This is a genomic window from Pseudomonas sp. YQ_6, from assembly GCF_043103245.1.
GTDB classification, from domain to species: Bacteria; Pseudomonadota; Gammaproteobacteria; order Pseudomonadales; family Pseudomonadaceae; genus Aquipseudomonas; species Aquipseudomonas alloputida.
In genome coordinates this window covers 1-107,516 of the sequence record NZ_JBICJR010000017.1, presented here as the reverse complement: position 1 = coordinate 107,516, position 107,516 = coordinate 1, and the positions used below count along the sequence as shown (strand labels likewise).

Below are 107,516 nucleotides of genomic sequence, written 5' to 3'. Positions count from 1 at the left end.
GGTGGATTGCGCCAGGCCCTGTACCAGCATGCAGGTAGCAAAGATCGGGAAGGTTGCGTAACTGCCCATCACGACTGCCGCCGCCGCAGAAATCAACAACCCGCCCAGCACCACCACGCGCGGGCCGAAGCGGTCGGCAAGCATGCCCCAGGTGAATTGGCCCACGGCATAGGCGGCCAGGTAGATGGCATCAAGGTTGGCCATGGCGGCCTTGTCGAGCATGAAACCTGGGTCTTCGGCGATGCCCAGCTTGGCCACCGAGAAGGCTTTGCGGGTGAAGTAGAAGGCGGCGTAAGCCAGCCAGGTGATGGCGAAAATCTGGATGCGCCAGCGTTTGAACGCGGCTAGGGATTGGTTCATGTAAGTCTGACCTCTTGCTCAAGTGTGCCGGCAGAATGTGAAGAAACGCCTGTCTTGTTCTTGTGTTACGCACAGCGATGACGAGGCTGTCATCGGGTCAGGTGGCGCCGTGTGAGCGCCATGGCCCTGGCGGCATTCGTGGTGCCAGCGTCGGGCTGAAATCTATGGAAACAGTTGCTGTAAGATAAATAAAATCGATTTATCGTATTACACACATAAGCCCAGCTTGTTACTGAGGTTGTCATGTCGGTTTCCCACGCTCAACTCAAGGCTTTCCACGCGGTGGCCGTGCACGGCAGCTTTACCCGCGCCGCCGAAAAGCTGTTTCTTACCCAGCCTGCGGTGTCCGACCAGGTGCGCAAACTGGAGGAGCGCTTCGGTGTATTACTGTTCCACCGCAACAAACGCTCGGTGCAGCTCACCGACCTTGGCGAGCGGCTGCTGGGCATCAGCCAGCGCCTGTTCGCCTGCGAGGCCGAAGCCCAGGAGCTGTTGCACGACTCGCGTGCGCTGCACACCGGCAGCCTGGTGCTGGCAGTGGATGCGCCGGTGCACGTGCTGCCGCAGATCGCCCGCTTCTGCCAGCGTTATCCGGGTATCCAGGTGAAGATCGAAACGGGCAATACCGACGAATCGCTGGCGCGGCTGTTCAGCTATCAGGCCGACCTGGCCCTGCTGGGGCGGGACGTCGACGATGAGCGCCTGCATTGCCTGCCGCTGCGTCGTGACCCGATGGTGGCGTTCGTTTCCCACCACCACCCATGGGCCAGCCGTGGCTCGATCAGCCTGGCCGACCTCGATGACATGCCGCTGGTGCTGCGCGAGCCCGGTTCGGTGACGCGGCAGACGCTGGAGGAAGAGATGCAACGTGCCGGGCTGCGGATACGCGCAGCGATCCAGGTGGAAGGCCGGGAAGCGGCGCGTGAAGCGGTGGTGGTAGGGATTGGTGTGGGCGTGGTGTCGGCGGCGGAGTTCGGTGCCGATGCGCGGGTGTGTGCGTTGCCGATTGTCGATTGCCAGCGGCATTTGACCGAGACCCTGGTGTGCCTGAGCGAGCAGCGTACGCGCCGGGTGGTGGCGACTTTCCTGCAGATGGTCGAGGAAGGGGTGTAGGCCAGATCAGGCAACCCAACTATGCTGGGATAACCCCAATCCCCGGGCCCCCACCCCATGCTCTACCGCCTTGCCGCCGACACCCTGGTGCTGCTGCACCTGGCCTTCATCCTGCTGGTGCTGTTCGGCGGCCTGCTGGTGCTGCGCTGGCGCCCTGCCCTGTTGCTGCACCTGCCGGTCCTGGCCTGGGGCCTGGCGGTGGAGTGTCTGCACCTTGGCTGCCCGCTCACCACCTGGGAAAACCGCATGCGCAATGCCGCCGGTGACGCAGGTTACCAGGGCAGCTTCGTCGAGCACTACGTCTGGCCAATGATCTACCCCGCCGGCCTGACCCCGCAGATCCAGCTGCTGCTGGGCACCCTCGTGCTAGTGCTGAACCTCGGCATCTACAGCTACGTGGCCTGGCGCTGGCGCCGCCCTAGCGGGTAGCGATCACGAACAACCGCGGGAAGGGCAACAGTACCTTGCCATCAGAGGCCGGCGGATAGTCGCGCTGCATGGCCTGCAGGTACATCTGCAGGAAGTCGGCCTGCTCCTGCTCATCAAGCCTGGCCAGATAAGGCCGCAACGCCGAGCCCTTGAACCATTCCACTACCGCTTCGGCACCCCCCACCAACGGGTGATGATAGGTGGTGCGCCACACGTCCACCCGCGCGCACAGCGGGCTGAGCAAGTCGTAGTAGAACGCCGCGTTGTGCCGTGGCGGCAGCTGCAAGTCGGCGAACTTCGCCGCCCAGGGGCCTTGGCTTGCGATCTCGCGCAACTGCCGGTGGGCCGGCTCGTCGAGGTTGTCCGGGGTCTGCACAGCCAGGCTGGCGCCTTCGCTGAGCTGGCGCACCAGGTGCGGATACAGCAAGGCGTGGTCAGGTACCCATTGCAGCGAGGCATTGGCCAGGATCAGGTCCTGCGGCTCGGGGGCAGTCCAGCCGGCAATGTCGGCAATGACCGTGCGCACACGCGGGATGCACAGCCGCTTGCGCTCACGGGCCTTGTCGATCATGTCCGGGTCGCTGTCCAGCGCCGTCACCTGGGCATCGGGGTAACGTTGCAGCAGCACTTCGGTCGAGTTGCCGGGGCCGCACCCCAGGTCGGTGGCGTGGCGCACCGGCCGTGGCGGGATGGCGGCAATCAGGTCGCGTACGGCGCGTGTGCGTTCGTCTTCGAACAGGGAATACTGGTTGGCGGACCAGGCCATGTGCGGCTCCTTTGGGCGGGCAATGTGCCTAGCATATGCCATCTGTCGCCCGGCGGGACGGTTGCGAACGGATTACCCCGGAACTGATCACCTGTGCTTGAAGTCAGTCCTTGCATGCACACGCCTGTGAAGACCTACATCGCCCTCGCCATCCTGGCCCTGATCGCTGCGGCCGCCCTGCTCGGCTCACCGTGGATGAACCAGCGTTTCCACATGCCCGCAGAAAAAGCCCAGGCCCAACAACGCGAAACGGCCGGGTCCCCAAGGGAGCCGGCCGTTTCCAGACGCGAGTGACGCTTAGTGCTGCTTGCTACCAGAGCGGATCTGGTGCACCACACCCATCACCACCACGACCGCCGCAGCGATACCGGTGGAAATGACCAGGATCTGGTAGTCAGGCATGAAGGCCATGGTGACCAGAGCAGCCACGATGAACGCGATCACCAGGTAGGTCAGCCACGGGAACAGCCACATCTTCAGGCGTACTTCCTTGCCCTCGGCAATCAGCTTGCGGCGCATGCGCAGCTGCGAGAAGGCGATGACCAGGTACACCAGCAGGGCGATCATGCCGGTGGTGTTCATCAGGGTGTCCAGCACGTCTTTCGGGCGCAGGGTCTCGCTGAAGTTGATCAATGCACACACCACGGCCACGGCGCACGAACCCATGATCGCGTACACCGGTACACCGGTACCGGCGCGGGTGATCTTGAAGAACGACGGCGCGTCGCCACGCTGGGCCAGGGAGAACAGCATGCGCGATGCGGTGTAGTGGCCAGAGATCAGGCAGCTGCTCACGGAAGTCAGCACCACGAAGTTCATCAACAGCTCGGCATACGGCACGCCCAGCAGCTCCAGGGTACGGCGATAAGCGCCATAGCCAGAAACACCCAGGTGCGGGTCGTTCCACGGTACCAGGCAGACGATCAGGAAGATCGAGCCGACGTAGAACAGGCACACACGCCAGACCACCGAGTTGGTCGCCTTGACGATCTGCGCAGCCGGGTCCTTGGCTTCGGAGGCCGCGATGGTAACGATTTCGGCGCCGAGGAAGGCGAACATCACCCCGAGCAAGGCACCGATTACAGTGGTGATGCCATTGGGCATGAAGCCTTCGGCGGTGAGGTGGCTGATGCCACGCACTTCACCGAACTGCCAGATGTTCATCACGGCAGCCGTACACACGATCAGGAAGCAGACGATCGCAATCACCTTGATCAAGGCGAACCAGAACTCGAACTCACCGTAGTGCTTGACGTTGAAGAAGTTGACGGTGATCAGCAACAAGGTCGTGGCCAGCACGAATACGTTGACGCTGACGTCGGGGAAGAAGCCATGCAGGATCTTGCCCGCCACATAGGCTTCCCAGGCCATGAGGATGACCCAGTACCACCAGTACAGCCAGCCGATGGTAAAACCGGCCCAACGGCCAATGGCGCGGTCGGCGTAGGTCGAGAACGAGCCGGTGTCAGGCGAGGAAGTCGCCATTTCACCCAGCATGCGCATGATCAGCACCACCAGGATGCCGCCTGCCAGGTAGGCCAGGACAGCGGCTGGGCCGGCGCTGTGGATCACGCTGCCGGAACCGACGAACAAGGCGCCGCCGATAACCCCGGCGATCGACATCATCGTCAGGTGGCGCGACTTCAGCGAGGCACTGAGCTTGCTCTCGTGCCCGCTTTTCGCGGTGGTGGTTGTGGATGTTGCGTCCATCAGTTGTGTACCCCGTGCTTCTTCTTATCCAAGGAAAACTGTGAAATCCCGATGGCTGGCGATTTCACCTGTACATCAGTGCTAATGCGGGCAGGATGGTGTGAATTACACACGCAGGCCTTCCATGGCGGCCTGCTGACGCGCCCCAGGGCGACTGCCTGAGGCGAACTGAACATGCTTTATGTGGCGATATCCGACACCTAATGTAAAAATGTCCGACGCAGAGAGCCATGCACAGTGGCATGAATCTCGCACTGCACTGTATAGGTCGCCCATGCAGTACACCCTGCAGACGCCAGGCGATACGCACCCTGAAGGCCCCGAATGTTCGAATTACATCCAGACTCCTCTACCCCGCTGGTCAACCAGATCATCGATGGGCTGCGCGAGCTGATCGACAACCAAACCCTCAAGCCAGGCGCCAAGGTCCCGTCGATCCGCGCCTTTGCCGCCAGCTATTCGGTGAGTACCTTCACCGTGGTCGAGGCCTACGACCGCCTGGTCGCCCAAGGGCTGCTGGTGAGCCGTGGCAATGCGGGGTTCTTCGTCAACCGTGCGGCGGGCGAACTGCTGGAGCAGCACAACACCGAGGCCGACACCAGTCGACCAACGTTCAACTCCGAGTGGTACCTGCAGCAGATTTTCGAAACCCGCCAGTTGCCGTACAAACCAGGGTGCGGCTGGCTGCCCAACGACTGGATGTACGAAGACGGCCTGCGCCGCGGCCTGCGCCAGGTGGCGGGTAGCCCGCTGGAGTTGTCGGGGTACGGCGACCCCATGGGCCTGATGGAGCTGCGTGCGCTGACCGCACAGAACCTGCAACAAGAGCTGTCGATCGTCGCCAACCCGGCACAGCTGATGCTCACCCACGGCGCCAGCCAGGCCCTGGACCTGGCCGCACGCACACTGGTGCGCCCGGGCGATGTGGTGCTGGTGGACGACCCCGGCTACCCGAACCTCATGAGCATCCTGCGCACCCAAGGCGCAACCCTGGTAGGCGTGCCACGTACACCGGCCGGCTACGACCTGAACCAGCTGGAGCAATTGCTCACCCACCATCGCCCGACGGCGTTCTTCACCCAGCCGCACCTGCACAGCCCGACGTGCTCGCGCACCCCGCTGCCGCAGTTGCACCGCCTGCTGCAGCTTGCCAGCCAGCATGGCTTCCGCCTGGTGGAGAACAACCTGTACGCCGACATGGTCGCCGAGCCGCAGCCATGCCTGGCCAGCCTCGACCATCTGCAGCAGGTGGTGTACGTGGGCAGCTATTCCAAGAGCATTTCGCCCAACGTGCGGGTCGGCTACATGCTGGCCAACCCCGAGCTGATGCAAAAACTGCTGCACCTGAAGATGCGCTCAGGCCTGACCACCTCGCAGGTCATGGAGCGCGTGGTGTATGCGGCGATCATCGACGGGCGCTGGCGCAAGCACCTCAAGCGCCTGCGCCAGCGCCTGGCCGAGGCGCATCAGGAAGTTGGCCGGCATCTGCATCGATTGGGCTTCGAACTGTTCACCGAATCGGATGAAGGCATGTACATCTGGACCCGCCACCCGGCGATTCCCGACAGTGCCGCGTTGCTGGACGATGCGCTGGAGAAAGGCATCATGCTCGGCCCTGGGCAGTTGTTCATGGTCGACGCCAAGGCGACCGGGTGGATGCGGTTCAACGTGGCGTTCAGTACGGATCCGGCGATGTGGGAGTTGTTGGAGAAGGTGTTGGTGAAGCACGTGCGGCGGGGTGGGATGTAGGGGGTGTCGACCCCGATCGATGGAGGGCAAAAACTCGAAAGCCGCAAAGCGCCCATGGGAATGGGTTCACACGCGAAAAGGCCGGCAGCCAAACCACCGATGCCGGCCTCTGGCACTTATCGCCAGTCCGCCTGTTCAGCAAAGAACGCCTGCGCATTCACCTCCAGGCTCTCCAGGTGATAGCCCCCCTCCTGGACAATCAGGCAAGGCAAGCGCAACGCCCGAATTCGCTCACCCAACGCAGCGAACCCTTCAGTGGTCACAGCCACCTTGCTCTGCGGGTCCAGTTCGTAGATATCGAACCCCAGCGACAGCACCAGTACCTCGGCACCAAAGTCCGTCACTGCAGCCAGCGCAACCTCCAGCTGCCCCATGAAGTCCGCCTCGCTCGCCCCATGCGCCATCGGCAGGTTGAGGTTGTACCCCTCCCCCTCACCCCGGCCACGCTCGTCCGCGAACCCGGCCACACCCGGGTAGAAGTTGGTCGGGTCGCCATGGGTCGACACATACAGCACATCACGGCGATCGTAGAAGATCTCCTGAATCCCTTGTCCATGGTGCATGTCGGTATCGAGGATCGCTACACGGTTGTAGCGGCTGCGCAGGGCCTGGGCGGCCACGGCGGCGTTGTTGATGTAGCAGAAGCCGCCAGCGGCATCGAACCGCGCATGGTGCCCCGGTGGTCGGCACAACGCATAGGCGGCGGGCTCCCCGTCGAGGATGGCCTTGGCCGCTGCAACCGCGCTTTGCGCCGACCAATAGGCCGAGTGCCAGGTGTGTTCGCCCACCGGGCAGCTACCGTCTGCCAGGTAGCGGCCGGCCTGGGCGAGGATGCCGCGCAGAGCGTTGGGCTCACGCACGAAAATGTTGGACATGACCTCGTCACCCCAGTCTTCGGGCACTTCTTTCCAACGTGCATGGGCCTCTTCGAGAAAGGCCAGGTAGGCCTCACCATGCACGGCCTTTAGCGGTTCAAGGCCGGCATCGTCGGGCTGGCGGATGTCGAAACCCAGGTCTTTGGCCGCCTTCAGCAGGCGCTGGGCGCGCTCGGGGACTTCCTGCGGGGTGCGCATGGCGCCGCGCGAGTAGTAACTGCGTGGGTGGTGCAGCAGTTGTTCGGGGTGGAAGTAGCAACGCATCAGCCTTCTCCTTGTTCGACACGGCCCGCACGGGCCAACACGGCGTTCAGCAGCACATCGGCACCCTGTCGGGCATCGTCGGGTAATACGTCTTCGGCTTCGTTGTGGCTCAGGCCGCCGACGCAGGGGATGAACACCATGGCCGTCGGGCAGTATCGGGCCAGCAGGATGGCATCGTGACCGGCACCGCTGACGATTGATTGCTGGGCGTAGCCCAGTTCGTCCACCGCCTGCTGCACGGCAGCCACACATGCAGGGTCGAACGGCGTGGCCGGGCTGACCCAGTGGCGTTCGATGCGTACCTGCAGGCCGCGCTGGCTGGCAATGGTTTGCAGCTTCAGGCTCAGGTCGCGCTCCATGGCTTCGATGGCTTCATCGCAGTGGTGGCGCAAGTCGACCGTAAAGCGCAGCAGGCCAGGAATGGTGTTGCGCGAGGACTTGGCAATCGACAACTCGCCCACAGTGGTCAGCCCTTCGGGTGCGAAGTCCGCTGCCAACTGCTCGACCGCCTGGATCATCCGCGCCGCGCCATACAGGGCATCCTTGCGCAGGGGCATCGGTGTCGTACCCGCGTGGGCCGCCATGCCTTCGACCGTGACGTCCAACCAGCGAATCGCTTGCCCGCCGCTGACGACACCAATGGCCTTGGCGTTGTCTTCAAGGATCGGACCTTGCTCAATATGCGCTTCGAAATAGGCATCCACCGGGCCACCTAAAGGGCGCTGGCCGGCGAAGCCCGTTCGCTGCAGTTCGTCGGCGACGCTGAGGCCATCGGCATCGCGGATAGCCAGCGCTTCGGCCAGCGCGAGGCTGCCCGTGAACACTGCCGAGCCAAACATGGCCGGCGTGAAGCGCGCGCCCTCCTCGTTCGTCCACACGGCAATTTCCAGCGGCTTGCGAGTGTGGATGTTCAGCTCGTTGAGGCGGCGCACCACTTCAAGCCCGGCCAGCACGCCATAGACACCGTCGAAACGACCGCCTTCGGGCTGAGTGTCGAGATGGCTGCCCATCATTACCGGTGCGGCATTCGGGTCACTACCTGGACGACGGGCGAACAGGTTGCCTATGGCATCCACCGTCAGCGTCAGGCCGGCTTCGCGGCACCAGTGGCTGAACAGTTCACGGCCCGCCTTGTCCTCGTCGCTGAGCGCCAGGCGGCAGCTACCGCCGCGGGCGGTGGCGCCGATTTCGGCCATGGCTATCAGGCTCGCCCACAGGCGTTCGCCATTGCTTTTCAACATGTGCGGGTACTCCAGAGTCGATCGGATCAGGCCAGTTCCAGGTGCTGGCTACGGGCGTACTGGCGCGCCAGGGCAAGCACGCAGACCAGCGAAAGGGTGGCGATCAAGGTGTAGAACACTGCCATCGGCCACCACTGGCCACTAAAGGTGTGGGCCAACCAGGTGCCGATCAGCGGGGTCAGGCCGCCGGCAAGGGCGCCGCAGATCTGGTAAGCCAGGGAAATGGCGGTGTAGCGCACGCGGGTTTCGAACATGCCGCTGACGTAGCCGGCGATCACCGCGTAGAAAGAGGCCATGCAGGCAGCGGCCAAGGCGATGCCTAGCACAATCAGGGGCCCGTGGCCCGAGCTCACCAGCACAAACATTGGGTAGGGCGAGGCCATCGCCAGCAGGGCGACCAGGGCCAGGAAGCGAGTTGCACCAATCTTCTCCGACAGCCAGGCCGCCAGGGGCTGCACAAAGAACTGGATGATTGCCACGAAGAACAGGCATTCCAGAATCAACGAGCGCTCCAGGTGCAATTGCTGGGTGGTGTAACTGATCATGAAGGTATTGGTGAAGTAGACCCCGGCAATGCCCAGGGTATTGGCGCCGATACACAGCAACAGCGGGCGCCAGGCGGTGCGCAGCACCTCGAGGGCCGGAGCCTGCTCCTTGCACCTGGCCTTTTCTGCCTGCTCGCGGCTGGCCAGGAACTCAGGCGACTCATTCACGCCCAGGCGAATAGCCAGCCCCACCAGTAGCAGCAGTGCGCTGGCCAGGAACGGCACGCGCCAGCCCCAGCTCATCAGCGCCTCTTCAGGCAGTCGGGTGACCGCACCAAACGCCAGCAGCGACAGGATAAGGCCCGCCGGGCTACCCAACTGGGCGAACGACGCGAAGAAGTTGCGGCGGCCCTTGGGCGCATGCTCGCCGGCCATCAGTACCGCCCCGCCCCACTCGCCGCCCACGGCAATCCCCTGGACGATGCGCAGCAGGATCAACAGCACCGGCGCGGCCGCGCCGATTTGTGCGTAAGTCGGCAGCAGGCCGATGCAGACAGTGACGATGCCCATCATCAGCAGGGTGATGACCAACGACTTCTTGCGACCGATACGGTCGCCCACGTGACCGAAGATGATGCCGCCAAGCGGCCGGGCGAAGAAGCCCACGGCGAAGGTACCGAACGCGGCCATGGTGCTGAACAGGCTGTCGTCGGAGGGGAAGAACAAGGCACCGAAGACGAGCGCGGCGGCGGTGGCGTAGATGTAGAAATCGTACCACTCGATCATGGTGCCGATGAATGCGGCGGCGGCGGCACGACGCGGTTGAGCGGAAGCGGTCGGCTTCATGGGGGCTCCTTTGCTTGTTGTTCTGGCAGGAGTTGCAAGGGTCACGGGGCGCTCTGCTGGCGCTTGGCCTGTTGACTCGATGGTGCCTTTTCAGCGGGACAACCCGCTTCCACAGCGTCTGCGCGATCACTGCAGGCGGGGATTCACCCGCGAAGGGGGCCAACGTCGATGCAACAGGTTTCGATGACTGCGATTTATCGGCCGGAGGCTATGATTAGTCAATTTTCTATTTATTATGCGCACTATTAGCCATGCTTATCATCGAGCCCTGCCATGCCTGACCGCTTGCTCAACGACCGCCTCGACTGGAACCTGCTGCGCACCTTCCGGGTCATCGGCCAGGAGCTGTCCATCAGCCGTGCCGCCGCCCGCCTGCACCTCACCCAGCCGGCAGTGAGTCAGGCGCTCAAACGCCTTGAAGAGCAGCTTGGCCGCCAGCTCATTGCCCGTCGCGGACCGCGCTTCGTATTGACAGAAATGGGCGAGCAGCTGTTCCAGCTGGCTGGCGAGGTGTACGGGCAGATGTCGCAGATCGGCGGCTTGCTGGAACAACCGGCGGACGAGCTGGTGGGCAAAGTGCGCCTGCTGATGATCAGTCGCATCGTCAGCGAACGTTTCGATGACTTCCTGGCCAACTTCCATCGCCAGCACCCAAGGGTCGAGTTGGAAATCGACGTGATGCGCAGCTCCGATATCGTCGCCGCCCTGCAGGAGAAAACCGCTACAGCGGGCCTCAGCCTCAACCGGCGTGCACAGCCACGGCTGGAGCAGCGGCTGTTTCTGCGCCAACGATATGCATTCTTCTGTGGCAAGCACCATGCCTTGTTCGGCCAGGCCGAAGGCGATTTACAGCGGGAGAACTTTGTCAGTTTCACCAGCGACCAAATTGGCGGCATGTTGTCGCCGCTGACCATTTTCCGCGACCAACAAGGGTTTGCCGGGCGCATCGTGGCGTCATCGCCAAGCCTTGAGGAAGTGCGCCGACTGGTGATTGCCGGGTTTGGCATCGGCTGCCTGCCCGAACATGTGGTGGCACCGGATGTTGACGCGGGCTTGCTTTGGAAGCTGTCGCCGCACGAAGGGATTGCCGATGTGGACATTCACCTGCTGTGGAACAGAGAGCAGCGATTCAGCCGGGCGGAGGAGATGTTTATCGAGGCGTTGCAGCGGGTCATCACCTGACGCGCTGAGCCGCTCGATAGACCGCTCAGCATTCGCGCTTGCCAACTGATTACCACTACCACAACGACACGCTCGTCGTTGACTTGGCGGCGCACCACTTGCCCGAGGCCTTACGCCACAACTTGGATCCCATCTTGTGACGGAGTATGCTAGGCAATAGCTAAACGCCACTACCCAGGCAGGCTCAGTGCCTGCTTTCAAGGACGAGCCTTTGCCCAGCCACCCGACCCGCCACACCATCGCCCGCCAGTGGCAACTGCTCAAGTTGCTGCCCGGCCGCCACCCGGGAATGAGCTCCACCCAGTTGCAGGCTGCCCTGACAACCGTGGGCCATACCACCAGCAAACGCACCGTCGAGCGCGACCTGGTCGAGCTCGCCGCACTGTTCCCGCTTCAGTGCAACAGTAAAGGCATGCCTTATGGCTGGTACTGGCAACCGGGCTTGAGCCTGGGCGAAGCGCAGCAGCTGCAACCCGACGCACTTGCCCCCCCGACACACGTCGTACTGTATGCCTGGGTCGATGACGCGCTGGCCCGCCGCCTGGAGCAATCACCCCTGTCCGTCGATATGCAACTGACGCCCCAGGCTGGCGGCGGCGCCGCGCTGGTGGCCACCGTCGACGACAACCGCGCGCTGATGGGCTGGCTGCTGTCCCAGGCGGGGTCGATCCGCATCCAGGCGCCGCAGGCGCTGCGCGCGGCCATGATTGAACAATTGCGCCAGAGCCTGGCGCTGCATGAGGGCGAAGGCGGCTGCAAGCAATAGCGCCAACGGCGTCAGTAGGTTCCCGGATACGCCCCGCCATCGATCAGCAGGTTCTGCCCGGTGATGTAGCCGGCATGCGCGCTGCACAGAAATGCGCAATACGCGCCAAACTCCGCGGCATCGCCAAAACGCGACGCCGGAATGGCCTTGCGCCGCGCCTGGGCAGTGACTTCCACATCACCACCCGCAGCCTTCAAGGTCTTTTGCAGACGCGCCGTGTCGAACGCCCCAGGCAACAGGTTGTTGAGTGTCACATTGCAGCCCGCCAAACGCTGCTGCCGGGCCAGGCCGGCAATGAATCCGGTCAGGCCACTGCGGGCACCGTTGGATAAACCCAGCATGTCGATCGGTGCCTTCACCGCGCCGGAGGTGATGTTCACCACCCGGCCAAAACCACGCTCGGCCATGCCATCTACCACCGCCTTGATCAGCTCGATGGGCGTGAGCATGTTGGCGTCCAGCGCCTTCAGCCAGTCATCACGCCCCCAATCACGGAAGTCCCCCGGTGGCGGGCCACCGGCGTTGTTGACCAGAATGTCGACCTGCGGGCAGGCCGCCAACAGCGCCTGGCGCACCTTGGGATCGGCAACATCCCCTGCCACGGTATGGACCTCGATGCCCGGGCAGGCCCTGCGCAACTCGCTGGCGGTCTGCTCCAGGGTGGCTTGGGTACGGGCATTGATGACCAGGTTGACGCCTTCTTTGCCCAACGCTTCGGCGCAGCCTTTGCCAAGGCCTTGACTGGCCGCGCAGACGATGGCCCAGCGGCCGGTGATGCCTAGATCCATTGGTTTAGTCCTTGATGCAATCAGGGTGACAGGGTGACTGACAGGCGCTGCCGGGGCAATCTAGAGGACAGGACAGGGCCACCGATAATGAAAAGAACTGATCCACCGATAACCGCCGCTTATCCCTGCCAGCGCTTCGGCAACGGACTGGAAATCAATGGGGACCGTCACACTTCACCCGCCGTCAGTTCCTCCACCAGCAATCGTGCCGCAGGCGATAACGGCGCCGCGACCCGGTGCACGATGCCGAACGGCTCGCTCAACGCCCGTAGCGGCACCGCCAGCGACACCAGCAACCCGCGCTGCTCGGCAAAGGCCGCCACTGCACGGGGAATGACTGCCACCAACGTCGGGTCATCTTCAAGCAGCATGAAGGTGGCGAAGGTGGAAAAGGTCTCCAGTGGGTACCGTGACACCTCCACCCCCGCCTCGCTCAACTCGCGTTCCAGCGCTTGGCGCATGGGCATGTTGGCCGGATAAACCACCCAGCGATAATGGCTCAGGTCGCTGATCTTGAGTGCCGCCGCCCCGGCCAGCGGATGCTGCGGATGCGCGACCACCGTCAACGGCTCCTGGGCCAGTTCGACAAAGCCATATTCCGCCGCGTTGCGGCCCAGCCCTGGCCGGCAGATGGCCAGGTCCAGGCGCCCTTCGTCCAGCTGGACGAGCAGGTTGGCGCTGGTATTCTCGGCGATTTCCACTGCCAGTTGCGGCTGTTTGCGGCGCAAGCGCCCGAGGGCGCTGACCAGTGTGGGCATAGCCCCCATGATACTGCCCACCGCCAGCCGCCCGCCCTGGCCTTGGACGATGCCCAACACCTCTTCGCGCAGATGCCCCAGGTCACTGTGGATCAGCCGCGCGTAGCGCACCACGCATCGGCCCACGTCGTTGGCAACCAGGCCGCTGGGCATTCGCTGGAACAACGGTACGCCCAGTATCTCCTCGACCTCACGCAGGGCCTTGGTGGCACCGGGCTGGGAAATGGCCATGGCTTCAGCTGCCTTGTGCAGCGAGCCACAGCGGTCCAGCTCGATCAGCAAGCGCAACTGGCGCAGGCGCAGGCGAGAAAAAATGGAATCCAGAGAAGGGATCATCAGGCAGGCTCGGCAGGGGTTTCGTCATGCCGAGCACTATAGAGGGTCGTCTGCGGGGGCGTATTGAGTTTTCCGCAAATGACCCTCGATCGCAGAACGAATGCACGGATTTTTCTGCAGGCTGTTTTACCGCGGGTCACGACGTGCCAGGCAGGCATAGGCCAAGGCCATTACACTGGCCGCCAGTATGCCAAGCAGTATCATCAGCTCACGGCTGTAACGGGCTACCATGGCCGGAAAACCGATGACCTCGCGATACACCTGCACATGGGCCTCACCGTCGGCGTGGCTGATACTGACCCCGCCATGGCGGATCTGCGAGTAGTCGGCATCGAAATACACCCACACCTTGCAGGTGCCACCTGGCTCGATGGCCGGGATATCAACCTGGGCGATGGCGGTTTCCAGCAGCGTGTCGTTGCCGGCAGCATCGCGCACCTGCACCAGGCCCTTGGCTGGCAGGCGGATTTTCACCTGCCGGACCTGCGCATCACCACTGTTGTGCAGTTCGATCAGCAGGCCGGTACGGTGGTCGACCAGCCCTGCCTCGAAAGGCTTGGCGAACAGCTGGGCATAAGGGGCCTGCGCCATTTCGATGAGCCGCTCGACCTGATCATGGCCCAGCTGGCCTTGAACGATACCGTTGATTCGCCCCTGCAACTGCTCGTACTTGAGCTGCTCGCTGGCCTTGCTGATCCGCTCGCTGAACTGGCTGGGATAAGTGAGGTAGGCATAGGTCAGTGACGCCTCAAGGCGCGGATTGCCCCTGAGCAACGCGTAGGCGGCCAACAGGACCATCAGGCCGATCAGCACGGCGACGAGAAGCTTCCCCACCTTGTCCCAGCTCAATGCATGCTTCCTTCTGTCGTGTTACAGACGATTAAAACCGCCCAAGGGTGCCAAGTTCGCGCCCCCCAGGCAAGCCTGGCTAGGCTTCGCCCCCGCCTTCGCGCGCCTGACGCATCTGCAGCAACTGGCCGTCGATCAGTGACTTGGCCATCCCCGCCAGGTAGTACGTGGCCTTCATCATCACCTGGCGGTCGTCAGGCCTGTCGATGGCCTTGCGGGTGATTTCGGTGATGCAGCCCATGATGCCCGAAGCTTCCATCAGTGCGGTGCGTATTGGCAGTTGCGGTTTCATTTGCACCAGTTCGGCATCGCTGTTGCCAAAGCGGCTCGCGGCTTGCACGACATAGGGCTTGCTGCTGTTTTTCGGCTTTTCGCTGTCCATGTCCATTCCTCAAGGTTAGGTGCTAGCCGAGGCTAGGCCGCTGCCTACCCCATTACAATGACAAAGGGGTGGAAAGGGTCACTTTAGGAAATGGACTACAAGAACCCTGCACAGGGAGCGCCGAGCCACCGCTCAGCCCCCCTTGACCCGCCCCCGACAGTGGCGGACGATCAACCTCCCCCACACAAGGACGAACACCATGCTGCGGATACTGGGAAGAGCCTCTTCCATCAATGTGCGAAAAGTCCTGTGGGCCTGCGCCGAATTCGAGATCGCGTTCGAGCGCGAAGACTGGGGTTCTGGCTTCAAGGCCACTGACAGCACCGAGTTCCTCGCGCTGAACCCCAACGCCATGATTCCGGTGATCCAGGACGGCGACTTCACCTTGTGGGAATCCAATAGCATCATCCGTTACCTGGCCAGCCGCTACGGCGCCACCGCGTTCTATCCCGGCGAAGCCCAGGCGCGAGCGCGGATCGACCAGTGGATCGACTGGCAGGCCTCGGACCTGAACCGCTCGTGGAGCTACGCGTTCATGTCGCTGGTCAGGCATTCGCCCGCTCACCAGGACCCGCAAGCACTGGCTGCCGGTTGTGCCGAGTGGTCACGCTACATGCGCATCCTCGACCGCCAGCTGGCCAGCACCGGTGCCTATGTGGCCGGCAGCCAGTTCACCCTGGCCGACATCCCGATCGGCCTGTCGGTCAACCGCTGGTTCGAAACGCCGTTCGAGCACCCGCACCTGCCTGCTGTGCGCGATTACTACGAGCGCCTGAGCGAGCGCCCTGCCTATCACTTGCATGGCCGAAACGGTACGCCGTAATACCGGCAAGGACGTGAATCGAGGGGCGCAAAGCGCCCCAAGGTTCCGGCCTGCTACAGCGCAACCTGCCCCCCTGCTACCACCCCTCGCCCACGCCAGGCAAACAGCAGCACCAGTACCAACCCCAGCGTCGCCATCGCAGCCCCCGCCAAGGAAATCGCCGGGTAGCCCAGCCCCGCATTGATCACTGCGCCGCCCAGCGCCGCACCGATCGCATTGCCCAGGTTGAACGCGCCAATGTTCACCGCCGAGGCCAGGTTGGGTGCATCCTTGGCCGCCTCCATGACCCGCATTTGCAGCGGCGGCACCAGGGCAAAGCTGGCCGCACCCCAGACCAGGATCGCCAGGGCGGTCGGCAGCGGCCAGTCCAGTACCAGCGGAAACACCAGCAGCACGGCAATCAGCCCAGCCAGTGACAGGATCAGGGTGCGATCGATCGAGCGGTCCGCCGCCTTGCCGCCCCACACGTTGCCCAAGGTCAGGCCGACACCGAACAGCACCAGCATGGCCGTCACGAAGGGGGTGGACGCCGCCGCTTCATGCTGCAGGATCGGCGCAATGTAGGTGAACACCGTGAACATGGCGCTGGAACCCACCACGGTCAGCAACAAGGCCGCCAGTACCGGCCTGCGGCCCAGCACACGGATCTCGGCCATGGCACCCTCGCCCTTGGGCGAGGCAACATTGGGCAGTGCGTACCAGAGTGTGGTCATCGCCACCAGGCCAAGCCCGGCAATACCCCAGAACGCCGTGCGCCAACCCAGCATTTCACCCAACCAGGTCGCCAACGGCACGCCGCCGATGGTGGCCAGGGTCAAACCCATGAACATTGCAGCCACGGCCCCGGCGCGCTTCGCGGGCGGCACCACACTGGCCGCGACGATCGAGCCGATGCCGAAGAAGGCGCCGTGGTTGAGTGAAGTGACCACGCGGGCGACCAGCAGGCTGGCGTAGTCGCTGGCCACGGCCGACATCAGGTTGCCCAAGGTGAAAATGGCCATCAGCCCGATCAACAGGTAACGGCGCGGGATCTTCACCGTGGCCAGGGTCATCAGCGGCGCGCCGATCAGCACGCCAATGGCATAGGCACTGACCAGCAGCCCGGCAGCAGGAATGGAAACGCCAAGGTCGGTAGCGATACTGGGCAACATGCCCATGGGGGCGAACTCTGTAACGCCGATGCCGAAGGCACCGATGGCGAGTGCGACAAGCGGTGGATTGATACGCATGGCAAGCTCCTTATCTATGCCGCAAATGCTACAATCCGTTTAAAATGAGCACTAGACTGCATTTTTGCGAACCACCTTTGCTTGCGAGGCACAAATGGACTTCAGTGGCAGATCCGGCGAGATGGAGATTTTTGCCAAGGTGGCGCAAGCGGGCAGCCTGTCTGCCGCCGCCCGGGCGCTAGGCCTGACGCCCTCGGCGGTCAGCCGCATTCTCGCCCGCACCGAACAGCGCCTGGGTACCCGCCTGCTACTGCGCACGACCCGGGCGCTCACCCTCACCCCCGAGGGAGAGGCCTACCTGCGCGGCGCACGGCGGGTGCTGGCGGACATGCTCGAAGTGGAAGAAGCCATCACTGACCAAGGCGTGCCACGCGGGCGATTGCGGGTCAGCGCTGCGCTGGGCCATGCCCGGTTGACCGTAGTGCCGCTGCTGGCGGCCTTCAGCGCACGCTACCCGCAAGTGCTGGTTGACCTGACCCTCAGCGACGAGGTGGCCGACATTCTCGGCGGCCAGGCCGACGTGGCGCTGCGCTTCGGTCACCTGCCGGACAGCTCGTTGAGCGCTCGCGCCATTGGCGAGACCGGCCAGGTAGTGGTGGCCTCGCCAGAATACCTGCAACGCCACGGTACCCCGCTTGAACCTGAAGACCTGGCCCGGCACAACTGCCTGCGCTTCAACTTCCGCCGCGCGATGCCCGACTGGCCGTTTCACCGCGACGGGCATACGTTCTCACTGAAGGTTAAAGGGAATATCGAATGCAGCAGTGGCGAGGCGCTGGCGCAGCTGGCCAGGCTGGGCGCCGGCGTGGCGCGTATCGGCACCTTTACCGTGGCCGATGACCTGGCCAACGGGCAACTGGTGCCGTTGCTGGAGGCTTACAACCCTGGGGATCGGGAACCGATTCATGCGGTGTTCGTCGGCGGCCCGGCCATGCCGGCACGGGTGCGGGTGTTTGTGGATTTTCTGGTGGAACAGCTATCTGGCGGTCTGTAGGGCCGGCCTCATGTCGCGACAGGGCCGCCCACGCGCGCCCTGATCAGTCTCATCACGCTTGCATGCCGGCCAGGATAAAGCCCATGAACCGCCGCACATCCGCCCGGTGTGCCGCCATGTCCAGCGGCTCGCGGCTGCAAAGGCGCAGCAACTGAAGGTGCCCGTAATCGTTGATCAGGAACGCCGCATAGCCCACGTCCAGCCCAGCCGCCAGCCTGCCGCTGTCGCACAAGTCCTGTAGCAGGCATTTCAACTCGTTGACCAACGCGTCGTTGACGCGCCTGTAGGCATCCGGCACGCCCTGCTGCTCAGCCCCCAGCAACGGCAGCAACGGCGGCAATATCTCGCGCCAGAGCGGTGCAGGCAGCACCTCGAATGCGTAATCGGTCAAGTGCGCTTCGTAGCAGCACAGGGCCTCCAGCGCATCGTCGAATTCCGGCAGGCGCCGCCGGGCTTCGGTCACCGCCCGGTGGTCGGCCTCGCGGAGCTTCTCCAGCAAAATTTCCTGCTTGCTGCCGAAATAGGCAAACACCGTGGGCACCGACACTGCGGCCAAGCGCGCGATCTGCTCCATGGTGGTGGTCTGGTAACCCTGCGTTTCAAACAGGCCTAGCGCCGTTCGGCTGATGGTTTCACGACGCATCGCCTTCTGCTGCTCGCGCAGTCCGCTCACATTCACACCTTTTTCGAATCGTACACGTCGGCGCACAGCATAACGCAAAGCTGCGTCGTAAAAATATTTTATTGACTAAAAGTTTTAATGAACTCAAAACTAATGCTCCATTCTGACCTGGGAGTTGCCATGTCCACCGCCGCAGACCTTATTATTCACAATGCCCGCATCTACACGGTCGACCCGCACAGGCCTTGGGCTGAGGCGGTGGCCATCTGCGGCGAACGCATCGTTTGCGTGGGCGACCACGGCAGCGTCATGGCATACGCCGGCCCTGCCACACGCCTGCTGGATGCCGGCGGCAAACTGGTGCTGCCGGGCTTCGTCGAGTCTCACTGGCATTTTTCCTCTACCGCCTTTGCCTTTCAGGCGCTGGTCAACCATACAGACCCGCAACAGGTGCTGGCCCTGCTCCAGGCCTACGTCGAGGCCAACCCCTGTGAAAAAGCCATTACCGGCATGGGCTGGATCCAGCCATTGATGCCTGGGCATATGTTGCGCCGCGAAGTACTGGATGCCATCTGTGCGGACAAGCCCGTGTGCCTGCTGTCCACCGACTATCACACCATGTGGGTCAACAGCTTCGCCCTGAACGCTGCCGGCATCGACCGCAACACCCCGCCACTAGAAGAGGGCGCCAGCTGGTTCGAAAAGGACCCGATCACCGGCGAGCCCACGGGCGTGATCATTGACTGCGCCGCCTATTCGCTACTGATGCAACGTCTGAGCGAAGCCGGCTACCTACCGACAGGCATCGACCTGTACCTGCGCTCGATCCCCTTTTGGCAAGAGAAACTGGTGGCGGCCGGGATTACCACGGTATTCGATGCCGGTTTCCTCGACCCCGCTGGCGACCAGTCGCTGCTGTATGAAACCCTGCAGCAACTGGAGCGTGAGGAGCGCCTGAAACTGCGGGTGGTCGGCAGCTACATCAACATGGGCACCGAGGACGATCCGGTCACGCGGCTGCAGGCCCTGCGCGAACGCTACGACTCGCCGCTGGTCAAGGCGCAGACCCTCAAGCTGATGCTGGACGGGACCGAGCTGAACCACACCGCGTTCCTGCTCGAGCCCTATTGCGACAAGCCACACAGCTGCGGATCGACGACCATGCCCGAGGAAGTGTTCGAGGGCCATGTGCGCAAGGCCGACGCCCTGGGTATCGACGTGATGGTGCATGCAGTGGGCGATGCCGCCGTGCGCATGGCGCTGGACGTGTTCGAGCGCACGTTCTCCAGCAATCCGCCCCGCGACCGTCGTCACGTCATCACTCACGCCTTTCTCACCCACCCCGACGACATCCCGCGCTTTCGCCGTATCGGCGTCATGGCCAACACCCAGTTGCAGTGGGGCGTGGTCGACGCCTACGCCGAGGCCATCCAGCAGACCTATGGCTACCCACGCTGGGCGTCGATGTATAAATTCCGCAGCTTCATCGACCAAGGTGTGACCGTGTCCATCGGCATGGACGGCCTGGTGTGCCAATGCCGATGCCAGCACAAGCCTGTGGAACACATCGAATCGGGCCACACCCGCCAGCTCAGTGGCGAACCCGATGCCCCTGTGATGCCCGATGCCGACGAGCGCCTGAGTATCCCGCAACTGATCGCCGCCTATACCCTCAACGGTGCCTACCAACTGGGCCTGGAACGGGAAATCGGTTCGATCACCGTTGGCAAGCGTGCCGACATCATCGTGCTGGAGCAGGACCTGTTCGAACTGGACCGCTACCAGATCGGCAATACCGAAGTAGCGCTGACCGTAATGAACGGCCGCATCACCCACGACGCAGGTACCCTGCCCCGCGCCTGACCCCGGACCCGACCATGCACAACAATAACAACACCCTGCTTCTGCGTGCTGCGCTGATCTACATCGCCGCCACGGCCTTGATCATCATTGGCGTACAACCCATCTTCATCGGCCTGCTGGCCGAGCGGTTGCATCTGGACCTGAGCCAACAGGGCTGGGTACTTTCCAGTGAAATGAGCGGAACACTGCTCGGTTGCCTGCTGCTATCGATACCAAGACGTCATCCAAGTGGCCGTGGGCTGTACCTGGCGGCAGCCTTTGCAGCGCTGATGTTGAACCTCCTCAGCGCTGCGCTGGACACTTTGACGACCTTGATTCTGTGCCGTTTTGCCTGTGGTATCACTGCGGGCCTGCTGTATGCCGGGTCGATCAGCGGGCTTGGCCGGCTGCCGGGCCAGGATCGCTCGTACGGCCTGTCGCTGCTGATTCAAACCGCTGTCTTTGCCCTGTACGCGACGTGCCTGCCACAACTGGCAGAGCAGTTCGGTCACCGCACGGCGATTGCATCACTGGGTTTCTGGTTCGTGCTGATCGCTATGGCTGCGTTGTTCATTCCGGTACGGCTGCAGCGTGTAACACCCGTGCGCCTGGCGCAGCCAGGCGGCGGCTCCGCGATTATCGGGCGCTACGCCCTGCTGGGGATGCTGTGCCTGCAGTTGGCGATCTATTCGTTGTGGGGGTTTGTCGAACAGTTGGCGCGCGAACGTGGCATCGAGGCGGTGGATGTGGGCTGGGCGTTCGGGCTGGGAATACTGGGTGGCTTGCCTGGCGGCGCCCTGCCCAGCCTGCTGGGCGCACGGGTGAGCCGTGGCCCGATGATCGGCCTGGGCTCGCTGGTAGTGCTTGTGTCAATCACCCTGCTGGCGCGGTATACACATGATGCCGATCAGCTGTGCATGGCACTGTTTCTGATGAACTTCGGCTGGGTGCTGGCGCTAACCTACTACATGGGGGCAATTGCCACCAATGACCCACGCGGCACGTTGACACCCTGGGTCAGTGCGCTGCAACTGGGGGCCGCGGCGGCAGCGCCGGCGTTAGTGGCATTGCAGCAACAGAGTGCCGGGCGGGAAATGATCTTTGCCAGTGCAGGGACGGCGGTGGTGTTGGGGTGCGTGCTGAAGGGCGTGGCCGGCGTGGTTCATCGGCGGGCAGTTCGTGAAGCTGCCTGATGGAGCGCATGAGCCGGTGATGGTGTGCAACGACTGCAGCCCGATCTGACACCGATACCGCCCGTTAGGTTATCTTCGACGCTTCACTGTACCGACCGGGCCAGACCAACATGCGTATTGTCATTCCCGACGACTACCAGGATGTAATCCGTACGCTCGATTGCTTCGGCAAGCTGAGCGGGCATGCTGTCAGCGTCCTTCATGAGCACCCGCCTGCCACGCTGGAACAACTTGCAGCACGTTTTGCCGATGCCGACGCCTTGGTCCTCACCCGCGAACGCACACGCATCGAAGCCGCCTTGCTCGACCGTCTGCCCAACCTCAAGCTGATCAGCCAGACCGGCAAGGTGTCCAGCCACCTCGACCTGGCTGCCTGCACAGAGCGCGGCATTGCCGTGACCGAGGGGCGCGGATCGCCGGTAGCGCCTGCCGAACTGGCCTGGGCGCTGATCCTCAATGCACGCCGGCAACTGCTGCCGGCCATTGATGCCTTCCGCCAAGGCCAATGGCAGGTCAACCTGGGCCAGGCGCTGGCCGGGCAGACGCTGGGCATCTGGGGCTATGGCAAGATCGGCCAGCGCCTGGCGCGTTATGCGCAGGCCTTCGACATGCCCGTGCTGGTGTGGGGCAGCGACAGCAGCCGCGCCGCAGCCAAAGCCCATGGCCACGCTGCTGCCGCCTCGCGTGAGGCGTTTTTTGCCGAGGCGGATATTGTCAGCCTGAACCTGCGCCTTTCGGACCTGACACGCCATGGGGTGACCTTCGACGACCTGTCCCACATGAAGCCCGACGCCTTGCTGGTGAACGTCAGCCGCGCAGAACTGATTGCACCAGGCGCATTATTGCAGGCATTGGATGCCGGGCGGCCGGGCTACGCGGCGGTGGATGTTTATGAGGAGGAGCCGTTACTCGACCCGGCACATCCACTGCTGCGCCACCCACGTGTACTCAGCACGCCCCACCTGGGGTATGTGGAGAAGAACGGCTACGAGCTGTACTTCGGTGACGCCTTCGACAATGTGCTGGCGTTTTTCGACGGGGTGCCGAAGAACGTCGCCAACCCGCAAGCTTTGACCCTTCAACGCCTGAACCCGGCGCCGCCTTGAAGTTGCACTAACCGAGCAAGTGCAGCCCCAGCGTAAACACAGCCACGGCCAAGGCAACCAACGACACGGCGTGACGCTCCAGATACGCGGGCCAACTGGCTGCTGACTGCGACATGCATTCACATTGGTGCTCAGCCAGGCGGGTCAAGCGTGCCTCCACACTGTCCAGGCGGTCTGCTTGGGTGCTCGCTGCCAGCGCGAGCTTCTTCAGCGCCGTGGTCACCGTGATGGACAGCCCCTCCCGAGCCTGATTGCTGGCGGCCAGTTGCTGCTGGCACTGCTCAAGGTGCTTGCGAATCGCCCCTTCCTTCTGCACGCGAGCCAGGGTAGTGGCCACGAGCTTTTTGTTCAGCATCTCGATACTGGCCAGCAGTGCTTCGTGCTCGATGGCCTGCGGGGTCGACGCGTCTGCCTCAAGGTGGCTTTCGTGCATCGTCTTCCCATTCGCCTCGGCAAGCGGAGTCAGGGTGCCGTGTTCATGTAGCTGGTTCATCAATCACTGTCCGGATACTGCGGTAAGGGGCGAGAAGCTATCAAAATGACATCGCTGGATCCACTGATGAGTCGTGCAATTGACGGCTTTCGTCAGAGCGTGCGCGTACACTTGCCTTCAAGCCACTCGCAGGAGCTGCTGCATGCCCTACCCTATTGAAGAAAAACTGGTCATCGGCGTTGCCTCGAGTGCGCTGTTCGACCTCTCCGTTTCTGATGACATCTACCAGACACAAGGTGTCGAGGCTTACCGCCAACACCAGGAACAGAACCTGGACGAGCCGTTCCCCAGGGGGGTGGCGCTCCCGTTCATTCGCCGCTTCCTGAGCATCAACAAGGCGTTCCCCGACCAGTTGCCGGTGGAAGTGGTGCTGCTCTCGCGCAACTCGCCGGAAACCGGCCTGCGGGTGTTCCGCTCCATCAACCACTATCAGCTGGACATCACCCGCGCGGCATTCATGTCGGGCCGCTCGCCCTACGAATACATCCCGGCGTTCAATGCCTCGCTGTTTCTCAGCGCCAACGAGGAAGATGTGCAAAAGGCCATCGACGCCAACTACCCTGCCGGGCGTGTACTGCCTACGCGCATCTACGATGATGAAATCGACACTGAGCTGCGGGTGGCCTTCGACTTCGATGGCGTGATTGCCGACGACGAGGCAGAGAGTGTTTACAAGCGCAACGACAACCTGGACGACTTTCAGGAACACGAGCGCATGCACAAGGGCACCCCGCATTCGCCGGGGCCACTGGCAGACCTTTACCGCAAGCTTTCGCGGATACGCATGCTGGAGGATCGCAAGCTGGCCGAGGACCCGACGTACCAGCGGATTCTGCGCATTGCCATCGTCACGGCGCGCAACGCGCCTTCGCATGAGCGGGTGGTGACGACCTTGAAGGATTGGGGTGTATCCCCGGATGAGTGCTTTTTTCTAGGCGGTATGGATAAACCCAGGGTGTTGTCGATATTGAGGCCGCATGTGTTTTTCGACGACCAGCGCACGCACCTGCAATCGCCAGCGGGGAACCTGCCGATGGTGCATGTACCGTTTGGGGTGGCGAACAGAGTGCGCTCGCCTCAGGAACCCGACGTGAAGCAGGATCAACTGCCGATCTGTGAATTGTCACGCGAGCCATAAACCGCCAGAGCGTCGCCCTTGACCCACGCCCGCTCGCCGCCGCATGCTCGAACGCTTCCACCCACGCTCAAGGAACGATTGCATGAAGCTGGAAACGCTTGCCATCCATGCGGGCTTCAGCCCCGACCCGACCACCAAGGCGGTGGCCGTACCGATCTACCAGACCACCTCCTTCGCCTTCGACGACACCCAGCACGGCGCCGACCTGTTTGACCTGAAGGTTGCCGGCAACATCTACTCACGCATCATGAACCCCACCAACGACGTGCTCGAGCAGCGCATGGCCGCCCTGGAAGGCGGGGTTGGCGCGCTGGCCGTAGCCTCGGGCATGGCGGCTATCACCTACGCCATCCAGACCGTCGCCGAAGCCGGCGACAATATCGTCTCGGTGGCCAAGCTGTACGGCGGCACCTACAACCTGCTGGCGCACACCCTGCCACGCATGGGAATCCACACCCGCTTCGCGGCCCATGACGATATCGCCGCCCTCGAAGCGCTGATCGACGCGCGTACCAAAGCGGTATTCTGCGAGTCCATCGGCAATCCCGCCGGCAATATCGTTGATATCGCTGCGCTGGCCGAGGCCGCCCACCGCCACGGGGTGCCGCTGATCGTCGACAACACCGTGGCCACCCCGGTGCTGTGCCGGCCGTTCGAGCACGGCGCCGACATCGTCGTGCACTCGCTGACCAAGTACATCGGCGGTCACGGCACCAGCATCGGCGGCATCGTCATTGACTCCGGCAAATTCCCCTGGGCCGAAAACAAGGAACGCTTCGCCCTGCTCAACACCCCCGACCCGTCCTACCACGGCGTCACCTACACCGAAGCTTTCGGGCCTGCCGCCTTCATCGGCCGCTGCCGTGTGGTGCCCTTGCGCAACACCGGCGCCGCGCTGTCGCCGTTCAACGCCTTCCTGATCCTGCAAGGCCTGGAAACCCTGGCCCTGCGCATGGAGCGCCATACCGAGAACGCGCTGAAGGTGGCCCATTACCTGCAAGCCCACGAGCAAGTGGCCTGGGTGAAGTTCGCCGGGCTGCCCGACCACCCCGAACATGAACTGGCCCAGCGCTACACCGGTGGCAAGCCGGCATCGATCCTGTCGTTCGGTATCAAGGGTGGCCAGGCGGCTGGCGCGCGCTTCATCGACGCGTTGCAGTTGGTGGTACGCCTGGTGAACATCGGCGACGCCAAGTCACTGGCCTGCCACCCCGCTTCTACTACCCACCGTCAGCTCAACGACGAGGAACTGGAGAAGGCCGGCGTGCCACGGGACATGGTGCGCCTGTCGATCGGCATCGAACACAGTGACGACATCATCGCCGACCTGGCCCAGGCCTTGGAGGCCAGCCGCGGCTGATGCCTCCGCGCCCTACCCAATGTCGAAGGCGGGCGCACCTTCATCAAGCCTGGATGCACCCGCAATGACCCTGTTTTACCTGAAACTCATCGTCACACCCCTGCTGATGTGGGCCATCTCCCTCGCCTCCCGGCGCTGGGGCGGCCTGCTAGGCGGATTGCTGTCCGGCCTGCCGATCACCTCGGCGCTGGTGATGACCTTCCTGTGCCTGGAACAAGGCACGGCCTTTGCCCTGGGCGCACTGCCCGGCGCACTGGGCGGCCTGGCGGCGGTGCAGGCCACCTACACCGTCTACCTGCTAGCCACGCGCGCACTCGGCATCGCCGTGACCGTGCTGCTGGCATTGCTGTTCTATGGCCTGGCCGCCTATGCCTTTACCCACTGGGGCAGCCTGTACCTGTCGATTGCGGTAGCGTTTGTGCTGATCGGCGTGCTGATCCGCGCCAGCGGCCGCGAGCCCAAACCTGATACCTTGGCCCGCCCCCGGCACCGGTACTGGGAAATCCCGTTGCGCATGGTGTCTGCCACTTCCCTGCTGATGATCACCACCAGCTTGGCCAGCTGGCTAGGCCCGGCGACCAGCGGGATGCTGGCGCCCATTCCGGTGATTGCCTGGCCGCTGGTGGTGTTCGCCCATGTGCAGGGCGGGCGAGCCGGGATGGCTGCGATGGTGCGGGGGAATGCGATCGGCGCGGTGGGGGTCATTGCGTTCTATCTGGTATTGGCGGGGCTGCTGGAAACGTGGGGCGTTGGCGTTACCATCGGCCTGGCCATGCTGGGCGCTGTTATGCTGACCATTGGGCTGGCCGCTGTGTTGCGGCGGCGTTGATAGGCCGTTGGGGCTGCTGTGCAGCCCATCGCAGGCAAGCCAGCGCCTACAGGTACCGAGCGCGCCGCTCGCACCTGTAGCTTTAGTCGAACGCCCCGTTCAACACCTCATAGATGATCCCGGTCGCCACGGCGACCAGAATCAGGTCTGCGCCTGCCTGCATCCACTCATACCCGTCATAGCGAGGCAGCTGCCCCAACAGACGGCCATCCAGTTTCTTGGCGATACCAGGTGGCAGGGGCTTGCCGCGGGCCAGGTTCTTCTGAATGCCTGGAGGCAATGCCGGGCCCGGGCTCCAGTAGTTGCGGTGGCCACCGAGAATGCCCAGTACATCGCCACGGTCGATGGACGGGCCGCCGTGCCAGTCATTGCCGCCGGCGCTCTGCTTGTGGCCGCCCGAATTGCCCTGGCCCTGGGCGTGCTGAGCCTGGCCCTTGCCGTGCCCCTGACCTTGGCCCTGGCCTTTGCCGTTACCCGGGTCGGCGAGCGCCGGGCCAGAGGCCAAGGCCACAGCCAATGAGGTGACAACAGCTGTCATGATTGTTGATCTGGCCATGTGAGCATCCTTTGCGCGAGAGGTTGCCCCTCACTATAGACGGTGCGCACACCTGCTTCACTTGCAACAGCCTCAGCAGGGGTGGCTGACAAGGCAGGCACGCTTCGGCCACAATCGGTCGCCTGGTCCACGCTGGGAAGCACTGCATGCTCACTACCCTCGCCATCGGCAACTACCGCTCGATCAATCACCTGGTACTGCCGCTGGGCCAACTCAACCTGGTGACCGGTGCCAACGGCAGCGGCAAGTCCAACCTGTACAAGGCGCTGCGCCTGCTGGCCGAAACCGCACAGGGCGGTGTGGTCGAAGCCCTCGCCCGTGAAGGCGGGCTGGATTCGACCTGGTGGGCTGGCCCAGAAACCAGCGCACGAATGCGGCGTGGCGAAGTGCCCATCCAAGGCCAGCATCCGAGCGAAGCCAGGCGCCTGCGCTTGGGCTTTGCCACCGAGGACCTCGGTTTTGCCATCACCCTCGGCCTGCCCATTCCCCTGCCGTATCCTACCGCCTTCATGCTCGACCCTGAGATAAAGTGCGAGGCCATCTGGGGCGCTGGCGCCTATCGGCCCGCTTCCTTGCTGGTCGAACGCAAGAATGCCCTGGTGCGGGCCCGCGAGGGCAACAGCTGGGCAGTGCTCGATCAGCATGCTGACAGCGGCGAGAGCTTTTTCAACATTGTCGGCCGGCCACGCCAGGCACCGGAGATTGGTGACCTGCGCGCGTTCATCAACAGCTGGCGGTTTTACGACCACTTCCGGATTGACCGTGATGCGCCTTGCCGTCAACCCCAACTGGGCACTCGCTCGCCGGTTCTGCATCACGATGGGCGCAACCTTGCCTCGGCGCTGCAGACCATCATCGAAATTGGCGATGTGGAGGATCTGGTGGAAGCGCTGAATGACGCGTTTCCCGGCAGTCGTCTGGAGGTCAATGCGCCACCTGGCGGGCTGTTCAGTGTACGGCTGCACCAGCACGGTCTTTTGCGCCCGCTCGAGGGTGCTGAATTGTCGGACGGAACCCTGCGTTATCTTCTGCTGATGGCTGCCCTGCTCACACCACGGCCGCCATCGCTGATGGTATTGAACGAACCGGAAACCAGTTTGCACGCGGACCTGCTCCCGGCCTTGGCACGGCTGATCATTCGTGCATCAAGCCGTAGCCAGGTTTGGGTGGTATCGCACAGTGCGCCATTAATCAACGCGCTGGCAGCCTGTGACGGGTGCAATGTGCTAGAGCTGGAAAAAATACAAGGGCAAACCCAGCTGCGGGGGGTTGGGTTGCTGGATGAGCCGCTATGGCGGTGGGCTGACTGAACTCAAGTTGCGGTACGAGCCCGGCATGACTAACCGGCCCCGCTAATCTCGTCCATGAACTGGGTAAGAAAGGTTTCAAGACGGGTATGACGCTCGGCAGCAAGGCGAGCCCCTTCGTGAGTTTTAAAGCCCGAGGCGAGCTTGAGCAGTTTGGTCTGGAAGTGCTCGATGGCATACGCCCCGTCCTGGTACGCCCTCTCCTGCGCGAAAGGATTTTCGAAGTCGTAGAGCGCCGACCCCATTCGTCCGGAGACGTAAAAACACCGGGCAATACCCACCGCGCCTATGGCGTCAAGCCGGTCACTGTCCTGAAGGATGCAGGCCTCGCGTGTCAGCGGTTCGAGTCCCGCCGAGTAACTGTGTGTCTTGATCGCATGCACTACCTGCTCGACACGCCCAGCCGGCCAGCCCATCTCCGAGAGGACTGATGCAGCCTTGTCCGCTGACAACGTCGATGCCTGCCCACGTAACGGCGAATGCTTTTCCACCGCCACACAGTCGTGCAGCACCGTCGCCGCAAGCAAGATTTCAAGGTCGCCACCCTCTACCCGCTGGATCCGGTGCGCATTGACCCACACGCGATGAATGTGGGCCAAGTCGTGGGAGCCATCACTCTGGTCGGACGGCAAGTACTTCAGCAAGTCAGTGGCAAGGCACTGATAAGGGGCAAACGCTTGGCGGGTCATCTTCGGTAGGTTCCATTTCCGGTGAATGCGCGGGCTCACGGGCGCCGTCCGGACACTGCCTGGGCAAGTACCGAGAGCCTGCATGTCGGTTTCAAAGCCTGTACAACACTGGCAGGAGCAGCCTTGTGCTGCGATGAGGATGTTACTGCCAAAGTAGATCCTCAGCCCTATCAGCACCTTGCTACTAAGTATTTCCGTCAACAACACGTTTGTTACTGGGAGCACTTGTATTCGATCAGCAAGGAGTCAATGGATGTCCGCTCGCTTTTCCTCCCCCGCCACCCGTATTCGCCAAACCGCGCTAGCGGTCAGCTTCGCGGGCTCGCTGCTGGGCACTGCACATGCCTGGGCCGAGCCTGTGGGTTACAGCATCCCGGCAGGGTCATTGGCTCACGCACTCGACCAGTTTGCCGACGCCAGCGGGGCAGTCATCAGTTTCAGCCATGAAGAAGTCGCAGGCTTGCACAGCAAAGGGCTGCACGGCAATTACGCGCTGCATCAGGCGTTGGCAGAGCTGCTGCAAGGCAGTGGCTTGCAGGTGCAGGCAGCGGGCGACAAGCACTTCATGCTGGTTAGCGCTGAGCAGGATGGCGCCATGGAGCTTGCGGCAACCACTGTCTCCAGCATGGCTCTGGGTGCCACCACCGAAGGCACCGGCAGCTACACCACCGGCTCGGTCAATACCGCAACCGGGCTGCGGCTGTCGGCACGCGAGACACCCCAATCGGTCAGCGTGGTCACCCGCCAGCAGATTGAAGACCAGAACCTGAACGATGTTACCCAGGTGCTTGAACAGACACCGGGCGTGGTCGTTGACAGCATGGGGCCCGCCGGAAGCGACGCCAACCATATCTATGTGCGCGGCTTCGAGGTCGGCAGCATCCAGGTGGACGGCATCAACCGCCCCGATACCTTTGGTTTCAGGGACGACCTCTCCGACATGGTGTCCTATGACCGGGTAGAGGTAGTGCGCGGTGCCACGGGCCTGATGTCCGGCACCGGCGACCCGGGCGCCACCGTCAACCTGATCCGCAAGAAGCCGACCCTGGAAACACAACGCAAGCTGACCTTGAAAGCGGGCTCGTGGGACAACTACCGCACCGAGCTGGACGTTTCTGGCAAGTTGACGCAAAGCGGCAATGTTCGCGGGCGCTTTGTCGCCTCCAATACCGACAGCCAGAGCTACGTCGACCGCCAGTCGCTGGAACGGCAGGTGGCCTATGGAGTGCTGGAGTGGGACATCACCGACAGCACGATGCTGACAGCAGGTGCGGAATATCAGGAGATGGACAACGACGGGGCAGGCAACCACGGTTTCCCGATGTTCAATTCAGATGGCAGTCACTTCAGCCCCTCCCGTACGTTCAACTCGGCTTCGGACTGGAGCTATCACAAGCGTCGCACCAAGACGGTATTCACTACGCTGGAGCATCAACTGGACAACGGCTGGCAATTGAAACTGAATGCCGAACACAGCCGTCGCAGCTATGACGACGCCTTTGCCACCGCGGCCAGCGGCACCGTCAAGCCCGATGGCAGTGGCATCAGCACCTGGACGGGGCGTTGGGCCGGCGAGCCCCGGCAGACCTCGTTCGACCTGTCGGCGTCGGGCCCGTTCGCGCTGTTGTCCCGCGAGCACCAGGCCTACGTCGGGGCCAGTCACTACCGCGCCTACTACCGCAACGACAGTTACCCACTGTGGACGATCCAGACCATCGACAACATTTACACCTGGGACGGTTCGCTGGCGATACCGGACGCCATCCATGCCAAGTCCTCGGAAGACGCGCTGGATGAAACCCAGGACGGCCTGGTGGCTTCGGTACGCTGGAGCCTGGCCGATGACCTGTCGCTGATTACCGGGGCGCGGCTGATCGACTGGAAACGCGACGAAACCTCTACCACCCTGTCGTCCGGCGCTACAAGCCGCACCTCGCGTAGCGAAACCGGGGTCGTCACGCCCTACCTTGGCCTGGTGTATGACCTCAACGAGCACTGGTCGGCCTATGCCAGTTACACCACCATTTTCAAGCCGCAGAGCAACAAGGATATCAACGGTACCTACCTGGACCCGCTGGAAGGCGTGAACTACGAGCTCGGTCTGAAGAGTGAGTTCTGGGACCAGCGCCTGACCACCGCTTTCAGCGTATTCGAGGTGCACCAGGACAACCTGGCGGTAGCCGACGGAAGCAACCTGGCGCCAGACGGCAACCAGGCCTACCGTGCCGAGTCGGGTACCAAGACACGTGGTTTCGAGATGGAAATGGCGGGCGAGATTTTGCCTGATTGGCAGGTCTCGGCCAGCTACACCTATGCGGTGAGCAAGGATTCGGATGGCGACCGCCTGAACACTGAAATACCGCGAGACACCTTGAAACTGTTCACCAGCTACCGCCTGGCGACCCTGCCACAGTTAAAGGTAGGGGGTGGTGTGCGCTGGCAGGGTACCGAATATTACAAGAGCGCCGGGCCCAACAACGAAACGTTCACCCAGGACCCCTACAGCATGGTCGACCTGATGGCTCAGTATGCCTTCACGCCGCAGACCAGCGTTTCACTGAACCTCAACAACGTGTTGGACAAAACCTACTACACGGCGATTGGCGCGCGCGGCTGGTATGGCAGCCCACGCAGCGCCACGGCCACGTTGGTGTACGCGTTCTGACCCGCCAAGGCGACGCCTGATTGCCCCCTGAGTTCGCAGATCAGAACACCGACCATCCGATCCGCGAACTGAGCAGCTCAAGCGCCGCCATCCCGGCCAGGGAGTTGCCCGCAGCATTCAGCTCTGGCGACCATACGCATACGGTAAATTGCCCCGGTACGATCGCCACGATCCCGCCACCCACGCCACTCTTGCCAGGCAAACCCACCCTGAAGGCGAAATTCCCCGCCTCGTCATACAGCCCACTGGTGGCCATGATCGAGTTCACTTGTTGGGTCTGGCGCCGCGTCAGGATCTGCTCACCGCTGTGCTTGCAGAACCCGTCATTGGCCAGGAAGCAGAATGCCCGCGCCAGGTCCAGGCAGTTCATTTGCAGTGCGCAGTAACTGAAGTAACTGCGCAGCACCGTCTCGACCTCGTTATGGAAGTTGCCAAATGACTGCATCAGGTACGCCATGGCAGCGTTGCGCGCGCGAAACTGATATTCCGAATCAGCGACCCGAGTATTGATTGAGATGTGGGGGTTGCCTGAAAGCCGTCGGACAAAATCGCGCATCGACAACGTGGGGGCCGCGAAGCGCGACTGATTGATATCGCAGATCACCAATGCCCCCGCATTGATGAACGGGTTACGCGGCCGCCCGCGCTCGAACTCCAGCTGCACCAGCGAGTTGAACGGCTGCCCCGAAGGCTCATGCCCCAGCCGCTCCCAAATGGCTTCACCCGAATGGCCAATGGCCTGAACCAGGCTGAACACCTTGGAAATGCTCTGCACCGAGAACGGCACCCGCGCGTCGCCTGCGCAGTGGTAACTGCCATCGTTGCCATAGACAGCGATGCCCAACTGGTTCGCCGGCACGTCAGCCAGCGCGGGAATGTAGTCAGCGACTTTGCCCTTGCCGATCAAGGGACGTACTTCTTCGAGAATCTCGTTCAACAGCGTTTGCATGGAAGGCCCTGTATCAATCCCCAGACGACGGCGAGGGGCAGTCTTCTTGACGAAGACTGAGCGGGAGAGATCACACATTCAGAAACAAATCACCATAAGCGTCTTCATCACCAGGAAGCCTGACAACGCCAGCAGCGCATGAGGTCTTTTACAGGCCAACAGCTTGCTGCCGAGCGGCACAGCTTGACGCAACATTATCGCCGCGAAGTCTGCGATAAAAAAATTGGATATCTCATTAAAGAAATCCCGCAGGCGCTGCCCTGGACCATGGGATTACAGTCCGCCTCACGCCGTCGTCCGGCGGGGTGGTTGCTGCTGGGCCATTACGCGTTCGAAGCCTTACCGGAACCCGGCGCAACTCACACCAATACAAGAACAAAGGTGACCACGCATGCTTAAGCCTCCTGTCGATGCCCCCATCGATGTCAAAGACTGGATCGATAACCGCCCCATTGCTGCCTACCAGTGGCTGATCCTGGTGCTGTGCTTCCTGATCGTGCTGTTCGATGGCTTCGATGTCGCCGTCATGGGTTTCATCGCGCCTTCGCTGATGCAGGACTGGGGCCTGTCGCGCGCCGCCTTTGGCCCGGTGATGAGTGCCGGCATGGTCGGCCTTGCCATCGGCGCGCTGACCGCCGGCCCGTACGCCGACCGGTTGGGCCGCAAGAAAGTGCTGCTGATCGCGGTCAGCGGTTTCAGCCTGCTGAGCCTGGCCTGCGCCTTCGCCCGCAACCCCTATGAGCTGGCTGTGTTACGGCTGCTGACCGGCATTGCCCTGGGTGCGGCCATGCCCAACTGCACCACCCTGCTTGCCGAGTACCTGCCCACACGCAACCGCTCGCTGATGATCACCATCATGTTCACCGGCTTCAACATGGGCTCGGGCCTGGGCGGCTTCCTGTCCGCCTGGCTGATCCCTCATCACGGCTGGAAGTCGGTACTGCTGGCCGGCGGCCTGCTGCCACTGGCCTTGCTGCCACTGCTGTGGTGGCTGCTGCCAGAGTCCGCTCGCTTCCTCGCCGCACGCCAGGCACCGGCCAGCCAGATTGCGGCAGCCTTGGCCAAGCTTGGCGGCCGCTTCGCTGCCGGCACCCGCTTTACCGTCAGTGAGCCAACCACGCAGCACAAGGCACCGGCCCGGCAGCTGTTCAGCGAGCGCTACCGGTTTGGCACCCTGGCCCTGTGGCTGACCTACTTCATGGGCCTGCTGGTGATCTACCTGACCATGGGCTGGTTGCCGACCCTGCTGCGTGATGGCGGGCTGTCCATCGAGCGCGCCGCCACCATTACCGGCCTGTTCCAGATCGGCGGCGCAGTGGGCGCAATCGTGGTCGGCTGGATCATGGACCGACGCAACCCTAACCGGGTCATCGCCATCGCCTACGCCCTCGGCGGCCTGTGCATCGTCTCACTGGGCGCCCTGAGCCTGGAGTCGAGCCTGCTGGTGGTGGGCGTGGCGGCTGCCGGGTTCTGCATGAGCGGTGCGCAGACCGGCCTGAACGCCTTCGCCCCTGGCTATTACCCGACCGAGTTCCGCGCCACAGGCGTAAGCTGGATGCTCGGTATCGGGCGCTTCGGGGCCATTTTCGGCTCCCTCATCGGTGGTGCCGTGCTCAGCCTGGGGCTGGGCCTGCCGCTGCTGTTCACCCTCCTCGGCCTGCCGGCATTCGCCGCTGCCCTGGCGATCCTGGCCAACGGCCACGCCCGGCTGCGCGCGACCCCCGCAGTAACCGCGCCGTAACCTGTAACAGAGGACTTTCGCATGGCTCGTATCATTGGTGGCCTGGCCGTCTCCCACACCCCAACCATCGGCTTCGCAGTCGACCACGACAAACAGGAAGAAGCCGCCTGGGCGCCGATCTTCGAAAGCTTCGAGCCGATCCGCACGTGGCTGCAGCAGCGCCAGCCGGACGTACTGTTCTATATCTTCAACGACCACATCACCTCGTTCTTCTTTGACCATTACAGCGCCTTCACCCTGGGCGTAGACGAGCAATATGGCGTGGCCGATGAAGGGGGCAACCCGCGGGACCTGCCGCCAGTGGGCGGCCACGCAGCGCTGTCGCGACACATCGGCCAGAGCCTGATGGCCGATGAGTTCGACATGAGCTTTTTCCGCGACAAGCCGCTGGACCACGGCTTCTTCTCGCCCATGTCGGCGCTGCTGCCCTGCGATGAAAGCTGGCCCGTACAGATCGTGCCGCTGCAGGTTGGCGTACTGCAGCTGCCGATACCCACGGCGCGGCGCTGCTATAAACTGGGCCAGGCATTGCGCCGCGCCATCGAGAGCTACCCCGAAGACCTCAAGGTGGCGATCGTCGCCACCGGCGGGGTGTCACACCAGGTGCATGGCGAGCGTTGCGGCTTCAACAACCCAGAGTGGGACGCGCAGTTCCTTGACCTGCTGGTGAACGACCCGCAGCGCCTTACCGAGATGACACTGGCCGAGTACGCCACGCTCGGCGGCATGGAAGGTGCCGAGGTGATTACCTGGCTGATCATGCGTGGCGCGTTGTCTGCCAACGTTGAGCGCAAGCACCAAAGCTACTACCTGCCGTCGATGACCGGCATCGCCACCCTGCTGCTGGAAAACCGTGACCAGGCACTGCCGGCGCCGGTCAACGAACGTCACCGCCAGCACATGCAGCATCAGCTGGCAGGGGCTGAGCAGCTTGAAGGCACCTACCCCTACACCCTGGAGCGCAGTGCCAAGGGCTACCGCCTGAACAAGTTCTTGCATCGCATGATTGAGCCGCAGTGGCGCCAGCGCTTCCTGAGCGAACCCGAAGCGCTGTACCGCGAGGCGGGCCTGAGCGAAGAGGAACGCGACCTGCTGCGCCGCCGCGACTGGCGCGGGCTGATCCACTATGGGGTGATCTTCTTTGTACTGGAGAAGCTAGGCGCCGTACTGGGTGTGTCCAACCTGGACATTTACGCCGCCATGCGCGGGCAGAGCATCGAAGACTTCATGAAGACCCGTAACCAGCAGGTTCGCTACTCGGTGGCCGGCAAAGCACCCAACTGACCGATGCAACCCGCTTGATCGTGTGACGGCGCGTCCCGCGCCGCCACCCCCACCGCTCCCTGATTCAACCTGCCCAGCGCCGATGCGCCGCTGGCGGGCAGCGCTTTGCCCATCCCTGGAGAATAAAAATAATGAAATGCCGCACCCTGTACCCGCTCGTCCCCACATTCGCACTGGCAGCCAGCCTGCCACTGCAAGCCCTGGCCGAAGGCTTCGTCGACGATGCCAAGGCAAGCCTGACGTTGCGTAACTTCTACATGAACCGCGACTACACGGGCACGGCAAGCCAAGGCAAAGCCGAGGAATGGACGCAAAGCTTCATCCTCGACTTCAAGTCCGGCTACACCCCCGGCGTGGTCGGTTTCGGCGTTGACGTGCTGGGCCTTTACAGCATCAAACTCGATGGCGGCAAGGGCACCGCCGGCACGCAATTGCTGCCTGTTCACGACGACGGGCGCCCGGCGGACGACTTTGGCCGCACGGCGCTGGCGGGCAAGATGCGGGTGTCCAAGACGGAACTCAAAGTCGGTGAGTGGTCGCCTACCCTGCCCATCCTGCGCGCCGATGACGGCCGCTCGCTGCCACAAACCTTGCAGGGCGCGCAGGTCACCTCCAACGAGCTGGCCGGCCTGAGCCTGTATGGCGGCCAGTTCCGCCAGAACAGCCCGCGCAACGACGCCAGCATGCAGGACATGAGCCTGTTCACGCGCACAGCCTTCACCTCGGACCGTTTCAACTTCGCCGGCGGCGAATACCGCTTCAACCAGGAGCGCACCCTGGTCGGCGCCTGGTATGCCCAGCTGGAAGACATCTACCAGCAGCGCTACTTCCAGGTGCAGCATCAACAGCCGCTGGGCAACTGGGTACTGGGCGCCAACCTGGGCTACTTCTGGGGCAAGGACGACGGTGGCGCCAAAGCCGGCGAACTGGACAACCGCACCGCTTCGGGCCTGTTCTCGGCGAAGCTGGGTGGCAACACGTTCTACGTCGGCTTGCAGAAGGTCATGGGCGATGATGAATGGTTCCGGGTCAACGGCGCCAGCGGCGGCACGCTGGCCAACGACGCCTTCGGCTCCAGCTACGAAAGCGCCCGGGAACGCTCCTGGCAGGTGCGCCACGACTTCAACTTCGTGGTGCTTGGCATACCCGGCCTGACCCTGATGAACCGCTATATCAACGGCGACAACGTGCACAACGCCAGCACCCAGGACGGCACCGAGTGGGGCCGCGAAAGCGAGCTGGCCTATGTGGTCCAGTCCGGGCCGTTCAAGGCCCTGAACCTCAAGTGGCGCAACTCCAGCCAGCGCCGGGACTGGGGCAGCACCAACAGTTTCGATGAGAACAGGCTGATCGTCAGCTACCCGCTGAGCCTGCTTTAATGCACCCTCCTGGGCTCACGCCTGCTCGGTGATGACCTGGCGGATACAGGCCATCAGCGCGACTGCCGCCGGTGACTGCAGGCAGCCACTGCGCTGCATGAGGCCGATGGCGCGGGCAGTGCCGGGCAGTGCCAGCGGCAGGCGTTGCAGTTCGCCGCTGGCAATCTCGTAAGCCAACTGGTGCGCAGACACCGCCGCCAGCATGTCCGAACGCACCAGCAGGCCACGGATAACCGCCAGATCAGCGCTTTCCACCACCGGCCACGGCGCTGTCAGGCCCGCGGCGGCGAAGCAGTTGTCGAGCAGCTGGCGGGCCGGCGAGCCGGCCCGCGGCAACACCCAGCGCGCCTGGTGCACGCCCTTGAGCGTCAGGTGAGTGTGCAACAGCGGGTGCCCCCGACGGGCCAGCACCACCATTTCCTCGTTGATGAGCGGCTCGCCCACCAAGTCGCTGGCATAGTCGTGAGGCCGCAACGCGCCCAAGACGAAATCCACATCCCCTACCCGCAGCTCGGTTGCCAGCAGGTCGAACGGGCTTTCGTTGGTCACCACACGAACCTGTGGGTGCTGGGCCGTGAAGCGTAAAATGGCATCCGGCAGAATGCGCGAGCGGCCCAACGGCAGCGCGCCGACATGCACCACCCCGCGCAGGGTGCCTTGCATCGCGCTCAGGTCACTGTCCAGCAGGCGCAACTCGTTCAGCGCCCGGCGGATGGGAAACAGAATGTCCCGGCTGGCCACAGTGGGCTGCAGGCCGCGCGACGTGCGCACGAACAAGGGCTGTCCGCACCCGCCTTCGAGCACTTTCAAGGCCGCACTGACCGCCGGCTGGCTAAGGCCGAAGTGCCGCGCCACGGTTTGCATGTGCCGTGTTTCACAAAGTTTCACGAACACCTGCAGGCGCCGCGCCTGAAACAGGTAGAGGGGCTCGCCCTGCGCGGTGCCCAGCAAACTCGGCACGCCGTCCAGTTCCGCCAGCACGCGCTGTGCACGCGGCAGCAGGCACTCGCCATAGTCGGTCAGGCGCATGCCATTGGCATGGCGCTCGAACAGGGGCACGGCAAAGCGCGCCTCCAGCTCGGCGATGGCGCGGGTGACCACGGACTGAGCACGGAACAGCACCTCCGTCGCCCGCGAAACGCTGCCCAGCTCGGCTACCCGAATGAACGCGCGCACTTGCATCAGGTTGGGCAGTTCGACGTCGATCATAAGGGTTCCCCGGCGCTCGGCTCGTGACTGCGGCGACTATGCCTCTACCCCGCTTGCCCGGCAATAAATAAAACGCATAGCCGCTGCAAATGAACGCATTAGTGCCCTGCACAGGCCAATGACATCCTGCGCCCACCCCCCACTGCAGGAGCCAACGAACCATGAATACCCCACAAAAATCCGCCCTGGTGGTCAGCGCACATTCGGCCGACTTTGTCTGGCGTGCCGGTGGCGCCATTGCGCTGCACGCTGAGCAAGGCTATGCCATGCACGTGGTCTGCCTGTCTTTCGGTGAGCGTGGTGAGTCTGCCAAGCTGTGGCGCAAGGGTGAAATGACCGAAGCCAAGGTCAAGGACGCACGCCGTGAAGAGGCCATGGCGGCGGCCGAAATCCTCGGCGCCAGCGTGGAGTTCTTCGACATCGGCGACTACCCGATGCGCGCCGACAAGGACACCCTGTTCCGCCTGGCCGATGTGTATCGCCGGGTACAACCGGAGTTCGTACTCAGCCACTCCCTCAAAGACCCTTACAACTACGACCACCCGCTGGCCATGCACCTGGCCCAGGAAGCCCGCATTATCGCGCAGGCTGAAGGCTACAAGCCGGGCGAGAAGATCGTTGGCGCACCGCCGGTGTACGCCTTTGAGCCGCACCAGCCCGAGCAGTGCGAATGGCGCCCGGACACGTTCCTGGACATCACCCCGGTGTGGGACAAAAAGTATGCCGCCATCCAGTGCATGGCCGGCCAGGAACACCTCTGGGAGTACTACACCCGGGTGGCCCTGCAGCGCGGCGTGCAAGCCAAACGTAACGTGGGCATCACCAGCGCACGCAACATCGTCTACGCCGAAGGCCTGCAGAGCGTGTTCCCACGCGTGACGGAGAACCTGGCATGAGCGGGCTGATCGGCAAGACCGGCATCGTCGTGCGTAATATCCCACGCGTTGAGCCACACATGATCGATGCCCTGGGCCGGCTGGGTGTCGCCACGGTGCATGAGGCTCAAGGTCGCAAGGGGCTGCTCAATACTGCCGTGCGCCCTATCCAGCAAGGTGTGGCGGTGGCCGGCAGCGCGGTAACCGTGCTGGTGGCCCCAGGCGACAACTGGATGTTCCATGTTGCCGTGGAGCAGTGCCGCCCAGGCGACGTACTGGTGGTGGCGCCCAGCTCGCCGTGCAGCGATGGCTATTTCGGCGACCTGCTGGCGACCTCGCTCCAGGCCCGCGGCGTGCGCGGCCTGGTGATCGATGCGGGCGTGCGCGACAGCCAGACACTGCGCGACATGGGCTTTGCCGTGTGGTCCCGCGCCATCAACGCCCAAGGTACGGTGAAAGAGGTGCTGGGCTCGGTGAACCTGCCGCTGCTGTGTGCCGGGCAGCTCGTCAATGCCGGTGACATCGTGGTGGCCGATGACGACGGCGTAGTGGTGGTGCGCCATGGCGAAGCCCAGGCGGTACTCGAAGCCGCCACCCAGCGCGCCGACCTGGAAGAACGCAAACGCCTGCGCCTGGCCGCCGGCGAGCTTGGCCTGGACATCTACGAGATGCGCCCGCGCCTAGCGGCGAAGGGCCTGCGTTATGTCGACCACCTCACCGACCTGGAAGGCTGAACATGGGCCAGACCCGCATACCCTGCCTGCTGATGCGCGGCGGCACCTCCAAGGGCGCCTATTTTTTGCATGACGACCTGCCCGCCCCTGGCCCGCTGCGTGACCGGGTGCTGCTGGCGGTGATGGGCTCGCCCGATGCCCGGCAGATTGACGGCATCGGCGGCGCCGACTCGCTCACCAGCAAAGTCGCCATCATCCGCGCTTCGCAGCGCCATGACGCCGACGTGGACTACCTGTTCGCTCAGGTGGTGGTGGACGAGGCGCGGGTGGACTATGGGCAAAACTGCGGCAACATTCTGGCCGGCGTAGGGCCGTTCGCCCTCGAGCGCGGCCTGGTGGCCGCCAGCGGCGCGAGCACACCGGTGCGCATCTTCATGGAAAACACCGGGCAGATCGCCGTCGCCCAGGTGCCGACCGCCGATGGCCAGGTGGAGTATGCCGGCGATACCCGTATTGATGGGGTGCCGGGCCGTGCGGCGGCGCTGGTGGTCACGTTTGCCGACGTGGCCGGCGCCAGCTGCGGAGCCCTGTTGCCCACCGGCAACAGCCGCGACTGTGTCGAGGGTGTGGAAGTCACCTGCATCGACAACGGCATGCCGGTGGTACTGCTGTGTGCCGAGGACCTTGGCGTGACCGGTTACGAGCCGTGCGAAACGCTGGAGGCCGACAGCGCCCTGAAAACACGCCTGGAAGCCATCCGCCTGCAACTGGGCCCACGCATGAACCTGGGTGATGTCAGCCAGCGCAATGTGCCAAAAATGTGCCTGCTGTCAGCACCGCGCAACGGCGGCACGGTCAATACGCGCTCGTTCATCCCGCACCGCTGCCATGCGTCCATCGGGGTGTTTGGTGCGGTGAGTGTTGCTACGGCCTGCTTGATTGAAGGGTCGGTTGCACAGGGCCTTGCCAGCACGTCCGGCGGTGATCGTCAGCGTTTGGCGGTGGAGCATCCGAGTGGGGAATTTACGGTGGAAATCAGCCTGGAACATGGCGTGATCAAGGGGTGCGGGTTGGTGAGGACGGCGCGTTTGCTGTTTGACGGGGTTGTGTGCATCGGGCGAGATATTTGGGGTGGGCCACAGAAGTGACTCATCAATGGTTGCTTGGGGTTTCAAAAATGAATGGACACCGCAAGTGCACTGACCAGCAAACAGAGGCTCGCGACAGCCGTTAAATGCACGCGCATCGGCAGATACCACCCAGGCACGGCTTGCGCCAGCTTGCGATCCTGCCAAAGATGGCCGACAAAACCGAAGGTCAACACCAGACACCCCACCGGCACAGGCAGCAACGTGCCAACCCAACCGATCAGGGCCGGTATAACGCTCCACACCAGTCGCTCTTGACGCTGCTTTGCGGGCAAATCCTGCAACGTCATGGCGAACCCCCAGTGAAGGGCACCGACGAAGCTCAATATCACCGCGCCATAGCCAACCATCATCATCGAGAAAAACGCTCGATATTCAGCCCCAAAAAGGATGAGCAGCGTCAAACCAATAAACGGCAGCAGACCGCCGTAACCCAGGACAGCGAAGCGGCTTGGAGATAAAGCAGTAGCATCGGTATTCATCTGGGCGCCCCTTCGCAACGGTTCAGGACCGGATGTCAGTTGTGTCGTCCAATGAGGTTAAGGAATTCGTGCCGCGTCGAGGGGGCGTCGCGAAATGCACCTAACATCACGGATGAAATCATCACCGAGTTCTGCTTCTCTACACCGCGCATCATCATGCACATATGCTTGGCTTCGATCACGACCGCCACCCCTGCGGCATCCGTGACTTCCTGCACGGCATACGCAATTTGCCGCGTCAGGTTTTCCTGTATCTGTAAACGACGGGCGAACATGTCCACTACGCGTGCAACCTTGGAAAGCCCTAACACGCGCCCTGTTGGCAGGTACGCGACATGCGCCTTGCCAATGAATGGCAACATGTGGTGTTCGCACAATGAGTAGAGTTCAATGTCCCGCACCACAATCATTTCATCGTTTTCACTCTCGAACAAAGCACCGTTCACGACCTCGTGAAGATTCTGTGCATACCCGTTGCACAAGTACTGCATCGCTTTTGCCGCACGCTGGGGTGTGTCCAGAAGCCCTTCGCGCTGGGGGTTCTCACCAATGCCGACGAGGATTTCATGAAAGTGCTCGGCTAACGAATGTGACATTTGGACTCCTCACCGCTACAGCGGTGCCCGCCATCGGGATGTGGTAGCCAGGCCAAGTGTGGCCTCAATCGACAGAACAGCCTGTAAAGAACCGAAAACAGGGGACGTAGCGGACGCCAGGCCAGTGGCGCGACCCACAGGCCCACATCGGCAGCACGCCAACTCCACAAGGTGGCGTCCAAGCCTGTAACCCAGTGCCCGCTCGCGAACCTTCCATGCAGGCACGACCTCAGTTGCTCAACCGTCAAGCCCAACGCTCCTGCATCGAAATCATCAGCACTGATGTCAACCAGGATGAGCTTTCCCCCGGTCGATTGCCTGCGCAGGAAGGCTATCTCCCGAGCGCACAACGGGCAGGCGCCGTCAAAGTACAGGGTGAAGGGCCACTTACAATACATGTACAACCTCTCATGCTTGTACAGGTTTTTGTATAAGTTAGCTGAAACCAGGAAATTCGCAATGGGGGGGCTGGGAGGTGTTCGCCGGTGGGTTTGTGTTGCCGGTGAGATCGAGCGCCGCCAAACCTCCCATGGCGGACACCTTCCACTCAAGGCCGCATGAGCGGCTCGATCCCGATCCATTTCTTAACGGGGTGATAGCAGAGCTTCAGCGGCGGAATCTGCACCTTGCGGCCCTGCACATCCAGTGCCCCCAGATGAATCGTCCACTTGGAATCTGCCTCGAACTTGTCCGTCTGAAAGATCACGTAAGCCGAGCCATAGCGCTTGTTGTTGGTCATCCTGGGAATCATCCGGTGCACTTCATCGCTGTTGATGTCGTATGGCGATGGCCGGGCGGTCTTCTCATTCACCAACGGAAAGTCGTAGGTCTCGTTGATGCCCAAGTACACCTCGGGCCGCGCATTCAGGCGCGAGCCGTCTTCAAAGGTGATGTAAGCCTGACGGCTGTCGTACAGCACCGGTATCGGCGGCTCGCCACGCTTGGCATCGGTCGACGGGCGTTGGCGGTCTTTGTTGTAGGCGATCATTTGCACAAAGAATTCCTGCCGCGAGTACTTCTCGCCCGGGTACTGCACGTACAGGCTTTGCTCATAGCGCTTTTCGCCCCATAGTGCGGCGTGGTCGTAGAGGTAGGTTTCCAGGTAGAGGGTGGTCTCCCCCTGCGGGCCTGGCACTTTGAACTGGAACTCGGATTCGCAAAGGTCCGCGTAGGCGGCGCGTTCGCGTTTCCAGGGGACGCAGGCGGTCAACGAAGCGGCTGCCAGCAGCAGCATGAGAGAGAGTGTGCGTTGCAGGTTATTCATGACCGGCCCTGGTCCAGATGCGAATGGATCAGTTTCGAGGGCTGGGTCGCGCAAGTCCATGCTGACCATTTGCCATTATCGCGATACAGACAGCACACCTTGCAACCGCTCTGGAAGTGACCACAACGCCGCAACCGGATTTGCTAAGATCGCGGCCTTTCCGCTGGGTGAACTGCATGTTCACCCGAGCCATTTGCAGCCTGCTGGAAGACCCGATGAACAAACTGATCCTGCCTTTCGCCATCTTCGTTAGCGTCATCATCACAGGGAAGATCGCCGAGCATTACGGCCTGGAGGGCAGCTGGAAAGTCGGCCTGCTGTGCCTCGTTGCAGCTGCCGTCCAGATCGCGGTTACCCGCTTTCAGCGCCACCAGCGGCAGAAAGCCGAGCTTTGAAGGGCGCGGGGCCCTCTGGATGATCACGTTATGGGGACCTTTCTTTCACCCAATTTTCACAGTGGCTTGGGCAGGATGAAGCTATCCCTACGTGATAGTACTTAGCCCGCCTCGGCGGGCTTTCTTTTGCCCGCATGTTTCCTGTCGACGTTTTGGGGAACGGGAGCGGGTCGAAAAATCAGAAATAACCCCTTCCTTGTAGGCCATTTCCCAAAGATACTCCTCGCGCCTGATTTTCGTTGCACATGGAAATAGTCAGCCCTAGTCTCGGCCTGTCGCCACCCATTGGCGGCACGGTTTTGACAGACCGTGGTTCACTGAGAGCATGTGCAATGCCAGTTATGGCAGCTGTGCGTGGGGCACCTTCGTGTGCGCCGGGACTCTCAGTGCCCCCGGTCTGTCAACCCACAAACAGCTGCCACCCTTCCGTTTGACAGCGGTACTGCGGCGGCCCTGTAAGGCACTGAGAGGGTTTATGCTGAACATGTATTCGATTCATGTACCCCACCTACGGGCAGTTTCTGCCTGAGTGCGTCAGAGAGAACTCGAAATCCACGGGTTCTCGTACTGGAGACCTTATGGTATGGCGGGCTTGTAGAGGGCAGTTGAACGGAGGGCTATTTCAGCACAGGTCAGATCGCCTGTGCTGACTTGATCGGAGAATCCTTGGTTCTTTGCACGCAATGATGGGGATTGGGGGACTTGAACGCATTAGAGCAACAAATCAATTAGTTACAAGACCTTATATGGGCAGCAAGTTCAGATAGCATTTTATCATCCGCCCTAACCGAATCATGTGAAGAAATATATCCTTCATACTTCTCAAAATACTTATCTACACTTGAGCTAATCTTTCTAAACGTACTATCCACGCCTGTACCGTGCATGGGGAACAACTTCGCATGTAGATGATCAACACCGTAGCCTTCTAGGATCATACCGGTTCTAGCTACGCCCGGTAACGCCCTATCAATCAACAGCGCGGTTTTTTTCGCAGCCAATACCAAGTCCCGAATAACCGAGTCGGACTGCTCAAAGGCATAACTACCATAGTGCAATTTAGGAATAACTACAGTAAAGCCTGGTGTGTTAGGAAAAATTGACAAAAATGACATATGATCTTCATCCTCCCATATAATATGGCAAGGTGAAGCACCGCTTACAATCTGGCAAAAAATGCAACTCACTCAATCACCCATTTATCATTCATAATAATATTTCGTTACATATTTACAAGGTATACTAGCGGCATCCCATTCTATATAACTTGAGCGATGACTGCCGAAGACCCGAGACGCTATAAAGGCGATGACGCCTGATGACAACAGCGCAGCAATGTTAAAGTTCAGCGGACCAAAGCTAGGCATGATTGAATCAGGGAGTCTTTCCCAAGGAGTTTTGAGTTCATCATTGTAAAGTATGTTATCGTTGTCTTTTCCAGAGAAAAAATTTGCAACACAATTACTATGTAAGTAACCTCCACTGAGCACAGGAATGCGAACTTTCGAAGCCAATTCTTCAGAACGGGATACTAATGTTGGCGGATTGTCGGCCGTAATAACTATCGCTGAATAGCATACCTCACCTGAATGTTCAACAATCCCATCGAAATCCAGCTCCTTTTTAAAAGTCAAGATATCCAGCCCATCAAACCGATCATTTAGTTCCCTCGCAAGAATGTCGACCTTATACTCCCCGATATCTTTCTTCCGCCAAAATAACTGCCGATTCAGATTGCTTCTCTCGATCACATCTGAGTCTATAAAAGTGAAATTCTTGATTCCGCTTCCCGCGAGCAATAAGGCGACGCTGCTACCTATGCCTCCACATCCCACGAGGAGAATTTTGGCCGATTGAATGGCGTTAATATCTTCAAGAATATGTGCACAATTTTCTGCTTTGCATAAAAAGAAACTAGTGGTACGACTAGTCTCCGGATTCTTTAAAAGCTTACAGACAGCATGAATTTCTGCAGGGGTGCCAGACACCAAAGAACCTGAACGTTGTAGCCCTTCAGTCAAGGCAGGTATAGTCTGCTCATTGAGCTTGATAACACCATCTGGGCCATTTATAACTGTCTGACCATTGTCCAAGGTATAAAAAGTAGAAGGCGCGACGACTCCAACTTCAACCCCATCCAAGCCGTATAGGCAATAGTTTTAAGGTTTCAGCCATCAAATAATTCCCTTTATTTTTTGTGAGGGTGATGACGCTTCATCACCCCCTTCCGGTCAACTAGTTACAGCGAGGGTCTGATTTTGAGATGGCGCCTACGAGACAGCCTAGGTGAGGACCGATGGAAGCAACAGTCAATGGCTTAAGACTTTTTTCAGCAGGAACCGTCGTCAGCGGCGGGTTGTCAGATGCAGTGGTGTTGCTGCCAACACTTGCTTACGCAACAGCAGAAGCACCAAGTAGCACCGCAGCTAGCCCAATGAGACCCATTTTTGCTTCACCTTTCATATAAAATCCTTTTATTTATTGCGAGTGATTATCATGACGCATAAGGACTGTAGTCGTTCGATGCCTACGAGTCAACTGTATGAGCCGACTCTGGCTTTGGAATAAGTAGCGCACAGCCGTTAGCCGGTTATGAGTTACCGCACGCCATGGCGCCTGAGCGGGCGGCGGAGATCGTCAAGGCTGGATGCCGGCCCGCTCAGGGTTTTCGCTGGTTCCCCGTAGTAAAGCAGTCGGCAACGTGCGTAACCAAGGGCCAGAACTGATTAAACCGGTCAGTGAGGAGAGCCGCCAAGGCGACCTAGAGCTCTAAGCTGGTAGTCGGTGATTGCCTGGCACTGCGATTCTGCAATCAGGCGAAGCAGCTCGACCCTCCGAGGGCGAAGGCCATTGGCTTGAGCTTGGTGGTACTGCTTCATTGCCTCCACCGCATCGGCATACATCGGATGATCTGGAGACAGTCGGCTTGAAGTAACTGTCACAGGCGGACCTCCTCGGCAGAAAACATCACTGGATAGTATGAGGCGCCTGGCAAGCTGTTTCTTTCTCTGCTCATGAGCGTCCTCTCAAGCTTGTTGGGTGAATTACGTGAAGACGGGTCCACGACGAGCCCAGGCAAAGGTGACCACCCCAATAATGGAGCATCACGCCGAACGGGTTGACCCAATGACCTTGAGGGCGGTGATGAATGCGCCGAAGCTGCCGATAGCCACCAGGTAGAGGGCGGCACTCAGCAGTGGCTGATCCACCGGGCGGACCTTGCGTAGGTAGTCGCAGGCCGCGAGCACGACCATCACACACAGGAACAAGTCTTGGGCAGTCAGCGCTGAAATCAGGATGTTTTTCATATCAGGCACCTCGCGCCGTGACGAACGCCCCCCATGGCAGCCTTGATCGCGGGGATGATGTTCATGGCGGTGAGGCCGAGTACGAACACTACCCCGCACAGCAGATCATCGGTGACCGCAAGCTCAAGCTTTGGCGCAAGCCAGGCGGTGACCGGCGGGGTCATGTAGACCGACAATCTACTGATCGACCTGATTCCGCAGCCCAACCTTTCTTTTGCCCGCCTGTTTCCTGTTTAAGTTTTGAGGAACGGGAGCGGGTCGAAAAATCAGAAATTACCCCTTCCTTGTAGGCCATTTCCCAAAGATACTCCTCGCGCCTGATTTTCGTTGCACATGGAAATAGTCAGCCCTAGTCTCGATCCGTCGCTGCCAATTCAGCGACCGGTTTTGACGGACCGATGACGCTGTCCTCATGTGCACACTTTTATGGTGGCTGTACGTGCGGGCACCCTGTGGTGCGCCGAGTGCCAACGTCTCGGTCCGTCAACCCGCGTACAGCTGCCACCCATTGCTTGACGGCATGGCGTGGTAGCTCCTCCTTCTACGTTGGAGCCTCACCATGCTCAAGATCGTTCCAGATCCACCCCACCGGTCCCTCTGCCTTGAAGACACCCTCATCCAGGCCACGGATTACGCGCTTTGCGCTGCAACTGTCGTGCATCAGGCAATGCTGCTGCAGCCCAAGTCACCCGCGTCGATTCTGATGATGACCTCGATGCATGAACTGGAGACCTTGAGAGCTTTGCTCGAGTCCGCAATAGCCCAGGTGCAGATGCCCACTGAGCCTCGCACTACGCACTGACGTCTCGCTGATGTACTGCCTGGGCCGGCCTCTTCGCGGATACCCTCCCCGGCACTCCCTCAGCCTTGAAGACTGCCGTGCTCCCGTAGGAGCGGGTTCACCCGCGAATAGGCCCGTACAGGCTGAAGCAATCTTGGGGAAACTGAACAATGTCCACAGAAGAAACCAAATTCACCGTCGGCAAAACCACCTTCTACCAAGGTGAAAACCAGACCCATCCGCTGTTCCGCATCGAAGCCGGCATCCCTTGCCAGAGTGCCCGTGAACAGGCTTCGGAACTGATGGGCTATGCACGGGACATGACTCTGGATGGATTGATGGAAGATAAACCACAGTTGATCTGGGCTTCGCACTACCTTTGCGCGTTGGCCAAGGCACTGATGGATGATGCGGAACTGGGCATGATGCGCTGAATGACTCATCAATGACTGGGTGCCTTCAAGACCTATGCGACTCCCGATTTTGAAGGCGACCCAACGACCTAGCCCCTTGCCTCTTTTCTCGCTGGACGCGGTCCAAGATTCAGTTCCATCGATTGCGACATCAAAGCCGAACCCACACGCAAAGGCTCCGGTGCTTTGGCCTCAGAAGCGCTCATCACCGATAGCCGGCAAGATCAGCTCCCGTACGAACGAAGCCCCGGACAAGCGCAACAGCGCGTCGACCATAGTGACCACATCATGCACCGGTACCTGGCGCCGCTCGCCACGTGCTGCGGCTTGCGCCAATGGCGTGTTCAGGGAGTCGTCGGTATTCAGATAACCCAGTTGAAGCACGGTCACCGCCAGGTTGTCATCCCTGAAACCTTCGCGCAGCGCATCAGCCATGCCGTTGAGGGCGAACTTTGAGGCGCCGAACGCTACCTCCGGGCGCCCACTCTGGCGAAGAGCTGAGGTCGAACCGGTGAGGATCAACTGCGGCCGGGGCGCACCAAGCAACTTGGGCACCAGGCGCTTAAGCAGAAGCAGCGTGGCCGTGATGTTCACCTCGACCAGCCTGGTGATCGATTCGTCGCTGTCGTCAAGGAAGGCATAGTGCTCGCTGAAGGCGTGTTCTTCCCAGATGCCAACGTTGTAGATCAGGACATCCAGATCGGCAGGTGCCCGATCCGCGATCTGTGCTACAGCCGCCGCTGGCTTGGCAAGGTCGGCATCGACCCAGTGCAGATCGATGTCCGGGGCAAGGGCCAAGTCTGACGGCTGTTTGCGCGATACGCCGATCAGCGTGTCCCCTGGCTGGCCGAGCCCTTCGAGCAAAGCCCGGCCCAACCCTCTGCCGGCGCCTACGATCATCATCTTCATCTGTTGCTCCTTTTAGTTAAAACTCTCCAAACTTCCCTGGGCCGTTCAAATCCACCGGACATTCAGTACGACGAAGTGCAGCAGGATCCAGACCATCAACAGCAGATGGGTCAGTTGCAACCCTTCCTGGCGGATCCAGTAGCCGAACCATATCCCGCCCAGCAGCATCGCGAACAGGAACCCGAGCGTTGCGCTCAAGGCCAGGTTCAACCAGGGCCGCGCCACCTCCAAGCCGGCGCCAAGCAGCAGTTCATAGCAGCCAACCCAAGCCGCGAGAACGGCGGCTGCCTGTGTCAGCACGATGATCGACAAGGCCAAGCGATGGATGGCGTGAGAGGTCATCGCTCGCACCAGCAGAGGGAGGCTGATTCCGGGAGGTTGGGTCAGCGGCGCCATCGACATGGTCTCCCCGATCGCCCCGGCTGAGCTGGCAAAGGCCTGCAGGTTGTTGATCAGGCTGATACTCAGCCACAGGCTCAAGCCAATGCAGCAGGTGATCTGGAAAATCAGCAGTGAAGTCGGAGTGTCCATTCCTGGTCCTTTGTGAGTTCGTTTCCGAAAGCAGCGAGAGCGTCCGGACGCCACTCTAAAACCTTGACTTAACTCGAGGTCAATACCGGTTTACCAATAAGGCAGCCAGGGGCGACAACCTCAACCGTTTGTTAAAGCCGCCTGTAAGTCTTAGAAGTTTGTCGAGGTCTTGGGCGACCGACCGAGCCGCGCCGATCAACGCCACAGGTATGACCCACTGGAGGATCCGGGATAGAGCCAACCGGTTTGCTATGCTCTCTACTTCGGCTGGCCTGAAGGCGCCGAGCGTGTGCGGCATTGGCCAAGATGCTTGAGATTTTTCTATCCGCGTTTGTGAAAAAACGAACCAAGGAGTGGAGTAACAGAAATGCCAGCTTGTCCCCTACCCTCTGATGAAGCACTTCGTCAGCGCACACTTGATGACATGGACTTGGTCGATACGCCGGCCGAGCATTATCTTGATACCTTGGTACGACTCACCCAAGAACTAGCCCAGGTGGAGACCGTTCTGATCAGCCTAATCGATCAGGATCGGCAGTGGTTCAAGGCTCGAATCGGTATCGAGATAAGCGAGACGAAGCGTAATGTGTCCTTTTGCGGCTACGCGATTCTCGGTGAAGATACCTTGATGGTTTCCGACGCCAGGTGCGATTCACGCTTCGAGGACAATCCCCTCGTGCTGAACCCACCCTATATCCGGTTCTATGCGGGCCACCCGTTACGTGCCTCAAATGGCAAAGCCATCGGCACCCTGTGCATGTTCGATCCTCGGCCGCGGAAGCTCAGCGAGGCGCAACAGACTAATTTTCGGGACTTAGCCACGCTCACCGAGGGTTATTTGCAACTGCGGAGCCTAGCTCAGGTCAATCGCGCTCTGCGTGTTGAAATGGATCGCGGGCAGCGCAGGGCTTTGCTTGATCCTTTGACACAACTGTGGAACCGCGGGGCGTTGGCAGCATTTCAGAACCGAGAGCTTCGTTTGGCTGAGGAGCGAGGTTTACAGCTAGGTGCCGTATACGCAGACCTCGACCGTTTCAAATCCGTCAATGACGAGCATGGCCACGATGCTGGCGATAAAGTGCTCTGCGAGTGTGCCCGCCGACTGCGGGCTACGCTGCGGCCAGATGACCTGCTGGTACGCCAGGGAGGAGAGGAATTCGTAGCCTTGCTACGGGTTAAAGATAGCCAAGAATTGGCGCAGATTGCGGAGCGCTTGCGTCAGTCAATCGGCACCGCGCCTTTTTTGTTGCCCGGCGGCCCTCGGAAGATGACCATGAGCATTGGGTGCGCCCTGCTCACCCAGGGTGAGCAGATTGATGATGCAATAAAGCGCGCTGACGGCGGTCTCTATGCGGCCAAACATGGGGGGCGTGACCAGGTTGTCTATGTGCCAGCGTTATCCTGAGGAAGTTGAGACTCGGTAACATGGGGCAAGGCTCTCCCTATACGAGATGCGCTAGCGTATTGGCCACCCCGGTCTCCAAGTGGGTTCTCCTTCGCAAGCGTATCGAGCCAAGGCCGCCCTGGAGGCGCTGATTCGCGCCGCCGGGGCAGTTCGGAACTCATCCCTGAGTTTCTTTGCTGCGGTACTCGGTGGTGGTCATGCCGGCGTAGCCCCAGTTATCGGTGTCGACCTCCTCGATCACGATATGGGTGAGCTCAGGTTTCTTTCCTAGCACTCGCTGCAAGGTCTCGGTGATTTCCTTGATGACCTGGGCTTTCTGATCACGGGTGACGCCGTCGCGAGTGATGCGGACGCTGACGAAGGGCATGGTATTACTCCTATGACGTGGGGAAATCAGGGCAAGGAGGCGGGATGCCTCCCCGTTACGTTCAGCCTATTACCATTTGCCGACACTCATACCGCCGTCGACCGGCAACACCACGCCCGTGGTGAACCCGGCGTTGGCCAGGTAAAGCACGGCGTCGGCAATGTCGCTGACGCGGCCGATGTGTCCGGCCGGTTGCAAGCCGTTGAGGAAGTCGAAGCTGGCCGGATCGTGCATCGGCGTCTCGATGATGCCGGGAGCCACCGCGTTAACCTGGATGTTGTGCGACGACAGCTCCAGCGCCAGGGCGCGGGTGACCTGGTTGAGGCCCCCCTTGATCAGCACTGGCAGGGCGGCGGGCACGGCGATGTTGGGTTGCAGCGCCACAGCAGCGGTGATGTTGATGATGTGACCCTGGCGCCGCTCGATCATGTGCGCGGCGGCGGCCTGGGAGGCGTAGACCACGCCCTTGAGGTTGGTCTCCAGCATGCCTTGGATGTCTTCCGGGCTATATTCGATGAAGGGTTTGGGCAGGAAGAAGCCAGCGTTGTTGACCAACACGTCGACCTGGCCGAAGGCGTCGATGCTGGCCTGAATCAGACGGCGGGCGGTCTCAGGCTTGGCGATGTCACCGGCCACGCCGATGAAGGCGGGGCTGTCCAGTTGTGCCTTGGCCTCGGCGAGGCGTCCGGCGGAGCGGGCATTGCCGACCACATTGAAGCCACTGGCGAGGAAAGCCTTGGCCAGGCCGAAGCCGATGCCGCTGGAGGCGCCGGTGATCACTACCGTTTTGCTGTTGCTCATGTCGTTTCTCCCAATCAGGTGGCGCCGAAGAGCGCCGTTGGGAGGACTATATTTTTGCTTTAGATAAGGATAAATATGGCAGCGAGAACTTCAGTTGATACATGGTGTAATCAATGCAGCGGCATTTCGACGACGTCCTACTCGGCAGCATCGAGCTGTTCTGCCTGGCGGCGGAGCTGGGCAGCTTCACCGCGGCCGGTCTCGCGGCGGGCGTGACGCCGGCAGCGGTCAGTCGCTCGATCAGCCGCCTAGAAGAGCGCTTGGGCTCCAGACTGTTCGTCCGTACCACCCGCAGCATCCGCCTGACCGAGGGCGGGCGAGGCTACTACGAACAGTGTCGTCAGGCGCTGACCCAGCTGGTGGAGGCCGAACGGGTGGTGACCGGTCAGCAGCAGGAGCCTTCGGGCACACTGCGCATCAGCCTGCCCACGACCTACGGGCACCACCGCATCCTGCCGCTGCTGCCCGAGTTTCGACGGCGCTACCCGAAGGTGCAGGTCGACATCCACCTGGGCAACCGCAACATCGACTTTGTCGGCGAGGGCTACGATGTGGCCATCCGCGTGCGTGCACAGCCGGATTCGACCCTGATCGCCCGGCCGCTGGAAGACGCCCGGCTGGTGGTGGTGGCCACTCCAGATTACTTGGAACACGCGGGCGAACCGCAGAGCCTTGAAGAACTGGCGCAGCATGACTGCATCCAGTTCGAACTGCCCAGCAGCGGTCGGCGCATCGCCTGGCTGTTCGACGAGGAGGGCCGCGAACGGGAAGTCCTCACCGAGGGCGGCTACGTCTGCTCGGACGACGTGCTCGGTGGCGTGACCTTGGCCAAGCACGGCGCGGGACTGTTCCAGACCTACCGCTTCATCGTCGAGCGCGAGCTTGCCGAGGGCTCGCTGGTCGAGGTGCTGCGGCCCTTCGCGGGCCGCTCGCGGCCGTTCACCCTGCTGTATCCCCAAGGCCGACACATGCCGTTGCGCCTGCGAGCCTTCGTCGACTTCATCATGGACAAGCGGCGCCAGTGGGCCGCTGGCAGCTGAGGGGACGTATCACTCTGTATCAGTGCCATGGTGGATGTGGCGCCGATGGGCCAGCCTGTAGTTGGCCTTGGACCGATGTCCGGTTTAGCACCTGTCGGCCCAGCACCGGGCCGAGCCGGTGGCATGGATGGACTCACGCTCACCTCAGGCGCACGTCACGATCTCGAACGAGGTTAAGCAGCACAACCTCAAATTCGGTGGAGCGCCTGCCTCGGCGGTCAACGACTACAGCATTCCGCTCTACACCCACGCCGATCCTGGCGAGGTTGACGGCATGAGAATTCACGGTGGTGTTACCGTGAGCAGTCACGCAAAAGTCACGCACATGAAAAAGGCCACTCCTTTCGGAAATGGCCTAAGTCATTGAAATATATGGTCGGGACGGAGTGATTCGAACACTCGGCCCCTTGCACCCCATGCAGCGCATCTAAGCCTTGTAAACCTATGATTTTATTGAATATATAGCTTACTATAAGTCACCAAAATTAAGGGTTTTCGAGCTTTTTGCAAACGAAAACACGCGGCCTGCAGCCAGGGTTTTGCGCAACCCGATCCTCTCGCGCTGACTGTTCGAGGCTTGATTTCGCAGATCGATGGTCCACGCCAGGTGAATGCTGCCGGCAGATTGTCGCGTCTGCAATCAACCAAAAGCGGACGTAAGCGAAGACGGTCCACCCTGCGCTTTTCTCACGGGTAATTGCGAAGTGGTGCAGGCACCGGCACTGAGCGATGCGCTGCATCCGGCCATCAGCAATTTGTTCATCCAGACCAAGCTGATTCAACCGCTGCAGGCCATCCTCTGCACACGGTGCCCCCGCTCACTGCAGAACGCAGTGCCATGGATGTGTCATGTCCTGTAGCGCACTGATCGATACCTACAATGTAGAACCCTATGTCGTAGCCGCCGACGTCTACGCCATAGTCCCCCACGCAGGGCGGGAAGGCTGGAGCTGGTACACGCGTCCGACGGGCAGGACGTACCGCCTGATCACCGAAAGCCTGCTGCTCCTGCAACGCAGCGGTGACACCTCGCTGCTACCGGCAGGTTGGCCGGATTGTGTACTGCACTACCGTTTTGGTAATACCCACTACCGCATTGAAGTGCGCAACAGCGCCAGCCCCGAACCGACCCTCAGCCCGGATGGCCAGTTGCTTGTCCATGCCACGCTGCAAGTGAAGGATGATGGAAAGCTACATCAGGTAATCGCCCAGTGCCAACGCTGCCTCTTGCCTACGAACTGAACCGTCCAACAGCGGTTGCACACCGCTGTTTGAACTGATCGCCAACATGTTGGGCGTACGTCGTGAAGGGGTAACTGAGGCGGCGGGCAAACTGCAGCGTCTCGGTGTGATCGAATACAGCCGGGGCAACATCAAGGTACTCGACAGAGTCCGCTTGGAGCAGCTCAGCTGCGAATGCTACGCCGTGGTGAAGAAAGAGACTGAACGGCTGCTGCCATACCTGTCGCTCCCGTACCCTGCCGTTTGACTGTACAAAGGTCACATCGCGCTTCAGACCATCAGGTGCCAAAGCCTATCGTTAGATCAGCTGATCGATCAGTACCGCGTTGCTATAGATGAGGCTACCGTCGTTGGCCCGGTGACCGATCAGATGGAAGTGGCCACGCAGGGTCGAATCCAGGTAGACGCGCATTCGACAGTCGGACAGCGGGCCATAACCTGGTAGTAGACGCAGTTCCAGGGTGGACAGATTGACGTCTACCATAACGTCTGGTTCATGGGTTCGTTGCAGGCGTTCCTGCGCTTGTTCCAGCAACAGGTGGTCGTTGCCATTGAGGCAGAAGTGGATATCTTCCAGCGCGATGTTTTTCGATTCGTTGCCGGTCTTGCACCAGCCTTCTATGGTAAAGGTACTCATGCTGACTCCATTGAATGTTCAGCGGACCGGTTGCCCGGTACGAGTGCTAGGTCGTTGGCAAACAAATGAATGTAACTCCAAGTGCTCGCCTCTAGGCGCACCTCGTCTATGAGTTTTGTGATGGCAACTTCGCTCTGCCATTGCTCAGGTCCGATGGCGGTGACGAAGGTTTCGACGGCCCCCGTACCCGGTTTCCGGAAAAGCAGGCTCAACGACCTGTCCCTGCTCTTGGAAGGAGTACAGGTAAGCGGCGCGAACGCGGATATCAGCCGTCGTTTCGCATCTTGGAATGTCACCATTGCCTTTGACTCCTGTGTACGGCCGAAAGTGGGACACGCCCGCTTGGCCTCTACGGAGGGACGCGTTAGCCCTCTTGACCCCTCTCCATTGAGAGACAGCGGGGGAGTCAATATTTGCAGCATCAGCATCGTTGGTCGGTACGCTATCGAACATTTACCACCGGTTTCGGCAGGAGTTCACCCGTCGTCCTGGCACCGCGTTGCCTACCAACTGCAGCCCTTTTCGACCGGACCGGCGCTCCGGCAAGGCCACTCCCACAGGTACAGAGTAGTGCTTGAGCATGGCGCCGTGCCTGGGTGCGGCCTTTTACTATGAACATGCTTCATCCTACAGCCGCTGGTGGACCTGGTCTGTGCGCCTACGCACCGACGCGGCTACGCTTATCGTCCATCATTTTGCTATTAGAGCCCCTAAACAGTACCAGGAGATCATCATGCGCAAGCGTACCGAAGTCGCCCTTGAGGAGCCGTCGGCGGGGGCACGTACTCCTCTCGCGCAGCGATATGAATCGGCTGCTGAGCGTTATTCCTTCCGTGATGACAAAAAGGCAGCCGGCGGCAAACCGGCTGAAACACCGTCCGCGGGAGAATTGCCGTACTCACCACATCATGATCGAAACGCCGCGATGGGCATCGGCTCGATCACCCAGGCATGTCCTGCAAGCGCAGGTCACTCATGACGACCAGCAGGGGCTTATGGCAGGAGTCAGCATCGAGGGAACCAAGATATCAAGAATCTAGCGCTGAGTAGTGTGGCGCTTCGTCATGACTTGCCACCAAGGCCATGGTTATCAGGAGCGGGGATTGCGGGCTGAGCCGACGTGTAAAGCAAAGTTGGCCAGTATAGCGCAGCCATGCCTGGCTGCGCTCTTGTTCAGGGGCTAGATGTACGGCTGGCCACTGAAGCCTCTTGGGAGGCGCTGCAGGCCGGGCATTTTAGCAAGTCTTTCCTGCCAGGATGCACGCCAGCCTTGTTTCACATGGACTTTCAGCAACTTCCGGGAGGCTCTGCGCGCCGCGTTTCGCATTTCCTTGCGGGCGCTCTGGAAAACCTCGGTGTTTCTGCAGCTTCGGCACTTCACGCGGCCGGGCTCGCCAGTGGAAAAGAGGTTGCTGCCATGGCGGCCGCAGGCCAAGCGGCCGTCAACTTTGAAGTGAGTGATCATGGATAGGTTTCCTCTTCGCTCGGATGTGGCACTGCTGTGCATCGTCAAGCTCCCGATAGAGTGTTTGACGTCCGCCGCCCCGTAGCGATCATGGGACACGGGTCGGAACTTTTCGTTACCTCAGGAGATCCAGCCTCGCCAACTACTGGCCTGTTCCTGCCATACAGCCATGGCTAGCCTCCCTTCTTGATATCCTCCTTGATGTCGCCAGCACTTTCCTGGAACTCTCCGATCGCCTTTTGCACCTTGCCTTTGTTCTCCAGTGACCTGTTTCCGAGCACCTTTCCAGTGCTTTCCTTGATTTGGCCGGAAACCTGTTTGACTTTGCCTTTCACTTGATCTTTGTTCATGGGGCACGCTCCAACGGCAGCGCGAGGGAAAGGCCGCTGGATGGTGGAGCCGGTACACACCGTACTCGTAGCGGCCAGAGTAGGTACTTTGTCAGCAATGGGGGCGGCCGTCAGTGCGTTAGCGCACCCTGACAGCTTGATGTCGACACTATATTGGCCAAGGGCTGTGCCCGGATGGTGCTCATCTCATCCAGCGTCGGCACGCAGAGGGATCCAAAGCCTCGCCGTTCCTCTCTGGGACAGCTTCAATTCTACATATAAGGGGTCCGCTTCTGGCCGGTACCTGCCTACCGCGAGTGGCCGCTATCGACCCAATCGGCCAATCGACGCAAAGCGCAGATTGAGGCAGCAATTCTAAAACAAGTACCGGAAAGATGGTTGGTGGTGGTAAACAATGCATGTAGGAGCAAAGCAAACCAATGCAACCCAGACCAGGATCGGGTCAGCCAATACCTGGCTGACATACCCCTGCAGGGCGGTGATGGCGAAAATTCTCAACCCGCTGCAACGGCGCCCTCACTGCGGACCTTCTGCCGTTCTCGTTCAATTCCCGACAGCATGCCGATGCCCCAGTGCCACTGGGCCATGAGCCAAGCTCACCAAGTGGAATATCATACTGGCACTGGGGCGATTCCATACCTGCGCGAGGAGCCCAGCTCGAGCGCAATCAGCGCTGGCATGTCGAGTATTTCCACCTGTCGGCCGTGCAAGGTGACGATGTGCAGCGCGCGCAAGCGAGCGACCGATCGGCATATAGTTTCCAGGCGCAGCCCAAGGTGGGACGCCATATCGTCACGCGACATGCGTAGAGTAAACCTATGGGAGGAGTAGCCACGGCTGACGAAGCGCACGGACAACCCCAGCAGAAAACTGGCCAGCCGCTGCTCGGCTGAAAAGTTGCATAGCATCAGGACGCGCTCATGTTCGCGGATGATTTCCCGGCTCATCAGGCGATTCAAGCTCTGTTGCAGAATAGGAAAAACGCGTGCCAAGGTCTGCAGCGAGTGGTATGGAATAGGGCAGACAAAGCTGTCTTCCAAGGCGATTGCGTCGCAGACATGGTGTTCTGTGGCGATGGCATCAAGCCCCAGTACATCACCCGGCATCCAGAAATTGATGACCACGCCCTTGCCCTCGTCATTATTGAGGTTGGTCTTGAAACTTCCGGAATGTAAGGCATAGAGGGACGTTAACGGCACGTTGGCGTTGAACAATGCTGCGCCTTTCCTGATGCGAATACGCGGTGAGATTAGCCCACTCAGGCAACTACCATGGTGCGGCAAACCTATTGGTAAGCAAAAGCCGTTGATCCGGCATTCATTGCACAGGAAGGTAAATGGGTTTGAATGAAGTAGCGACAGCCCGCACATGTTTGCAGGCTGAATTAGCCGCTGGACGTCGGTGAGGCCCGACATATCAAGCCTCCTTCGCTGGTGGGTGTTTATTGCCCGCCACCCGACCGTGCTCTGCGCTATAGCCCGTGATCACGTCCAGCGAGTGAGGTGCGTTGAGCCGCGAATTCAAACGCTCGGCAAACCGATCAGCTTCACAGGACGTGTAGAAGCTGACCCGCCACTGGTCCATGTGGACCCGCCAGCGATTCTGTTCGATGTTGCTCACTACGTAGACGTTCATCGGAGTCTTCCGAGCATGCATGAGCAAGGTGCCGCTTTTGAGTTAGCAGCGTGATGGCGTCCCAGCCCGCAATTGCGGCGAAGCTCAGGGCGTGATCGCCACTTTCATCACGCCGTCGCGCTGATTTGCAAACAAATCATAGGCAGTCTCAATGTCATCAAGGCGGAATCGGTGGGTGACCAGGGTTGAGACGTCAATTCGACCGCTGGCGACGACTTCCATCAGCCGGCGCATCCGTTCTTTTCCGCCCGGGCAAAGCGTACTCACGATGCGGTAGTCGCCCAGCCCGGCAGCGAAGGCGTCCAGCGGGATGCGCAGATCGGCGCTGTAAACGCCCAGGCTGGACAATGTTCCACCTGGACGCAGGACGCGCAGCGCCCATTCGAAGGTGGCTTGGGTGCCGAGCGCTTCGATGGCCACGTCCACGCCGCGGCCTTCGGTCAGTGCCATGATCTGCTTTACCACATCGCCTTGCTTGAAGTCGACTACGTACGAAGCCCCCATTTTGCGTGCCACGCTGATGCGGGCAGCAACGGTGTCGACCCCAATAATGGCGGTGGCCCCAAGCATCCTGGCGCCGGCGACGGCGCAAAGTCCGATTGGGCCCAGGGCGAATACGGCGACCGTGTCACCGATTGCTACGCCACCACGTTCCGCGCCGGAAAAGCCCGTGGACATGATATCTGGACACATCAGCACCTGCTCGTCGCTGAGCTTGTCAGGGATGTGGGAGAGGTTGGCCATGGCGTCTGGCACCCGAACGTATTCAGCTTGGCAACCATCGATGATATTGCCGAGCTTCCAGCCCCCGACAGCCTTGAAACCATGGACTGTACCGGTGCCGTCCTGTGAGCCACAGCCGCACAGGCAAGCATTGCTGTGGCCGCTGGGCGTGATGGCACCGGCAATGACACGCTGCCCTTCCTCAAAACCCATGACTTGCGAGCCCAGCTTCTCGATAACCCCTACGGGCTCGTGACCGACGGTAAGCCCCTTCGCAACGGGGTATTCGCCACGCAGGATGTGCACATCGGTGCCACAAATTGTGGTAGTGGTGATCTTCACTAGAGCATCCAGTGGACCTATCTCAGGTATAGGTTTGTCGTCGAGCACGATGCGGTTATTCTCGACGAAGATAGCCGCCTTCATGAGTGACATGGCACGCCTCCGGAGATTTCAGAATTATTTTTTCCAGTTACAGAGTGCGCCCAAAAAGCTAATAAGTATTGGCCTGCGGCAGTTACACCGCCAGCCGGTACGCCCGTTGGTCAGTGCGCACTGGAATCTAATAAACATCAAATCTGGAAGGCGCCGCTGGCAAATAATTGGTCTACTCGCAGACATTGCCAATGTTGCGCCATGTGTAGTTCACAAAGGTATGTCGCTGCACAACGTTATTTTTTGGCTATCTCAAGGGCTTGGCCACGGTCGGCCTAGACAAGGATCAGGCTTCGGCAGTGATGCGTGAAGGATATGTGCAACAATAGCGTCAATGGCTGGGAACTCAAGCGCGGCACCGCAGTGTCATGTTCAGCATCAGGTCGATACTTAAAATCGGCAACTGTGAAGCTGCCCGAGGAGGCAATCTGAAGAACAATAGAGCGATGAAAGTCTGCTATATCGGGTCGAAAGCGGTCAGTGCTGAACCGCATCTATCGACAAAAAGGAATTATTTGCAAACGGAATGTTCGACCCTATCAAGCCTGATCAGACTGGATCTGTAGGTTCACCGTCCAATAATGCAGCAGTAGTGTGAGATTCGAACCTCAGGCCGCGCCACAAGCGGCCTGTCCATCGCCCCTGTCTAATACAGCTCTGCCAGTTTCAACGATTTTGGCCCAGTAAAACCGAGAAGCTTTCGAGCAGTTTTAGACAGTTTCAGCCTCCCACCTAGGCGTTCTGCCAACCACGATCCGTCCTCCATCGTCACTTACCCCCTGCTCTCACAGTCCGCTTTCGACCCATCGCTGCCAACTCGAATGAGCAACACCCGAGCTTTTTGTTTGTCGGCCAGGCGGGCTGCAACCACGCACCCCGTCGTGCCGACACCACAGACTATGAAATCGAAGTTCCGATCACACAGATGATCCATGCGTCGATGCCGTATCGATGCAGAGTGAAACTCAAGAACGCTCAGGCGTGTCGTGAGCAGCGATCACTGCTCGCCAACACTGCTTACCGCCTTGAGAATCACCTTGGCCACTTCGCCAGGCTGTGACTGCTGCGGCACATGGCTGGCGCGCAGTTCGGTCAGGGTGGCGCCGATACGCTTGGCACTGGAGCGCTGGATGTCGGGGTGGATCATGCGATCGTCAGTGGCGAGCAGGTACCAGGACGGCTTGGTCTTCCAGGCAGCGACCGTGGTCCGATCATCGAAGGCCGATGCCTTGATCGGGCCTTGGGTAGCGGTCATCACTGCGGTTTGTGCCGCCGGGAGATCCTGGGCGAAGTCCTTGGCCATGCCTTCTGCTGTCAGGTATAGGAAACCGTTGCCGTCTGCCTTGATCTGGCTGATGCCAGGCGGGGTAGGCGCGCCCTTGCCCTGTTCGCCACTGAACTGGCCTGCATCAGGTGCGAAGGCGGCGACGTACACCAGGGCGCTGACTTTCTCATGGGCGCCGGCTTCGCTGATCACGGTGCCGCCCCAGGAGTGGCCGACCAGCACCACGTTGCCTGACTGGTTGTTCAGCACGCGCTGCGTGGCGGCAACGTCGTCGGCCAGCGAGGTCAGCGGGTTTTGCACCACCGTAACCGCCACCCCTTCAGCCTGCAAATACGGCACTACCTTGGCCCAGTCAGAGCCGTCGGCGAAGGCGCCGTGTACGATGACCACCGAAGGCGTTGCCTCGGCAGCCTGGCTGACACTCACCATAAGGGTGCTGGTCAGGGCGAAGGCGGCGGTGACGAGTTGCGACTTGAATGCTTTCATGGGCTGAACTCCTGTGTTGGGAGTTCAAATTCTGCGGACCCACATGCTTGGCGGGTATCGGTCATTTATCCGACCCTGAGGCTTTTTTCATGGATAGCGCGCTACGATTCGACATCTCATTGAGCGGCGCACTGGGTGCTATCTCCCAGGTCGGCGACCTCAGCATGGGCCAGCCTCTTGGCCACTCCCAACGTGTTGCCCGCCTGGCGCAGATGCTAGCCCGCGCCATGCACGGCGAAGGCGAGCATCTGATGACAGCGCAGCAGGTCGCCTTGCTGCGCTGGTCCGGCTGCACCGCCAACGCCGATGGCTTCGCCCATCTGCTGGGCAATGATGTCGATGGCCGCCGCGCGATGCTCGACCAGACCCTGGGCGCCGAACAGATGAACGCCGTGCATCAAGCGGCACCGCTCGCCGTGGTGCACTGCGAGGTGTCTGGCCAGATCGCGAAAACGCTCGAACTTGGCGCAGCGGTCGAAGCCGGCTTGTGCCGGATATTCGAAACCTTTGACGGAACCGGCAGGCCGTTTGGTGTGAGCCATGTGCACATTCCGGACGCGGCCTACCAAGTGGTACTGGCCGGAGACCTGGACATCCTCAGCCGCGCCCATGGCCTGGACACGGCGCTGAGCTGGATCAACGAACAGGCCGACCGCCGCTACCCCGCCGCCCTCGCCGCCTTGCTGGTGCGCAATGCCAAGGTATGGTTAGCGGAACTGGAAACAACGCCCGGTGGGCTGGACGACACCCGGCTCGAACGTCCCGTGTCACTGACGCTGGTGGGTGATGTGATCGATCTGAAGTTGCCCTGGCTGGCAGGTTACTCCCGGCAGGTGGCGCAGATTGCCGTCGAGGCCGCCCGCTTGTGGGGACTGCCAGAGCCCGACCAGACGGAGATTGGCAAAGCCGCGCTGATCCATGGCCTGGGGCGGGCAGCCGTCTCCAATCAATTGTGGAACACCGCGGGGCCGCTACCCTACGGCGCCACAGAACGTATCCACCTCGTCCCTTACTGGACGCACAAGGCATCACGGCAGATCACTGAGCTGACCATCCCTGGCGAAATTGCCGCCCATGCCTACGAACGGCTCGACGGCAGCGGCTACTTTCGCGGTGCATCGGCCGATGCCCAGTGCGCCGCCTATCGCTTGCTCGCCAGCGCTGTCGCCTGGGTAGCGTTAAGAAGCGCCAGGCCCTGGCGACCCACGCATAGCGAATCGGAGGCGGCGCGGCTGCTCAAACAGGACGCCAGCCGCGGCCTGTTTGACGCTGAAATCTGCACAGCGGTAATCGCTGCCGCACGTGGCGAACGCCGACTGCCTCAGCCGAAAAGCACGCTGCTCACCACCCGCGAGTGCTCCATCCTCATTGAGATCAGCCGTGGCGCCAGCAACAAGGAAGTAGCGCGGCGACTGGAGATCAGCCCGAGTACCGTACGCACCCACATGGAAAGCATTTTCCGCAAGCTGGGTTGCTCCACCCGCGCGGCCGCCACCTTGAAGGGGCTGACCCTGGGCTTGATCGCCTGAAAGCAGGCGCTTGGGGGCAGTCGGTGAATTATCATAGCTGGTCTTTGCTCGGCAGATTGTCGCGGGCCATGGCAGTGAATGCCTTGAGCGCAGCGGAGGGGTTGCGCCGGTTCGGGTAGTACAGGCACAGGTTGTCTCTGGGCGGCGTCCACTCTTCCAGCACCCGCTCGAACTGTCCGGCGTCCAGTTCAGCCTGAACGTCCTGCTGCATAAAAAAGCCCAGCCCCACGCCTGCCTGCACCACCGCCTTGGCGACACTAGGCTCGTCCAGGGTGAGCTGGCCAGTCACATCAAGCCGGGTCACCTCCCCCGCGCGTTCAAAATGCCAGGGGTAGATCGCCCCATTGGGTAGGCGGATGCGCATGCACTGATGCTGGAGCAGGTCCGCCGGGCTACGCGGCCGGCCGTGCTTGGCGAAGTAGGCAGGGGAGCCGACCACGGCATAGCATTGCGGCTGGCCGAGCTGAATAACGATCATATCGCTGGGCACAAGATTCGCAGAACGTACGCCCAGATCGAAACCGTCCGCGACTATGTCCACCAGGCGACCTTCGGTCACCAAATCGATATGCACCTTCGGGTAACGCTGCAGAAACTCCAGCACCAGCGGCAGCAACGCGGCGCGGGCGGCACTGGCGAAGGCATTGATGCGCAACACGCCTGACGGCCCGGCATTGTGCGAACGCACCGCTTCCAGCGCCGCTCGCACTTCCTGCAGAGCCGGACCGACCTGCTCCAGGTACATAGCCCCCGCCGCGGTCAGAGACACGCTGCGGGTGGTGCGATTGAACAGCCGCGTTTCGAGGCTCGCCTCCAGCTTGGCAATGGTGTTGCTCAATGCCGTGGTCGAAACATCCAGATCAATGGCTGCCTGTCGAAACGACGCCCTCCGCGCCACGGCCAGTACAGCTTCCAGCTCATTGAGACCAAGGCGCGAATCTGCCACGTAATTGTCCTCATATTCGGGATAGGTCGTTAATGTCTATCCCAGTTGAGCAAACTATCAACTGAGCGGCAAGATCACAGTCGTAAACCCCAACCACTGTGAGAGGAGATCAGGCCATGAACCTGCAACTGCCTGACGCCGTACAAACCTACTTCGATGTCAGCAATGGCGGCGACATCTCGCTCCTTGCCGCCTGCTTCTGCGCGGACGCCAGGGTGACCGACGAAAACCGCACGCACCAGGGCATTGCAGCCATCGAAGCCTGGCAACAGGAGGCCCGCCAGGCATTCACCTACAGCGTCGAGCCGCTGGCGGCGACGCAGAATGACGATTCGCTGAGCGTAACGGCGCGTCTGGTCGGTAACTTCCCTGGCAGCCCGCTGCAGCTGAATCATCTATTCCTGCTGCACGACGGCCAGATCCGCTCACTGGAGATTGCGCCATGAACCTTGATCTTGGCGGCAAGCAAGTGCTGGTCACCGGCGGCACCAAAGGCGTCGGCCGCGCGGTCGTCGAGCTGTTCCTCGCAGAGGGCGCCAAGGTGCTGACCTCGGCTCGGCAGGCAACCAGCGATCTGCCGGCTGAGCTGTTCGTGCAGGCTGACCTCGCGACCCCAGAAGGCTGCGAAACACTGGTAACCGCAGCTAAGCAACGGCTGGGCAGCATGGACATCATCGTCCACGTCCTGGGTGGTTCGTCGGCACCGAGCGGCGGCTTCGCGGTGTTGGATGACGCGCAGTGGCAACGCGAGCTCGACCTGAACCTGATGCCGGCCGTGCGCCTGGATCGCGCCCTGCTCCCATCGATGCTGCAGCGCAAGAGCGGCGTGATCATCCATGTAACCTCGATTCAGAACTGCCTGCCCTTGCCCGAAGCCACTACGGCTTACGCAGCGGCCAAGGCGGCGCTGTCGACCTACAGCAAAAGCCTGTCGAAAGAAGTCTCGCCACAAGGCGTGCGTGTTGTACGGGTGTCGCCGGGCTGGATCGAGACCCAAGCGTCGGTCGCCTTGGCCGAGCGGCTGGCGCAGGAAGCCGGTACGGACTACGCAGGCGGCAAACGCATTATCATGGATGCACTCGGTGGTATTCCACTCGGCCGCCCTTCCACGCCGTCAGAAGTTGCTGACCTGATTGCCTTCCTGGCATCGCCTCGTGCGGCATCCATTACGGGGAGCGAGTTTGTAATTGACGGCGGGACAGTGCCAACGGCCTAGCTGTAGTTGCTTCGCATAAACGCGTCAACCACCGGAAAAGGGGACATGGAAAGGGGACAGATTTATTTGCTGCTGACCGTCCCCTATTGGCCGATTGCAGCCCTTCGCCTTCAGCTACCGCACAGCAATGCGGTTTGTGGATGCGATGGAGGCCGGCGCCGCGAGCAAACAAGCCACAGCAAATCAGCAATCACATCCACCAGCCTGTACGAAACTATAAATTCGAACTTCCAGCTTCAGCGGTTAGGGTAACTGACCTTAGTAAATAGAAGGCAGACAAGCGTTCCTAGCCAGCGGTCCAATGCCTTCTAAACACTCTTTGCTTTCCCATCATCAGTGTAATAGTTATAGATCCAATCACTCAGGAAGTACTCACCTTTATAGTAACCAACATCCAAATGCTTTCTAAAACGCTTTCGACTAGTTTTCCAATAAATAAAGGCATGCGTTAACATCAGGATAGCTTCGGTAGGCTCCAAAAAGGCGTTTCTGAAAATGAGGATCACCCCGTGACCGAACAACAGCACGACGAAAGCAAGCTCGAGCGGGTCATCCGCAAGATCAAGCGCTGCCTGGCCCTATCCAAAAGCTCGAACGAAAACGAGGCCGCCACTGCTATGCACCAGGCCCAAGCGCTGATGCGCGAGTATCGTCTGACCGAGCTGGATGTGCGCCTGAGCGATGTGGATGAGGTCCAGTCGGAGAAGTCCAGAGCGAACCGCCGGCCTGGGACCGGCACCTGAGCAGCATAGTGGCCCAAGTGTTTGGGGTCAGGCCTCTGTCGTACCGGCACTGGTGCGAAACGTACGGCCGCAGAGTTGATCGGGCGCTGTTTGTTGGGGTTTCACCAGCCCCGCAGATGGCGATGTATGCCTACGAGGCTCTGCTGGTAAAGCTGACCTTAGCACGCCGTGAGTACGTGGCACTTGTCCGTTCAGGCAAGCGCCGCAGCGACTACTCGGCCGAGACCGCCGGTGATCATTTCGCTCTCGCCTGGGTGTCGGCGGTTCAAGGCAAGCTCCATGAGCTGCTACCTCGCGGAGAGGAAGATCCAGCCCTCACCCATTGCTCGGATGGTCGCAACCTAGTCGCTGTTGAGGCGCAGGACCAGGCATTAATAGAGCAGTACCTGGCAGGTCAGGAGATCGGCAAAGCCCGGAAGGCACCGAAGGTTGAGCTGGATCTAACCGCACAGATCGCCGGACTACTCGCTGGCCAGCGTGTTGAACTCAACCCCGGGCTTGCCACAGCTGGCCAGGATCAATTCAGGCTAGAAAGCGCATGACCATGAACCCCTAGGGATTAAGGAACATGGCGCTCACCGCGTTGATGCGATCCTTCACACCGGGGTTCTGTGAGTCGACCACAACGGTGAAACCAGCCTTCTTGAGCAGCGACAGGTCCGACTCGCTGGCGTTCTTGCTGCTGGTGTTCTGTCGGCTGGCGTCTGGGTACACGGAGACGCTGTGCCCTGAGAAACGCACCTTTATCTTCTCGATCATGTCAGGCGTGTCGCGCCCCGAGTGGAACTCGTCCAGCGCCAGCGGCAAGCCGTCACGGACCAGGTATACAACCGCGGCCATCTTCATGACGTTGAAGTCCATACCGATGTGTATGGCCTCACCCGGCTTGATGCGCTCGCTGGTGTGGCACTCAGCCCGGTCGAAGGTGTAGTAGACGACCCCGGCATAGTTCTCGAACCCGGCCTCATACTCCTGGCGGAACGTGCGCGGGTCCATCTTGCGCCGAGCGGCGTCCAGCTCATCGGCCGGAACGTTGCCGCCCTGCAGTGAGGTGTATTGCCAGCTCTTGTGGTCAGGCTCTCCGCCCGGCTGCCCGTCGCGGTAGGTGTCGTAGCAGTGGTTGACCCCTTTCGGCGTGCCGATGCGCAGCGCATGCCCGCCTTTACGCGACTCCCCGGTCTGGGGAATCGTGTATTGGCAGGTCGAGAGCATCGGCCTGAGCACTTCTTCCCAGGCTGCCCACGAGCAGTCTGCCCATTCATCCACCAGGACGAAGAACAGGCCGGAGCTCCGCAGGTTGTCGTAGTTGTCCAGGCCGACCACACGCATGATGTGGCCAGACTTTAGAGTGATCGAACACTCCGTCTCGTTCGGTCGGGCGGCGCGCCATGCCTCGGGGATGGCCTGCTTTAGCCGGCGCCAGAAGACCCGCTTGGCCTGCTTGAACGTCGGAGCGCCATACCAGATCTCATCCTCGACACTCACGCCCCACTCAGCAGCCAGCCGGGCCGCGCGGCGCATTTCTGCCTTGCCGAGGAAGGTTTTGCCGAATCGTCGCCCGCACACCGCATCACGGAAGCGCGCCTCAGGCTGGAAGCCCCAGACGTAAATGTTCGCCTGTTTCGGCGTCAACTTCACCGGTGGGTCAAAGGTACGGGGTAGTCGGGACACCTTCATCTGGCTCCAGCTTGTACTCAGCAACGGCGTGCTGCTGGTCCGCCTGGGAGCCCAGGGGCTTGTCGGGTTCGATCTTGCGGTTGACGTACATGTCGCCGCATTCCTTGGCCGCCTGCTCGTACAGCTGGGCAGTCAGCGCTAGGTTGCGCATGTTCTCGGCCTTCTCAGCCATTCGCCCTAGGCCGCGAAGCCGGAAAGCTCTGTTCGCGATGGGAATCTCGGCTGTTTCCTCGCGGAGCCGCTTGCGTGTGTCCTCGAACAAGGCCACCCAGCGCTTGGCTAGGCCCTTGCCGGAGTACTTCGTGGGATCGTGCGTCTCCACCTGCTGGCGGGTCACTGCGATGCTGAATTCTTTCTGGACGGCCTCTACCACCTGTGAAGGCTGTCGAAGCACGCCAAGGCCTGAACAATAAAGGCCTTCACGTCGTTGCTGAGGGCTGCCATAGGCTTTCAGGGTTATGGATGCTGCCGGTGTCGGCAAGAATCTCGGCCTTAAGCCAAGCCCATATTTCAGGGGCAGGAGCCAAGCGGATACTGAAGTCGGATAGCTCGGACAGTTCAAGCAGTGACGATGGAGGATACGGCCTATCCATAGGTCACCTTGTGCTTGAAATGATGTTGCGGTGCCGGGACGGCAGCAGTCTATTCAGTGCAGGAGGGAGTACTAAGCCAAAAGGCGATTGGCTCAACGCAAGCTATGCATGGTGATTGCCCCATCTGGCTGCCATGCGGCATTCCACTTCAAGCGCTCGCACGAGAGGCCGACCCGATTAACTCTTATCATCATGCACAGTGACCCTCACTCCCGTAGCCACGATCTCGTACTCAGTTTCGGAAATCTTGTTCACGGCACCACCCATTTGCATTTCGAAATGCTTCAAGCCTTCATGTCGAACCATTCCGCTCGAAGAGCGCTCAACGGTCTCGTCTTGGTAGATGTAGATGACGTACTCCACATTATCCGTGCCAAGCCCAACTATTCTTCCAACATATTTATCTGCCATGTCCGGACTCCTCGCGTGAAGCCTCAAGGTAGCGGGTGCCAACAGATCAATCCACTGTATTGGAGCGTTAATCATGAATATGATGCTGGTCTGAGCGTGAGCACGCTCATGCAGCAAGGGGCGAGCCGGCACGGTAGGCTCGTTCCATCGCCTCCCAGTCGGGTTGCTTGGTGGTCATGGATAGATCCTGATACTTGAAATGGTAGCGCGTTGAAGGTATTGGTTGAGATCAGCTCTCCCGAAAGGCCAATCATGCAGCTTTGCTTCAGGCATCTCAGCGACGTTTCCACCGAAGACATCATCGCGCTCAACAACAACCCAGATGTCTTACGCCAAATGCCCTTGGGGCGTCCCGACTTTGACGAAAGCAAGTGCAAGGCATGGGTCGCTCAAAAAGAGGCCCAATGGGCTCTTGATGGATACGGTCCCTGGGCTTTTTTCGTGGAAGATAAATTCGCCGGCTGGGGTGGCCTGCAGCAGGAAGACGGTGACGCTGATCTTGCTTTAGTGCTTCACCCAGATTACTGGGGGCTGGGCAGAGTAATTTTCGATGAGATAGTGCGGCGCGCTTTCCAAGAGTTGGGCCTGGACTCGATTACCATACTGCTCCCACCCACCAGAACTCGTATCAAAGGTGTACTTCGTCTAGGTTTTGTTCACGACGGAGACGTTGATATCGACGGTACGCCCTTCGCACGCTATCGACTCCTCGCAAGCACTAGCGCAAAAATCTCGTAACCTGTTTTACCTGGCGACCATCCTGTGCGTCTCGGCATGGGCATGACCGTGCAGCAGGCCGACCAACAGACCTTGGGGAAGGCCAGCTTCTTTGGCTGCGTCGATAGCCTTCACGATGGCCGTATCGAATTCGGCTACCGCATGGACGATATCCATGCTGGCCGGCAGCTCATGGCGTATGCGGGTTACGTTACTCATGTTCACTCCCGCGCCACGAAACGGCGCATCTCGAATTGGTGGCGCCCCTACCCCGGCTGGAACACATGGCCGCGCCGGGCAACCGCGTACAGGACGATCCCCAGCTTGAGGATCACGCCGTACAGGGTGGGAACATGGCCGTTCATGGCCAGGACGAACGAGCCGAACGCTCCAATGGCCACTAGGTAGAACGCGACGGCCAGTAGCGGCGCATCCGTTGGTCTGATCCGGCGCAGGTAGTCGCACGCAGCGATCACCACCAGCACGCTCAGAAAAGCATTCGCGCCGATCAGAACTGAAATCAGGGTCGAGCTCATCAGGTAGCTCCTTTGGCTCCGAACGACCCCACGAGCGACTTCAGCACCGGGATGATGTTCATTGCCAGAAGGCCTATCAGAAAGGCCACGCCGTATTGGGTTTCTCCGCTCGCGCCAAGGCTGAAATAGCTGATGGCGAGCGGGGTGCAGAAGACTGCCGAAGCGAAACCGGTGAAGAAGGCGGCGACCGCCTGGCCCCGGGTGAGGCCTCGCAGAAAGGCCAGCGAGAGGATCGCTCCTGCGAAGCCGCCAATGATCACGCCGTACTTACCAGCAGGACGCCGGCAGTCGTGCTTGCTGGTTCGGCCATGTGTGGATCCTAGAAGAAAAGGCCCGGCGAGGCCCTATTCAGGGACCGGGCAAACGTGCGGAGCAGCACATAACGAAAAGCCCCGGAAGTTCCGAAGCTTAGGATGGTAAGCGTACATCCGTTGATCTGATGGGGAGCTAATTCACCTGAACAAAAAACCGCCCGAAGGCGGCTAGCTAGTGATTATTAGCGCTATCCCAATCAATCGGGCGCGTCAATCAGCCCAAATGTTCTATTTCATGACTTTCGCGGATCATTTTTAAGATCTTTGTCAGCAACCTTGTCGTGCCGACTGTAGAGCTCTGCCTTTGAAGCCCGCTCGGTGTTGGCACCCTTACTTCCCTCCGCCCTTGAGCCTTGGGAAGATGTATTTGCACCAGAACTTCTTTCCCCCTGGCGCGATGTTTTATCTGTCATATAAACCTCTGATGAGCCCGATTATCCGAGCTCAGATAAATGAATTACTCAGCGAGTGATCCATCATTTGTACGCATCTGCCTACGGTCACTCTCCGGACCTTTTTCAAGGCCTAGCTCGTCATCATCTGAGTGTAGCCCAGTGGATCATCAGCTTCGAGGAGCGTATGTGGCGAAAGAGCCGTACTTGGTTGGGCGCTTCTACCAACGGCGCCCAGGATAAGTCCAGCCGGCCTGCTGACTACTGAACTTTTCCGAATTTGAAGCTTTTGGACGCTCATAAAACTCAGGTTCTAGTTCAGGCGTAGCGTCGGGATCGATATAGTCGTCTCTATCCTCTGGGCTAGATTTTTCCAACCCCTCACGCTTTTCTGTACCTGACCCGACTTCCAATTCAAGTCCCGGAGATCCATCTGGCTTGGCAATGTCACTATACATAAGTACCTCTCATTAACTCAGAAATTCTGAGCTAAAGCGAGTATGCGCCCTAAGGTTGCCATAAGGTGGAATACCAGACCACCGGGGTAATTAAAAAGACCGGCGCAATTATGGAAATTTTGACGGCTTATTTCGGGCAATAAAAAACCCGGCGCGGTGGCCGGGTTCTGTGTGTCACTCCTCAACACGCGCAGGAATGACAGGATGAAGCAAAATTACGACATGGCGACATGATATTGCAAGCCCTTTTGAGGCCCTTTCACGCGGCCTCGTCGAATAGCACGCCAATCGCTTCAAGCATGTGCTGAGCCTCGGCCAGCGCCTCGTTTACCAGAGACTCCAGAGCGCCCTTGATGGCCCGATTCCAACGCTGATAGGTGCGCTCGGTCAGGCCCTGGGAATCCCAGTTAGTCATGTCGTAATTCGACTCGGCCAGGACGATCATCTCCCCCGGCTTCACCTCGGCCACGGCACGGGCGTGCTTGTTGGCGCGCTCAACGGCGGCGGCGGCAGCCTTGTTGCGCCAGTCCCACTGCCCTTCCTCCTCGTTCTCGCGTGGTTCGGGCGCCTTGAACTGAGGCACCTTGCGCTGAATCCCCTTCGTTTGCTGCGGAACCGCCCAGACCAGCACGGCCTGCTGAGTGAAGCGCTTAGGCGCCGGGGTTGGCACGATGGCAATGAGCCGTCCAATTGAATCGATCTTGCGCCCCTTGTGCGTGCTGTACTTCGCCACCAGCGCATTCCAGTGTCGCGGGCTGAGCTGACCGATCCCACCGTCAGGCCTGATGACAAGGTTAGCGCCACCACCCACGGCATCGACCGCATGGTCGACTGGGCCAACACCGCGCGCGGCGGCCGCCAGTTTGACATGGTTGATCTAATCGCTCGGACTGACAGCCAGAACAGATGCTCATCGGCCTACGGCCTCTGCGAATAACCCTTTCCATTTAAAACTTCACGCCGCTTTGGCGAGGCCCCCCCATGTCTGCGTATTACAACGAAATCGACCAATACGCTGCGCAGTGGCTCCGAAATCTGATCGCAGCGGGCCACATCGCGCCAGGTGACGTTGACGATCGATCGATCGAGGATGTTCACCCAGATGACCTCAAGCCCTACACCCAATGCCACTTCTTCGCCGGCGTCGGCGTTTGGTCCTACGCCTGCGGGCGTCAGTGCTCCGCATATCCGAGACCGCACGTACTGGGTGGCCCACGCCAACAGCTATGGACGCAAATCGCGGGGCAAAGGACGCTCGACCGTGGGATACCGGGCGACCGCTGAATCAGATCGCAGCGCTGGCCGGCTGGGTCACCCCGACCACCAGGGACTGGAAGGACACGCCGGGAATGACAGCTCAGCGGGATGGAACGGACCGAGTGGACCAGCTCCCGCGGCAAGCGTACCTGTGCGGCTGGCCAACCCCTCTGGCAACGGATGGGGACAAAGCGGACGCAACTCTTCCTGTGGTTCTCAAGCGCATTGAGCAGATGGGCCACATGGCAGCTTTCATGCGCGCTGAATGCTCGGCGGAGCACATTTGTATTCCGCCAGGCATTGACCTCTCTTCCCACTAGTTCGAGCAGGCGACCTGGTCGAATTTTGGTTGAGGATCAGTGGCGATCCGGCGAGCCCGACCAACACCCCAGGCCAAAGCCCTGGTCATGGATTCACCGGGGCGGGAGTCGAACGCCTCTTCATGCAGAGCCATACCGCTTGCGGCATATACCCCAATGAACATCTGCGTGTTACCTGTCCGCGACAGTCGCACCTGTACATCTATAAGTGTTCCGTCAACGAGCGTTTCGTCATGAGTCCTATGGTGAAGCGTCGGGTCAGCCCAAGACCAAAAAACATCACCGCGAATTCTCATGTCGACCTCCTACGACTTTGGTTGTATGTGATGGCGAACCTTCACCTTAGCGAAAGCGAGGCGAGACGCAATCGCGGTTCCCAAGATTGAGAACTGAATCGGACCACCGGCCGATTTTCTTGTACAAAAACAGAATCTTGTACAGCTTACAGCCGCGATATGGCGGCCAAGGACGAAGTCATGCCCGTAGAAAAGAAACCGGCTTGGCCGGACCACTTCCGCTACATCGATTCCATCGGCCCCCGAAGGCGTCACGATCGCGTGCCGGCGCTACGTGGTGGTCCGCGAGAGGCAGCGAGGGTTATGCCATGGCGCGCCAGGAAGCCACCGGGAAAGTTTGGGGCAACGCCAAACGAGTATCGAAAAACTCCTGGCGCCGGTTCGCCTACCCCCGCAAAGAGGAGGCGCTGAGCAGTTACAAGGCCAGAAAACGCCAACAGCTAAGCCATGCCGAGCTGGCTCTAGAGCGGGCCAAGGCCGCCCTGGCAGACATCAAGGATCTGGAAGCGATCAACGACGAGCACCTGTGCGCCGGCGGCGATTACATCAGAGAACTCAACTGGGTGGACTGCTGATGACCCGCCTCGCCCTCTGCCTCCTGTTGCTGGCCACCGGCGCCAGCGCAGAACAGTTCACCCCCAATGTCGAGGTTATCCACGACGACAAGCGCGCCGTCACCTGCTGGGTCTACAGCGGCCACTACTACAAGGGCGGCATCAGTTGGATCCCCGACAGCCAGCTGACGGCCGGCAACGAGCGCCAGCTCTCCCCGCACGAAACACAACCCGAACCTACACCCGCACTGGCGCCTGGGCGCTGGACTGATGAGAGGTATCAGCCATCGCAAGGTCTCGCCCCTGTTCCTTGAGCCGCCCGGATACAACGGGGTGCCCTGGCGCGTGTTCGCCCGGTACCAGGGCCAGGCCATCGAGCACACCAAACGCTACAACCCGTGGGAAGACTGGGCGCTGGGCGGGCCCCTGGCTGTGAAATATCAGGTCTCGCTCATCCCAGAAGCCCATGAAGGGCCCGAGGGCACTGAGATGTCGGAGCGCTGGCGGGCCAGTGTTTACTACAAGGCCGGCGAGCACTACGGCACGGACTATTGTGGCACGGCCCTGATTGCGGCGTGTCAGGCAGTGGTCGCAACTGAGTTCGGCGATACCGTCCAGGTGCCGAAGGAGCTGATGCCATGAGGAGGCTGGTCTATCGCATCAACCGCTGGCTGCCGTTCGGCGGCCTGCCGATCGCCCGCGTTTGCCAGGGCAGGAACACCTGCACCCTCTACAAGAACGGGTAGGTGCTGATCAGCGACGGAAAGAGCACCGACGCTCTCCCGATCAACTTCACCAGCCAGGCGCTGGTCGACGCGTTCGCCGCCGAATTCGCCTAACCCTCCCTCCACTACTCAAGCCCGCCGACCTGCGCGGGCGAGGATGACCTATGTCCGATATCACCGTGAAGTGCTGCCGTTGCCGCAACAAGCACAAGGAGAGCGAGCGGATTCCAGCCCTATGCAAATGGGCGGAAGGCCTCAGCACCATGGTCTGCCCGCGCTGCAGGGCAACCGAGTACTACCGCGTCGAGCCTGCGCCAGCAGCCTGACCACCAACCTACCGCCACCGGCGGTGTGGAGACACACATGGCGAATGCCACAGCAGCAAAGCCCACAAGCATTCAGCCGCGGTTCATCCGGTTCGGCGATGCACCTGGATATCTCGGCATGTGCCGGGATGAGTTCAACAAGACGGTCAGGCCGAACGTGCGGGAATTCCCCATCGGAAAACAGGGCGTGGCCTTTGACCGCCAGGAGCTTGATGAGTGGGCGGACGCCTACATCGAAGCCAAGGCGATCGAAAAAGCCACCGGACAGGACAACAATCGGCCCCGCAGCGCCGAGGAGATGATACATGGCTCGAAAAACGATCACTGGCCTCTACGAGAAGGGCGGTGTCTGGCAAATCGATAAAGTCTACAAAGGGGAGCGAATTCGAGAAAGTACTGGAACTGGTGACCGGGAAGAAGCAGAGCAGTACCTGATCCACAAGCTCGAGCAACTGCGTCAAAGGAAGGTGTATGGCGTTCGGCAGGTGCATACCTGGGAGGAGGCGGCAATGCGCTACCTCCTTGAGGTCAAGGATCAGCCATCCATCCACCTGACTGCCTTGTGCATGAAGCAGCTTCATCCATACCTGGGCCATCTGCCGCTGACGCACATCGATGACCAGGCGCTGGAGCCGTTTATCAGGGACCGGCAGACAGAAAAGGTTCTGCCGGATGGGACCATTGAAAATGGCCGTAAGCAACCGGACGATTAACATCGCAATTGAGCGCGCGGTCCGGGTTTTGACGCTATGCGCCAGGAAGTGGCGAGACGACGATCGCCGGCCATGGCTGGACAGTGTGCCCATGCTGAGGAAGCTCGAAGAGAAGAAGTCGAGCCGTAAGCCCTACCCAATGTCATGGGAAGAGCAGTCGATCCTCTTCAACGAGTTACCGGGCCACCTACAAACGATGGCCCTGTTCAAGGTAACACGGGCTGTCGGGAGCAAGAGGTGTGCAAGCTGAGGTGGGATTGGGAGATATCGGTGCCGGAACTGGGAACCAGTGTTTTCCTGATCCCTGCTGACTTCGGCGGGAGACACGCCCGGTCGGGCGTAAAGAATGGCGACGAGCGCCTGGTGGTGCTGAACAACGTAGCCAAGTCGATTATTGAATGGCAGCGTGGGATCAGCAAGGAATGGGTATTTCCATACAACGGCACCGCGATGCACCGGATGAACGACTCGGCATGGAAGAAGGCACGGGTGAGACCGGCGAAACTCTGGCAGGAGGAAAACCTTCGCCCCGCTCACCCTGGATATGCCTCGATCAGGATTCACGACTTGAAGCACACCTTCGGTCGACGACTGCGGGCAGCAGGCGTTACTGAAGAGGATCGGAAGTCACTGCTCGGGCACAAGAACGGCAGCATCACCAGCCACTACTCCGGCGCTGAGCTGGGCAAGCTGATTGAGGCTGCGAACATGGTATCAACAACTGACTCTCGCGGGCCGGTGTTGACGATCTTGAAGAGGAAAATCGGATGAAGTCCCGAAAAACTCCCCACATGCAAAAACGAAAAAGCCACCCGAAGGTGGCTAAGTCGTTGAAATATATGGTCGGGACGGAGTGATTCGAACACTCGACCCCTTGCACCCCATGCAAGTGCGCTACCGGGCTGCGCTACGCCCCGACTGGGCTTTGAAGCATGTTCTCAATCTTGCCGAGAACGTTGAAGAATGTACCCTAACCTCCTGATAAATGAAAGCTTTTTCTCAAAAAATTTTCCACTCATCAGAAACCCGGCTTACTTCTTCAAAACCACCAACACATCCTCCAATTCAACAATCATCTGCCGAATCAGCTGCTTGTACTGGCTGGATTCATCTTTAGCCTCATCACTGGAGAGCCTCAACCGCGCCCCGCCAATGGTGAACCCCTGATCATACAGCAGCGCACGAATCTGGCGGATCATCAGCACATCTTGGCGCTGGTAATACCGCCGGTTCCCCCGCCGCTTCACAGGGTTCAGCTGGTCGAACTCCTGCTCCCAATACCGCAGCACGTGTGGCTTTACGGCACACAACTCGCTCACTTCACCAATGGTGAAGTAGCGCTTGCCCGGTATGGGGGGCAGTTCGTCGTTATGGCTTGGTTCCAGCATAGGCCTCAACCCGGGCCTTCAATTTCTGCCCTGGACGAAAGGTGACGACGCGCCGTGCGGTGATCGGGATCTCTTCCCCTGTCTTGGGGTTGCGGCCCGGCCGCTGGCGTTTGTCGCGAAGGTCGAAGTTGCCGAAACCGGACAGCTTGACCTGCTCGTTCTCTTCAAGTGCGTGCCGAATTTCTTCGAAAAACAGCTCGACCAGCTCCTTGGCCTCACGCTTGTTAAGCCCCAGCTCCTCGTACAGCCTTTCGGCCATCTCAGCTTTCGTCAGAGCACCCATGCCGTTATTTCCTTAACGTGGTGTTCAACCTTTGTTCGAGCGAGGTGAGGATGTTTTGCAGGGTAGTGTTCACCTCATCGTCGTTAAGAGTGCGCGATGGATGCTGCCAGGTCAAGCCGACGGCAAGGCTTTTTCTATCAGGATCAATGCCTTTACCTTGGTACACATCAAACAGCCTGAGGTCTGTGAGCCATTCGCCTGCATTGTCACGAATTAATTCAAGCACCGCGCTAGAAGCCACCTCACGTCCTGCGATCAAAGCCAGGTCGCGACGGGTTTCCGGGAACTTGGACAGTTCGCTGAATTTCGGCAGGCGGCCTTCGACCACGTCGCCCAGCACCAGCTCGAACAGGAACACCGGGCGGTCCAGGCCCAAGGCCTTGGCCAGCTCTGGGTGGATGGCGCCGAGGTAGCCGACCAGTTTGCCGTCACGCTCGATGGCAGCGGTCTGGCCTGGGTGCAGGGCTGGGTGTTTGCCGGCGCTGAAGGTGAAGTCACTCAGGGCGCCGGAGTAACCCAGCAGGGCTTCCACGTCGGCTTTGACGTCGAAGAAGTCGACGCCGTCGCGGCCGTTGGCCCAGCCTTCTGGCAGGCGGCTGCCGGTGATGACGCCGGCAATCATTGGCTGCTGCTGCAGGTCACCCAGTTGGCCGACAAAGCGCAGGCCGCTTTCGAACAGGCGCACGCGGTCTTGCTGGCGGTTCAGGTTGTGCTGCAGTGCCTTGACCAGGCCCGGCCACAGCGAGGCGCGCATGGCGGCCATGTCGCTGGAGATAGGGTTGGCCAGCAGCAGCGGCTCTACGCCCGGGCTGAACAGTTCGAACAGTTTCGGATCGATGAAGCTGTAGGTGATGGCTTCCTGGTAGCCGCGGGCAACCAGCAGGCGGCGCAGGGTCGGCAGGTCACCGCGGGTTTCCGGCTTGCCCTGTGGGGCCAGGCGGGCTTGCGGGTAACGAACCGGCAGGTTGTTGTAGCCGTACAGACGGGCCAGCTCTTCGATCAGGTCCACTTCCAGGCTGATGTCGAAGCGGTGGCTTGGCACGCGGACGGTCCACTGCCCTTCCCCGCTCTTGGTCGTGGTCAGCTCGAGGGCGTTGAGCAGCTGCTCGACCTGGGCCGGCTCCATTTCCATGCCAAGCATCTGGGTGATGCGTTCGGCACGCAGGGTGACCGGGGCTACTTGTGGCAGGTGCTGTTCGCTGACCGCTTCGACCACAGGGCCGGCTTCGCCGCCAACGATGTCCAGCAGCAACTGGGTGGCGCGCTCCATGGCTTCGCGGGCCAGTTGCGAGTCGACGCCGCGCTCGTAGCGGTGCGATGCATCGGTGTGCAGGCCGTAGGAACGGGCTTTACCGGCGACGGAAATCGGCTCGAAGAAGGCGCTTTCCAGGAACAAGTCGCGGGTTTTTTCGGTGTTCACACCGCTGTGCTCGCCACCCATGACGCCGGCGATGGCCAAGGCGCGGGTGTGGTCGGCAATGACCAGGGTGTCGGCACGCAGGGCAACTTCCTGGCCGTCGAGCAGGACGAGCTTTTCGCCCTCTTCGGCCATGCGCACGCGGATGCCGCCGTTGATTTCTGCCAGGTCGAAGGCATGCATCGGCTGGCCGAGTTCGAGCATCACGTAGTTGGTGATGTCGACGGCGGCGTCGATGCTGCGAACGTCGCTGCGGCGCAGGCGTTCAACCATCCACAGTGGGGTTGGCTTGCTCAGGTCAACGTTACGGATAACGCGGCCCAGGTAGCGCGGGCAGGCAGCCGGGGCGCTGACTTCGACCGGGCGCACTTCGTCATGGGCGGCCGCTACGGCTGGCACCACCGGGCGGGTGACCGGGGTGTCGTACAGGGCGCTGACGTCGCGGGCCAGGCCGGCGATGGACAGGCAGTCGCCGCGGTTCGGGGTCAGGCCGATTTCGATGCTGGCATCATCCAGGCTCAGGTACGTGCGAATGTCTTCGCCAACCGGAGCGTCGGCAGCCAGTTCCAGCAGGCCGTCGTTTTCTTCGCTGATCTGCAGTTCGGCAGCCGAGCACAGCATGCCGAAGGACTCGACACCGCGCAGCTTGGCCTTCTTGATCTTGAAGTCGCCTGGCAGTTCGGCACCGATCATGGCGAACGGGATCTTGATGCCTGGGCGGGCGTTAGGGGCGCCGCACACAACCTGGAAGGTTTCCTGGCCGCTGCTTACCTGGCAAACGCGCAGCTTGTCGGCGTCCGGGTGTTGCTCGGTGGCGAGAATTTCGCCCACGACGATGCCGCTGAACTGGCCGGCAGCGGGGGTAACGCTGTCAACTTCGAGGCCGGCCATGGACAGGCGGGCGACCAGTTCGTCACGGGAGACTTGCGGGTTGACCCAACCGCGCAGCCACTGTTCACTGAATTTCATGCTGTTCTCCTGAAAGTTGCGTCGATTGGGCCTAGCGGAATTGGGCTAGGAACCGCAGGTCGTTGTCGAAGAACAGACGCAAATCGTTGACGCCATAGCGCAGCATGGCCAGGCGCTCGGCACCCATGCCGAAGGCGAAGCCCTGGAACTCTTCTGGGTCGATGCCGGACATGCGCAACACATTCGGGTGCACCATGCCGCAGCCCATCACTTCCAGCCAGCCGGTTTGTTTGCACACACGGCAGCCGTTGCCGGAACACATCACGCACTGGATGTCGACTTCTGCAGACGGCTCGGTGAAGGGGAAGAACGATGGGCGGAAACGGACCGCCAGTTCTTTCTCGAAGAATACGCGCAGGAATTCTTCGATGGTGCCCTTGAGGTCGGCGAAGTTGATATCGCGATCGATCAGCAGGCCTTCGACCTGGTGGAACATCGGCGAGTGGGTGATATCCGAGTCGCAGCGGTATACGCGGCCCGGGCACACAATGCGGATGGGCGGCTGGGTGGACTCCATGGTCCGCACCTGCACCGGCGAGGTGTGGGTACGCAGCAGCATGTTGGCATTGAAGTAGAAGGTGTCGTGCATCGCCCGCGCCGGGTGGTGGCCAGGGATGTTGAGCGCTTCGAAGTTGTGGTAGTCGTCTTCCACCTCTGGGCCTTCGGCAATGCCGTAACCAATGTGGGTGAAGAACTGCTCGATGCGCTCGAGTGTACGGGTGATCGGGTGCAGGCCACCGGTGGCCTGGCCGCGGCCTGGCAGGGTGACGTCAATGCATTCGGCAGCCAGGCGAGCGCTGAGCTCAGCCTCTTCAAAGGCAGCCTTGCGGGCATTGAGCACAACGGTGACGCGCTCTTTGGCGTCGTTGATCAGCGCGCCGACTTTCGGCCGCTCTTCGGCTGGCAGGTTGCCCAGGGTCTTCATCACCTGGGTCAGTTCGCCCTTCTTGCCGAGATAATTAACCCGGATCTGTTCCAGGGCGTTGATGTCTTCAGCGCGTTCCACGGCCTCTAGGGCTTGGGAGACCAGCGCATCCAGGTTTTCCATGTACAGACTCCAGATACGAAAATAGGGGAAGAGCTTTGAAGGCTCTTCCCCTATCGATGACGTTCAATGCCCGGCAGCGCTAGCACCGCCGGGTGATTGTCGCGGGTACTTAAGCCAGAACGGCTTTAGCTTTCTCGACAATCGCAGCAAACGCCGCTTTTTCGTTCACTGCCAGATCAGCCAGAACCTTACGGTCGATTTCGATCGAAGCCTTTTTCAGGCCAGCAATCAGACGGCTGTAGGACAGACCGTTGGTGCGGGCACCGGCGTTGATACGAGCGATCCACAGTGCGCGGAACTGACGCTTCTTCTGGCGACGGTCGCGGTAGGCGTATTGGCCTGCCTTGATGACCGCTTGCTTGGCTACACGGAATACGCGCGAACGTGCACCGTAGTAACCTTTAGCCAGTTTCAGAATTTTTTTGTGACGCTTACGAGCGATAACGCCGCGCTTAACACGAGCCATGAGTAACTTCCTCTATCTTAACCAGAATTAACGAACGCGCAGCATGCGCTCGACTTTTGCGACGTCGGACGGGTGCAGCAAGCTGGCACCGCGCAGTTGACGCTTACGCTTGGTCGACATTTTGGTCAGGATGTGGCTCTTGAAAGCGTGCTTGTGCTTGAAGCCCGAAGCTGTCTTCAGGAAGCGCTTCGCAGCACCGCTCTTGGTTTTCATTTTTGGCATGTTGGAACTCCGCATTCGATAAAATTACACATAATCATCAGGCCTGCCGTGCCCGGGAGATTACTTCTTTTTCTTGGGGGCGATGACCATCATAAGCTGGCGTCCTTCCATCTTCGGATGCTGCTCAACGGTGCCGTATTCGGCGAGGTCGGCTTCGACCCGCTTCAACAGCTCCATGCCCAGCTCCTGGTGGGCCATCTCACGACCACGGAATCTCAGAGAGATCTTGGCCTTGTCCCCATCGGTAAGGAAACGTACCAGGTTGCGTAGTTTTACCTGGTAATCCCCATCCTCCGTCCCTGGACGAAACTTGATTTCTTTGATCTGGATCTGCTTCTGGTTTTTCTTGGCTTCGTTAGCCTGCTTCTTCTTCTCGAAGAGGTGCTTGCCGTAGTCCATGACCTTGCAAACGGGTGGTACCGCGTCTGCAGAGATTTCTACCAGGTCCAGCTTCGCTTCATCAGCGATACGCAGCGCTTCATCAATCGAGACGATGCCAACCTGCTCGCCGTCTGCGCCAATTAACCGAACCTCGCGGGCCGAGATATTCTCGTTGATCGGGGCCTTCGGTACAGCACGCTTATCGTTTCTCATTTCACGCTTAATAGTCATTACTCCGATTCTTGGCGACCACGCCGGGAAACCGCTTGTGTCAGCAGCTCAACGAATTGGGCGACGGGCATGGAGCCCAGGTCTGCGCCTTCGCGAGTACGCACAGCGACGGTTTGCGTTTCGACTTCGCGGTCCCCTATAACCAAAAGGTACGGGACCTTGAGCAAAGTATGCTCGCGGATTTTAAAGCCGATCTTCTCATTTCTCAAGTCCGACTTGGCACGGAAACCGCTTCCGTTCAGAGATTTCTCAACCTCAAGGGCGAAATCGGCCTGCTTGTCGGTGATATTCATGATCACCGCCTGGGTCGGGGCCAGCCACGCCGGGAATACGCCAGCGTAGTGCTCGATCAGCATGCCGATGAAGCGCTCGAACGAACCGAGGATAGCGCGGTGCAGCATGACCGGGCGAACTCGGCTGTTATCTTCGGCGATATAGCTGGCATCCAGACGCTCTGGCAGGTTCGGGTCGTACTGCAGGGTACCGCACTGCCAGTTACGGCCGAGGCAGTCGCGCAGGGTAAACTCGATTTTCGGGCCGTAGAAGGCCCCCTCGCCCGGCTGGTATTCCCACTCAAGGCCGGATTCGTTCAGGGCGTCGGCCAGTGCTGTTTCAGCACGGTCCCACAACTCTTCGGAACCGACACGCTTGGCCGGACGAGTGGACAGTTTCATGGCGATGTCGCTGAAACCGAAGTCCTTGTACACGTCCAGGGTCAGCTTGATGAAGTCGGCGGCTTCTTTCTTCACCTGATCTTCGGTGCAGAAAATGTGCGCATCGTCCTGTACGAAGCCACGCACGCGCATAATGCCGTGCAGTGCGCCGGACGGCTCGTTACGGTGGCAGGCACCGAACTCAGCCAGACGCAGTGGCAGGTCGCGATAGCTTTTCAGGCCCTGGTTGAACACCTGCACGTGGCACGGGCAGTTCATCGGTTTTACCGCGTAGTCACGGCTTTCCGACGAAGTGGTGAACATGTTCTCGGCATAGTTGGACCAGTGGCCGGAACGCTCCCACAGGATGCGGTCGACAACCTGCGGGGTCTTGATTTCCTGGTAGCCGTTTTCGCGCTGCACGCCACGCATGTACTGCTCGAGTACCTGGTAGACGGTCCAGCCGTTGGCGTGCCAGAACACCATGCCCGGGGCTTCTTCCTGCAGGTGGAACAGGTCGAGCTGCTTGCCGATCTTGCGGTGGTCGCGTTTTTCGGCTTCTTCGATGCGCTGGATGTACGCAGCCAGTTGCTTCTTGTCAGCCCAGGCCGTGCCGTACACGCGCTGCAGTTGCTCGTTCTTGGCATCGCCACGCCAGTAGGCGCCGGACAGCTTGGTCAGCTTGAATGCCTTGAGGAAGCGGGTGTTCGGCACGTGCGGGCCGCGGCACATGTCGACGTATTCTTCGTGGTAGTACAGGCCCATGGCCTGTTCATCCGGCATATCTTCGACCAGACGCAGTTTGTAGTCTTCGCCACGGGCCTTGAACACATCGATGACTTCGGCGCGCGGGGTCATTTTCTTGACCACGTCGTAGTCTTTTTCGATCAGCTCCATCATGCGCTTTTCGATGGCGGCCATGTCTTCTGGGGTGAAGGGGCGTTCGTAGGCGATGTCGTAATAGAAGCCTTCGTCAATGACCGGGCCGATCACCATCTTGGCGGTCGGGTACAGCTGCTTCACGGCGTGGCCAACCAAGTGGGCGCACGAGTGACGAATGATCTCCAGTCCCTCTTCATCTTTAGGGGTGATGATCTGCAGGGTGGCGTCGTTGCTGATCAGGTCACACGCATCGACCAGCTTGCCGTCGACCTTGCCGGCAACGGTGGCCTTGGCCAGGCCAGCGCCGATGGAAGCGGCTACTTCGGCTACGGATACGGCGTGATCGAACGAACGTTGACTGCCATCGGGAAGAGTAATAATGGGCATGGCGCCTCCTCTCCTAGTGGTGACCCCTACCAAAGGTCACGTGGGTTGGGATGAGCCAGTACAAGATCCGACCTGCCTTCCGGTAAAAGGAAGCCTGCCCCACAGTGGCAGAAGCCTTTCGGCTTGTCAGGGACGAACCAGAGTGACTGGAAAGAAAAAAGATAGCTGCAGCCGGCAACAGCGCGACCGCAAGCCGAGCATGCTAGCACGCGGGTTGCACCCCAGGCAGAAATATTTGGAAATTGCACCGCAGCGGTGAACTAACGCGGAAAAATACCGCTCAGACTTTGGGAAGCAACCTACTCTTGATGAGACCTAAACCCAAGGAGTAACTGGTGATGCGAGTTCCGTCTCTTCTGGCCCTGGCGGCCGCTGGCGCCCTGCTGCTGCCCGTGGCCGCGAACGCCGGCAACTTCCCAGCCGGGAAGGAGGCCGCCTACATGACCCAGTGCACGCAAGTGGCCAGCGGCCAGGGCGTTGACGCTGCCACCGCGAAAAAACACTGCGACTGCGGCGCGCAAGCCATCAAAAAGAACTTCACCGACGCCGAGATTGCCGACCTCGACAGCAAGGACGGCGTTGACGCCAAGCTGATGCAGAAGGCGCAGTCGGTGGTGAAACAGGCCTGCGCACCGAAGAGCTGAAACCTTAAAGCCGGTGATGGCCAGCCATTCTTTGAGCTGGATCAATATCCTGCGAAGGTAAAAGGCGCTAGATGCGCAGAATTAGACTATGATGTATCTCGTGCTCCGTAGCCTCGGCCGCATTGCACCACTGAAAAAACTAAATGTTCTGGAGATTCACCCATGTCCAATCGCCAACAAGGCACCGTCAAATGGTTCAATGATGAGAAAGGCTACGGCTTCATCACCCCAGCAGGCGGCGGCGACGACCTGTTCGTACACTTCAAAGCCATCGAATCTGACGGCTTCAAGAGCCTGAAAGAAGGCCAGACTGTTTCCTTCGTCGCCGAGCGCGGCCAGAAGGGCATGCAGGCTGCACAGGTTCGTCCGGAGTAATTCGGATAGCTGTAAAAAAACCCGCCCTTGTGGCGGGTTTTTTTATGGGTGATGCATCATCTGAGTGGGGCGGGATTGCCTGCGAAACAGATTGTAGGGTGAATGGCACGGGCTTTGCCCGGGTTCGCGGGCGAACCCGCTCCTACAGGCGACCGCGCAGGCTTTTCACATTTTGCGCAAGGCAGTTGCCCGCGCGTGCATCAACCGCAGTTGACGCGGGTTACCCTGCCCTGCTCGTCCACGTTCAGATTCAGGCGCTCGGAGCGGTACTCCAGGGTGACCACGTCGTGCGGCTTGAGAATGCGCGCCATCTGCGAGCCGCTGGCCTTGCGTGCCTGCTCCAGCAATTCAGCGCTGGCCTGCTTGCCCATGGCAAAGTCGGCACCACTGGCTTCGCAGCGGCCATCGTTGCCCACTGGCGCGGCCGGCGCAGCACCACCATCAGCATTGCCACCAGTGCTGCAACCCGCCAGGACAGCAGCCACAGCCAGAGTTGCCAGGTAAGCACGGGTACGGAACATGAAGCCTCCTAAATCGGTCCGGGAACTGCCTGATCCGACAGCTCCGCTCATCATTTGTTGCAAAACCGGTCAAGTCTGCCTGAACTGCAGCGGCGAGGCGAAAAGCAATCGTGACCGAATTTTGCACAACACGCTGCGTTTGCCATATGCTTAGCTCGCACGGTCACCGGCGCAAAGCCATGATTTGCTGCAAGAAGTGGAGCGCATCCCGCCTCCATCGAACACCAGGGTCAGGTGTTCCTCCTTCGTTCCGGGCCCCTAGCGAGAGCTTTTCATGAGCACCCACAGCATCGATGCCGATATCAAGGTCAAATGGGCCGAGGGCCAGAGCGCGTACAGCCCTGGCACACCGGAAGAGTTGCTGTTGATCGCCATCGACCTGTTGGTGCGCGACAACGGTGCCGAGGCGGCACGCAGCTTCATCGACCAGGTGTTCGAGCGCTACGCGCCGCACGCGGCTATTCCAATCGCGCCAGACGGTCACTGAGCAGGTCGAACAGCCCCTGGGCATCACCCTGCTCCACCCACAGCACATTTGCCGGCCGCTTGAGTACACCGTACCAGTCTGCGATTGTCTGGCCGAAAGTGGGCCCTTCGCGGCTGTCGATGCTCATGTGGATACGCCGGCCACTGAACAGTTCGGGCTTTAACAGGTAGGCGACGACGCTGGCGTCGTGAACGGGGCCGCCAGGTATGCCATACACGTCCATATCGTGGGTGATGTAGGCATTGAGGATATCCACCACGCGCTTGCTGGCCTGGTTGTTCACGGCTGCCAGTTGCTTCAGGCGGGCGTTACTGGTCAGCAGCTTGTGCGTGACATCCAGCGGCAGGTAGGTCAGCTGCACGCCGCTGGCCAGCACCACTTCGGCGGCGTGCGGGTCGGCGTAGAGGTTGAACTCCGCCACCGGGGTGATGTTGCCGCCGTTGAAATGCGCTCCCCCCATGACCACCACCTCCTTGATGCCTTTGGCGATGCTCGGGCGCTGGATCAGCGCCAGGGCCAGGTTGGTCTGCGGGCCGAGCATGGCGACGGTGATGCTGTGCGGTTTGGCTGCGCCGAGGGTATCGACCAGGTATTGCACGGCATTGCCCTGGGCCAGGGGCGCTTTCGGCTCGTGCACCTGTACGCCGGTGAGGCCTTCTTCGCCATGAACGTCGGCGGCGTAGATCGGCGTGCGCACCAATGGGCGGCCGGCACCAGCGTACACCGGGATGTCTTCACGCCCCGCCCATTCGCGGGCCAGGCGGGCATTGCGCGAGGTCTTGTCCAGGCGAACGTTGCCGGCCACGGTGGTGATGGCGCGGATACTGAGTTCGTTGGGCGAAGCCATGGCCAGAAACAGCGCCACCAGATCGTCGGCGCCGGGATCGGTGTCGATGATCAGATCGATGGGTGCGGCCTGGAGGGTGGAGGCTGTGGCCATGAAGACGACTCCTTGTAGCAGGGACTTGAGCATGGGTGGCACTCCTGTTGCCTATGAATCATGCGTTTACACAGCCCGACGTCCTTTGTGGAAGCGGCTAGAAGGTGACGCCGGAGATGAGGGCAATGTTGCTGTAGGGCTGGCACTCGCCTGTGCGCACCACCGCACGGGCACTGCGCGACAGCACTTTGAAATCCTCATGGGTCAGCCATTCGCGCTTGCCCAGCTTGCCCTTCAGTCGCTCGATTTCGACCAGCGCGGGTGGCACCACTTTCTGCATTTCTTCTGCCAGCACATGCCGCTCAACTTGCAGTTCGCTCAGCACCACCCGCAGCACGCTGGCGAAGTCCGGCAGGCCAGGCGTAATGGCCAGGTCGATCAGTTCCACACCCGGCGGCACCGGCAGCCCGGCATCGCCAATCACCAGGATATCGCCATGCCCCATACCGGCAATGACCCGCGACAGGGCAACGTTCAACAGCGGGGTTTTCTTCATGGCGTCAGCTCCGCCAGATAGGGAATCGACGGTTGGGCACCGGCACGGGTAACCGACAATGCTGCGGCACGCTGGCCAAAGGCGATCGCCTCCCCCTCCTCCAGCCCACGCACCAGGCCGGCAGCAAAGCCACCAATGAAGGTATCGCCGGCAGCGGTGGTGTCCAGCGGTTGCACGTGCGGCGCCGGATAGTGCTGATGACCTTGGGCAGTAACCAGCAAGGCACCTTGCGCACCCAAGGTGATGATCACTTTGCCTGCCCCCAGTTGCAGCAAGCGCTCGCCTGCGCGCCGGGCACTGTCCTGGTCGGTCACCGCCACACCGGTCAAGGCTTCGGCCTCGCTTTCGTTAGGGGTAAGGTAATCGATATGCGCAAACCAGTCCGCAGGCAAAGGGCCGGTAGCAGGCGCCGGGTTCAGGATGACCTGCTTGCCCAGCTCACGCGCCCTGGCCAGTGTGCAAGCCACAGTCTCAGTGGGCACTTCCAGTTGGCAGATGACCACCTCGGCGGCCTGCAGCAGTGCATCGAAGTGCAGCACCGACTGCGGCGTAAGTAGGCCGTTGGCGCCGGGAATGATGACAATACAGTTCTGGCTGGCAGCATCCACCGTGATCAGCGCCACACCACTGGACGTGCCCGGGCAGGTGCTGACACCCTGACAGTCGATACCCTCGACATATAATGCCCGGTGCAGCTGCCGACCGTAATCATCATCCCCCACATTACCGATCATCGCCACGCTGCCCCCCAGCCGCGCTACCGCCACCGCCTGGTTGGCACCCTTGCCGCCCGGCACCGTGAAAAAGCTATCGCCGGGGAGGGTTTCGCCGGCCCGTGGCAGGCGCTGGGCGCGGACCACCAGGTCCATGTTGAGGCTGCCGACCACCACAACCTTGGCATTCATGACGTTTCCTTAGCGTTAACGGTATTCATTGAACAGGTCCGGGCGCGGCCCGGTGGACTCACGCAAGACGATACGCGGGGCGACAATGCGCTGCTCCGCCGCGCCTTGCCGGGGCGTAGCGATACGCGTCAGCAGCAACGAGGCAGCGCTCTCGCCCAGTTCGCGGATCGACTGGCCCACGGTGGTCAGTGGTGGGTACACGTAGCGGCTCAGTTCGATGTCGTCGAAGCCGATCACCGACAGCTCGCCGGGTACGCTGATATTGCGTTCGGCTGCAGCGCGCAGCACACCAAAGCCGATCATGTCGTTGCCGGCAAAAATCGCCGAGGGCCGCTTGCCTTCCAGCACCTGCGCCGCCGCTGCATGGCCACCCGGGCTGGTGAAGTCGCAGTGCAGTACACGGCTGCCCGGTACGGGCGCACCGGCTTCGGCCATGGCACGGCGGAAGCCGCTCAGGCGCAGCTGGGTAACCCCGGTTTCGGCGGGGCCGCCGATATAGGCGACGTCGCGATGGCCAAGTTCCAGCAGATGCCGGGTGGCCAGGTACGCCCCCTGCTCGTGGTCAATGCGCACCAGGTCGGCATCGACGCCTTCCAGTTCACGGTCGACGATGACCATTGGCGTGCGCACACTGGCCAGGCTTTGCAGCAGGTCGTCGTCCTGGCCCACCGAGGCCACTACCAGGCCGTCGATGCGCTTTTCCAGCAGCACGCGCAGGTAGCTGCGCTGCTTCTGCGGGTTGTCGTCGGAGTTGCACAGGATTACGCAATAGCCGTTGCGCTCGCAGGCATCTTCGATACCCCGCGCCAGCTCGGCGAAGTACGGGTTGACGCTGTTGGGCACCAACAGGCCGATGGTGGCCGTGCTGCGCGCTTTCAGCGAGCGCGCCACCGCACTGGGCACGTAATCCAGTTCGATGATGGCGGCTTCCACTTTCAGCCGCACCTGCTCGCTGACCGGACGGGTCTTGTTGAGTACATGGGACACGGTGGTGTAGGAAATACCCGCCAGTGCCGCGACGTCTTTGATGGTTGCCATGTTGTCAGTTCCGCCGGCCTGCGCGCCGGCTACGGTAAGTGTCGAGCACCACGGCGATGACGATCACCGCCCCGGTGATGATGCGTTTGGTCGGCTCGCTGGCACCGATCTGCGCCAGCCCGGCGGCCAATACGGAAATGATCAGTACGCCAAAGAAGGTGCTGATGACCGATCCACGCCCGCCCATCAGGCTGGTGCCGCCGATCACGACCGCGGCAATGACCTGCAGCTCCAGGCCAGCGCCGGCATTGGGGTCGGCCGCTTCCAGCCGCGAGATCTGGAACAGCGCGGCCAGGCCGGCGAGCAGCCCCATCAGGGCGAACACCAGCACTTTGTAAGGGCGCGGATCGATACCGGCCAGGCGCACGGCCTCTTCGTTGGTGCCGATACCGATCAGGTAACGACCGAACACCGTGCGCGTCAGGACCAACTGGGCGAGCACGATCACCAACAAGGCGATGATGAACGCTGGCGAAACACCAAAGGCGACCGGGTTGGAGAACCAGGCGTAGGCGTCGCCGATATAGGCGGTGCGCGAGTCGGTGAACTGGTAGGCCAGGCCACGGGCCATCTCCAGCACACCAAGCGAAACGATGAACGAGGGGATGCGCCAGGCCACGGTGACGCCACCGGTAATGCTGCCGGCCAGTGCAGCCACGGCCATGCCCAGCAGCGCCGAGGGCAGCACGCCCCAGCCCCAGCCGAGTATCGCCACGCTCACCGTCGAGGCGGCCAGTGCCAGGACCGAGCCCACCGACAGGTCGATGCCGCCGATGATCAGCACGAAGGTCATGCCCACCGCCAGCACCATCAGGTCCGGGATCTGGTTGGCCAGCGTGCTGAAGGTGCCATACGACCAGAAGTGGCTGCTGAGGAACGAGAACAGCACGATCATCGCCAGCAAGGCGCCAGCCAGGCCCAGGTAGGTGCCCAGGCCAAAGTACGTACCGCTGCGGCGCACGGGGGCGGCTTCCTGATTGTTGAGCGGGGTGGTTTTCATGCATCCATCCTGGGGGCTGCATCATGCAGCAGCGCGTCACGTTTCTGGTAACCGGCGAAGGCGGCGGCAAGCAACTGGTCCTGGCTCCAATGATCACGCGCGAAGGTGTCGATCAGGCGGCCGGCGGACAGCACGGCGATGCGGTCGCAAATCAGCATCAGTTCGCGCAGGTCACTGGACACCACCACCAAGGCCTTGCCTTGACGCGCCAGCTCGGCCAGCAGGCCATAAATGTCGAACTTGGCGCCCACATCGATGCCACGCGTGGGTTCGTCGAACAGCAGCACCTGGCAATCGCGCTCCAGCCAGCGGCCGATCACTACCTTCTGCTGGTTACCGCCAGACAGCTCACCCACCACTTGCTGCGCGCCAGCACTGCGAATGCGCATGGCCTGGATCTGGCGTTCGGCCAAGGCCTTTTCCGCTTCACCATCGAGCACACCGGCGCGCGATACCGCGCCCAGGTTGCCCAACGCAATGTTGGCGCTGATCGACTGCGTCAACAGCAGGCCCTCGCCTTTGCGGTCTTCGGTTATCAGCGCGATACCGGCCCGCACTGCAGCCTTGGGCGAGTCGATGTTTACCGCCTGCGGCGGCTGGCCCAGCGCGATACCGCCGCTGTCGGCGCGATCGGCACCGTAGATCAGGCGCAGCAGCTCGGTACGGCCGGCGCCGATCAGGCCGGAAATGCCAAAAATCTCTCCTGCCCTGACTTCGAACGACACCTCGCGCACCTTGTCGCCGCGGCACAACTTGTCGACCTTGAGCAGCGGTGCACCCAACTGCCGTCGGCCCAGGTCGATATGCTCGCCCAGCTCGCGGCCGACCATCAGGTTGACCAGCTCGGCGCTGCTGTAGCGTTGGATCGGCTCGTCGCACACCAGCTTGCCATCGCGCAGTACAACGATGCGTTGGGCCACACGCTGCAACTCTTCCAAGCGATGCGAGATATAGACGATGGCCACGCCGCGGGCGCGCAGGCGCTCGATCTGGGTGAACAGCAACGCCACCTCACGCGCAGTGAGCATGGCAGTGGGCTCGTCCAGGATCAGCACATGGCAGTCACCGATCAGGTTGCGGGCAATCTCGACCATTTGCTGATGGCCGATGCCCAGTTCGCCGACAGGGGTGTCCGGGTCGATGGCGTCGAGCCCGACCCGAGCCATGGCAGCCGTTGCCAGCTGGCGCAAGCGCTTGTGGCTGATCCAGCCGAAGCGGCTGGGCAGGTTGTCGAGAAACAGGTTTTCCGCCACGGTCAGCGTCGGCAGCAGGTTCAGCTCCTGCATGACCATGCGCACCCCAAGGCGTTCGGCCTCGCCGCGACTGCCGGGCGCGTAGGCCTGGCCGCGGTAGGTCATGTGCCCGGTGGTGGGCACCTCCAGGCCGCTGATGAGCTTGGACAACGTACTCTTGCCCGCGCCGTTCTCGCCGGTCAGGGCCAGCACTTCGCCGGCGCGCAGGCTCAGGCTGACCTCGCCAAGTACGGGCTGGGCGTAGGTCTTGCCCAGGCCGCTGGCGGCAAGCACCACTTCATTGGCCGATGCAGGCATGGCCGATTCTCCTGGCAGCATCAGGGCTTCTTGGTGATGAGTTCGACCGGGGTCTGAATGACGTTGTCGGCATTCACATCAGGCTTTTCGCCCTTGACCATTTTCAGCGCCGCCTGAATGCCATACACCGCCTGCTGGCTGGCGGCCTGGTCGAGGGTGGCAAGCACCCGACCGTCTTCAAGCATTGGCTTGATGGCATTGATGTTGTCATAGCCCACCACTTGCACCTGGCCGGTCTTGCCAGCGGCACGCACGGCGGACACAGCGCCCAGGGCCATGCTGTCGTTGCCGGCCAGCAAGGCCTTCAGGTCGGGGTATTCGTTGAGCATGGAGGCGGCGACGGCGTTGCCTTTGTCGATCTCCCAATTGCCGCTTTGTACCGAGACGATTTTCATCTGCGCGGCGTCCATGGCGTCCTTGAAGCCGGCGGTGCGCTGCTGGGCATTGGTGGTGGTCGACACGCCTTCGATGATGCCCACCTGGTCGCCGGCCTTGAGCTTCTGGCTGGCCAGGTAATCGCCAACCAGGCGCGCGCCCTTGCGGTTGTCGGGGCCGACGAAGGGAACGCTGATGCCTTTGCTCTTTAGCAGATCAGGGTCCAGACGGTTGTCGATGTTGATCACCACCACGCCCTGGTCCATGGCCTTCTTCACCGCCGACACAAGCGCCTTGGAATCAGCCGGGGCAATCACCAGCGCTTTGGCGCCGGCATTGACCATCTGCTCGACGATGCGGATCTGCTCGCCAGTGTCGGTCTCGTTCTTGATGCCGTTGGCGATCAGCTCGAACTCATCGGCGTGGGTTTTCTGGTAGTCCTTGGCGCCGTCTTCCATGGTGCGGAAGAACTCGTTGGCCAGCGACTTCATGACAAGGGCGACCTTAGGCTTGTCTTCAGCGTGGGCGGCAGACAATGGCAAGGTGAGGCTAAGCGAGGAAATGACAGCGAGGGCCAGCAGACGACCGGCGAACGGCAGCTTCATGAACGATGACTCCGAATCTTGTGTTTTTTGTCGGATCGCAAACGTTTGCGTTGACCAACTATGGTAACAGGACCGTTGTTTGTCAAATCCGTTTGGCTTTCGGAGGCCAAAGTGCTGCTGGGGCCGATTATGCAGTCTTTTCCGAAAAACCGAACACCTTTTCCTTTATTTGTTCGGAATTACGAATGCAATGCCGCCTTTGGCAGGCGCGGCTCGGTGCAACATCACACATTGTCGGGGCTGCTACACAGCCCATTGCAACGCAAGGCCGCTCCAACCCGGGCAACGCGTGGTGCCTTGGTACGAAAAATGCCTATAGCCCTGCGCGACTCAATAACTAACTCACTAGGAAGCGAGAACAATAACGATGAATGCCGCACTGAAAACCTTCGCCCCAAGCGCACTCGCCCTGCTGCTGATCCTGCCATCCAGCGCCTCGGCCAAAGAAGCCGAAACCCAACAGAAGCTGGCCAATGTGGTCATCCTCGCCACCGGCGGCACCATTGCCGGCGCCGGTGCCAGCGCTGCCAACAGCGCCACTTACCAGGCTGCCAAGCTGGGCGTCGACAAACTCATCGCCGGCGTGCCGGAACTGGCCGACATCGCCAATGTACGTGGCGAGCAAGTGATGCAGATCGCCTCCGAGAGCATCAGCAATGACGACCTGCTGAAGCTGGGCAAGCGCGTCGCCGAGCTGGCCGAAAGCAAGGATGTGGACGGCATCGTCATCACCCACGGCACCGACACCCTCGAAGAAACCGCCTACTTCCTCAACCTGGTAGAGAAGACCGACAAGCCAATCGTGGTGGTCGGCTCGATGCGCCCGGGCACCGCCATGTCCGCCGATGGCATGCTCAACCTGTACAACGCCGTGGCCGTAGCCAGCGACAAGCAGTCGCGTGGCAAGGGCGTGCTGGTGACCATGAACGACGAGATCCAGTCCGGCCGCGATGTGAGCAAGGCGGTCAACATCAAGACCGAAGCCTTCAAGAGCGCCTGGGGCCCGATGGGCATGGTAGTGGAAGGCAAATCGTACTGGTTCCGCCTGCCGGCAAAGCGCCATACGGTCAATTCCGAGTTCGATATCAAGCAGATCAGCAGCCTGCCGCAGGTGGACATTGCCTATGGCTATGGCAACGTCACGGACACCGCCTACAAGGCGTTGGCACAGAACGGCGCCAAGGCGCTGATCCATGCCGGTACCGGCAACGGTTCGGTATCGTCGCGGGTAGTCCCGGCGCTGCAAGAACTGCGCAAGAACGGCGTGCAGATCATCCGCTCGTCGCATGTCAACCAGGGTGGTTTCGTACTGCGTAACGCCGAACAGCCGGATGACAAGAATGACTGGGTCGTGGCTCACGACCTGAACCCGCAAAAAGCGCGGATCCTGGCGATGGTGGCAATGACCAAGACCCAGGACAGCAAAGAGCTGCAACGCATCTTCTGGGAGTACTGATCAACCACCCATGGCCGGTGCCCCACGTCACCGGCCATTCTTCCTTTCCAGATCAACCCCGCCCCGCCGCCACTCAACTGGTGCTCGCATCAGTGGGTTTCTTCTCAGGCTTGCACGAGTGGCTTTATTTGTAATCTCTCGGATCAACGCCCCACTTTTTGAGTCGAGACGCCAAGGTTGTGGGCTTCAACCCCAGCAATCGCGCAGCACCACCCTCGCCGGAGACTTTCCCCGCTGTTCGTTTGAGCACAGAGATCGCATTCAGCTTCATCTGCCGCTCCCAGTCTTTGTCGGCAGTCGGCTCAGGCTCGCATTGTGCAATTGAAGATACTGGGCCACTGGACGGAGCGCTTGGCGCCAGAACCTCATGAAAGCTCACGCGACCGTCTCGGGAGACTATGGTCTGTCGCTCAATCACATTTTGAAGCTCGCGAATGTTGCCTGGCCAGGTGTACTGCTGAAGCACCGCGACTTGGGTCAGCGACATGCGAATGCCCGGTTTGTTGAACGCCAGGCTAGCCCTTTCAAGAAAATGGCTGGCGAGCAACGGAATGTCCTCAAGTCGCTCCCGCAACGGCACCGAGCGTATAGGGAACACATTCAAACGGAAGTATAAATCTTCCCGGAACGCCCCTCGGGCGACCATATCGCGCAGGTCACGGTTCGTTGCGGCGATAACTCGCACATCAACGGCCCTGGTGCGATTGTCGCCTACAGGCTCAAACTGGCGATCCTGTAGAACACGGAGCAACTTGCTTTGTAACTCCAGCGGAATCTCTCCCACCTCATCGAGAAACAAGGTTCCGCCGTCTGCCAATTCAAAGCGACCCACTCGGTTGCTGACCGCTCCGGTGAAGGCCCCTTTGAGGTGGCCGAAGAACTCGCTCTCGAACAATTCACGGGGCACCGCGGCGCAATTGACCCGAATCAGAGGGCGGTCGCGCCGGGGGCTGCTGGCATGAATAGCGCGAGCCACAAGCTCTTTACCCGTGCCTGACTCGCCGGTGACCAACACGTTGGCGTCGGTAGCTGCGACCAGCTCGATCTGCTGTAACAGATGCTTGACCGCTGGGCTTTCGCCGACGATCTCGTGGTGATTGCCGTGAGCGTTGATTTCCTCCTGCAGGTATTGGTTTTCCATCTCCAGCCGAGTCTTCAACTGCTCTACTTCACTTAGCGCATCGCGCAGGCGCGCTTCAGTGCGTTGTCGTTCGCGGATGTCCCGAAAAAGCACCACCGCCCCCACCAGCCTTCCCATCTCGAAGATTGGAGTGCTGGTGTACTCGACGGCGATTGGTTCGCCGCTCTTGTGCCAGAACACCTCGTGGTCCACGCGATGAACTTGTCCATCGCTGAACGAAGCATGGATGGGGCACTGATTGACCTCGAACGCACGTCCGTCGCTATGGCTGTGGTGGAACAAATGGTGGGCATCCTGGCCAATCATGTCGACGGCACTCCACCCCAAGATACGCTCGGCGGCGGGGTTGATGAACGTGGTCTGGCCCCGGGTATCGAGCCCATAGATGCCCTCGCCAACTGCACCAAGAATCAGCCGGTTTTGCTGCTGGATGCGCTCGAACACCTGGCTGATCCGCTCCCACCCCACGTGGCCCAAACGGTGTTGCCGGCGCGCCTCAGCACGATTACGGCGCTGCTCCAGAAGATCCCGGCGCTGCACCGTCAGTACAATTTTCCCACCCTCAACCGCGCTAGCCGCAACCTCCACCGCTATTTGCCGCAGTTGCAGATCCACCAGCAGCAGGTCGTCCGACCACGCTTCGCCTTGAGTCAGTACCTCATCCGTAAAGCTCACCCACAGTGCGATTCCCCCTCGCAGAAAATGGCTAAAGGCATGACCGGGTAGCTCATTTACGGTGCAGCCCAGTAAATCAAGCGCGGCGTTGTTGGCTTGCAGTACCCGATCGTCTACCGGGTGGACTAACAGCATGGCAACGGCGGAGTCGGCCGCGAGTCCGAGGGCGACGGTGTCTGTCACTGATGCATATCCTTCAACCGTTTTTTACGAAATTTCGTAAACAATATTACGACAGTTCGTAATTCACGAAATTTCGTCAACCCAATTCGCTGTCAATAAAAAAATAAACTAATAAAATCAGATAGTTAAAAAATAATGGAGGTTGGCACATCTCTCGCTATGGGTTTGTTCACTTTAAACCAACCTGCGGGAGCAGAAATAATGGACAAACTTGAAATGCATCACCTGATCATGGCCGCGAAAGCACGCAAGGGCCTGAGCTGGGATGATCTTGCCAACGCAGTGGGCAAGGCCCCGGTATGGCTTGCATCGGTCTGCTACGGCATGAACAGCGCGCCGCTGGAAGTGGCAACGCATCTTTGCGAGGTATTGGAGCTGGATGATCAAGTCGCCACCACCTTAACCGCTTTCCCAGTCAAGGGCTGGGACAAGTCCATCCCTCAAGACCCGCTGATCTATCGACTGTACGAAGTCGTGGGCGTCTATGGCCCGACCCTGAAAGACGTGATCCAGGAAAAATTTGGCGACGGCATCATGAGTGCCATCGACTTTTCCATGCATGTCGAGCGAATCGAAGATCCCAAAGGCGACCGGGTTCTGTTGACCCTCAATGGCAAGTTCTTGCCATACCGTTCCTGGTAAACCCATCCAACCCTCGGCATCCCTCCGGGGGTGCCGCCTATTACCCGCAGTTGAGGGAGCCGCCATGTCTTATCTGCTACCCACCGATTTTGTCACCAAGATGCTCGATGCCGGCGCATCAAAGGTCCACATGTCCACTCGCGACACGCTGATCCGCAGCTACATGGCCGGGGCAATTCTGGCCCTGGCAGCCGTCTTCGCAGTGACCATCGCAGTGCAGACAGGCTCAGCCCTGCTAGGCGCAGTCCTGTTTCCGGTTGGTTTTTCAATGCTCTACCTTATGGGCTTCGACCTGCTCACTGGGGTCTTCATGCTCACCCCGCTGGCATTACTGGACAAACGTCCCGGTGTCACCGTTAGGGGAATTCTGCGCAACTGGGGCCTGGTGTTCGTCGGCAACTTCGCCGGCGCCCTTACGGTCGCCTGCATGATGGCCTTCGTCTTTACCTATGGCTTCCATGCTTCCCCCGGTGCCGTGGGAGAGAAAATTGCCAGCATCGGTGAGGCCCGCACCTTGGGTTACGAGCAATACGGGCTGGCAGGCTGGCTGACGATCTTCCTGCGTGGCGTACTGTGCAACTGGATGGTGTCGATGGGCGTGGTCGGCGCGATGATCTCCACCTCTGTGAGCGGCAAGGTGATCGCCATGTGGATGCCGATCATGCTGTTTTTCTTCATGGGCTTCGAGCACTCGGTCGTGAATATGTTCCTGTTCCCTTCCGCAATGATCATGGGCGGCGATTTCTCGCTCATGGACTACCTGGTATGGAACGAAATCCCTACTGTACTGGGCAACCTGGTGGGCGGCCTGGCCTTTACAGGCCTGACGCTGTACGGCACCCACATCCGTACGGCCTCGAAGAAAGTTACCAGCGCAACAGCCTGCTGAAGCGATAAAGAAGGCAGGCAGCCTCAGTCGCCGCCTGTCTCACTTCAGGTTTTGCTTTGCACTGCTATAACCCGAACATCGTTTACATTTCAGATCGGTGCCATGGCTTACAGACCAACGCTGGATTTCCCCTGACAAGCTGTTGCGAATTTACTTACAGTGAAATACTGTATGCACATACAGCAAAACAAGGAAACTCCTGTGTCCAGCATCGCCTCCGCCAGCCCGAGCAGCTATGAACAGCTGGGTGTACGCATCCAGAAGATCATCAACAGCCCCACCGCCCAGCGCAGCCGTGCGGCGCTGATCTTCCGCCTGGAACAGGAAAGCCCGGATGACTGGGAGACCCTGCTTCAGGAGATCGCAGAAAACGACAACGTCACCCTCGCCCATCGCGACGATGGCGGTGTGCAGATTTTCTGGACTGTACCGAAGGAAGATTGACTGCGCATGAGAGTTTCGCTTTTCGCAGCAGCTTGCCTGTTACTGACCACTCCGCTTGTTCAAGCCGACGCCCCGCGCACCTTCCAGGAGGCCAAGAAGGTCGCCTGGAAGCTCTATGCGCCGCAATCGACCGAGTTCTATTGCGGCTGTAAATACAAAGGCAACAAGGTCGACCTGGCATCTTGCGGCTATGCCCCACGCAAGAATGCCCAGCGGGCGTCGCGCATCGAGTGGGAGCACATCGTACCTGCCTGGCAGATCGGCCATCAGCGCCAGTGTTGGCAGAGCGGCGGGCGCAAGCAGTGCTCGCAGCATGACGAAGTGTACAAACGCGCCGAAGCCGACCTGCACAACCTGGTGCCAAGCATCGGCGAGGTCAACGGCGACCGCAGCAACTTCAGCTTCGGCTGGCTACCAGAACAACGCGGCCAGTATGGCCGCTGCCTGACCCAGGTCGACTTCAAGGCCAAGAAGGTAATGCCGCGGCCGTCGATCCGCGGCATGATCGCCCGCACCTACTTCTACATGAGTAAGCAGTACAACCTGCGCCTGTCCAAACAGGACCGCCAGCTGTTCGAAGCCTGGAACAAGACCTACCCGCCGCAAGCCTGGGAGCAGCAACGCAACCAACAGGTAGCCTGCGTGATGGGGCGGGGAAACGAGTTCGTGGGGCCAGTCAACCTCAAGGCGTGCGGTTGATCCTCAGGCCAGCGCTTGTAAATAGGCACTGGCCTGCCGGTAACGGGCCAGCCGCGCCAGGTCGGCGGGACCCGGGCAAGGGATGCGCGAGAGGTCGCTGTTGTCGGCCAGATCGGCCAGCTTGACGGTGCGCGCCAACGGGTCTTCTCCCAGGCGCACCACGAAATCCTGGTAAGGCTCACCTTCGCGGCGGCTAAGCGCCAGCAGCGCAGCCAGGATCTTCAGCGCGAAGCCCTCACGCGCCAGGTCGGACAGGGTCAGTGGGGTGTCTTCGATCACATCGTGAAGCACCGCCACTATCCGCTGCTCAGGTGTGGAAACCCGCATCATCACGCGTAACGGGTGGAGGATATAAGCCACCCCACCCTTATCGTATTGCCCTTCATGCGCCCTGGCGGCCACGGCAATGGCCCGTTCCAGTGTAGACATGAGGCCCTCCCCGTTTGGCATCTCCCAACTCAAGCATAGCCAAACTTGTGTGAACAGCGCCTGACACAAGCCTTGGCTTCGGCGCCACTGTACTGGCTTAGGCTCTGTACGATAAGCCTTGATACTTGTTCATGCTGCGTTGAAAACAGCCTCGGATGCTCATGTACTCAAGTACACTCCGCTTCCCCAGCTGTTTTCGCCTTGCCTGACCTGCGTCTCAAGACTTTTCGAACAGACCCTAGCGTGCTGCGCCGTGCTGGATGACCACCGAATCGGTACCTAGCTTGGCCATGACTTCATCCCTGCGCGCCTGCGCTTCTTCACGGGTGGGGAACGGCCCCAGCAGCACCACCGGCTTGCCGTCGCGGTACTCCACCGAAGAGGGGATGCCCTTCTCGATCAGGCGCGCCGTCATGTCGCTGAGCGCGCCCATGTTGGCGCCCTGCACCACTTCCACGTCCCAACCCTGTGGCGCCGGCTGGTCTGCCAGCGCCTCGGCACGGCGCTGCAGGTCGGCCCCACCGCAGAGCTCACGGATACGCAGGTTGTTGCCGGTATCGTCGACGATGATGTCGTATTGGCCATCGCGCTTGATCGCCACGTAGCTGCGGTAGGCTTCGTACTGCCCGGCATCGTCCTTGCCGCGGACCTGACCGCAGATGGTGCCCTGGGTGTCGATCCGCACGTTGCCGAACTTGGCGGTCTTGGGGTTGTGCAGGTGTTCGGCCACCTGCTTGTGCACGCCTTCGACCTCGTTCTCACAGCCCGCCAGGGCGAGCACTGCCATTACCACAGCCAGTTTGCGCACGCGTGTACCTCCAGATTCGAAGGGGCGGATTCTAGCACGCCGGGGTATGCCCGAACCGCGACCAAACGTTACACGCTGCTTCGGGGGCAAATGCAAAAAGGGCGATCATTTCTGATCGCCCTTTTTCGATTTGGTAGGCACAATTGGACTCGAACCAACGACCCCCACCATGTCAAGGTGGTGCTCTAACCAACTGAGCTATGTGCCTGTCGTGTGGTGCGCATATTAGTGGTCCGATGCGTACCTGTAAAGCTTTTTTTTGAGAAAAATCAAAAACTTTCGAATGCAAGCGCTTCGCGTCCAGACCGCGGTTTTCCCGCACACGCGGCAATGGACAATGAAAAAAGGGGTGACCCTTTCGGATCACCCCTCTTTCGATTTGGTAGGCACAATTGGACTCGAACCAACGACCCCCACCATGTCAAGGTGGTGCTCTAACCAACTGAGCTATGTGCCTGTCGTGTGGTGCGCATTCTACGCATTACAAAAACCCTGTCAACACTTTTTTTCGCGCTAACCTACTGAATCTTAAACTCTTTATAGAGAGGCTGGCTGAGGGGGGCCCGTAAAGGATTTTCACCAGACGACTAGCGGGTGTTTATTATTATTGATAGCATCGGTACATTCGTTAAAAATATAAAACACGAGGTTCCTGCAGCATGGCTAACACCCCCTACCCCCAGTCCTACTACGCCGCCTCGGCCAACCCGGTGCCGCCACGTCCGGCGCTGCAGGGTGAGGTGGAAACCGATGTGTGCATCATCGGTGCTGGCTACACCGGCCTGTCCAGCGCCCTGTTCCTTCTGGAGAACGGCTTCAAGGTGAGCATCGTCGAAGCGGCCAAGGTCGGCTTCGGCGCATCGGGCCGCAACGGCGGCCAGATCGTCAACAGCTACAGCCGCGACATTGACGTCATCGAGCGCACCGTTGGCCCCAAGCAGGCACAGCTGCTGGGCCACATGGCCTTCGAGGGCGGGCGCATCATTCGTGAACGCGTAGCCAAGTACAACATTCAGTGCGACCTGAAAGATGGTGGCGTATTCGCCGCCCTTACCAGCAAGCAGATGGGCCACCTGGAATCGCAAAAGCGCCTGTGGGAACGCTTTGGCCATAATCAGCTGGAGCTGATGGACCAGAAGCGCATCCGCGAGGTGGTTGCCTGCGACAGCTACATCGGCGGCATGCTCGACATGAGCGGCGGCCACATCCACCCGCTGAACCTGGCCCTGGGCGAAGCTGCCGCGGTCGAGTCGCTGGGTGGCATCATCTATGAGCAAACCCCGGCCGTGCGCATCGAACGTGGTGCCAACCCGGTGGTGCATACCCCGCAGGGCAAGGTCCGCGCCAAGTTCATCATCGTTGCCGGCAACGCCTACCTGGGCAACCTGGTACCCGAGCTGGCCGCCAAGTCCATGCCATGCGGCACGCAGGTGATCACCACCGAGCCACTGGGCGAAGAACTGGCACGCACCCTACTGCCGCAGGACTACTGCGTCGAGGACTGCAACTACCTGCTCGACTACTACCGCCTGACCAGCGACAAGCGCCTGATTTTCGGTGGCGGCGTGGTGTACGGCGCGCGTGACCCGGCCAACATCGAGGCGATCATCCGCCCGAAAATGCTCAAAGCCTTCCCGCAGCTGAAGAACGTGAAGATCGACTACGCCTGGACCGGCAACTTCCTGCTGACCTTGTCGCGCCTGCCACAGGTTGGCCGGATCGGCGACAACATCTACTACTCGCAGGGTTGCTCGGGCCACGGCGTGACCTATACCCACTTGGCGGGCAAGGTGCTGGCCGAGGCCCTGCGCGGCCAGGCAGAGCGTTTCGACGCCTTTGCCGGCCTGCCGCACTACCCGTTCCCGGGTGGCCAGATGCTGCGTGTCCCCTTCAGCGCCATCGGTGCCTGGTACTACAGCCTGCGCGATCGCCTGGGCTTCTGATTCAGGCAGGCCTGGCCTCTTCGCAGGCAAACCTGCGCCCACACGGAGTGTGCAATTAGCACAAATCCTGTGGACGCGGGCTTGCCGGCGAAGAGGCCGGCACTGGCAACGCTATCTGTTCAGGCTATTGACCGCCTGCTTCGCCGCACTCTCTTGCCCCGCCTTGGCCAACTCATCCGCAGCGTGCAACCAACGCTGGCGATCAACCTGGGCCGGCAGTTGCCGAGGTGGCTGCACCAGCACCGCCCAACTCCCCTGCTTCTCCCATGCCGATGCAAATTCATCGAATGCCATCACCTGTCGCCGGTGCATGCCCGAGCGCAGCAGCACCCGCTGCTTGTAACGGTCATACCCCATCAACACCGCATAGCGCGGCTCGCTCCACCAGGCCGAACCTTCCTCGTAACGCAGCAGTACCGGGTTGCCCGCCGCCACCTGGGTCAGCAGCGCGTCCAGTTGCTTGTCCAGCGGGTACACCACCCTACCGTAATCCCGTGCCACACGGGGAATAGCGGTATCCAGCGTTTCGGCACCCTGAGGCAGGTTGAGCGGCTTATCCAGCAAGCCCGGCGTAATAGGCGCCCCCTGCTGCGACAGCACTGCCGCCAGCGCCATGGCCCCGCTGTGGTTGGCGTTGCCACGGTAGAACGGCACGCTGCTGATCTCGACTCGCTGCGGCAGGCCTTTGAGGTTGCCGGGCGGTGCGCTGGCGCAGCCGGCCAGGGTGGCAGCCAGCAGACAGGCAGCCAGTAGCCGCCGGGGGGCAGCCTTGAAGGAATGTTGCTCCATGGACACTCGCTTGTTCCAACGCCAGGCAGGCAGCGCCCGGCTCTGGCCACCGATCATAGGTCCGACAGCGGCGCGGGTATAGTCCGACAGCGCCTTGGAGCGAATCGGCCCTAGAGATAGACCATTGTTCGATGGAACGTCACAGACGAAGGGCTAGACTAAAGCAGTGTCTGGAAGGTAAACGCGGCCCAATCAAGCGCTTGCCGCAAAGATGGAGGCACAGATGAGCCTGACCATGGCAATTCTCATGCTGGTAGGTATGTGGCTGAGCGTCGCAGCCGCCATGCTGTGGGGTGTACTGCGTATCGTGCGGCGTCATGCGCACCACCTGCCACCGCAGGCACCCGCCAAGCCACAGCCAGTAAGACGGCCGCGGCGGCATGCCGGGGTGAGCTAACCTCAGGATTTCCCGAAGCCCACTGACTGACAAGCCCGCTGCACAGGTATTCGCGTTGCCAGTGCCACGCGAATACCTGTGCAGCGGGCTTGTCCGCAAGAGGGGCGCGAAGCGCCCTTTTTTACATCAACCTTCAGCCGCCTCACGCTTCAAACGCGCTCGGCGGGCCAGGATGTTGAGGACCTCGATAGCCGTCGAGAACGCCATGGCCGCATATACATAGCCCTTGGGTACATGGGCGCCAAAGCCTTCGGCGATCAGCGTCATGCCGATCATGATGAGGAAGCCCAGCGCCAGCATGACCACGGTCGGGTTGTCGTTGATGAAATTGGCCAGCGGGTCGGCAGCCACCATCATCACGATCACAGCCGTGATAACGGCGATAATCATGATGGGCAGGTGCTCGGTCATGCCCACGGCGGTGATGATACTGTCGACCGAGAAGACGATGTCCAGCAGCAGGATCTGGAAGATCGCCGCAGCAAAGCCCAGGGTAACCGTGGAGGAGACTTTGGCTTCCTCCTTGGCGCCATGCGGGTCGACGTTTTCGTGAATTTCCTTGGTCGCCTTCCACAGCAGGAACAGACCACCGGCAATCAGGATCACATCCTTCCACGAGAAGGCGTTGCCGAACACTTCGAACACCGGGTCGGTCAACTGGACGATCCAGGCCACGGTGCTGAGCAAGGCCAGCCGCATGACCAAGGCCATGCTGATACCGATACGCCGCGCCTTGGAGCGGTACTCCACCGGCAATTTGTTGGTCAGGATCGAGATGAAGATCAGGTTGTCGATGCCCAGTACAACTTCCATGGCCACCAGCGTAGCCAGGGCAACCCAGGCGGTAGGGCTAGCGGCGAGTTCCAGCAAATATTCCATTGTTCAAATCCTGCAGCAGCGGTTGGGGTCAGATTTCCTGGGTTTCTTCTTTCTTCTCGGCATCCTTGGGCTTCTGCCCTTCGCCGCCGATGGCTTCGCTCAGCGCCTGCTGGGCAGCCTTGTTGGTGTCGTCGATGGCTTGTTTGGCCGACTGCGCGGCCTGGTCGAGCATCTGCTGGGCGGATTTCTCGGCCTGGTCGCAGCCTGCCAGGGTGAACAGGGCCAAAGCCAGCACCAATGGGGTGCCAATGGATTTGAGTTGCAGCATGGTGTCCTCGCTTGAAATAACCCGGCGGCGCATGGCGCCTGATAGCCGTGCATTCTAGAGACGGCAATAGTTCAGGAAAATTCGTATTTTCATGGCATATACTTCGGTTTTTACGAATCGGAACGACCGACGGTGCTTAATTATCGCCAGCTGCATTACTTCTGGGCCGTGGCCAAGACGGGCAGCATCACCCGCGCCAGCCAACAGCTGAACCTTACACCACAAACCATTAGCGGGCAGATCACCCTGTTCGAGCAAACCTACGGCCTGGAACTGTTCCAGCGCGCCGGCCGGCAGCTGGAACTGACAGAAACCGGCCGTCAGGCCCTGGTGTATGCAGAGCAGATGTTTCAGATCGGCAGCGAGCTTGAAGCCATGCTGCGTGCCGGCCCTCAAGAGCAGATCCTGTTCCGTGTGGGGGTGGCTGACGTGGTGCCCAAATCCATTGTCTACCGCCTGCTGGCACCGACCATGGACCTGGAGGAGGTGCTGCGCATCAACTGCCGCGAAGACAAACTTGAGCGGTTACTGGCAGACCTGGCTATTCAACGCCTGGACCTGGTGATTTCCGACAGCCCCATGCCTAACCACCTGGACATCAAGTGCTACAGCCAAAAGCTGGGCGAGTGCGGGCTGAGCTTCTTCGCCACCCCGGCGCTGGCACAACGGCTTGAAGGTCCTTTTCCAGCTTGCCTGCAGGATGCTCCGCTGCTGGTTCCCGGCCAGGAGACCGTGGTACGCAGCCGCCTGCTGCGGTGGCTGGGCGAGCAGCAGGTGCAGCCACGGATCGTGGGGGAGTTCGATGACAGTGCCTTGATGCAAGCGTTCGGGCAGTCGGGCAGCGGCATTTTCGTTGCGCCCAGCGTAATCGCCGAGGAGGTGTGCCGTCAGTATGGCGTGCAACTGATCGGGCAGACCGAGGCCGTGCACGAGTCGTTCTATGCCATTTCGGTGGAGCGCAAGGTCAAGCACCCAGGGATCGTGGCGATTACCGAGGGGGCCCGGCGGGAGTTGTTTCACTGGTAGCCGCAAAAGCCTGATTGACAAAGAACACGGCCCGACATGCGCTATAGGTGCTCTATGGTAAAGTCCGCCCTTTCCAGATTCCGAGATACCGCTGCACATGACCCCTTTTCTCCGCTTCCTCAACCGCACCAGCCTGGTGACTCAGATCGTCATCGGCCTGCTCGCCGGCATCGCCCTCGCCCTGCTGGCACCTGCCATCGCCCGCGACCTGGCCTTTCTTGGCAAGGTGTTTGTCAGCGCCCTGAAGGCGGTTGCGCCCGTGCTGGTGTTCATCCTGGTCATGGCTTCGGTCGCCAACCATCGTCACGGCCAGGAAACCCACATTCGCCCGATCCTCTGGCTGTACCTGCTGGGCACCTTTGCCGCTGCAGTGGTGGCCGTGGTTGCCAGCATGCTGTTCCCCTCGCACCTGGCGCTAAGCACCAGCGAGGCCACGCTGAGCGCGCCAGGCGGCATCACCGAGGTGCTGCAGAACCTGCTGCTGAGTGCGGTAGACAACCCGGTCAATGCCCTGCTCAATGCCAACTTCATCGGCGTGCTGACGTGGGCCATCGGGTTGGGTGTGGCCCTGCGCCACGCCGGCGAAACCACCCGTACCGTGGTCGAAGACCTGTCCACGGGTGTAACCCTGATCGTGCGCGTGGTCATCCGCTTCGCCCCGCTGGGCATCTTTGGCCTGGTCAGTTCCACCCTGGCCCAGTCGGGCCTGGACGCGCTGCTTGGCTACCTGCACCTGCTGGCGGTACTGATCGGCTGCATGCTGTTCGTGGCGCTGGTGATGAACCCACTGATCGTGTTCTGGAAGATTCGCCGCAACCCCTACCCGCTGACGCTGCTGTGCCTGCGCGAAAGCGGCATTACTGCGTTCTTCACCCGCAGCTCGGCCGCCAACATCCCGGTGAACCTGGCGTTGTCGGAACGCCTTGGCCTGCATGAAGACACCTACTCGGTGTCGATCCCGCTGGGCGCGACCATCAACATGGCCGGTGCGGCGATCACCATTACCGTGCTGACCCTGGCCGCAGTGCATACCCTGGGTATCCAGGTGGACCTGCCGACTGCCGTGCTGCTCAGCGTGGTGGCGGCAGTGTGCGCCTGCGGCGCCTCGGGCGTGGCCGGGGGTTCGCTGCTGCTGATTCCGCTGGCATGCAGCCTGTTTGGCATCCCAAGCGAAATTGCCATGCAGGTGGTTGCGGTGGGCTTCATCATCGGCGTGTTGCAGGATTCGGCCGAAACGGCGCTGAATTCTTCGACCGATGTGCTGTTCACTGCCGCGGCATGTCAGGCTCAAGAGCAGCGCCACGGCTAAGAGGGCCGGGGCCGCTTTGCGGCCCCAATTGCCTTACGCGATGGCATTACCTACCCTAGTGGCCTTTCCCCAGCCACGAGACAGGGCCATGTCAGAACACGAAACCGCAGGTGAAGGCCGCTTCAACAGCATCGAGATCCGCGTTCTCGGCTCGCTGATCGAAAAGCAGGCCACCAGCCCGGAAAGCTACCCGCTGACCCTCAATGCCCTGGTCCTGGCCTGCAACCAGAAGACCAGCCGCGAGCCGGTGATGAACCTCACCCAAGGCCAGGTCGGCCAAGCCTTGCGCGCCCTCGAAGGTCAGGGCATGACCCGCCTGCAGATGGGCAGCCGTGCCGACCGCTGGGAACATCGGGTAGACAAGGCACTGGAGCTGGTGCCAGCGCAGTTGGTGCTGATGGGCCTGATGTTCCTGCGAGGCCCGCAAACCCTCAACGAACTGATGACCCGTAGCAACCGCCTGCACGACTTTGACGACACCGAGCAGATCCAGCATCAGCTGGAGCGCCTGATCACGCGGGACCTGGCCTTGCACCTGCCACGCCAGGCCGGCCAGCGTGAAGACCGCTACACCCATGCCTTGGGCGACCCGGCGGAAATCGAGGCGATTCTCGCTGCACGGCAGCAGGAAGGCGGCGTGCGCACCAGTGGCGGCAGTGTGTCAGAAGAACGCATCGAGGCCCTCGAAGCCCGCATTACGGCGCTGGAAGCACGCCTGGCCGAGCTGGAAGGCTGAGCCGTCACGGCTCGGGGTCAGGGAAATTGCGGCAGCTCTTGCGCTCGGCCAGCTCCCGGTCAGTGGGGCGCTGGTCGACGAACACAGCGCGACCGTCGGCGTAGATTTCCAGGTAGCCCCAGTGCAGGTCCTGCTCTTGCTGCCCGGGCTTTGGGGGGACTAGCCACCAGGGTTCGCGGCTGATCAGGGTCATGGGTGTGATTCCTGAGAGGTCTGCAGTAAGCATAGACACCTTCAGGTCCTGCTTTGCTTGCACCGGCCCT

The 107,516-nt window shown here is 60.8% G+C and carries 118 protein-coding genes, 3 tRNA genes and 7 pseudogenes (1 of these 128 running past the window's edge); 57 read left to right on the top strand and 71 right to left on the bottom strand.

The genetic code is table 11. From position 1 onward, the window contains the following. Positions 1–360 carry the start of an MFS transporter gene (locus ACF8FG_RS05295; RefSeq protein ID WP_076403218.1) on the bottom strand. The gene continues 957 nt to the left of window position 1, outside the view, so 360 of the gene's 1,317 nt are visible here — the first part of the coding sequence; the start codon lies at positions 358–360; the stop codon falls past the left edge of the window. A 243-nt stretch (positions 361–603) separates the two neighbouring features. Between ACF8FG_RS05295 and ACF8FG_RS05290 the strand changes: the two genes are divergently transcribed. Together ACF8FG_RS05290 and ACF8FG_RS05285 are read left to right on the top strand one after the other, a co-directional pair. Next, on the top strand, positions 604–1,473 hold the full coding sequence (locus tag ACF8FG_RS05290) for a LysR substrate-binding domain-containing protein (RefSeq protein ID WP_070384002.1): 870 nt from the start codon (positions 604–606) through the stop codon (positions 1,471–1,473). Positions 1,474–1,530: 57 nt separating this feature from the next. Continuing rightward, a complete protein-coding gene (locus ACF8FG_RS05285) occupies positions 1,531–1,902 on the top strand; it encodes a DUF2784 domain-containing protein (RefSeq protein WP_014591492.1) in 372 nt (123 codons plus the stop codon). Here ACF8FG_RS05285 and tam read toward each other — a convergent pair. Continuing rightward, positions 1,892–2,668 (bottom strand): trans-aconitate 2-methyltransferase, encoded by a 777-nt coding sequence (tam, locus tag ACF8FG_RS05280; protein ID WP_019438830.1) that lies wholly within the window; start codon positions 2,666–2,668, stop codon positions 1,892–1,894. The two genes, ACF8FG_RS05285 and tam, sit on opposite strands and share 11 nt — an antisense overlap. A 114-nt stretch (positions 2,669–2,782) precedes the next feature. On the opposite strand from tam, the gene ACF8FG_RS05275 reads away from it, so the two are divergent. Next, on the top strand, positions 2,783–2,962 hold the full coding sequence (locus ACF8FG_RS05275; protein ID WP_019438829.1) for a hypothetical protein: 180 nt from the start codon (positions 2,783–2,785) through the stop codon (positions 2,960–2,962). 3 nt (positions 2,963–2,965) lie between these two features. Here the strand turns inward: ACF8FG_RS05275 and ACF8FG_RS05270 are convergent, their stop codons facing one another. Beyond that, the gene (locus ACF8FG_RS05270; RefSeq protein ID WP_019438828.1) at positions 2,966–4,378 is read right to left on the bottom strand and encodes an amino acid permease; all 1,413 of its coding nucleotides are present in this window, start codon (positions 4,376–4,378) and stop codon (positions 2,966–2,968) included. A 324-nt stretch (positions 4,379–4,702) separates the two neighbouring features. On the opposite strand from ACF8FG_RS05270, the gene ACF8FG_RS05265 reads away from it, so the two are divergent. Beyond that, positions 4,703–6,127: a PLP-dependent aminotransferase family protein gene (locus tag ACF8FG_RS05265; protein ID WP_392518626.1), complete on the top strand. Its 1,425-nt coding sequence runs from the start codon at positions 4,703–4,705 to the stop codon at positions 6,125–6,127. Between the two features lie 116 nt (positions 6,128–6,243). On the opposite strand, the gene ACF8FG_RS05260 is transcribed toward ACF8FG_RS05265, so the two are convergent. Genes ACF8FG_RS05260 through ACF8FG_RS05250 form a run of 3 tightly spaced genes read right to left on the bottom strand, consistent with a single transcriptional unit; the run spans position 6,244 to position 9,838 of the window. Then, positions 6,244–7,266 carry a histone deacetylase family protein gene (locus ACF8FG_RS05260; RefSeq protein WP_070384003.1) on the bottom strand — a complete coding sequence of 341 codons (1,023 nt, stop codon included), beginning with the start codon at positions 7,264–7,266 and terminating at the stop codon, positions 6,244–6,246. After that, the gene (locus ACF8FG_RS05255; RefSeq protein ID WP_064490796.1) at positions 7,266–8,507 is read right to left on the bottom strand and encodes a Zn-dependent hydrolase; all 1,242 of its coding nucleotides are present in this window, start codon (positions 8,505–8,507) and stop codon (positions 7,266–7,268) included. Before ACF8FG_RS05255 ends, ACF8FG_RS05260 begins: the two co-directional genes overlap by 1 nt. A gap of 26 nt (positions 8,508–8,533) precedes the next feature. Further along, a complete protein-coding gene (locus ACF8FG_RS05250; RefSeq protein ID WP_318077699.1) occupies positions 8,534–9,838 on the bottom strand; it encodes an MFS transporter in 1,305 nt (434 codons plus the stop codon). 273 nt (positions 9,839–10,111) lie between these two features. Here ACF8FG_RS05250 and ACF8FG_RS05245 point away from each other — a divergent pair, with 273 nt between their 5' ends. After that, positions 10,112–11,020 carry a LysR family transcriptional regulator gene (locus ACF8FG_RS05245; protein WP_014591500.1) on the top strand — a complete coding sequence of 303 codons (909 nt, stop codon included), beginning with the start codon at positions 10,112–10,114 and terminating at the stop codon, positions 11,018–11,020. A gap of 211 nt (positions 11,021–11,231) precedes the next feature. Continuing rightward, positions 11,232–11,786: a WYL domain-containing protein gene (locus ACF8FG_RS05240; RefSeq protein WP_041167176.1), complete on the top strand. Its 555-nt coding sequence runs from the start codon at positions 11,232–11,234 to the stop codon at positions 11,784–11,786. Positions 11,787–11,797: 11 nt separating this feature from the next. Here ACF8FG_RS05240 and ACF8FG_RS05235 read toward each other — a convergent pair whose 3' ends face one another. The 4 genes from ACF8FG_RS05235 to ACF8FG_RS05220 all read right to left on the bottom strand — a co-directional run bounded on the left by ACF8FG_RS05235 (position 11,798) and on the right by ACF8FG_RS05220 (position 14,899). Then, positions 11,798–12,574 (bottom strand): SDR family oxidoreductase, encoded by a 777-nt coding sequence (locus tag ACF8FG_RS05235; RefSeq protein ID WP_010953470.1) that lies wholly within the window; start codon positions 12,572–12,574, stop codon positions 11,798–11,800. A 167-nt stretch (positions 12,575–12,741) separates the two neighbouring features. Next, the gene (locus tag ACF8FG_RS05230) at positions 12,742–13,668 is read right to left on the bottom strand and encodes a LysR family transcriptional regulator (RefSeq protein WP_014591502.1); all 927 of its coding nucleotides are present in this window, start codon (positions 13,666–13,668) and stop codon (positions 12,742–12,744) included. A 126-nt stretch (positions 13,669–13,794) separates the two neighbouring features. Further along, on the bottom strand, positions 13,795–14,517 hold the full coding sequence (locus ACF8FG_RS05225) for a hypothetical protein (RefSeq protein ID WP_019438824.1): 723 nt from the start codon (positions 14,515–14,517) through the stop codon (positions 13,795–13,797). 79 nt (positions 14,518–14,596) lie between these two features. Continuing rightward, positions 14,597–14,899: a DUF3077 domain-containing protein gene (locus tag ACF8FG_RS05220; protein ID WP_014591504.1), complete on the bottom strand. Its 303-nt coding sequence runs from the start codon at positions 14,897–14,899 to the stop codon at positions 14,597–14,599. A 199-nt stretch (positions 14,900–15,098) separates the two neighbouring features. On the opposite strand from ACF8FG_RS05220, the gene ACF8FG_RS05215 reads away from it, so the two are divergent. Beyond that, a complete protein-coding gene (locus tag ACF8FG_RS05215) occupies positions 15,099–15,722 on the top strand; it encodes a glutathione S-transferase family protein (RefSeq protein WP_010953466.1) in 624 nt (207 codons plus the stop codon). Between the two features lie 53 nt (positions 15,723–15,775). Here ACF8FG_RS05215 and ACF8FG_RS05210 read toward each other — a convergent pair whose 3' ends face one another. After that, positions 15,776–16,951 (bottom strand): MFS transporter, encoded by a 1,176-nt coding sequence (locus ACF8FG_RS05210; protein WP_070384005.1) that lies wholly within the window; start codon positions 16,949–16,951, stop codon positions 15,776–15,778. Between the two features lie 94 nt (positions 16,952–17,045). On the opposite strand from ACF8FG_RS05210, the gene ACF8FG_RS05205 reads away from it, so the two are divergent. Further along, a complete protein-coding gene (locus ACF8FG_RS05205) occupies positions 17,046–17,945 on the top strand; it encodes a LysR substrate-binding domain-containing protein (RefSeq protein ID WP_014591506.1) in 900 nt (299 codons plus the stop codon). 52 nt (positions 17,946–17,997) lie between these two features. Here ACF8FG_RS05205 and ACF8FG_RS05200 read toward each other — a convergent pair whose 3' ends face one another. After that, complete coding sequence (locus ACF8FG_RS05200) at positions 17,998–18,618, bottom strand: TetR/AcrR family transcriptional regulator (protein WP_019438822.1); 621 nt, start codon at positions 18,616–18,618, stop codon at positions 17,998–18,000. Between the two features lie 129 nt (positions 18,619–18,747). Between ACF8FG_RS05200 and ACF8FG_RS05195 the strand changes: the two genes are divergently transcribed. The 3 genes from ACF8FG_RS05195 to ACF8FG_RS05185 all read left to right on the top strand — a co-directional run bounded on the left by ACF8FG_RS05195 (position 18,748) and on the right by ACF8FG_RS05185 (position 22,708). Next, positions 18,748–20,430, top strand: a complete 1,683-nt coding sequence (locus ACF8FG_RS05195) for an amidohydrolase (protein WP_178095686.1) — start codon at positions 18,748–18,750, stop codon at positions 20,428–20,430. 14 nt (positions 20,431–20,444) lie between these two features. Beyond that, on the top strand, positions 20,445–21,602 hold the full coding sequence (locus ACF8FG_RS05190) for a YbfB/YjiJ family MFS transporter (RefSeq protein WP_014591509.1): 1,158 nt from the start codon (positions 20,445–20,447) through the stop codon (positions 21,600–21,602). A 110-nt stretch (positions 21,603–21,712) separates the two neighbouring features. Further along, positions 21,713–22,708, top strand: coding sequence for a D-2-hydroxyacid dehydrogenase family protein (locus ACF8FG_RS05185; protein ID WP_014591510.1), 996 nt, complete (start codon positions 21,713–21,715; stop codon positions 22,706–22,708). Positions 22,709–22,715: 7 nt separating this feature from the next. Here the strand turns inward: ACF8FG_RS05185 and ACF8FG_RS05180 are convergent, their stop codons facing one another. Then, positions 22,716–23,201, bottom strand: coding sequence for a hypothetical protein (locus ACF8FG_RS05180; protein WP_014591511.1), 486 nt, complete (start codon positions 23,199–23,201; stop codon positions 22,716–22,718). A gap of 142 nt (positions 23,202–23,343) precedes the next feature. Here ACF8FG_RS05180 and ACF8FG_RS05175 point away from each other — a divergent pair, with 142 nt between their 5' ends. The 3 genes from ACF8FG_RS05175 (at position 23,344) to ACF8FG_RS05165 (ending at position 26,528) form a co-directional block, all read left to right on the top strand. Then, entirely contained in the window at positions 23,344–24,339 is a 996-nt protein-coding gene (locus tag ACF8FG_RS05175; RefSeq protein WP_318080026.1) for a 5'-nucleotidase, read from the top strand. Positions 24,340–24,421: 82 nt separating this feature from the next. After that, on the top strand, positions 24,422–25,699 hold the full coding sequence (locus ACF8FG_RS05170) for a bifunctional O-acetylhomoserine aminocarboxypropyltransferase/cysteine synthase (protein WP_004575388.1): 1,278 nt from the start codon (positions 24,422–24,424) through the stop codon (positions 25,697–25,699). Positions 25,700–25,763: 64 nt separating this feature from the next. Then, positions 25,764–26,528: a hypothetical protein gene (locus ACF8FG_RS05165; RefSeq protein ID WP_318080027.1), complete on the top strand. Its 765-nt coding sequence runs from the start codon at positions 25,764–25,766 to the stop codon at positions 26,526–26,528. A gap of 82 nt (positions 26,529–26,610) precedes the next feature. Here ACF8FG_RS05165 and ACF8FG_RS05160 read toward each other — a convergent pair whose 3' ends face one another. Then, positions 26,611–27,084, bottom strand: coding sequence for an anti-virulence regulator CigR family protein (locus ACF8FG_RS05160; RefSeq protein WP_023390523.1), 474 nt, complete (start codon positions 27,082–27,084; stop codon positions 26,611–26,613). Between the two features lie 146 nt (positions 27,085–27,230). On the opposite strand from ACF8FG_RS05160, the gene ACF8FG_RS05155 reads away from it, so the two are divergent. After that, positions 27,231–28,394, top strand: coding sequence for an AAA family ATPase (locus ACF8FG_RS05155; protein ID WP_014591515.1), 1,164 nt, complete (start codon positions 27,231–27,233; stop codon positions 28,392–28,394). A gap of 29 nt (positions 28,395–28,423) precedes the next feature. Here the strand turns inward: ACF8FG_RS05155 and ACF8FG_RS05150 are convergent, their stop codons facing one another. Continuing rightward, positions 28,424–29,080 carry an HD domain-containing protein gene (locus ACF8FG_RS05150; RefSeq protein WP_070384010.1) on the bottom strand — a complete coding sequence of 219 codons (657 nt, stop codon included), beginning with the start codon at positions 29,078–29,080 and terminating at the stop codon, positions 28,424–28,426. 253 nt (positions 29,081–29,333) lie between these two features. Here ACF8FG_RS05150 and ACF8FG_RS05145 point away from each other — a divergent pair, with 253 nt between their 5' ends. Continuing rightward, positions 29,334–31,745, top strand: a complete 2,412-nt coding sequence (locus ACF8FG_RS05145; RefSeq protein ID WP_392518625.1) for a TonB-dependent siderophore receptor — start codon at positions 29,334–29,336, stop codon at positions 31,743–31,745. A gap of 40 nt (positions 31,746–31,785) precedes the next feature. On the opposite strand, the gene glsB is transcribed toward ACF8FG_RS05145, so the two are convergent. Further along, positions 31,786–32,694, bottom strand: a complete 909-nt coding sequence (gene glsB / locus ACF8FG_RS05140) for a glutaminase B (protein ID WP_004575383.1) — start codon at positions 32,692–32,694, stop codon at positions 31,786–31,788. Positions 32,695–33,085: 391 nt separating this feature from the next. Here glsB and ACF8FG_RS05135 point away from each other — a divergent pair, with 391 nt between their 5' ends. The 3 genes from ACF8FG_RS05135 to ACF8FG_RS05125 all read left to right on the top strand — a co-directional run bounded on the left by ACF8FG_RS05135 (position 33,086) and on the right by ACF8FG_RS05125 (position 37,098). Continuing rightward, positions 33,086–34,435 (top strand): aromatic acid/H+ symport family MFS transporter, encoded by a 1,350-nt coding sequence (locus ACF8FG_RS05135; protein ID WP_070384012.1) that lies wholly within the window; start codon positions 33,086–33,088, stop codon positions 34,433–34,435. 21 nt (positions 34,436–34,456) lie between these two features. After that, positions 34,457–35,719: a gallate dioxygenase gene (locus ACF8FG_RS05130; protein ID WP_014591521.1), complete on the top strand. Its 1,263-nt coding sequence runs from the start codon at positions 34,457–34,459 to the stop codon at positions 35,717–35,719. Between the two features lie 131 nt (positions 35,720–35,850). Beyond that, positions 35,851–37,098, top strand: a complete 1,248-nt coding sequence (locus ACF8FG_RS05125; protein ID WP_318080033.1) for an OprD family porin — start codon at positions 35,851–35,853, stop codon at positions 37,096–37,098. A 15-nt stretch (positions 37,099–37,113) separates the two neighbouring features. On the opposite strand, the gene ACF8FG_RS05120 is transcribed toward ACF8FG_RS05125, so the two are convergent. Further along, a complete protein-coding gene (locus ACF8FG_RS05120; protein WP_010953450.1) occupies positions 37,114–38,307 on the bottom strand; it encodes a LysR family transcriptional regulator in 1,194 nt (397 codons plus the stop codon). A gap of 161 nt (positions 38,308–38,468) precedes the next feature. Between ACF8FG_RS05120 and galB the strand changes: the two genes are divergently transcribed. The 3 genes from galB to ACF8FG_RS05105 are packed head-to-tail and all read left to right on the top strand — an operon-like array spanning position 38,469 to position 41,004. After that, entirely contained in the window at positions 38,469–39,203 is a 735-nt protein-coding gene (gene galB, locus ACF8FG_RS05115; RefSeq protein WP_003250714.1) for a 4-oxalmesaconate hydratase, read from the top strand. Then, positions 39,200–39,916, top strand: a complete 717-nt coding sequence (locus tag ACF8FG_RS05110) for a 4-carboxy-4-hydroxy-2-oxoadipate aldolase/oxaloacetate decarboxylase (RefSeq protein ID WP_014591523.1) — start codon at positions 39,200–39,202, stop codon at positions 39,914–39,916. Before galB ends, ACF8FG_RS05110 begins: the two co-directional genes overlap by 4 nt. Positions 39,917–39,918: 2 nt before the next feature. Continuing rightward, positions 39,919–41,004: a 4-oxalomesaconate tautomerase gene (locus ACF8FG_RS05105; protein ID WP_110159604.1), complete on the top strand. Its 1,086-nt coding sequence runs from the start codon at positions 39,919–39,921 to the stop codon at positions 41,002–41,004. Positions 41,005–41,027: 23 nt separating this feature from the next. On the opposite strand, the gene ACF8FG_RS05100 is transcribed toward ACF8FG_RS05105, so the two are convergent. From ACF8FG_RS05100 to ACF8FG_RS05085, 4 genes are all read right to left on the bottom strand, one after another. Continuing rightward, a complete protein-coding gene (locus ACF8FG_RS05100) occupies positions 41,028–41,486 on the bottom strand; it encodes a DUF3429 domain-containing protein (RefSeq protein ID WP_014591525.1) in 459 nt (152 codons plus the stop codon). A gap of 35 nt (positions 41,487–41,521) precedes the next feature. Next, complete coding sequence (folE, locus tag ACF8FG_RS05095) at positions 41,522–42,082, bottom strand: GTP cyclohydrolase I FolE (RefSeq protein ID WP_318080035.1); 561 nt, start codon at positions 42,080–42,082, stop codon at positions 41,522–41,524. Continuing rightward, positions 42,067–42,480 (bottom strand): thiol-disulfide oxidoreductase DCC family protein, encoded by a 414-nt coding sequence (locus tag ACF8FG_RS05090; RefSeq protein WP_252460030.1) that lies wholly within the window; start codon positions 42,478–42,480, stop codon positions 42,067–42,069. Before ACF8FG_RS05090 ends, folE begins: the two co-directional genes overlap by 16 nt. A 149-nt stretch (positions 42,481–42,629) precedes the next feature. Further along, complete coding sequence (locus ACF8FG_RS05085; protein ID WP_014591527.1) at positions 42,630–43,346, bottom strand: hypothetical protein; 717 nt, start codon at positions 43,344–43,346, stop codon at positions 42,630–42,632. Between the two features lie 176 nt (positions 43,347–43,522). On the opposite strand from ACF8FG_RS05085, the gene ACF8FG_RS05080 reads away from it, so the two are divergent. Continuing rightward, the gene (locus ACF8FG_RS05080; protein ID WP_014591528.1) at positions 43,523–43,741 is read left to right on the top strand and encodes a hypothetical protein; all 219 of its coding nucleotides are present in this window, start codon (positions 43,523–43,525) and stop codon (positions 43,739–43,741) included. A 728-nt stretch (positions 43,742–44,469) separates the two neighbouring features. Here the strand turns inward: ACF8FG_RS05080 and ACF8FG_RS05075 are convergent. From ACF8FG_RS05075 to ACF8FG_RS05060, 4 genes and pseudogenes are all read right to left on the bottom strand, one after another. Continuing rightward, positions 44,470–44,928 carry an HIT family protein gene (locus ACF8FG_RS05075; protein ID WP_080590258.1) on the bottom strand — a complete coding sequence of 153 codons (459 nt, stop codon included), beginning with the start codon at positions 44,926–44,928 and terminating at the stop codon, positions 44,470–44,472. A gap of 15 nt (positions 44,929–44,943) precedes the next feature. After that, a complete protein-coding gene (locus ACF8FG_RS05070) occupies positions 44,944–45,882 on the bottom strand; it encodes a ThiF family adenylyltransferase (RefSeq protein ID WP_392518624.1) in 939 nt (312 codons plus the stop codon). 903 nt (positions 45,883–46,785) lie between these two features. Further along, positions 46,786–47,049, bottom strand: a pseudogene (locus tag ACF8FG_RS05065) (hypothetical protein). Continuing rightward, positions 47,046–47,213: a hypothetical protein gene (locus tag ACF8FG_RS05060; RefSeq protein ID WP_019438812.1), complete on the bottom strand. Its 168-nt coding sequence runs from the start codon at positions 47,211–47,213 to the stop codon at positions 47,046–47,048. The pseudogene ACF8FG_RS05065 and the gene ACF8FG_RS05060 overlap by 4 nt, the downstream one beginning before the upstream one ends. Before the next feature lie 395 nt (positions 47,214–47,608). Between ACF8FG_RS05060 and ACF8FG_RS05055 the strand changes: the two genes are divergently transcribed. Then, positions 47,609–47,851 (top strand): hypothetical protein, encoded by a 243-nt coding sequence (locus tag ACF8FG_RS05055; protein WP_014860884.1) that lies wholly within the window; start codon positions 47,609–47,611, stop codon positions 47,849–47,851. A 149-nt stretch (positions 47,852–48,000) separates the two neighbouring features. Next, positions 48,001–48,264: a DUF3077 domain-containing protein gene (locus ACF8FG_RS05050; RefSeq protein ID WP_003250694.1), complete on the top strand. Its 264-nt coding sequence runs from the start codon at positions 48,001–48,003 to the stop codon at positions 48,262–48,264. 171 nt (positions 48,265–48,435) lie between these two features. Here ACF8FG_RS05050 and ACF8FG_RS05045 read toward each other — a convergent pair whose 3' ends face one another. Both ACF8FG_RS05045 and ACF8FG_RS05040 read right to left on the bottom strand, forming a co-directional pair. Next, positions 48,436–49,152, bottom strand: coding sequence for an SDR family oxidoreductase (locus ACF8FG_RS05045; RefSeq protein ID WP_119713495.1), 717 nt, complete (start codon positions 49,150–49,152; stop codon positions 48,436–48,438). A gap of 45 nt (positions 49,153–49,197) precedes the next feature. After that, on the bottom strand, positions 49,198–49,683 hold the full coding sequence (locus ACF8FG_RS05040) for a DUF2165 domain-containing protein (RefSeq protein WP_014591530.1): 486 nt from the start codon (positions 49,681–49,683) through the stop codon (positions 49,198–49,200). 367 nt (positions 49,684–50,050) lie between these two features. Here ACF8FG_RS05040 and ACF8FG_RS05035 point away from each other — a divergent pair, with 367 nt between their 5' ends. Continuing rightward, entirely contained in the window at positions 50,051–51,088 is a 1,038-nt protein-coding gene (locus ACF8FG_RS05035; RefSeq protein WP_110159595.1) for a sensor domain-containing diguanylate cyclase, read from the top strand. A gap of 157 nt (positions 51,089–51,245) precedes the next feature. On the opposite strand, the gene ACF8FG_RS05030 is transcribed toward ACF8FG_RS05035, so the two are convergent. Both ACF8FG_RS05030 and ACF8FG_RS05025 read right to left on the bottom strand, forming a co-directional pair. Next, positions 51,246–51,455: a 4-oxalocrotonate tautomerase family protein gene (locus ACF8FG_RS05030; RefSeq protein WP_010953438.1), complete on the bottom strand. Its 210-nt coding sequence runs from the start codon at positions 51,453–51,455 to the stop codon at positions 51,246–51,248. A gap of 69 nt (positions 51,456–51,524) precedes the next feature. Further along, positions 51,525–52,256, bottom strand: coding sequence for an SDR family NAD(P)-dependent oxidoreductase (locus tag ACF8FG_RS05025; protein ID WP_014591532.1), 732 nt, complete (start codon positions 52,254–52,256; stop codon positions 51,525–51,527). Between the two features lie 113 nt (positions 52,257–52,369). Here ACF8FG_RS05025 and ACF8FG_RS05020 point away from each other — a divergent pair, with 113 nt between their 5' ends. The 5 genes and pseudogenes from ACF8FG_RS05020 to ACF8FG_RS05000 form a co-directional block, all read left to right on the top strand. Continuing rightward, positions 52,370–53,296: a LysR family transcriptional regulator gene (locus ACF8FG_RS05020; RefSeq protein WP_070384017.1), complete on the top strand. Its 927-nt coding sequence runs from the start codon at positions 52,370–52,372 to the stop codon at positions 53,294–53,296. 127 nt (positions 53,297–53,423) lie between these two features. Further along, positions 53,424–53,663, top strand: coding sequence for a hypothetical protein (locus ACF8FG_RS05015; RefSeq protein ID WP_019438806.1), 240 nt, complete (start codon positions 53,424–53,426; stop codon positions 53,661–53,663). Positions 53,664–53,907: 244 nt separating this feature from the next. Continuing rightward, complete coding sequence (locus ACF8FG_RS05010; RefSeq protein ID WP_155766709.1) at positions 53,908–54,156, top strand: hypothetical protein; 249 nt, start codon at positions 53,908–53,910, stop codon at positions 54,154–54,156. Beyond that, positions 54,146–54,538, top strand: coding sequence for a hypothetical protein (locus tag ACF8FG_RS05005; protein WP_070384018.1), 393 nt, complete (start codon positions 54,146–54,148; stop codon positions 54,536–54,538). Before ACF8FG_RS05010 ends, ACF8FG_RS05005 begins: the two co-directional genes overlap by 11 nt. A gap of 31 nt (positions 54,539–54,569) precedes the next feature. After that, positions 54,570–54,785, top strand: a pseudogene (locus ACF8FG_RS05000) (helix-turn-helix domain-containing protein); the annotation flags it as partial. Positions 54,786–54,836: 51 nt separating this feature from the next. Here the strand turns inward: ACF8FG_RS05000 and ACF8FG_RS04995 are convergent. After that, a complete protein-coding gene (locus ACF8FG_RS04995) occupies positions 54,837–55,175 on the bottom strand; it encodes a hypothetical protein (protein WP_392518623.1) in 339 nt (112 codons plus the stop codon). A 733-nt stretch (positions 55,176–55,908) separates the two neighbouring features. On the opposite strand from ACF8FG_RS04995, the gene ACF8FG_RS04990 reads away from it, so the two are divergent. Then, the gene (locus ACF8FG_RS04990) at positions 55,909–56,154 is read left to right on the top strand and encodes a hypothetical protein (protein ID WP_162911989.1); all 246 of its coding nucleotides are present in this window, start codon (positions 55,909–55,911) and stop codon (positions 56,152–56,154) included. 201 nt (positions 56,155–56,355) lie between these two features. On the opposite strand, the gene ACF8FG_RS04985 is transcribed toward ACF8FG_RS04990, so the two are convergent. The 5 genes from ACF8FG_RS04985 to ACF8FG_RS04965 all read right to left on the bottom strand — a co-directional run bounded on the left by ACF8FG_RS04985 (position 56,356) and on the right by ACF8FG_RS04965 (position 59,783). Beyond that, entirely contained in the window at positions 56,356–56,640 is a 285-nt protein-coding gene (locus ACF8FG_RS04985; RefSeq protein ID WP_070384021.1) for a hypothetical protein, read from the bottom strand. Positions 56,641–56,813: 173 nt separating this feature from the next. Then, positions 56,814–56,990 carry a CsbD family protein gene (locus ACF8FG_RS04980; protein WP_081343614.1) on the bottom strand — a complete coding sequence of 59 codons (177 nt, stop codon included), beginning with the start codon at positions 56,988–56,990 and terminating at the stop codon, positions 56,814–56,816. Between the two features lie 611 nt (positions 56,991–57,601). Then, complete coding sequence (locus tag ACF8FG_RS04975; RefSeq protein WP_070384483.1) at positions 57,602–58,360, bottom strand: helix-turn-helix domain-containing protein; 759 nt, start codon at positions 58,358–58,360, stop codon at positions 57,602–57,604. 46 nt (positions 58,361–58,406) lie between these two features. Next, on the bottom strand, positions 58,407–58,625 hold the full coding sequence (locus ACF8FG_RS04970; protein WP_070384022.1) for a hypothetical protein: 219 nt from the start codon (positions 58,623–58,625) through the stop codon (positions 58,407–58,409). A gap of 84 nt (positions 58,626–58,709) precedes the next feature. Beyond that, entirely contained in the window at positions 58,710–59,783 is a 1,074-nt protein-coding gene (locus ACF8FG_RS04965) for an NAD(P)-dependent alcohol dehydrogenase (protein WP_070384023.1), read from the bottom strand. A 214-nt stretch (positions 59,784–59,997) separates the two neighbouring features. Here ACF8FG_RS04965 and ACF8FG_RS04960 point away from each other — a divergent pair. Then, positions 59,998–60,109: pseudogene (locus ACF8FG_RS04960) on the top strand (universal stress protein); the annotation flags it as partial. A 671-nt stretch (positions 60,110–60,780) separates the two neighbouring features. Here ACF8FG_RS04960 and ACF8FG_RS04955 read toward each other — a convergent pair. Further along, complete coding sequence (locus ACF8FG_RS04955) at positions 60,781–61,554, bottom strand: alpha/beta hydrolase (RefSeq protein WP_019438804.1); 774 nt, start codon at positions 61,552–61,554, stop codon at positions 60,781–60,783. Positions 61,555–61,643: 89 nt separating this feature from the next. Between ACF8FG_RS04955 and ACF8FG_RS04950 the strand changes: the two genes are divergently transcribed. Then, positions 61,644–63,083 (top strand): HD domain-containing phosphohydrolase, encoded by a 1,440-nt coding sequence (locus tag ACF8FG_RS04950; RefSeq protein ID WP_318076236.1) that lies wholly within the window; start codon positions 61,644–61,646, stop codon positions 63,081–63,083. A 31-nt stretch (positions 63,084–63,114) separates the two neighbouring features. Here the strand turns inward: ACF8FG_RS04950 and ACF8FG_RS04945 are convergent, their stop codons facing one another. Then, complete coding sequence (locus ACF8FG_RS04945) at positions 63,115–64,029, bottom strand: LysR family transcriptional regulator (protein ID WP_014591540.1); 915 nt, start codon at positions 64,027–64,029, stop codon at positions 63,115–63,117. 116 nt (positions 64,030–64,145) lie between these two features. Between ACF8FG_RS04945 and ACF8FG_RS04940 the strand changes: the two genes are divergently transcribed. From ACF8FG_RS04940 to ACF8FG_RS04930, 3 genes and pseudogenes are all read left to right on the top strand, one after another. After that, complete coding sequence (locus ACF8FG_RS04940) at positions 64,146–64,475, top strand: nuclear transport factor 2 family protein (protein WP_019438801.1); 330 nt, start codon at positions 64,146–64,148, stop codon at positions 64,473–64,475. Then, positions 64,472–65,245: an SDR family oxidoreductase gene (locus tag ACF8FG_RS04935; RefSeq protein WP_070384026.1), complete on the top strand. Its 774-nt coding sequence runs from the start codon at positions 64,472–64,474 to the stop codon at positions 65,243–65,245. Before ACF8FG_RS04940 ends, ACF8FG_RS04935 begins: the two co-directional genes overlap by 4 nt. A gap of 509 nt (positions 65,246–65,754) precedes the next feature. Next, a pseudogene (locus ACF8FG_RS04930) lies at positions 65,755–66,530 on the top strand (DUF2786 domain-containing protein). 10 nt (positions 66,531–66,540) lie between these two features. Here the strand turns inward: ACF8FG_RS04930 and ACF8FG_RS04925 are convergent. From ACF8FG_RS04925 to ACF8FG_RS04915, 3 genes and pseudogenes are all read right to left on the bottom strand, one after another. Beyond that, on the bottom strand, positions 66,541–67,659 hold the full coding sequence (locus ACF8FG_RS04925; RefSeq protein WP_318076232.1) for a terminase: 1,119 nt from the start codon (positions 67,657–67,659) through the stop codon (positions 66,541–66,543). After that, positions 67,634–68,109: pseudogene (locus tag ACF8FG_RS04920) on the bottom strand (DUF2280 domain-containing protein). Before ACF8FG_RS04920 ends, ACF8FG_RS04925 begins: the two are co-directional and overlap by 26 nt. 326 nt (positions 68,110–68,435) lie before the next feature. Continuing rightward, positions 68,436–68,669 (bottom strand): hypothetical protein, encoded by a 234-nt coding sequence (locus ACF8FG_RS04915; protein WP_026031959.1) that lies wholly within the window; start codon positions 68,667–68,669, stop codon positions 68,436–68,438. Between the two features lie 252 nt (positions 68,670–68,921). Between ACF8FG_RS04915 and ACF8FG_RS04910 the strand changes: the two genes are divergently transcribed. Continuing rightward, positions 68,922–69,407: a GNAT family N-acetyltransferase gene (locus ACF8FG_RS04910; RefSeq protein ID WP_318076260.1), complete on the top strand. Its 486-nt coding sequence runs from the start codon at positions 68,922–68,924 to the stop codon at positions 69,405–69,407. A gap of 6 nt (positions 69,408–69,413) precedes the next feature. On the opposite strand, the gene ACF8FG_RS04905 is transcribed toward ACF8FG_RS04910, so the two are convergent. The 5 genes and pseudogenes from ACF8FG_RS04905 to ACF8FG_RS04885 form a co-directional block, all read right to left on the bottom strand. Next, the gene (locus tag ACF8FG_RS04905) at positions 69,414–69,605 is read right to left on the bottom strand and encodes a hypothetical protein (RefSeq protein WP_019438796.1); all 192 of its coding nucleotides are present in this window, start codon (positions 69,603–69,605) and stop codon (positions 69,414–69,416) included. A 47-nt stretch (positions 69,606–69,652) separates the two neighbouring features. After that, positions 69,653–69,922: a hypothetical protein gene (locus ACF8FG_RS04900; protein WP_014591546.1), complete on the bottom strand. Its 270-nt coding sequence runs from the start codon at positions 69,920–69,922 to the stop codon at positions 69,653–69,655. Further along, positions 69,922–70,232: pseudogene (locus tag ACF8FG_RS04895) on the bottom strand (peptidase M48, Ste24p). Before ACF8FG_RS04895 ends, ACF8FG_RS04900 begins: the two are co-directional and overlap by 1 nt. A 1,113-nt stretch (positions 70,233–71,345) precedes the next feature. Further along, the gene (locus ACF8FG_RS04890; RefSeq protein WP_014591547.1) at positions 71,346–71,819 is read right to left on the bottom strand and encodes a hypothetical protein; all 474 of its coding nucleotides are present in this window, start codon (positions 71,817–71,819) and stop codon (positions 71,346–71,348) included. Positions 71,820–72,659: 840 nt separating this feature from the next. Then, complete coding sequence (locus ACF8FG_RS04885; protein WP_019438790.1) at positions 72,660–72,959, bottom strand: hypothetical protein; 300 nt, start codon at positions 72,957–72,959, stop codon at positions 72,660–72,662. A gap of 308 nt (positions 72,960–73,267) precedes the next feature. Between ACF8FG_RS04885 and ACF8FG_RS04880 the strand changes: the two genes are divergently transcribed. From ACF8FG_RS04880 to ACF8FG_RS04855, 6 genes and pseudogenes are all read left to right on the top strand, one after another. Next, positions 73,268–73,534 (top strand): hypothetical protein, encoded by a 267-nt coding sequence (locus ACF8FG_RS04880; RefSeq protein WP_317616991.1) that lies wholly within the window; start codon positions 73,268–73,270, stop codon positions 73,532–73,534. Next, the gene (locus ACF8FG_RS04875) at positions 73,534–73,827 is read left to right on the top strand and encodes a hypothetical protein (RefSeq protein ID WP_076403256.1); all 294 of its coding nucleotides are present in this window, start codon (positions 73,534–73,536) and stop codon (positions 73,825–73,827) included. Before ACF8FG_RS04880 ends, ACF8FG_RS04875 begins: the two co-directional genes overlap by 1 nt. Beyond that, a complete protein-coding gene (locus ACF8FG_RS04870; RefSeq protein ID WP_023389774.1) occupies positions 73,784–74,155 on the top strand; it encodes a phage protein NinX family protein in 372 nt (123 codons plus the stop codon). The genes ACF8FG_RS04875 and ACF8FG_RS04870 overlap by 44 nt, the downstream gene beginning before the upstream one ends. Before the next feature lie 247 nt (positions 74,156–74,402). Further along, positions 74,403–74,564: a hypothetical protein gene (locus tag ACF8FG_RS04865; RefSeq protein WP_167665928.1), complete on the top strand. Its 162-nt coding sequence runs from the start codon at positions 74,403–74,405 to the stop codon at positions 74,562–74,564. A gap of 37 nt (positions 74,565–74,601) precedes the next feature. Then, a complete protein-coding gene (locus ACF8FG_RS04860) occupies positions 74,602–74,928 on the top strand; it encodes a hypothetical protein (RefSeq protein ID WP_392518622.1) in 327 nt (108 codons plus the stop codon). Continuing rightward, positions 74,870–76,048 (top strand): annotated as a pseudogene (locus tag ACF8FG_RS04855) (tyrosine-type recombinase/integrase). Before ACF8FG_RS04860 ends, ACF8FG_RS04855 begins: the two are co-directional and overlap by 59 nt. A 69-nt stretch (positions 76,049–76,117) precedes the next feature. Here ACF8FG_RS04855 and ACF8FG_RS04850 read toward each other — a convergent pair. The 9 genes from ACF8FG_RS04850 to thrS all read right to left on the bottom strand — a co-directional run bounded on the left by ACF8FG_RS04850 (position 76,118) and on the right by thrS (position 83,604). Beyond that, positions 76,118–76,194 (bottom strand) — tRNA-Pro (locus tag ACF8FG_RS04850). 114 nt (positions 76,195–76,308) lie between these two features. Continuing rightward, positions 76,309–76,665 (bottom strand): MerR family transcriptional regulator, encoded by a 357-nt coding sequence (locus ACF8FG_RS04845; protein ID WP_003250681.1) that lies wholly within the window; start codon positions 76,663–76,665, stop codon positions 76,309–76,311. Beyond that, positions 76,646–76,948: an integration host factor subunit alpha gene (gene ihfA, locus ACF8FG_RS04840; protein ID WP_003250679.1), complete on the bottom strand. Its 303-nt coding sequence runs from the start codon at positions 76,946–76,948 to the stop codon at positions 76,646–76,648. The genes ACF8FG_RS04845 and ihfA overlap by 20 nt, the downstream gene beginning before the upstream one ends. Positions 76,949–76,952: 4 nt before the next feature. After that, positions 76,953–79,334 (bottom strand): phenylalanine--tRNA ligase subunit beta, encoded by a 2,382-nt coding sequence (gene pheT / locus ACF8FG_RS04835; RefSeq protein WP_019438785.1) that lies wholly within the window; start codon positions 79,332–79,334, stop codon positions 76,953–76,955. A 31-nt stretch (positions 79,335–79,365) separates the two neighbouring features. Then, a complete protein-coding gene (gene pheS, locus ACF8FG_RS04830; protein ID WP_003250674.1) occupies positions 79,366–80,382 on the bottom strand; it encodes a phenylalanine--tRNA ligase subunit alpha in 1,017 nt (338 codons plus the stop codon). A gap of 109 nt (positions 80,383–80,491) precedes the next feature. After that, positions 80,492–80,848 carry a 50S ribosomal protein L20 gene (gene rplT, locus ACF8FG_RS04825; RefSeq protein WP_003250671.1) on the bottom strand — a complete coding sequence of 119 codons (357 nt, stop codon included), beginning with the start codon at positions 80,846–80,848 and terminating at the stop codon, positions 80,492–80,494. Between the two features lie 27 nt (positions 80,849–80,875). Beyond that, complete coding sequence (gene rpmI, locus ACF8FG_RS04820; RefSeq protein WP_003250667.1) at positions 80,876–81,070, bottom strand: 50S ribosomal protein L35; 195 nt, start codon at positions 81,068–81,070, stop codon at positions 80,876–80,878. A gap of 60 nt (positions 81,071–81,130) precedes the next feature. Next, positions 81,131–81,682 carry a translation initiation factor IF-3 gene (gene infC, locus ACF8FG_RS04815; protein WP_012052879.1) on the bottom strand — a complete coding sequence of 184 codons (552 nt, stop codon included), beginning with the start codon at positions 81,680–81,682 and terminating at the stop codon, positions 81,131–81,133. Continuing rightward, positions 81,682–83,604, bottom strand: coding sequence for a threonine--tRNA ligase (thrS, locus tag ACF8FG_RS04810; RefSeq protein ID WP_392518621.1), 1,923 nt, complete (start codon positions 83,602–83,604; stop codon positions 81,682–81,684). Before thrS ends, infC begins: the two co-directional genes overlap by 1 nt. A gap of 338 nt (positions 83,605–83,942) precedes the next feature. On the opposite strand from thrS, the gene ACF8FG_RS04805 reads away from it, so the two are divergent. Both ACF8FG_RS04805 and ACF8FG_RS04800 read left to right on the top strand, forming a co-directional pair. Further along, complete coding sequence (locus ACF8FG_RS04805; protein ID WP_012052881.1) at positions 83,943–84,248, top strand: hypothetical protein; 306 nt, start codon at positions 83,943–83,945, stop codon at positions 84,246–84,248. 162 nt (positions 84,249–84,410) lie between these two features. Further along, complete coding sequence (locus ACF8FG_RS04800; protein WP_003250656.1) at positions 84,411–84,623, top strand: cold-shock protein; 213 nt, start codon at positions 84,411–84,413, stop codon at positions 84,621–84,623. Between the two features lie 200 nt (positions 84,624–84,823). Here the strand turns inward: ACF8FG_RS04800 and ACF8FG_RS04795 are convergent, their stop codons facing one another. Continuing rightward, positions 84,824–85,144: an I78 family peptidase inhibitor gene (locus ACF8FG_RS04795; protein WP_014591556.1), complete on the bottom strand. Its 321-nt coding sequence runs from the start codon at positions 85,142–85,144 to the stop codon at positions 84,824–84,826. Between the two features lie 274 nt (positions 85,145–85,418). Here ACF8FG_RS04795 and ACF8FG_RS04790 point away from each other — a divergent pair, with 274 nt between their 5' ends. Beyond that, on the top strand, positions 85,419–85,631 hold the full coding sequence (locus tag ACF8FG_RS04790; RefSeq protein WP_003250649.1) for a hypothetical protein: 213 nt from the start codon (positions 85,419–85,421) through the stop codon (positions 85,629–85,631). Here the strand turns inward: ACF8FG_RS04790 and ACF8FG_RS04785 are convergent. From ACF8FG_RS04785 to ACF8FG_RS04755, 7 genes are all read right to left on the bottom strand, one after another. After that, entirely contained in the window at positions 85,603–86,604 is a 1,002-nt protein-coding gene (locus ACF8FG_RS04785) for a nucleoside hydrolase (RefSeq protein WP_135198795.1), read from the bottom strand. The genes ACF8FG_RS04790 and ACF8FG_RS04785 overlap by 29 nt on opposite strands. A gap of 64 nt (positions 86,605–86,668) precedes the next feature. Further along, a complete protein-coding gene (gene rbsD, locus ACF8FG_RS04780; protein ID WP_003250646.1) occupies positions 86,669–87,067 on the bottom strand; it encodes a D-ribose pyranase in 399 nt (132 codons plus the stop codon). After that, a complete protein-coding gene (rbsK, locus tag ACF8FG_RS04775; RefSeq protein ID WP_014591558.1) occupies positions 87,064–87,972 on the bottom strand; it encodes a ribokinase in 909 nt (302 codons plus the stop codon). The genes rbsD and rbsK overlap by 4 nt, the downstream gene beginning before the upstream one ends. Positions 87,973–87,987: 15 nt before the next feature. Beyond that, positions 87,988–89,010 (bottom strand): LacI family DNA-binding transcriptional regulator, encoded by a 1,023-nt coding sequence (locus ACF8FG_RS04770; protein WP_014591559.1) that lies wholly within the window; start codon positions 89,008–89,010, stop codon positions 87,988–87,990. A 4-nt stretch (positions 89,011–89,014) separates the two neighbouring features. Beyond that, the gene (locus tag ACF8FG_RS04765) at positions 89,015–90,010 is read right to left on the bottom strand and encodes an ABC transporter permease (RefSeq protein ID WP_014591560.1); all 996 of its coding nucleotides are present in this window, start codon (positions 90,008–90,010) and stop codon (positions 89,015–89,017) included. Continuing rightward, positions 90,007–91,560 (bottom strand): sugar ABC transporter ATP-binding protein, encoded by a 1,554-nt coding sequence (locus tag ACF8FG_RS04760; RefSeq protein ID WP_014591561.1) that lies wholly within the window; start codon positions 91,558–91,560, stop codon positions 90,007–90,009. Before ACF8FG_RS04760 ends, ACF8FG_RS04765 begins: the two co-directional genes overlap by 4 nt. Positions 91,561–91,580: 20 nt before the next feature. Next, the gene (locus ACF8FG_RS04755) at positions 91,581–92,540 is read right to left on the bottom strand and encodes a sugar ABC transporter substrate-binding protein (protein WP_014591562.1); all 960 of its coding nucleotides are present in this window, start codon (positions 92,538–92,540) and stop codon (positions 91,581–91,583) included. Positions 92,541–92,907: 367 nt separating this feature from the next. Between ACF8FG_RS04755 and ACF8FG_RS04750 the strand changes: the two genes are divergently transcribed. Further along, positions 92,908–93,996: an asparaginase gene (locus ACF8FG_RS04750; protein WP_003250634.1), complete on the top strand. Its 1,089-nt coding sequence runs from the start codon at positions 92,908–92,910 to the stop codon at positions 93,994–93,996. Between the two features lie 124 nt (positions 93,997–94,120). Here ACF8FG_RS04750 and ACF8FG_RS04745 read toward each other — a convergent pair whose 3' ends face one another. Then, positions 94,121–95,995 (bottom strand): sigma 54-interacting transcriptional regulator, encoded by a 1,875-nt coding sequence (locus ACF8FG_RS04745; protein ID WP_392518620.1) that lies wholly within the window; start codon positions 95,993–95,995, stop codon positions 94,121–94,123. A 201-nt stretch (positions 95,996–96,196) separates the two neighbouring features. On the opposite strand from ACF8FG_RS04745, the gene cynS reads away from it, so the two are divergent. From cynS to ACF8FG_RS04725, 4 genes are all read left to right on the top strand, one after another. Beyond that, positions 96,197–96,637 carry a cyanase gene (gene cynS / locus ACF8FG_RS04740; protein WP_014591564.1) on the top strand — a complete coding sequence of 147 codons (441 nt, stop codon included), beginning with the start codon at positions 96,197–96,199 and terminating at the stop codon, positions 96,635–96,637. A gap of 64 nt (positions 96,638–96,701) precedes the next feature. Continuing rightward, positions 96,702–97,526: a formate/nitrite transporter family protein gene (locus tag ACF8FG_RS04735; protein WP_134698337.1), complete on the top strand. Its 825-nt coding sequence runs from the start codon at positions 96,702–96,704 to the stop codon at positions 97,524–97,526. Between the two features lie 201 nt (positions 97,527–97,727). Continuing rightward, entirely contained in the window at positions 97,728–97,970 is a 243-nt protein-coding gene (locus tag ACF8FG_RS04730) for a DUF1654 domain-containing protein (protein ID WP_019438780.1), read from the top strand. Between the two features lie 6 nt (positions 97,971–97,976). Further along, positions 97,977–98,669, top strand: a complete 693-nt coding sequence (locus ACF8FG_RS04725; protein WP_019438779.1) for an endonuclease — start codon at positions 97,977–97,979, stop codon at positions 98,667–98,669. A gap of 3 nt (positions 98,670–98,672) precedes the next feature. Here ACF8FG_RS04725 and ACF8FG_RS04720 read toward each other — a convergent pair whose 3' ends face one another. The 4 genes from ACF8FG_RS04720 to ACF8FG_RS04705 all read right to left on the bottom strand — a co-directional run bounded on the left by ACF8FG_RS04720 (position 98,673) and on the right by ACF8FG_RS04705 (position 100,363). Further along, positions 98,673–99,098: a bifunctional (p)ppGpp synthetase/guanosine-3',5'-bis(diphosphate) 3'-pyrophosphohydrolase gene (locus ACF8FG_RS04720; RefSeq protein WP_119713483.1), complete on the bottom strand. Its 426-nt coding sequence runs from the start codon at positions 99,096–99,098 to the stop codon at positions 98,673–98,675. 238 nt (positions 99,099–99,336) lie between these two features. Beyond that, positions 99,337–99,906 carry an SPOR domain-containing protein gene (locus ACF8FG_RS04715; protein WP_014591568.1) on the bottom strand — a complete coding sequence of 190 codons (570 nt, stop codon included), beginning with the start codon at positions 99,904–99,906 and terminating at the stop codon, positions 99,337–99,339. 131 nt (positions 99,907–100,037) lie between these two features. Then, positions 100,038–100,114, bottom strand: a tRNA-Val gene (locus tag ACF8FG_RS04710). A gap of 172 nt (positions 100,115–100,286) precedes the next feature. Continuing rightward, positions 100,287–100,363: transfer RNA gene (locus tag ACF8FG_RS04705), tRNA-Val, on the bottom strand. Positions 100,364–100,565: 202 nt separating this feature from the next. On the opposite strand from ACF8FG_RS04705, the gene ACF8FG_RS04700 reads away from it, so the two are divergent. Beyond that, positions 100,566–101,849: an FAD-binding oxidoreductase gene (locus ACF8FG_RS04700; protein WP_003250557.1), complete on the top strand. Its 1,284-nt coding sequence runs from the start codon at positions 100,566–100,568 to the stop codon at positions 101,847–101,849. A gap of 111 nt (positions 101,850–101,960) precedes the next feature. Here ACF8FG_RS04700 and ACF8FG_RS04695 read toward each other — a convergent pair whose 3' ends face one another. Beyond that, on the bottom strand, positions 101,961–102,695 hold the full coding sequence (locus ACF8FG_RS04695; RefSeq protein ID WP_014591569.1) for a peptidase C39 family protein: 735 nt from the start codon (positions 102,693–102,695) through the stop codon (positions 101,961–101,963). A 166-nt stretch (positions 102,696–102,861) separates the two neighbouring features. Here ACF8FG_RS04695 and ACF8FG_RS04690 point away from each other — a divergent pair, with 166 nt between their 5' ends. Then, positions 102,862–103,035 carry a hypothetical protein gene (locus tag ACF8FG_RS04690; RefSeq protein ID WP_003250553.1) on the top strand — a complete coding sequence of 58 codons (174 nt, stop codon included), beginning with the start codon at positions 102,862–102,864 and terminating at the stop codon, positions 103,033–103,035. 126 nt (positions 103,036–103,161) lie between these two features. Here ACF8FG_RS04690 and ACF8FG_RS04685 read toward each other — a convergent pair whose 3' ends face one another. Further along, positions 103,162–103,914, bottom strand: a complete 753-nt coding sequence (locus tag ACF8FG_RS04685) for a TerC family protein (protein WP_003250551.1) — start codon at positions 103,912–103,914, stop codon at positions 103,162–103,164. A 28-nt stretch (positions 103,915–103,942) separates the two neighbouring features. Next, positions 103,943–104,182 carry a hypothetical protein gene (locus ACF8FG_RS04680; protein ID WP_003250549.1) on the bottom strand — a complete coding sequence of 80 codons (240 nt, stop codon included), beginning with the start codon at positions 104,180–104,182 and terminating at the stop codon, positions 103,943–103,945. A gap of 132 nt (positions 104,183–104,314) precedes the next feature. Here ACF8FG_RS04680 and nhaR point away from each other — a divergent pair, with 132 nt between their 5' ends. The 3 genes from nhaR to ACF8FG_RS04665 all read left to right on the top strand — a co-directional run bounded on the left by nhaR (position 104,315) and on the right by ACF8FG_RS04665 (position 107,253). Continuing rightward, on the top strand, positions 104,315–105,208 hold the full coding sequence (gene nhaR / locus ACF8FG_RS04675; RefSeq protein ID WP_003250547.1) for a transcriptional activator NhaR: 894 nt from the start codon (positions 104,315–104,317) through the stop codon (positions 105,206–105,208). A 97-nt stretch (positions 105,209–105,305) separates the two neighbouring features. Continuing rightward, entirely contained in the window at positions 105,306–106,517 is a 1,212-nt protein-coding gene (gene sstT / locus ACF8FG_RS04670) for a serine/threonine transporter SstT (protein ID WP_119713482.1), read from the top strand. Positions 106,518–106,605: 88 nt separating this feature from the next. Continuing rightward, a complete protein-coding gene (locus ACF8FG_RS04665; RefSeq protein ID WP_392518619.1) occupies positions 106,606–107,253 on the top strand; it encodes a YceH family protein in 648 nt (215 codons plus the stop codon). A gap of 4 nt (positions 107,254–107,257) precedes the next feature. Here the strand turns inward: ACF8FG_RS04665 and ACF8FG_RS04660 are convergent, their stop codons facing one another. Continuing rightward, the gene (locus tag ACF8FG_RS04660; protein WP_003250541.1) at positions 107,258–107,446 is read right to left on the bottom strand and encodes a hypothetical protein; all 189 of its coding nucleotides are present in this window, start codon (positions 107,444–107,446) and stop codon (positions 107,258–107,260) included. Between the last annotated feature and the right edge of the window lie 70 nt (positions 107,447–107,516).

Bases quoted from the DNA above. Each gene is read 5' to 3' on its own strand.
- ACF8FG_RS05290 (WP_070384002.1), top strand. From the start codon at position 604: ATGTCGGTTTCCCACGCTCAACTCAAGGCTTTCCACGCGGTGGCCGTG.
- ACF8FG_RS05285 (WP_014591492.1), top strand. From the start codon at position 1,531: ATGCTCTACCGCCTTGCCGCCGACACCCTGGTGCTGCTGCACCTGGCC.
- tam (WP_019438830.1), bottom strand. From the start codon at position 2,668: ATGGCCTGGTCCGCCAACCAGTATTCCCTGTTCGAAGACGAACGCACA.
- ACF8FG_RS05275 (WP_019438829.1), top strand. From the start codon at position 2,783: ATGCACACGCCTGTGAAGACCTACATCGCCCTCGCCATCCTGGCCCTG.
- ACF8FG_RS05270 (WP_019438828.1), bottom strand. From the start codon at position 4,378: ATGGACGCAACATCCACAACCACCACCGCGAAAAGCGGGCACGAGAGC.
- ACF8FG_RS05265 (WP_392518626.1), top strand. From the start codon at position 4,703: ATGTTCGAATTACATCCAGACTCCTCTACCCCGCTGGTCAACCAGATC.
- ACF8FG_RS05260 (WP_070384003.1), bottom strand. From the start codon at position 7,266: ATGCGTTGCTACTTCCACCCCGAACAACTGCTGCACCACCCACGCAGT.
- ACF8FG_RS05255 (WP_064490796.1), bottom strand. From the start codon at position 8,507: ATGTTGAAAAGCAATGGCGAACGCCTGTGGGCGAGCCTGATAGCCATG.
- ACF8FG_RS05250 (WP_318077699.1), bottom strand. From the start codon at position 9,838: ATGAAGCCGACCGCTTCCGCTCAACCGCGTCGTGCCGCCGCCGCCGCA.
- ACF8FG_RS05245 (WP_014591500.1), top strand. From the start codon at position 10,112: ATGCCTGACCGCTTGCTCAACGACCGCCTCGACTGGAACCTGCTGCGC.
- ACF8FG_RS05235 (WP_010953470.1), bottom strand. From the start codon at position 12,574: ATGGATCTAGGCATCACCGGCCGCTGGGCCATCGTCTGCGCGGCCAGT.
- ACF8FG_RS05230 (WP_014591502.1), bottom strand. From the start codon at position 13,668: ATGATCCCTTCTCTGGATTCCATTTTTTCTCGCCTGCGCCTGCGCCAG.
- ACF8FG_RS05220 (WP_014591504.1), bottom strand. From the start codon at position 14,899: ATGGACAGCGAAAAGCCGAAAAACAGCAGCAAGCCCTATGTCGTGCAA.
- ACF8FG_RS05215 (WP_010953466.1), top strand. From the start codon at position 15,099: ATGCTGCGGATACTGGGAAGAGCCTCTTCCATCAATGTGCGAAAAGTC.
- ACF8FG_RS05210 (WP_070384005.1), bottom strand. From the start codon at position 16,951: ATGCGTATCAATCCACCGCTTGTCGCACTCGCCATCGGTGCCTTCGGC.
- ACF8FG_RS05205 (WP_014591506.1), top strand. From the start codon at position 17,046: ATGGACTTCAGTGGCAGATCCGGCGAGATGGAGATTTTTGCCAAGGTG.
- ACF8FG_RS05195 (WP_178095686.1), top strand. From the start codon at position 18,748: ATGTCCACCGCCGCAGACCTTATTATTCACAATGCCCGCATCTACACG.
- ACF8FG_RS05190 (WP_014591509.1), top strand. From the start codon at position 20,445: ATGCACAACAATAACAACACCCTGCTTCTGCGTGCTGCGCTGATCTAC.
- ACF8FG_RS05185 (WP_014591510.1), top strand. From the start codon at position 21,713: ATGCGTATTGTCATTCCCGACGACTACCAGGATGTAATCCGTACGCTC.
- ACF8FG_RS05180 (WP_014591511.1), bottom strand. From the start codon at position 23,201: ATGAACCAGCTACATGAACACGGCACCCTGACTCCGCTTGCCGAGGCG.
- ACF8FG_RS05175 (WP_318080026.1), top strand. From the start codon at position 23,344: ATGCCCTACCCTATTGAAGAAAAACTGGTCATCGGCGTTGCCTCGAGT.
- ACF8FG_RS05170 (WP_004575388.1), top strand. From the start codon at position 24,422: ATGAAGCTGGAAACGCTTGCCATCCATGCGGGCTTCAGCCCCGACCCG.
- ACF8FG_RS05165 (WP_318080027.1), top strand. From the start codon at position 25,764: ATGACCCTGTTTTACCTGAAACTCATCGTCACACCCCTGCTGATGTGG.
- ACF8FG_RS05160 (WP_023390523.1), bottom strand. From the start codon at position 27,084: ATGGCCAGATCAACAATCATGACAGCTGTTGTCACCTCATTGGCTGTG.
- ACF8FG_RS05155 (WP_014591515.1), top strand. From the start codon at position 27,231: ATGCTCACTACCCTCGCCATCGGCAACTACCGCTCGATCAATCACCTG.
- ACF8FG_RS05150 (WP_070384010.1), bottom strand. From the start codon at position 29,080: ATGACCCGCCAAGCGTTTGCCCCTTATCAGTGCCTTGCCACTGACTTG.
- ACF8FG_RS05145 (WP_392518625.1), top strand. From the start codon at position 29,334: ATGTCCGCTCGCTTTTCCTCCCCCGCCACCCGTATTCGCCAAACCGCG.
- glsB (WP_004575383.1), bottom strand. From the start codon at position 32,694: ATGCAAACGCTGTTGAACGAGATTCTCGAAGAAGTACGTCCCTTGATC.
- ACF8FG_RS05135 (WP_070384012.1), top strand. From the start codon at position 33,086: ATGCTTAAGCCTCCTGTCGATGCCCCCATCGATGTCAAAGACTGGATC.
- ACF8FG_RS05130 (WP_014591521.1), top strand. From the start codon at position 34,457: ATGGCTCGTATCATTGGTGGCCTGGCCGTCTCCCACACCCCAACCATC.
- ACF8FG_RS05125 (WP_318080033.1), top strand. From the start codon at position 35,851: ATGAAATGCCGCACCCTGTACCCGCTCGTCCCCACATTCGCACTGGCA.
- ACF8FG_RS05120 (WP_010953450.1), bottom strand. From the start codon at position 38,307: ATGATCGACGTCGAACTGCCCAACCTGATGCAAGTGCGCGCGTTCATT.
- galB (WP_003250714.1), top strand. From the start codon at position 38,469: ATGAATACCCCACAAAAATCCGCCCTGGTGGTCAGCGCACATTCGGCC.
- ACF8FG_RS05110 (WP_014591523.1), top strand. From the start codon at position 39,200: ATGAGCGGGCTGATCGGCAAGACCGGCATCGTCGTGCGTAATATCCCA.
- ACF8FG_RS05105 (WP_110159604.1), top strand. From the start codon at position 39,919: ATGGGCCAGACCCGCATACCCTGCCTGCTGATGCGCGGCGGCACCTCC.
- ACF8FG_RS05100 (WP_014591525.1), bottom strand. From the start codon at position 41,486: ATGAATACCGATGCTACTGCTTTATCTCCAAGCCGCTTCGCTGTCCTG.
- folE (WP_318080035.1), bottom strand. From the start codon at position 42,082: ATGTCACATTCGTTAGCCGAGCACTTTCATGAAATCCTCGTCGGCATT.
- ACF8FG_RS05090 (WP_252460030.1), bottom strand. From the start codon at position 42,480: ATGTATTGTAAGTGGCCCTTCACCCTGTACTTTGACGGCGCCTGCCCG.
- ACF8FG_RS05085 (WP_014591527.1), bottom strand. From the start codon at position 43,346: ATGAATAACCTGCAACGCACACTCTCTCTCATGCTGCTGCTGGCAGCC.
- ACF8FG_RS05080 (WP_014591528.1), top strand. From the start codon at position 43,523: ATGTTCACCCGAGCCATTTGCAGCCTGCTGGAAGACCCGATGAACAAA.
- ACF8FG_RS05060 (WP_019438812.1), bottom strand. From the start codon at position 47,213: ATGACCCCGCCGGTCACCGCCTGGCTTGCGCCAAAGCTTGAGCTTGCG.
- ACF8FG_RS05055 (WP_014860884.1), top strand. From the start codon at position 47,609: ATGCTCAAGATCGTTCCAGATCCACCCCACCGGTCCCTCTGCCTTGAA.
- ACF8FG_RS05050 (WP_003250694.1), top strand. From the start codon at position 48,001: ATGTCCACAGAAGAAACCAAATTCACCGTCGGCAAAACCACCTTCTAC.
- ACF8FG_RS05045 (WP_119713495.1), bottom strand. From the start codon at position 49,152: ATGAAGATGATGATCGTAGGCGCCGGCAGAGGGTTGGGCCGGGCTTTG.
- ACF8FG_RS05040 (WP_014591530.1), bottom strand. From the start codon at position 49,683: ATGGACACTCCGACTTCACTGCTGATTTTCCAGATCACCTGCTGCATT.
- ACF8FG_RS05035 (WP_110159595.1), top strand. From the start codon at position 50,051: ATGCCAGCTTGTCCCCTACCCTCTGATGAAGCACTTCGTCAGCGCACA.
- ACF8FG_RS05030 (WP_010953438.1), bottom strand. From the start codon at position 51,455: ATGCCCTTCGTCAGCGTCCGCATCACTCGCGACGGCGTCACCCGTGAT.
- ACF8FG_RS05025 (WP_014591532.1), bottom strand. From the start codon at position 52,256: ATGAGCAACAGCAAAACGGTAGTGATCACCGGCGCCTCCAGCGGCATC.
- ACF8FG_RS05020 (WP_070384017.1), top strand. From the start codon at position 52,370: ATGCAGCGGCATTTCGACGACGTCCTACTCGGCAGCATCGAGCTGTTC.
- ACF8FG_RS05015 (WP_019438806.1), top strand. From the start codon at position 53,424: ATGGACTCACGCTCACCTCAGGCGCACGTCACGATCTCGAACGAGGTT.
- ACF8FG_RS05010 (WP_155766709.1), top strand. From the start codon at position 53,908: ATGCTGCCGGCAGATTGTCGCGTCTGCAATCAACCAAAAGCGGACGTA.
- ACF8FG_RS05005 (WP_070384018.1), top strand. From the start codon at position 54,146: ATGTCCTGTAGCGCACTGATCGATACCTACAATGTAGAACCCTATGTC.
- ACF8FG_RS04995 (WP_392518623.1), bottom strand. From the start codon at position 55,175: ATGAGTACCTTTACCATAGAAGGCTGGTGCAAGACCGGCAACGAATCG.
- ACF8FG_RS04990 (WP_162911989.1), top strand. From the start codon at position 55,909: ATGCGCAAGCGTACCGAAGTCGCCCTTGAGGAGCCGTCGGCGGGGGCA.
- ACF8FG_RS04985 (WP_070384021.1), bottom strand. From the start codon at position 56,640: ATGATCACTCACTTCAAAGTTGACGGCCGCTTGGCCTGCGGCCGCCAT.
- ACF8FG_RS04980 (WP_081343614.1), bottom strand. From the start codon at position 56,990: ATGAACAAAGATCAAGTGAAAGGCAAAGTCAAACAGGTTTCCGGCCAA.
- ACF8FG_RS04975 (WP_070384483.1), bottom strand. From the start codon at position 58,360: ATGTGCGGGCTGTCGCTACTTCATTCAAACCCATTTACCTTCCTGTGC.
- ACF8FG_RS04970 (WP_070384022.1), bottom strand. From the start codon at position 58,625: ATGAACGTCTACGTAGTGAGCAACATCGAACAGAATCGCTGGCGGGTC.
- ACF8FG_RS04965 (WP_070384023.1), bottom strand. From the start codon at position 59,783: ATGTCACTCATGAAGGCGGCTATCTTCGTCGAGAATAACCGCATCGTG.
- ACF8FG_RS04955 (WP_019438804.1), bottom strand. From the start codon at position 61,554: ATGAAAGCATTCAAGTCGCAACTCGTCACCGCCGCCTTCGCCCTGACC.
- ACF8FG_RS04950 (WP_318076236.1), top strand. From the start codon at position 61,644: ATGGATAGCGCGCTACGATTCGACATCTCATTGAGCGGCGCACTGGGT.
- ACF8FG_RS04940 (WP_019438801.1), top strand. From the start codon at position 64,146: ATGAACCTGCAACTGCCTGACGCCGTACAAACCTACTTCGATGTCAGC.
- ACF8FG_RS04935 (WP_070384026.1), top strand. From the start codon at position 64,472: ATGAACCTTGATCTTGGCGGCAAGCAAGTGCTGGTCACCGGCGGCACC.
- ACF8FG_RS04915 (WP_026031959.1), bottom strand. From the start codon at position 68,669: ATGGCAGATAAATATGTTGGAAGAATAGTTGGGCTTGGCACGGATAAT.
- ACF8FG_RS04910 (WP_318076260.1), top strand. From the start codon at position 68,922: ATGCAGCTTTGCTTCAGGCATCTCAGCGACGTTTCCACCGAAGACATC.
- ACF8FG_RS04905 (WP_019438796.1), bottom strand. From the start codon at position 69,605: ATGAGTAACGTAACCCGCATACGCCATGAGCTGCCGGCCAGCATGGAT.
- ACF8FG_RS04900 (WP_014591546.1), bottom strand. From the start codon at position 69,922: ATGAGCTCGACCCTGATTTCAGTTCTGATCGGCGCGAATGCTTTTCTG.
- ACF8FG_RS04885 (WP_019438790.1), bottom strand. From the start codon at position 72,959: ATGAGAATTCGCGGTGATGTTTTTTGGTCTTGGGCTGACCCGACGCTT.
- ACF8FG_RS04880 (WP_317616991.1), top strand. From the start codon at position 73,268: ATGGCGCGCCAGGAAGCCACCGGGAAAGTTTGGGGCAACGCCAAACGA.
- ACF8FG_RS04875 (WP_076403256.1), top strand. From the start codon at position 73,534: ATGACCCGCCTCGCCCTCTGCCTCCTGTTGCTGGCCACCGGCGCCAGC.
- ACF8FG_RS04870 (WP_023389774.1), top strand. From the start codon at position 73,784: ATGAGAGGTATCAGCCATCGCAAGGTCTCGCCCCTGTTCCTTGAGCCG.
- ACF8FG_RS04865 (WP_167665928.1), top strand. From the start codon at position 74,403: ATGTCCGATATCACCGTGAAGTGCTGCCGTTGCCGCAACAAGCACAAG.
- ACF8FG_RS04860 (WP_392518622.1), top strand. From the start codon at position 74,602: ATGGCGAATGCCACAGCAGCAAAGCCCACAAGCATTCAGCCGCGGTTC.
- ACF8FG_RS04845 (WP_003250681.1), bottom strand. From the start codon at position 76,665: ATGCTGGAACCAAGCCATAACGACGAACTGCCCCCCATACCGGGCAAG.
- ihfA (WP_003250679.1), bottom strand. From the start codon at position 76,948: ATGGGTGCTCTGACGAAAGCTGAGATGGCCGAAAGGCTGTACGAGGAG.
- pheT (WP_019438785.1), bottom strand. From the start codon at position 79,334: ATGAAATTCAGTGAACAGTGGCTGCGCGGTTGGGTCAACCCGCAAGTC.
- pheS (WP_003250674.1), bottom strand. From the start codon at position 80,382: ATGGAAAACCTGGATGCGCTGGTCTCCCAAGCCCTAGAGGCCGTGGAA.
- rplT (WP_003250671.1), bottom strand. From the start codon at position 80,848: ATGGCTCGTGTTAAGCGCGGCGTTATCGCTCGTAAGCGTCACAAAAAA.
- rpmI (WP_003250667.1), bottom strand. From the start codon at position 81,070: ATGCCAAAAATGAAAACCAAGAGCGGTGCTGCGAAGCGCTTCCTGAAG.
- infC (WP_012052879.1), bottom strand. From the start codon at position 81,682: ATGACTATTAAGCGTGAAATGAGAAACGATAAGCGTGCTGTACCGAAG.
- thrS (WP_392518621.1), bottom strand. From the start codon at position 83,604: ATGCCCATTATTACTCTTCCCGATGGCAGTCAACGTTCGTTCGATCAC.
- ACF8FG_RS04805 (WP_012052881.1), top strand. From the start codon at position 83,943: ATGCGAGTTCCGTCTCTTCTGGCCCTGGCGGCCGCTGGCGCCCTGCTG.
- ACF8FG_RS04800 (WP_003250656.1), top strand. From the start codon at position 84,411: ATGTCCAATCGCCAACAAGGCACCGTCAAATGGTTCAATGATGAGAAA.
- ACF8FG_RS04795 (WP_014591556.1), bottom strand. From the start codon at position 85,144: ATGTTCCGTACCCGTGCTTACCTGGCAACTCTGGCTGTGGCTGCTGTC.
- ACF8FG_RS04790 (WP_003250649.1), top strand. From the start codon at position 85,419: ATGAGCACCCACAGCATCGATGCCGATATCAAGGTCAAATGGGCCGAG.
- ACF8FG_RS04785 (WP_135198795.1), bottom strand. From the start codon at position 86,604: ATGCTCAAGTCCCTGCTACAAGGAGTCGTCTTCATGGCCACAGCCTCC.
- rbsD (WP_003250646.1), bottom strand. From the start codon at position 87,067: ATGAAGAAAACCCCGCTGTTGAACGTTGCCCTGTCGCGGGTCATTGCC.
- rbsK (WP_014591558.1), bottom strand. From the start codon at position 87,972: ATGAATGCCAAGGTTGTGGTGGTCGGCAGCCTCAACATGGACCTGGTG.
- ACF8FG_RS04770 (WP_014591559.1), bottom strand. From the start codon at position 89,010: ATGGCAACCATCAAAGACGTCGCGGCACTGGCGGGTATTTCCTACACC.
- ACF8FG_RS04765 (WP_014591560.1), bottom strand. From the start codon at position 90,010: ATGAAAACCACCCCGCTCAACAATCAGGAAGCCGCCCCCGTGCGCCGC.
- ACF8FG_RS04760 (WP_014591561.1), bottom strand. From the start codon at position 91,560: ATGCCTGCATCGGCCAATGAAGTGGTGCTTGCCGCCAGCGGCCTGGGC.
- ACF8FG_RS04755 (WP_014591562.1), bottom strand. From the start codon at position 92,540: ATGAAGCTGCCGTTCGCCGGTCGTCTGCTGGCCCTCGCTGTCATTTCC.
- ACF8FG_RS04750 (WP_003250634.1), top strand. From the start codon at position 92,908: ATGAATGCCGCACTGAAAACCTTCGCCCCAAGCGCACTCGCCCTGCTG.
- cynS (WP_014591564.1), top strand. From the start codon at position 96,197: ATGGACAAACTTGAAATGCATCACCTGATCATGGCCGCGAAAGCACGC.
- ACF8FG_RS04735 (WP_134698337.1), top strand. From the start codon at position 96,702: ATGTCTTATCTGCTACCCACCGATTTTGTCACCAAGATGCTCGATGCC.
- ACF8FG_RS04725 (WP_019438779.1), top strand. From the start codon at position 97,977: ATGAGAGTTTCGCTTTTCGCAGCAGCTTGCCTGTTACTGACCACTCCG.
- ACF8FG_RS04720 (WP_119713483.1), bottom strand. From the start codon at position 99,098: ATGTCTACACTGGAACGGGCCATTGCCGTGGCCGCCAGGGCGCATGAA.
- ACF8FG_RS04700 (WP_003250557.1), top strand. From the start codon at position 100,566: ATGGCTAACACCCCCTACCCCCAGTCCTACTACGCCGCCTCGGCCAAC.
- ACF8FG_RS04695 (WP_014591569.1), bottom strand. From the start codon at position 102,695: ATGATCGGTGGCCAGAGCCGGGCGCTGCCTGCCTGGCGTTGGAACAAG.
- ACF8FG_RS04690 (WP_003250553.1), top strand. From the start codon at position 102,862: ATGAGCCTGACCATGGCAATTCTCATGCTGGTAGGTATGTGGCTGAGC.
- ACF8FG_RS04685 (WP_003250551.1), bottom strand. From the start codon at position 103,914: ATGGAATATTTGCTGGAACTCGCCGCTAGCCCTACCGCCTGGGTTGCC.
- ACF8FG_RS04680 (WP_003250549.1), bottom strand. From the start codon at position 104,182: ATGCTGCAACTCAAATCCATTGGCACCCCATTGGTGCTGGCTTTGGCC.
- sstT (WP_119713482.1), top strand. From the start codon at position 105,306: ATGACCCCTTTTCTCCGCTTCCTCAACCGCACCAGCCTGGTGACTCAG.
- ACF8FG_RS04665 (WP_392518619.1), top strand. From the start codon at position 106,606: ATGTCAGAACACGAAACCGCAGGTGAAGGCCGCTTCAACAGCATCGAG.
- ACF8FG_RS04660 (WP_003250541.1), bottom strand. From the start codon at position 107,446: ATGACCCTGATCAGCCGCGAACCCTGGTGGCTAGTCCCCCCAAAGCCC.